This is a genomic window from Micromonospora chokoriensis (assembly GCF_900091505.1).
Taxonomy (GTDB): Bacteria; Actinomycetota; Actinomycetes; order Mycobacteriales; family Micromonosporaceae; genus Micromonospora; species Micromonospora chokoriensis.
Genome location: NZ_LT607409.1, coordinates 5,000,974 through 5,113,638 on the forward strand (window position 1 = coordinate 5,000,974; position 112,665 = coordinate 5,113,638).

The 112,665-nt window shown below is 72.4% G+C and carries 111 protein-coding genes, 5 pseudogenes and 1 riboswitch (2 of these 117 cut by a window edge); of the genes and pseudogenes, 56 read left to right on the plus strand and 60 right to left on the minus strand.

What is annotated here, in order from left to right:
• Positions 1-1,069, minus strand: partial view of an S-(hydroxymethyl)mycothiol dehydrogenase gene (locus GA0070612_RS23220; RefSeq protein ID WP_088989836.1) — the 5' portion only. The gene continues 17 nt to the left of window position 1, outside the view; 1,069 of the gene's 1,086 nt are visible here — the first part of the coding sequence; it begins with the start codon at positions 1,067-1,069; its stop codon lies off the left edge, out of view.
• Between the two features lie 184 nt (positions 1,070-1,253).
• Between GA0070612_RS23220 and GA0070612_RS23225 the strand changes: the two genes are divergently transcribed.
• Positions 1,254-1,676, plus strand: a complete 423-nt coding sequence (locus tag GA0070612_RS23225; RefSeq protein ID WP_088991708.1) for a hypothetical protein — start codon at positions 1,254-1,256, stop codon at positions 1,674-1,676.
• 19 nt (positions 1,677-1,695) lie between these two features.
• Positions 1,696-2,877, plus strand: coding sequence for a low temperature requirement protein A (locus GA0070612_RS23230; protein WP_197699223.1), 1,182 nt, complete (start codon positions 1,696-1,698; stop codon positions 2,875-2,877).
• 12 nt (positions 2,878-2,889) lie between these two features.
• On the opposite strand, the gene GA0070612_RS23235 is transcribed toward GA0070612_RS23230, so the two are convergent.
• From GA0070612_RS23235 to GA0070612_RS23250, 4 genes are read right to left on the minus strand one after another with little or no spacing between them, the layout of a single operon-like run.
• Positions 2,890-3,807, minus strand: coding sequence for an SDR family NAD(P)-dependent oxidoreductase (locus GA0070612_RS23235; protein WP_088989837.1), 918 nt, complete (start codon positions 3,805-3,807; stop codon positions 2,890-2,892).
• A gap of 21 nt (positions 3,808-3,828) precedes the next feature.
• Positions 3,829-5,337, minus strand: a complete 1,509-nt coding sequence (locus tag GA0070612_RS23240) for a flavin-containing monooxygenase (RefSeq protein WP_088989838.1) — start codon at positions 5,335-5,337, stop codon at positions 3,829-3,831.
• Positions 5,338-5,395: 58 nt separating this feature from the next.
• Positions 5,396-5,857: a hypothetical protein gene (locus GA0070612_RS23245; RefSeq protein ID WP_088989839.1), complete on the minus strand. Its 462-nt coding sequence runs from the start codon at positions 5,855-5,857 to the stop codon at positions 5,396-5,398.
• Positions 5,857-6,336 (minus strand): hypothetical protein, encoded by a 480-nt coding sequence (locus tag GA0070612_RS23250; protein ID WP_088989840.1) that lies wholly within the window; start codon positions 6,334-6,336, stop codon positions 5,857-5,859. Before GA0070612_RS23250 ends, GA0070612_RS23245 begins: the two co-directional genes overlap by 1 nt.
• A 44-nt stretch (positions 6,337-6,380) precedes the next feature.
• Here GA0070612_RS23250 and GA0070612_RS23255 point away from each other — a divergent pair, with 44 nt between their 5' ends.
• The 7 genes from GA0070612_RS23255 to GA0070612_RS23285 all read left to right on the plus strand — a co-directional run bounded on the left by GA0070612_RS23255 (position 6,381) and on the right by GA0070612_RS23285 (position 15,587).
• Complete coding sequence (locus tag GA0070612_RS23255) at positions 6,381-7,358, plus strand: helix-turn-helix transcriptional regulator (protein WP_088989841.1); 978 nt, start codon at positions 6,381-6,383, stop codon at positions 7,356-7,358.
• 93 nt (positions 7,359-7,451) lie between these two features.
• Entirely contained in the window at positions 7,452-8,084 is a 633-nt protein-coding gene (locus GA0070612_RS23260) for an ATP-binding cassette domain-containing protein (protein ID WP_157742574.1), read from the plus strand.
• Positions 8,081-9,361 carry an extracellular solute-binding protein gene (locus GA0070612_RS23265; RefSeq protein ID WP_088989843.1) on the plus strand — a complete coding sequence of 427 codons (1,281 nt, stop codon included), beginning with the start codon at positions 8,081-8,083 and terminating at the stop codon, positions 9,359-9,361. The genes GA0070612_RS23260 and GA0070612_RS23265 overlap by 4 nt, the downstream gene beginning before the upstream one ends.
• Positions 9,358-11,124 (plus strand): ABC transporter permease, encoded by a 1,767-nt coding sequence (locus GA0070612_RS23270; protein WP_088989844.1) that lies wholly within the window; start codon positions 9,358-9,360, stop codon positions 11,122-11,124. The genes GA0070612_RS23265 and GA0070612_RS23270 overlap by 4 nt, the downstream gene beginning before the upstream one ends.
• Before the next feature lie 59 nt (positions 11,125-11,183).
• On the plus strand, positions 11,184-13,505 hold the full coding sequence (locus GA0070612_RS23275) for a tetratricopeptide repeat protein (protein WP_088989845.1): 2,322 nt from the start codon (positions 11,184-11,186) through the stop codon (positions 13,503-13,505).
• Between the two features lie 40 nt (positions 13,506-13,545).
• Positions 13,546-14,169, plus strand: coding sequence for an ABC transporter ATP-binding protein (locus GA0070612_RS23280; RefSeq protein ID WP_088989846.1), 624 nt, complete (start codon positions 13,546-13,548; stop codon positions 14,167-14,169).
• The gene (locus tag GA0070612_RS23285) at positions 14,166-15,587 is read left to right on the plus strand and encodes a DUF6297 family protein (RefSeq protein WP_088989847.1); all 1,422 of its coding nucleotides are present in this window, start codon (positions 14,166-14,168) and stop codon (positions 15,585-15,587) included. Before GA0070612_RS23280 ends, GA0070612_RS23285 begins: the two co-directional genes overlap by 4 nt.
• A gap of 56 nt (positions 15,588-15,643) precedes the next feature.
• Here GA0070612_RS23285 and GA0070612_RS23290 read toward each other — a convergent pair whose 3' ends face one another.
• Both GA0070612_RS23290 and GA0070612_RS23295 read right to left on the minus strand, forming a co-directional pair.
• The gene (locus GA0070612_RS23290; RefSeq protein ID WP_088989848.1) at positions 15,644-16,246 is read right to left on the minus strand and encodes an MBL fold metallo-hydrolase; all 603 of its coding nucleotides are present in this window, start codon (positions 16,244-16,246) and stop codon (positions 15,644-15,646) included.
• A 56-nt stretch (positions 16,247-16,302) separates the two neighbouring features.
• Complete coding sequence (locus GA0070612_RS23295; protein WP_088989849.1) at positions 16,303-16,911, minus strand: hypothetical protein; 609 nt, start codon at positions 16,909-16,911, stop codon at positions 16,303-16,305.
• Positions 16,912-17,090: 179 nt separating this feature from the next.
• On the opposite strand from GA0070612_RS23295, the gene GA0070612_RS23300 reads away from it, so the two are divergent.
• The 3 genes from GA0070612_RS23300 (at position 17,091) to GA0070612_RS23310 (ending at position 19,513) form a co-directional block, all read left to right on the plus strand.
• The gene (locus tag GA0070612_RS23300) at positions 17,091-18,188 is read left to right on the plus strand and encodes a DUF5919 domain-containing protein (protein ID WP_088989850.1); all 1,098 of its coding nucleotides are present in this window, start codon (positions 17,091-17,093) and stop codon (positions 18,186-18,188) included.
• Between the two features lie 69 nt (positions 18,189-18,257).
• On the plus strand, positions 18,258-19,145 hold the full coding sequence (locus tag GA0070612_RS23305; RefSeq protein WP_088989851.1) for a pentapeptide repeat-containing protein: 888 nt from the start codon (positions 18,258-18,260) through the stop codon (positions 19,143-19,145).
• A 131-nt stretch (positions 19,146-19,276) separates the two neighbouring features.
• Entirely contained in the window at positions 19,277-19,513 is a 237-nt protein-coding gene (locus tag GA0070612_RS23310) for a preprotein translocase YidC (protein WP_088989852.1), read from the plus strand.
• Between the two features lie 3 nt (positions 19,514-19,516).
• Here GA0070612_RS23310 and rnhA read toward each other — a convergent pair whose 3' ends face one another.
• Positions 19,517-19,990, minus strand: a complete 474-nt coding sequence (gene rnhA / locus GA0070612_RS23315; RefSeq protein ID WP_088989853.1) for a ribonuclease HI — start codon at positions 19,988-19,990, stop codon at positions 19,517-19,519.
• A 97-nt stretch (positions 19,991-20,087) separates the two neighbouring features.
• On the minus strand, positions 20,088-21,323 hold the full coding sequence (locus GA0070612_RS23320; RefSeq protein WP_088991710.1) for a lycopene cyclase family protein: 1,236 nt from the start codon (positions 21,321-21,323) through the stop codon (positions 20,088-20,090).
• A 131-nt stretch (positions 21,324-21,454) separates the two neighbouring features.
• On the opposite strand from GA0070612_RS23320, the gene GA0070612_RS23325 reads away from it, so the two are divergent.
• The 4 genes from GA0070612_RS23325 to GA0070612_RS23340 all read left to right on the plus strand — a co-directional run bounded on the left by GA0070612_RS23325 (position 21,455) and on the right by GA0070612_RS23340 (position 24,940).
• On the plus strand, positions 21,455-22,282 hold the full coding sequence (locus GA0070612_RS23325) for an ArsR/SmtB family transcription factor (protein WP_088989854.1): 828 nt from the start codon (positions 21,455-21,457) through the stop codon (positions 22,280-22,282).
• 278 nt (positions 22,283-22,560) lie between these two features.
• Positions 22,561-23,046 carry a hypothetical protein gene (locus GA0070612_RS23330; protein WP_088989855.1) on the plus strand — a complete coding sequence of 162 codons (486 nt, stop codon included), beginning with the start codon at positions 22,561-22,563 and terminating at the stop codon, positions 23,044-23,046.
• Positions 23,047-23,132: 86 nt separating this feature from the next.
• Positions 23,133-23,744, plus strand: coding sequence for a class F sortase (locus tag GA0070612_RS23335; RefSeq protein ID WP_088989856.1), 612 nt, complete (start codon positions 23,133-23,135; stop codon positions 23,742-23,744).
• Between the two features lie 95 nt (positions 23,745-23,839).
• Positions 23,840-24,940 carry a magnesium and cobalt transport protein CorA gene (locus GA0070612_RS23340; RefSeq protein ID WP_088989857.1) on the plus strand — a complete coding sequence of 367 codons (1,101 nt, stop codon included), beginning with the start codon at positions 23,840-23,842 and terminating at the stop codon, positions 24,938-24,940.
• A gap of 10 nt (positions 24,941-24,950) precedes the next feature.
• On the opposite strand, the gene GA0070612_RS23345 is transcribed toward GA0070612_RS23340, so the two are convergent.
• The gene (locus GA0070612_RS23345; RefSeq protein ID WP_088989858.1) at positions 24,951-25,661 is read right to left on the minus strand and encodes an MBL fold metallo-hydrolase; all 711 of its coding nucleotides are present in this window, start codon (positions 25,659-25,661) and stop codon (positions 24,951-24,953) included.
• A gap of 76 nt (positions 25,662-25,737) precedes the next feature.
• On the opposite strand from GA0070612_RS23345, the gene GA0070612_RS23350 reads away from it, so the two are divergent.
• Positions 25,738-26,151 (plus strand): YchJ family protein, encoded by a 414-nt coding sequence (locus GA0070612_RS23350; RefSeq protein ID WP_088989859.1) that lies wholly within the window; start codon positions 25,738-25,740, stop codon positions 26,149-26,151.
• Here the strand turns inward: GA0070612_RS23350 and GA0070612_RS23355 are convergent.
• Both GA0070612_RS23355 and GA0070612_RS23360 read right to left on the minus strand, forming a co-directional pair.
• Positions 26,127-27,509, minus strand: coding sequence for an MFS transporter (locus tag GA0070612_RS23355; protein WP_088989860.1), 1,383 nt, complete (start codon positions 27,507-27,509; stop codon positions 26,127-26,129). The genes GA0070612_RS23350 and GA0070612_RS23355 overlap by 25 nt on opposite strands.
• 207 nt (positions 27,510-27,716) lie before the next feature.
• Entirely contained in the window at positions 27,717-28,757 is a 1,041-nt protein-coding gene (locus GA0070612_RS23360; RefSeq protein ID WP_088991711.1) for a mechanosensitive ion channel family protein, read from the minus strand.
• A gap of 188 nt (positions 28,758-28,945) precedes the next feature.
• On the opposite strand from GA0070612_RS23360, the gene GA0070612_RS23365 reads away from it, so the two are divergent.
• From GA0070612_RS23365 to GA0070612_RS23380, 4 genes are all read left to right on the plus strand, one after another.
• On the plus strand, positions 28,946-30,076 hold the full coding sequence (locus GA0070612_RS23365) for a peptidoglycan recognition protein family protein (protein WP_088989861.1): 1,131 nt from the start codon (positions 28,946-28,948) through the stop codon (positions 30,074-30,076).
• A 109-nt stretch (positions 30,077-30,185) separates the two neighbouring features.
• Positions 30,186-31,760, plus strand: a complete 1,575-nt coding sequence (locus GA0070612_RS23370; RefSeq protein WP_088989862.1) for an FMN-binding glutamate synthase family protein — start codon at positions 30,186-30,188, stop codon at positions 31,758-31,760.
• Between the two features lie 368 nt (positions 31,761-32,128).
• On the plus strand, positions 32,129-32,656 hold the full coding sequence (locus GA0070612_RS23375) for a GNAT family N-acetyltransferase (RefSeq protein WP_088991712.1): 528 nt from the start codon (positions 32,129-32,131) through the stop codon (positions 32,654-32,656).
• Positions 32,653-33,237 carry a GNAT family N-acetyltransferase gene (locus GA0070612_RS23380; RefSeq protein ID WP_088989863.1) on the plus strand — a complete coding sequence of 195 codons (585 nt, stop codon included), beginning with the start codon at positions 32,653-32,655 and terminating at the stop codon, positions 33,235-33,237. Before GA0070612_RS23375 ends, GA0070612_RS23380 begins: the two co-directional genes overlap by 4 nt.
• Here the strand turns inward: GA0070612_RS23380 and GA0070612_RS23385 are convergent.
• A complete protein-coding gene (locus tag GA0070612_RS23385) occupies positions 33,132-34,106 on the minus strand; it encodes a helix-turn-helix transcriptional regulator (RefSeq protein ID WP_088989864.1) in 975 nt (324 codons plus the stop codon). The two genes, GA0070612_RS23380 and GA0070612_RS23385, sit on opposite strands and share 106 nt — an antisense overlap.
• A gap of 95 nt (positions 34,107-34,201) precedes the next feature.
• On the opposite strand from GA0070612_RS23385, the gene GA0070612_RS23390 reads away from it, so the two are divergent.
• The 5 genes and pseudogenes from GA0070612_RS23390 to GA0070612_RS23400 all read left to right on the plus strand — a co-directional run bounded on the left by GA0070612_RS23390 (position 34,202) and on the right by GA0070612_RS23400 (position 36,123).
• Entirely contained in the window at positions 34,202-34,639 is a 438-nt protein-coding gene (locus GA0070612_RS23390) for a VOC family protein (RefSeq protein WP_088989865.1), read from the plus strand.
• 36 nt (positions 34,640-34,675) lie between these two features.
• A pseudogene (locus GA0070612_RS23395) lies at positions 34,676-35,362 on the plus strand (Y-family DNA polymerase); the annotation flags it as partial.
• Positions 35,343-35,462, plus strand: a pseudogene (locus GA0070612_RS32625) (hypothetical protein); the annotation flags it as partial. The pseudogenes GA0070612_RS23395 and GA0070612_RS32625, both read left to right, overlap by 20 nt.
• Positions 35,463-35,510: 48 nt before the next feature.
• Positions 35,511-35,663 (plus strand): hypothetical protein, encoded by a 153-nt coding sequence (locus tag GA0070612_RS32630; protein ID WP_231924741.1) that lies wholly within the window; start codon positions 35,511-35,513, stop codon positions 35,661-35,663.
• Between the two features lie 124 nt (positions 35,664-35,787).
• On the plus strand, positions 35,788-36,123 hold the full coding sequence (locus GA0070612_RS23400; RefSeq protein ID WP_088989866.1) for a hypothetical protein: 336 nt from the start codon (positions 35,788-35,790) through the stop codon (positions 36,121-36,123).
• 88 nt (positions 36,124-36,211) lie between these two features.
• Here the strand turns inward: GA0070612_RS23400 and GA0070612_RS23405 are convergent, their stop codons facing one another.
• Positions 36,212-36,877 carry a LysM peptidoglycan-binding domain-containing protein gene (locus tag GA0070612_RS23405; RefSeq protein ID WP_088989867.1) on the minus strand — a complete coding sequence of 222 codons (666 nt, stop codon included), beginning with the start codon at positions 36,875-36,877 and terminating at the stop codon, positions 36,212-36,214.
• A riboswitch (cyclic di-AMP (ydaO/yuaA leader) is annotated at positions 36,878-37,050 on the minus strand.
• A gap of 296 nt (positions 37,051-37,346) precedes the next feature.
• Positions 37,347-39,275 carry a molecular chaperone HtpG gene (htpG, locus tag GA0070612_RS23410; protein WP_088989868.1) on the minus strand — a complete coding sequence of 643 codons (1,929 nt, stop codon included), beginning with the start codon at positions 39,273-39,275 and terminating at the stop codon, positions 37,347-37,349.
• A gap of 149 nt (positions 39,276-39,424) precedes the next feature.
• On the opposite strand from htpG, the gene GA0070612_RS23415 reads away from it, so the two are divergent.
• A complete protein-coding gene (locus GA0070612_RS23415) occupies positions 39,425-40,123 on the plus strand; it encodes an SDR family oxidoreductase (protein WP_088989869.1) in 699 nt (232 codons plus the stop codon).
• 64 nt (positions 40,124-40,187) lie between these two features.
• On the opposite strand, the gene GA0070612_RS23420 is transcribed toward GA0070612_RS23415, so the two are convergent.
• Complete coding sequence (locus GA0070612_RS23420) at positions 40,188-41,639, minus strand: M28 family peptidase (RefSeq protein WP_088989870.1); 1,452 nt, start codon at positions 41,637-41,639, stop codon at positions 40,188-40,190.
• Between the two features lie 204 nt (positions 41,640-41,843).
• Between GA0070612_RS23420 and GA0070612_RS23425 the strand changes: the two genes are divergently transcribed.
• Complete coding sequence (locus GA0070612_RS23425; protein ID WP_088989871.1) at positions 41,844-44,633, plus strand: ATP-binding protein; 2,790 nt, start codon at positions 41,844-41,846, stop codon at positions 44,631-44,633.
• 31 nt (positions 44,634-44,664) lie between these two features.
• Here GA0070612_RS23425 and GA0070612_RS23430 read toward each other — a convergent pair whose 3' ends face one another.
• Both GA0070612_RS23430 and GA0070612_RS23435 read right to left on the minus strand, forming a co-directional pair.
• Positions 44,665-45,417, minus strand: a complete 753-nt coding sequence (locus tag GA0070612_RS23430) for a hypothetical protein (RefSeq protein ID WP_088989872.1) — start codon at positions 45,415-45,417, stop codon at positions 44,665-44,667.
• Positions 45,414-45,914 carry a SigE family RNA polymerase sigma factor gene (locus tag GA0070612_RS23435; protein ID WP_088989873.1) on the minus strand — a complete coding sequence of 167 codons (501 nt, stop codon included), beginning with the start codon at positions 45,912-45,914 and terminating at the stop codon, positions 45,414-45,416. Before GA0070612_RS23435 ends, GA0070612_RS23430 begins: the two co-directional genes overlap by 4 nt.
• A 138-nt stretch (positions 45,915-46,052) precedes the next feature.
• Between GA0070612_RS23435 and GA0070612_RS23440 the strand changes: the two genes are divergently transcribed.
• The gene (locus GA0070612_RS23440; protein WP_088989874.1) at positions 46,053-46,889 is read left to right on the plus strand and encodes a DUF3152 domain-containing protein; all 837 of its coding nucleotides are present in this window, start codon (positions 46,053-46,055) and stop codon (positions 46,887-46,889) included.
• Positions 46,890-46,912: 23 nt separating this feature from the next.
• On the opposite strand, the gene GA0070612_RS23445 is transcribed toward GA0070612_RS23440, so the two are convergent.
• The 3 genes and pseudogenes from GA0070612_RS23445 to GA0070612_RS32640 all read right to left on the minus strand — a co-directional run.
• Complete coding sequence (locus GA0070612_RS23445) at positions 46,913-47,539, minus strand: hypothetical protein (RefSeq protein ID WP_157742575.1); 627 nt, start codon at positions 47,537-47,539, stop codon at positions 46,913-46,915.
• A gap of 121 nt (positions 47,540-47,660) precedes the next feature.
• The gene (locus tag GA0070612_RS32635) at positions 47,661-48,353 is read right to left on the minus strand and encodes a S1 family peptidase (protein ID WP_231924692.1); all 693 of its coding nucleotides are present in this window, start codon (positions 48,351-48,353) and stop codon (positions 47,661-47,663) included.
• Positions 48,354-48,419: 66 nt separating this feature from the next.
• Positions 48,420-48,779 (minus strand): annotated as a pseudogene (locus GA0070612_RS32640) (snapalysin family zinc-dependent metalloprotease); the annotation flags it as partial.
• A 308-nt stretch (positions 48,780-49,087) separates the two neighbouring features.
• Between GA0070612_RS32640 and GA0070612_RS23455 the strand changes: the two are divergent.
• Positions 49,088-49,756, plus strand: coding sequence for an AMIN-like domain-containing (lipo)protein (locus GA0070612_RS23455; RefSeq protein ID WP_231924306.1), 669 nt, complete (start codon positions 49,088-49,090; stop codon positions 49,754-49,756).
• A gap of 85 nt (positions 49,757-49,841) precedes the next feature.
• Here the strand turns inward: GA0070612_RS23455 and GA0070612_RS23460 are convergent, their stop codons facing one another.
• On the minus strand, positions 49,842-50,279 hold the full coding sequence (locus GA0070612_RS23460; protein ID WP_088989877.1) for a hypothetical protein: 438 nt from the start codon (positions 50,277-50,279) through the stop codon (positions 49,842-49,844).
• Positions 50,280-50,553: 274 nt separating this feature from the next.
• Here GA0070612_RS23460 and GA0070612_RS23465 point away from each other — a divergent pair, with 274 nt between their 5' ends.
• Positions 50,554-53,682 carry a BTAD domain-containing putative transcriptional regulator gene (locus GA0070612_RS23465; protein ID WP_157742576.1) on the plus strand — a complete coding sequence of 1,043 codons (3,129 nt, stop codon included), beginning with the start codon at positions 50,554-50,556 and terminating at the stop codon, positions 53,680-53,682.
• 71 nt (positions 53,683-53,753) lie between these two features.
• Here the strand turns inward: GA0070612_RS23465 and GA0070612_RS23470 are convergent, their stop codons facing one another.
• Complete coding sequence (locus GA0070612_RS23470; protein WP_088989879.1) at positions 53,754-54,650, minus strand: hypothetical protein; 897 nt, start codon at positions 54,648-54,650, stop codon at positions 53,754-53,756.
• A gap of 190 nt (positions 54,651-54,840) precedes the next feature.
• Here GA0070612_RS23470 and GA0070612_RS23475 point away from each other — a divergent pair, with 190 nt between their 5' ends.
• Positions 54,841-55,341, plus strand: a complete 501-nt coding sequence (locus tag GA0070612_RS23475) for a hypothetical protein (protein ID WP_088989880.1) — start codon at positions 54,841-54,843, stop codon at positions 55,339-55,341.
• Between the two features lie 158 nt (positions 55,342-55,499).
• Here the strand turns inward: GA0070612_RS23475 and GA0070612_RS23480 are convergent, their stop codons facing one another.
• Entirely contained in the window at positions 55,500-55,826 is a 327-nt protein-coding gene (locus GA0070612_RS23480; RefSeq protein WP_231924307.1) for an L-rhamnose mutarotase, read from the minus strand.
• Between the two features lie 166 nt (positions 55,827-55,992).
• Here GA0070612_RS23480 and GA0070612_RS23485 point away from each other — a divergent pair, with 166 nt between their 5' ends.
• The 8 genes from GA0070612_RS23485 to GA0070612_RS23515 all read left to right on the plus strand — a co-directional run bounded on the left by GA0070612_RS23485 (position 55,993) and on the right by GA0070612_RS23515 (position 64,044).
• Positions 55,993-56,673: a response regulator transcription factor gene (locus GA0070612_RS23485; protein WP_088989882.1), complete on the plus strand. Its 681-nt coding sequence runs from the start codon at positions 55,993-55,995 to the stop codon at positions 56,671-56,673.
• 14 nt (positions 56,674-56,687) lie between these two features.
• On the plus strand, positions 56,688-58,070 hold the full coding sequence (locus tag GA0070612_RS23490; protein ID WP_088989883.1) for a sensor histidine kinase: 1,383 nt from the start codon (positions 56,688-56,690) through the stop codon (positions 58,068-58,070).
• The gene (locus GA0070612_RS23495; RefSeq protein WP_167393666.1) at positions 58,067-58,957 is read left to right on the plus strand and encodes a Gmad2 immunoglobulin-like domain-containing protein; all 891 of its coding nucleotides are present in this window, start codon (positions 58,067-58,069) and stop codon (positions 58,955-58,957) included. Before GA0070612_RS23490 ends, GA0070612_RS23495 begins: the two co-directional genes overlap by 4 nt.
• Positions 58,958-59,329: 372 nt before the next feature.
• Positions 59,330-59,512, plus strand: a complete 183-nt coding sequence (locus GA0070612_RS31595; protein WP_157742577.1) for a hypothetical protein — start codon at positions 59,330-59,332, stop codon at positions 59,510-59,512.
• Positions 59,509-60,855 (plus strand): glycosyltransferase, encoded by a 1,347-nt coding sequence (locus GA0070612_RS23500; protein ID WP_088989884.1) that lies wholly within the window; start codon positions 59,509-59,511, stop codon positions 60,853-60,855. Before GA0070612_RS31595 ends, GA0070612_RS23500 begins: the two co-directional genes overlap by 4 nt.
• A 130-nt stretch (positions 60,856-60,985) precedes the next feature.
• On the plus strand, positions 60,986-61,615 hold the full coding sequence (locus GA0070612_RS23505; RefSeq protein WP_145782695.1) for a TetR/AcrR family transcriptional regulator: 630 nt from the start codon (positions 60,986-60,988) through the stop codon (positions 61,613-61,615).
• 34 nt (positions 61,616-61,649) lie between these two features.
• On the plus strand, positions 61,650-63,143 hold the full coding sequence (locus tag GA0070612_RS23510) for an MFS transporter (RefSeq protein WP_088989886.1): 1,494 nt from the start codon (positions 61,650-61,652) through the stop codon (positions 63,141-63,143).
• 109 nt (positions 63,144-63,252) lie between these two features.
• Positions 63,253-64,044, plus strand: a complete 792-nt coding sequence (locus GA0070612_RS23515; protein ID WP_088989887.1) for a maleylpyruvate isomerase family mycothiol-dependent enzyme — start codon at positions 63,253-63,255, stop codon at positions 64,042-64,044.
• Positions 64,045-64,085: 41 nt separating this feature from the next.
• On the opposite strand, the gene GA0070612_RS23520 is transcribed toward GA0070612_RS23515, so the two are convergent.
• From GA0070612_RS23520 to GA0070612_RS23530, 4 genes are all read right to left on the minus strand, one after another.
• Entirely contained in the window at positions 64,086-65,285 is a 1,200-nt protein-coding gene (locus tag GA0070612_RS23520; RefSeq protein ID WP_088989888.1) for an RtcB family protein, read from the minus strand.
• A 114-nt stretch (positions 65,286-65,399) separates the two neighbouring features.
• Positions 65,400-65,522 carry a hypothetical protein gene (locus GA0070612_RS32865; RefSeq protein WP_269458270.1) on the minus strand — a complete coding sequence of 41 codons (123 nt, stop codon included), beginning with the start codon at positions 65,520-65,522 and terminating at the stop codon, positions 65,400-65,402.
• Positions 65,523-65,635: 113 nt separating this feature from the next.
• A complete protein-coding gene (locus GA0070612_RS23525) occupies positions 65,636-66,097 on the minus strand; it encodes a hypothetical protein (protein WP_088989889.1) in 462 nt (153 codons plus the stop codon).
• Between the two features lie 21 nt (positions 66,098-66,118).
• Positions 66,119-67,426 carry an RICIN domain-containing protein gene (locus tag GA0070612_RS23530; RefSeq protein ID WP_231924308.1) on the minus strand — a complete coding sequence of 436 codons (1,308 nt, stop codon included), beginning with the start codon at positions 67,424-67,426 and terminating at the stop codon, positions 66,119-66,121.
• 157 nt (positions 67,427-67,583) lie between these two features.
• On the opposite strand from GA0070612_RS23530, the gene GA0070612_RS23535 reads away from it, so the two are divergent.
• Complete coding sequence (locus GA0070612_RS23535; protein WP_197699224.1) at positions 67,584-68,771, plus strand: spore photoproduct lyase family protein; 1,188 nt, start codon at positions 67,584-67,586, stop codon at positions 68,769-68,771.
• Between the two features lie 46 nt (positions 68,772-68,817).
• Here GA0070612_RS23535 and GA0070612_RS23540 read toward each other — a convergent pair whose 3' ends face one another.
• The 3 genes and pseudogenes from GA0070612_RS23540 to GA0070612_RS23550 form a co-directional block, all read right to left on the minus strand.
• Positions 68,818-70,290, minus strand: a complete 1,473-nt coding sequence (locus GA0070612_RS23540) for an arabinofuranosidase catalytic domain-containing protein (protein ID WP_197699225.1) — start codon at positions 70,288-70,290, stop codon at positions 68,818-68,820.
• A gap of 269 nt (positions 70,291-70,559) precedes the next feature.
• Positions 70,560-70,954: pseudogene (locus GA0070612_RS23545) on the minus strand (mycothiol transferase).
• Between the two features lie 40 nt (positions 70,955-70,994).
• Complete coding sequence (locus GA0070612_RS23550; RefSeq protein WP_231924309.1) at positions 70,995-71,834, minus strand: M15 family metallopeptidase; 840 nt, start codon at positions 71,832-71,834, stop codon at positions 70,995-70,997.
• 327 nt (positions 71,835-72,161) lie between these two features.
• Here GA0070612_RS23550 and GA0070612_RS23555 point away from each other — a divergent pair, with 327 nt between their 5' ends.
• Positions 72,162-73,199 (plus strand): LacI family DNA-binding transcriptional regulator, encoded by a 1,038-nt coding sequence (locus GA0070612_RS23555; RefSeq protein ID WP_088989890.1) that lies wholly within the window; start codon positions 72,162-72,164, stop codon positions 73,197-73,199.
• A 131-nt stretch (positions 73,200-73,330) separates the two neighbouring features.
• Here the strand turns inward: GA0070612_RS23555 and GA0070612_RS23560 are convergent.
• The 3 genes and pseudogenes from GA0070612_RS23560 to GA0070612_RS23570 all read right to left on the minus strand — a co-directional run.
• Positions 73,331-73,752: pseudogene (locus GA0070612_RS23560) on the minus strand (peptidylprolyl isomerase); the annotation flags it as partial.
• Positions 73,751-74,959, minus strand: coding sequence for a D-alanyl-D-alanine carboxypeptidase family protein (locus tag GA0070612_RS23565; protein WP_088989891.1), 1,209 nt, complete (start codon positions 74,957-74,959; stop codon positions 73,751-73,753). The gene GA0070612_RS23565 and the pseudogene GA0070612_RS23560, both read right to left, overlap by 2 nt.
• Before the next feature lie 10 nt (positions 74,960-74,969).
• Positions 74,970-75,725 (minus strand): MerR family transcriptional regulator, encoded by a 756-nt coding sequence (locus tag GA0070612_RS23570; RefSeq protein WP_088989892.1) that lies wholly within the window; start codon positions 75,723-75,725, stop codon positions 74,970-74,972.
• Positions 75,726-75,891: 166 nt separating this feature from the next.
• Between GA0070612_RS23570 and GA0070612_RS23575 the strand changes: the two genes are divergently transcribed.
• A complete protein-coding gene (locus GA0070612_RS23575) occupies positions 75,892-78,186 on the plus strand; it encodes an ATP-binding cassette domain-containing protein (RefSeq protein ID WP_088989893.1) in 2,295 nt (764 codons plus the stop codon).
• Positions 78,187-78,429: 243 nt separating this feature from the next.
• On the opposite strand, the gene GA0070612_RS23580 is transcribed toward GA0070612_RS23575, so the two are convergent.
• From GA0070612_RS23580 to GA0070612_RS23600, 5 genes are all read right to left on the minus strand, one after another.
• A complete protein-coding gene (locus tag GA0070612_RS23580) occupies positions 78,430-78,849 on the minus strand; it encodes a protein-tyrosine phosphatase family protein (protein ID WP_088989894.1) in 420 nt (139 codons plus the stop codon).
• A 614-nt stretch (positions 78,850-79,463) separates the two neighbouring features.
• Positions 79,464-80,024, minus strand: a complete 561-nt coding sequence (locus tag GA0070612_RS23585) for a hypothetical protein (protein WP_088989895.1) — start codon at positions 80,022-80,024, stop codon at positions 79,464-79,466.
• 849 nt (positions 80,025-80,873) lie between these two features.
• Positions 80,874-81,518, minus strand: a complete 645-nt coding sequence (locus GA0070612_RS23590; RefSeq protein WP_088989896.1) for a response regulator transcription factor — start codon at positions 81,516-81,518, stop codon at positions 80,874-80,876.
• Positions 81,509-82,666, minus strand: coding sequence for a sensor histidine kinase (locus GA0070612_RS23595; protein WP_231924310.1), 1,158 nt, complete (start codon positions 82,664-82,666; stop codon positions 81,509-81,511). The genes GA0070612_RS23590 and GA0070612_RS23595 overlap by 10 nt, the downstream gene beginning before the upstream one ends.
• Before the next feature lie 92 nt (positions 82,667-82,758).
• Complete coding sequence (locus GA0070612_RS23600; protein ID WP_088989898.1) at positions 82,759-83,541, minus strand: DedA family protein; 783 nt, start codon at positions 83,539-83,541, stop codon at positions 82,759-82,761.
• Between GA0070612_RS23600 and GA0070612_RS23605 the strand changes: the two genes are divergently transcribed.
• The gene (locus tag GA0070612_RS23605) at positions 83,540-84,340 is read left to right on the plus strand and encodes a carbon-nitrogen hydrolase family protein (RefSeq protein WP_197699226.1); all 801 of its coding nucleotides are present in this window, start codon (positions 83,540-83,542) and stop codon (positions 84,338-84,340) included. The two genes, GA0070612_RS23600 and GA0070612_RS23605, sit on opposite strands and share 2 nt — an antisense overlap.
• Positions 84,341-84,344: 4 nt before the next feature.
• Here GA0070612_RS23605 and GA0070612_RS23610 read toward each other — a convergent pair whose 3' ends face one another.
• Positions 84,345-84,740 carry a VOC family protein gene (locus GA0070612_RS23610; protein ID WP_088989899.1) on the minus strand — a complete coding sequence of 132 codons (396 nt, stop codon included), beginning with the start codon at positions 84,738-84,740 and terminating at the stop codon, positions 84,345-84,347.
• Positions 84,741-84,751: 11 nt separating this feature from the next.
• Positions 84,752-85,480, minus strand: a complete 729-nt coding sequence (locus tag GA0070612_RS23615; RefSeq protein ID WP_088989900.1) for an arsenate reductase/protein-tyrosine-phosphatase family protein — start codon at positions 85,478-85,480, stop codon at positions 84,752-84,754.
• A 113-nt stretch (positions 85,481-85,593) separates the two neighbouring features.
• On the opposite strand from GA0070612_RS23615, the gene GA0070612_RS23620 reads away from it, so the two are divergent.
• Positions 85,594-86,100 (plus strand): DinB family protein, encoded by a 507-nt coding sequence (locus GA0070612_RS23620; protein WP_088989901.1) that lies wholly within the window; start codon positions 85,594-85,596, stop codon positions 86,098-86,100.
• Between the two features lie 10 nt (positions 86,101-86,110).
• On the opposite strand, the gene GA0070612_RS23625 is transcribed toward GA0070612_RS23620, so the two are convergent.
• The 7 genes from GA0070612_RS23625 to GA0070612_RS23655 all read right to left on the minus strand — a co-directional run bounded on the left by GA0070612_RS23625 (position 86,111) and on the right by GA0070612_RS23655 (position 91,932).
• Positions 86,111-86,986 (minus strand): alpha/beta fold hydrolase, encoded by an 876-nt coding sequence (locus GA0070612_RS23625; protein WP_231924311.1) that lies wholly within the window; start codon positions 86,984-86,986, stop codon positions 86,111-86,113.
• An 89-nt stretch (positions 86,987-87,075) separates the two neighbouring features.
• Positions 87,076-87,717 (minus strand): histidine phosphatase family protein, encoded by a 642-nt coding sequence (locus GA0070612_RS23630; protein ID WP_088989902.1) that lies wholly within the window; start codon positions 87,715-87,717, stop codon positions 87,076-87,078.
• A gap of 33 nt (positions 87,718-87,750) precedes the next feature.
• On the minus strand, positions 87,751-89,196 hold the full coding sequence (locus GA0070612_RS23635) for a serine/threonine-protein kinase (RefSeq protein ID WP_088989903.1): 1,446 nt from the start codon (positions 89,194-89,196) through the stop codon (positions 87,751-87,753).
• A gap of 97 nt (positions 89,197-89,293) precedes the next feature.
• Positions 89,294-89,497: a hypothetical protein gene (locus GA0070612_RS23640; RefSeq protein ID WP_167393667.1), complete on the minus strand. Its 204-nt coding sequence runs from the start codon at positions 89,495-89,497 to the stop codon at positions 89,294-89,296.
• A 2-nt stretch (positions 89,498-89,499) separates the two neighbouring features.
• The gene (locus GA0070612_RS23645) at positions 89,500-90,564 is read right to left on the minus strand and encodes a LacI family DNA-binding transcriptional regulator (RefSeq protein WP_088991720.1); all 1,065 of its coding nucleotides are present in this window, start codon (positions 90,562-90,564) and stop codon (positions 89,500-89,502) included.
• Between the two features lie 100 nt (positions 90,565-90,664).
• Positions 90,665-91,546, minus strand: coding sequence for a helix-turn-helix domain-containing protein (locus tag GA0070612_RS23650; protein WP_408630579.1), 882 nt, complete (start codon positions 91,544-91,546; stop codon positions 90,665-90,667).
• A gap of 146 nt (positions 91,547-91,692) precedes the next feature.
• Positions 91,693-91,932: a DUF397 domain-containing protein gene (locus tag GA0070612_RS23655; protein ID WP_074309213.1), complete on the minus strand. Its 240-nt coding sequence runs from the start codon at positions 91,930-91,932 to the stop codon at positions 91,693-91,695.
• A 263-nt stretch (positions 91,933-92,195) separates the two neighbouring features.
• On the opposite strand from GA0070612_RS23655, the gene GA0070612_RS23660 reads away from it, so the two are divergent.
• Positions 92,196-92,837 carry a GGDEF domain-containing protein gene (locus tag GA0070612_RS23660; RefSeq protein ID WP_088991721.1) on the plus strand — a complete coding sequence of 214 codons (642 nt, stop codon included), beginning with the start codon at positions 92,196-92,198 and terminating at the stop codon, positions 92,835-92,837.
• A gap of 4 nt (positions 92,838-92,841) precedes the next feature.
• On the opposite strand, the gene rox is transcribed toward GA0070612_RS23660, so the two are convergent.
• Both rox and GA0070612_RS23670 read right to left on the minus strand, forming a co-directional pair.
• Positions 92,842-94,272, minus strand: a complete 1,431-nt coding sequence (gene rox / locus GA0070612_RS23665) for a rifampin monooxygenase (RefSeq protein WP_088989906.1) — start codon at positions 94,270-94,272, stop codon at positions 92,842-92,844.
• A gap of 161 nt (positions 94,273-94,433) precedes the next feature.
• Positions 94,434-95,441: a phosphotransferase enzyme family protein gene (locus tag GA0070612_RS23670; RefSeq protein ID WP_088989907.1), complete on the minus strand. Its 1,008-nt coding sequence runs from the start codon at positions 95,439-95,441 to the stop codon at positions 94,434-94,436.
• Between the two features lie 120 nt (positions 95,442-95,561).
• Between GA0070612_RS23670 and GA0070612_RS23675 the strand changes: the two genes are divergently transcribed.
• Positions 95,562-96,212, plus strand: a complete 651-nt coding sequence (locus GA0070612_RS23675) for a flavodoxin family protein (protein WP_088989908.1) — start codon at positions 95,562-95,564, stop codon at positions 96,210-96,212.
• Between the two features lie 24 nt (positions 96,213-96,236).
• On the opposite strand, the gene GA0070612_RS23680 is transcribed toward GA0070612_RS23675, so the two are convergent.
• Positions 96,237-96,728, minus strand: a complete 492-nt coding sequence (locus GA0070612_RS23680) for a type II toxin-antitoxin system PemK/MazF family toxin (RefSeq protein ID WP_088989909.1) — start codon at positions 96,726-96,728, stop codon at positions 96,237-96,239.
• Between the two features lie 50 nt (positions 96,729-96,778).
• Here GA0070612_RS23680 and GA0070612_RS23685 point away from each other — a divergent pair, with 50 nt between their 5' ends.
• Positions 96,779-97,294 (plus strand): NUDIX hydrolase, encoded by a 516-nt coding sequence (locus tag GA0070612_RS23685; protein WP_088989910.1) that lies wholly within the window; start codon positions 96,779-96,781, stop codon positions 97,292-97,294.
• A 26-nt stretch (positions 97,295-97,320) separates the two neighbouring features.
• A complete protein-coding gene (locus GA0070612_RS23690; RefSeq protein ID WP_088991722.1) occupies positions 97,321-98,562 on the plus strand; it encodes a hypothetical protein in 1,242 nt (413 codons plus the stop codon).
• Here GA0070612_RS23690 and GA0070612_RS23695 read toward each other — a convergent pair whose 3' ends face one another.
• A complete protein-coding gene (locus GA0070612_RS23695; RefSeq protein WP_088989911.1) occupies positions 98,563-99,327 on the minus strand; it encodes an SDR family NAD(P)-dependent oxidoreductase in 765 nt (254 codons plus the stop codon). It lies immediately after the preceding gene.
• 71 nt (positions 99,328-99,398) lie between these two features.
• Between GA0070612_RS23695 and GA0070612_RS23700 the strand changes: the two genes are divergently transcribed.
• Entirely contained in the window at positions 99,399-100,037 is a 639-nt protein-coding gene (locus tag GA0070612_RS23700; protein ID WP_088989912.1) for a TetR/AcrR family transcriptional regulator, read from the plus strand.
• A gap of 10 nt (positions 100,038-100,047) precedes the next feature.
• On the opposite strand, the gene GA0070612_RS23705 is transcribed toward GA0070612_RS23700, so the two are convergent.
• The 6 genes from GA0070612_RS23705 to GA0070612_RS23730 form a co-directional block, all read right to left on the minus strand.
• A complete protein-coding gene (locus tag GA0070612_RS23705) occupies positions 100,048-101,250 on the minus strand; it encodes an FUSC family protein (RefSeq protein ID WP_231924312.1) in 1,203 nt (400 codons plus the stop codon).
• 176 nt (positions 101,251-101,426) lie between these two features.
• The gene (locus GA0070612_RS23710) at positions 101,427-101,942 is read right to left on the minus strand and encodes a DUF2267 domain-containing protein (protein WP_157742578.1); all 516 of its coding nucleotides are present in this window, start codon (positions 101,940-101,942) and stop codon (positions 101,427-101,429) included.
• A 42-nt stretch (positions 101,943-101,984) separates the two neighbouring features.
• Entirely contained in the window at positions 101,985-102,383 is a 399-nt protein-coding gene (locus tag GA0070612_RS23715) for an NUDIX hydrolase (RefSeq protein ID WP_088989914.1), read from the minus strand.
• A gap of 55 nt (positions 102,384-102,438) precedes the next feature.
• The gene (locus tag GA0070612_RS23720; protein WP_197699227.1) at positions 102,439-103,785 is read right to left on the minus strand and encodes an MGH1-like glycoside hydrolase domain-containing protein; all 1,347 of its coding nucleotides are present in this window, start codon (positions 103,783-103,785) and stop codon (positions 102,439-102,441) included.
• Entirely contained in the window at positions 103,782-104,603 is an 822-nt protein-coding gene (locus tag GA0070612_RS23725; protein ID WP_088989915.1) for a sugar phosphate isomerase/epimerase family protein, read from the minus strand. The genes GA0070612_RS23720 and GA0070612_RS23725 overlap by 4 nt, the downstream gene beginning before the upstream one ends.
• Positions 104,604-105,641, minus strand: a complete 1,038-nt coding sequence (locus tag GA0070612_RS23730) for a zinc-binding dehydrogenase (RefSeq protein ID WP_088989916.1) — start codon at positions 105,639-105,641, stop codon at positions 104,604-104,606.
• Positions 105,642-105,756: 115 nt separating this feature from the next.
• Here GA0070612_RS23730 and GA0070612_RS23735 point away from each other — a divergent pair, with 115 nt between their 5' ends.
• The 4 genes from GA0070612_RS23735 to GA0070612_RS23750 are packed head-to-tail and all read left to right on the plus strand — an operon-like array spanning position 105,757 to position 109,630.
• The gene (locus GA0070612_RS23735; RefSeq protein WP_088989917.1) at positions 105,757-107,151 is read left to right on the plus strand and encodes an ABC transporter substrate-binding protein; all 1,395 of its coding nucleotides are present in this window, start codon (positions 105,757-105,759) and stop codon (positions 107,149-107,151) included.
• Complete coding sequence (locus GA0070612_RS23740; protein WP_088989918.1) at positions 107,148-108,104, plus strand: carbohydrate ABC transporter permease; 957 nt, start codon at positions 107,148-107,150, stop codon at positions 108,102-108,104. The genes GA0070612_RS23735 and GA0070612_RS23740 overlap by 4 nt, the downstream gene beginning before the upstream one ends.
• Positions 108,104-108,970 carry a carbohydrate ABC transporter permease gene (locus GA0070612_RS23745; protein ID WP_088989919.1) on the plus strand — a complete coding sequence of 289 codons (867 nt, stop codon included), beginning with the start codon at positions 108,104-108,106 and terminating at the stop codon, positions 108,968-108,970. Before GA0070612_RS23740 ends, GA0070612_RS23745 begins: the two co-directional genes overlap by 1 nt.
• Before the next feature lie 54 nt (positions 108,971-109,024).
• A complete protein-coding gene (locus tag GA0070612_RS23750; RefSeq protein WP_088989920.1) occupies positions 109,025-109,630 on the plus strand; it encodes a class I SAM-dependent methyltransferase in 606 nt (201 codons plus the stop codon).
• Between the two features lie 5 nt (positions 109,631-109,635).
• On the opposite strand, the gene eccB is transcribed toward GA0070612_RS23750, so the two are convergent.
• Positions 109,636-111,012 carry a type VII secretion protein EccB gene (gene eccB / locus GA0070612_RS23755; RefSeq protein WP_088989921.1) on the minus strand — a complete coding sequence of 459 codons (1,377 nt, stop codon included), beginning with the start codon at positions 111,010-111,012 and terminating at the stop codon, positions 109,636-109,638.
• Positions 111,013-111,142: 130 nt separating this feature from the next.
• Between eccB and GA0070612_RS23760 the strand changes: the two genes are divergently transcribed.
• Positions 111,143-111,862 (plus strand): polyamine aminopropyltransferase, encoded by a 720-nt coding sequence (locus tag GA0070612_RS23760; RefSeq protein ID WP_088989922.1) that lies wholly within the window; start codon positions 111,143-111,145, stop codon positions 111,860-111,862.
• 111 nt (positions 111,863-111,973) lie between these two features.
• Positions 111,974-112,150, plus strand: a complete 177-nt coding sequence (locus GA0070612_RS31950; protein ID WP_167393668.1) for a hypothetical protein — start codon at positions 111,974-111,976, stop codon at positions 112,148-112,150.
• A 4-nt stretch (positions 112,151-112,154) separates the two neighbouring features.
• Here GA0070612_RS31950 and GA0070612_RS23770 read toward each other — a convergent pair whose 3' ends face one another.
• Positions 112,155-112,665, minus strand: the 3' portion of a protein-coding gene (locus tag GA0070612_RS23770; protein WP_088989924.1) for an acyl-CoA dehydrogenase. It continues 1,292 nt past the right edge of the window; only the last 511 of its 1,803 coding nucleotides appear in the window; its start codon lies beyond the right edge, outside the window; it ends in the stop codon at positions 112,155-112,157.

A 112,665-nucleotide genomic window follows, 5' to 3' on the forward strand; every position in this document is an offset into this window, starting at 1 on the left:
AGCGCAGCACGTCGCCGTGGTGCATCCGCTCGAACGCGTTCTCGACCTGGTCGAGCGCGATCTCCTCGGTGACGAACGCGTCGAGGTCGAGCCGGCCCTGCAGATACAGCTCGGTGAGCATGGGGAAGTCCCGGCTGGGCAGACAGTCGCCGTACCAGCTCGACGTGAGGGCGCCGCCGCGTCCGAAGACGTCCAGCAGGGGCAGCTCGACCTGCATCTGCGGGGTCGGCACGCCGACCAGCACCACGGTGCCGGCCAGGTCGCGGGCGTAGAACGCCTGCTTCCAGGTCTCCGGCCGACCCACCGCGTCGATCACCACGTCGGCGCCGAACCCGCCGGTGGCGGCACGGATCGCCTCCACCGGGTCGGTCTCCGAGGCGTTGACCGTGTGCGTGGCTCCGAACCTGCGGGCCCAGTCCAGCTTGCGGCTGTCGGTGTCCACGGCGACGATCGTGGTGGCCCCGGCGAGGAGGGCACCGGCGACAGCGGCGTCTCCGACACCGCCGCAGCCGATCACCGCCACCGAGTCGCCCCGGGTGACGTTGCCGGTGTTCATCGCCGCGCCCAGCCCCGCCATCACCCCGCAGCCGAGCAGACCCACGGCAGCGGGTCGGGCGGCCGGGTCCACCTTGGTGCACTGCCCGGCGTGCACCAGGGTCTTTTCGGCGAACGCGCCGATCCCCAGCGCCGGGGCGAGTTCGGTGCCGTCGGTGAGCGTCATCCGCTGCTTCGCGTTGTGGGTGTTGAAGCAGTACCAGGGGCGGCCCCGGCGACAGGCGCGGCAGTCGCCGCAGACCGCACGCCAGTTGAGGACCACGAAGTCGCCCGGGGCGACGTCGGTGACGCCCTCGCCGACCTGCTCCACGATGCCCGCCGCCTCGTGGCCCAGCAGGAACGGGTAGTCGTCGTTGATGCCGCCCTCGCGGTAGTGCAGGTCGGTGTGGCAGACACCGCAGGACTGGATCCGGACGACGGCCTCACCGGGGCCGGGATCGGGCACCACGATGGTGGTGACCTCGACCGGCGCGCCCTTGCTGCGGGAGATGACTCCCCGGACTTGCTGGCTCACTTCGCCTCCTGCTGGTGGTCTGCGGCAGGGCCGGGGGCCGAGCGGGGCGGGGGTGCCACGGGCTCGGCGCTGGGCCCTCGGCGAACCTACCGCGACCACCACGGCCAGCCCAGCCCGCCCGGCGGTTATCGCGGGCGGTCCGGGGTACGCGGGCCGCATTCGACCACGGCCAACGGGAGTGACCATGAAACTCGCACACCTGCCGCTACGGGTCAGCATCGGTGCGTACTTCCTCAACTCGGGTCTGGGAAAGCGCACCCTGGAGGGCACCGCCGCGGAGGGCTTGCACGGGATGGCGGTGGCCGCCATGCCCCAGCTCGGTCAACTGGAGCCGGCGCGCTTCGCCAAGCTGCTGTCGTACTCGGAGATCGCCCTCGGGGCCGCGCTGGTCGCGCCGTTCGTTCCGGCGCCCCTGGTCGGGCTGGGTCTGACCGCGTTCGGCGCGGGCCTGGTGCAGCTGTACCTGAAGACGCCGGGAATGCGGGAGCCCGGCAGCATCCGCCCGACCCAGCAGGGTGCGGGGTTGGCCAAGGACGTCTGGCTGGTCGGCGCGGGGTTGACCCTGGTGCTGGAGGGGCTGACCCACGGTCGTCGGCGGCGCTCCTGATCCCCCTCGGGGAGCGCAGTTGACCGGCTCCGGCTCGGTGCGGCCGTTCTACCGGCCGATGCGGCCCCATCGCCGCAACGAGCCGCACCGCGCGTCCACGCCGCTGGAACTCTTCTTCGACCTGTGCTTCGTGGTGGCCGTGGCGCAGGCCGCCGGCAACCTGCACCACGACGTCTCCGACGGTCACGTCGGCCACGCGCTGACCAGCTACCTGATGGTCTTCTTCGCCATCTGGTGGTCGTGGATGAACTTCACCTGGTTCGCCTCGGCGTACGACACCGACGACGACGTCTACCGGATCACCACGCTGGTGCAGATCGCCGGAGCGTTGATCATCGCGGCCGGCGTGACCCGGGCGTTCACCGACGGCGATTTCAGCGTCATCACCTACGGGTACGTGGTGGTGCGGCTGGCCGCTGTCGTGCACTGGACCCGAGCCGCCGTCGGCGACCTCGCGCACCGGGCGGCGGCGCGCCGCTACGCGATCGGCGTGACGGTCGTGCAGCTCGGATGGCTGCTGCGTCTGTCGCTGCCCGACGAGTGGGGCCTCGCGTCGTTCGTGCTGCTGGGGCTGGCCGACCTGGCGGTGCCGGCGGTCGCCGAACGCCCCGGCATGACCCCGTGGCACCCGGCGCACATCACCGAACGGTACGGGCTGTTCACCCTGATCGTGCTCGGTGAGGCGGTGGCTGCCGTCTCGTTGGCGATCCAGGACGGACTCAACGCCGGCGAACACGACCTCTGGTCGCTCGCGGCGGCGGGCGCGGTCATCGTGTTCGCGCTCTGGTGGCTCTACTTCGACCGGCCGAACCAGGCGCCGGACCGGATGCCGTACTCCCTCGTCTGGGGCTACGGCCACTACCTGGTGTTCGCGTCGATCGCCGCGATCGGTGCCGGGCTGGGCGCGGCGGTGGACGTCGACCGGGGCCTCGCGCACATCTCCCCGACCGTCGCCGGGTACGCGGTGGGCATCCCCGTCGCGGTCTTCCTGCTCACGATCTGGGTGCTGCACGTCCGCCGGCAGCAGCACGGCGGTGTGGTCGTGGCCTTCCCGGTCGTCGCGCTGCTGGCGTTGCTCGCGCCGCTCGGCCCGACCCCGGTGTATGTCCTCGCGGCCCTGCTGGTCGCCCTGGTGACGGTGACCGTGCTGCTGCGCGGGCGGGACGTCGGGCCCAGCGCGACGGTGGCCGACCCGGCCTAGCGGCGTCGACGGTCACGCCACCTCACGGGCCGGGTCGACAGCGGCGTCGGCGGCGGGGCGTGGCGCGGGCACGCCGGGAGCGGGCGTCGGGGTCGGGCGGACGACGCCCCGGTTCAGGCCGGTGACCAGGAGCCGGTTGTACGAGGCCGGCAGCACCCGGGCCAGCAGGTCGGGCAGCTTCGCCGACCAGCCGATCAGCACCCGGCCCCGACGCCGCTCGACGCCACGCAGGATCACCTCGGCGGCCCGCTCCGGCGCGATGGTGAGCAGCTTCTCGAACTGTGCCCGGCCGGCCGCGTACTCCTCGTGGGAGACGCCGCTGCCGATGCGGGCGTTCTCGGTGATGCGGGTGCGGATCCCGCCCGGGTGCACCGACGTCACCCCGATGCCGTCGTCGACCAGTTCGTGGCGCAGCGCCTCGGTGAGGCCGCGTACGGCGAACTTGCTCGCCGAGTAGGCGGCCTGCCCGGCCGGCGCGATCAGCCCGAACAGGCTGGAGATGTTGACCAGGTGCGCGCCGCGTTCCGCCCGGAGGGTGGGCAGCAGCGCGTGGGTCAGCTGCGCCACGGCCCGGAAGTTGACGTCGATCACCCAGCTGAACTCGTCGAACGTCACCTGGTCGAACCGGCCCCCGAGGCCGACGCCGGCGTTGTTCACCAGCAGGCGTACGCGCGGGTGCCGCCGGCCGATCTCGGCGGCCACCTGGGCGGTGGCCGTCGCGTCGGCGAGATCCACCAGGTACGTGCGCACCCGGCGGTCCGGGTGCGCCGCGCGGATCGCGGTGACGACGGCGTCCAGCCGTTCCGCGTCGCGGTCCAGCAGCACCAGGTCGCTGCCCCGGCGGGCCAGCGCGTGCGCCAACGCGGCACCGATGCCGCTGGCCGCTCCGGTGACCACGGCCGTGGCCCCGGCGAACTCGAACCTCTGCACGGGGTGCTCCTCTCCTGGCGGTCAGCGACGCTCGGACGACACGGGAGGCCGGGTGCCGGTGGGCGCGTCGGTCCCGCCGGCCCGGGAGAACCGCACACCCTCGTCGGTGAGCCTGCCGTGGCGCATCAGCAGCACGTCGCGGGGGTAGTTCTGGTGCAGCCGCCACGGCGCGTTGGAACCCTGTCTGGGTAGCGCGTCGACGGCGCGCAGCACGTAGCCGGAGCGCAGGTCGATCAGCGGCGCCCGCCCGTCGTCGGGTGGCGGGAGCGGCGTGACGACCTGCTGGCCGGTGCGGTCCAGGTGCCGCAGCAGACGGCAGACGTACCCGGCGACCAGGTCGGCCTTGAGTGTCCACGACGCATTGGTGTAGCCGAGGGTCAGCGCGAAGTTCGGCACCCCGGAGAGCATCATGCCCTTGTAGGCGACGGTGCTGGCGAGGTCGACGTCGACACCGTCCACGCGCAGCGTCAGGCCACCGACGGCGAGCAGGTTGAGCCCGGTCGCGGTGACCACGATGTCGGCGGGCAGCACGTCGCCGGAGGTCAGCCGGACACCGTCCGCGGTGAAGGTGTCGACGGTGTCGGTGACCACCGACGCCCGGCCCTGCCGCACGGCGGTGAACAGGTCACCGTCGGGTGCGACGCAGAGCCGTTGGTCCCACGGGTCGTAGCGGGGTGAGAAGTGCCGGTCCACGTCGTACCCGAGCGGGAGCCGACCGGTGGCGGCCCGGCGCAGCCGCCGCCGCACCAGGCCGGGCGCACGCCGGCTGAGCTGGTAGGTGAGTGTGGACAGCAGCACGTTCTTCCAGCGAACCACCCGATACGCGACGCTCGCCGGCAGCCGGCGCCGCAACGCGTCGGCCAGCCGGTCGCGCGAGGACAACGCCATGACGTACGTGGGTGAGCGTTGCAGCATCGTCACGTGCGCGGCCCGCTGCGCCAACGCCGGCACCAGGGTCACCGCGGTGGCGCCGCTGCCGATGACCACCACCCGCTGACCGGTGTGGTCGAGGTCGGCGGGCCAGTGCTGCGGGTGCACCAGCCGCCCGGCGTACGCGTCGACGCCGGGCAGCGGCGGGGTGTAGCCCTCGTCGTAGCGGTAGTAGCCGGTGCAGGCGAACAGGAACGAGCAGGTCAGCACCACGGTCTCGGCGGTGTCGGCCCGCTGCGCGTACACCGTCCAGCGGGCGGTGGCGCTGTGCCACTCGGCGCGTAGCACCCGGTGCCGGAAGCGGATGTGCCGCTGCACGTCGTACTCCCGGGCGGTCTCGCGGATGTACTCCCTGATGGTCGTGCCGTCGGCGATGGCCTTGGGCGCGGTCCAGGGCTTGAACGCGTAGCCGAGGGTGAACATGTCCGAGTCCGAGCGGATGCCCGGGTAGCGGAACAGGTCCCAGGTGCCGCCGACGGCGTCGCGTGCCTCCAGCACCGCGTACGTCCTGCCCGGGCAGTCCCGGGTCAGGTGACAGGCCGCGCCGACGCCGGACAGGCCGGCACCGATGATCAGCACGTCGACGTGGTCGGAGGCCATGACGTCCCTCCATCCGGGCGGTGGACGGACCCTAACACCGCGCCCGGACGGCCGGCACCTACTGGTCGGACGCGCGGGTGAAGATCATGATCCAGTTGGTTTCCCAGGTCTGCTCGCCGTCGACGGAGAACGCCTGCTCCCAGCGGGCCGTGGTCGCGCTGATGTCCGACCAGATGAACCGGCACCGCACCGGCCGTCCCTCGTGCTGGTCGTCGGCGTAGAAGTGGCCGACCCCGTCGACGAAACGGCCCACCATCGGCGGCTGTTCGAGCACCCCGCCGCCGCTGGTCATCCAGTAGATCGACCACTCCTGCCGGGTCGGGTCGAAGATCCGGATCGTCGCGCCGGCGGAGCCCCTGGTCGGGAACGTGATCTCGTCGAAGTGGCCGCCGCCGGCGAAGAAGCCGTGCGCTACCGACACCCCGGGGAACTCCTCCCACTCGTCCGAGCCGACCAGCCGCTCGCGCAGCCGCCGGTTGACGACGTTCCAGGTGCCGGTGAAGAAGTCGAAGTCGCCCATCAGTGGCCCACCGGCCCTTCCGCTCGCGTGTCGCTCAGATAGTCGGTCAGGTCGGGGCTCTCCGGCACCAGCATGTGTCGGACCCAGGCGGCCCGCTCGTGCTCCAGCACCGACAACTCCCACACGCAGCCCATCCCGGGCCGGCGCAGTGGGACGAAGTGTGTCGGGTCGTCGTCGGGGCAGTCCAGGGCCGGGTGTCCGGCCACCGCGACGCGGATCTCCACCGCGTTGTCGAACATCCAGGTGTACGCCAGCAGGTAGGCGCCGGTGTCCGCGCCCCGGTGCAGCACCACCCACCCGGCGGCCGGGGTGCCGTCGTCCACGACGTCGGCCAGCAACGCGGGCAGCAGGTCGTACGCCGCCTTCTCCACCTCCGGCTCGATACGCTGTTCCGGCTGGTCGATGTGGTAACGCTTGAGCTGCCGACCGTCCACCGTGACGAGTCCCGGCGTGCGCAGATCCTTGTTCCGAAAGGCCATGTCGGGACAGTAGGACCACTCTCCTGACAGCTAGTGTCAGTGAAGTGCGGGCCAGTCGACTTCTCTCCGTCCTGATGCTGCTCCAGACACACGGTCGGCTCACCGCCGCGCAGCTCGCCGACCGGTTGGCCGTCTCCACCCGCACCATCTACCGCGACGTGGAGGCGCTGCACGCCGCCGGCATCCCGCTGTACGGAGAGGCCGGGCACGCCGGCGGCTACCAACTGGTCGACGGCTGGCGGACCCGGCTGACCGGGCTGACCGCCGAGGAGGCCGACCGGCTGTTCCTGGCGGGCCTGCCCGGCCCGGCCGACGAGTTGGGCTACGGCGACGTGGTGGCAGCGCTGCAACTCAAGCTGCACGCCGCGCTCCCCGCACCGCTGCGCGACCGGGCCACCCGACTGCAGCAACGCTTCCACCTCGACGCGCCCGGCTGGTACGCCGACGGGGACGCCTCGCCGGAGTTGGCGCGTACGGCCGAGGCGGTCTGGCGGCAGCACCGCGTCGAGGTGCGCTACCGGAGCTGGAACGGTGAGGTGACCCGGGTGCTGGAGCCGTACGGCCTGGTCCTCAAGGGTGGTCGGTGGTATGTGGTGGCCGATCAGCCCGGCCGGGGCGCGCCGGCGACGTACCGGGTCAGCCAGATCCTCGCCCTGACTGCGCTCCCGCAGGAGTTCGACCGGCCCGCCGACTTTGACCTGCCGTCGTGGTGGCGGGCGCACGTGGTGCGGTTCCGCGCCCGGCTGCACCGCGACGAGGCCACCGTACGGCTCTCCCCCGGCGGTCGCGCCCGGCTGCGGGAGATCGCCGGGGATCCCGTGGTGACAGCTGTGGAGGCCGGCGCCGGGCCGCCGGACGCGCACGGCTGGGTGACCGCGGTGCTGCCGATCGAGTCGCTCACCCATGCCCACGGTGAGCTGCTGCGCCTCGGCGCCGACGTCGAGGTGCTGGCCCCGGCGGCGTTGCGCGAACGCCTGGCCGCCACGGCGGCCGGCCTCGCCGCGCTCTACCGCGCCGGCTGAGCGGACCGACACCTCCACATTGGAGGTGCCCGAGGGCATCGATTGTCGGCACGGTGTGCCACCCTGGGTGCGGTCTCCCAGCGGTCACCGGAGGTGAGGGTCACGTTACGGCTACGCGCACTGGTCGCCGTCCCCGGCACCGGGCCGGTGACCCTGGACGTCCCCGCCGGCACGCTCGCCGCCCTGGTCGCCCCACCCCGGTTCGGCACCGCTGTCGCCCGGGTGCTGGTCGGCCTCGCCGCTCCGGTGACCGGTCGCATCCTGGTCGGTGACCGGGACGTCACCGCCCTGCCCCCGCCGCGCCGGCAGATCGGCTACGTGCCGGCCGGCGGCGCGCTCCTGCCCCAGCTGAACGTGCGCCGCAACATCGAGTACGGCCAGCGCAAACGCGAACGGGTGCACGAGGTGGCCGACGACTGGACGACCACTGTCGTCGACCGGCTGGAGTTGGCGCTGTCGCTGACCCTGCTGCCGCACCAGATCTCCGCCGCCCAACGGTTCCGGGTGGCCCTGGCCCGGGCGGCGGCCTGCCTGCCCGAGGTGCTCGTGGTCGACCTGCCGGCGGGTTCGGCCGGCGACAGTCGCCTCGCCGACCTGATGCCCCGGCTCTCCCCACCCGAGGCCCCCGGGGTGGCGGTGCTGGTCTGCACCGCCGACCCGGGCACCCTGGCCGAGATCCCGGTGCGGCACGAGTTGGTCACCGAGCCGAGCGAGGCGACCCGATGAGACCGACCGCCCGGACGAGCCGTCGTGCCCTGCTGCGCGCCGCCGCCGCGGGCGTCGCCGCCGTGGCCGCCGGCTGCTCCGGCGGGACCCGGTCGGTGCAGGTCGCGGTGGTCTGGAGCACCAGCGAGCTGGACCGGTTCCGCCAGGTCGTCGGCGACTACTCCGGCGGTTCGGTGCAGGTGGTCAGCGCCGGCAACGACATCGACGCGTTCCTGCGGGCCCGGCACCTCGCGGGCACCAGCCCGGACGTGGCGATCCTGCCCCGCCCCGGCCTGGTCACCGAGTACGCCCAGCGGGGTTGGCTGAGCCCGGTGCGTCCGTCCAGCGAGTACGCGGTGCCCGACGGGCTGGGTGACCTGCTGACCGCCGACGGCCGGCGCTACGGCGTGTGGGTCAAGGCGGCGCACAAGTCGTTGGTTTGGCACCTGCCGTCGATGCTGCCCGAGCCGCCGACCGACTGGGACGGGCTGGTCGAGCGCACCCGGCGGCTCGGCGCGAACGCCCGGCGTGCCGGTGGCCCGGCGCCGTTGGCCATCGGCGCCGCGGACGGCTGGGTGCTCACCGACTGGTTCGAGAACGTGCTGGCCGACGTGGCACCCGAGAGCTACGACGCTCTCGCCCGTCCGGACGCGGACTGGCAGGGCAGGCCGGTGCGGGACGCCCTGGACCGGCTGGCCGAGCTGTGGAGCGTCGACGGCGCGTTCCTGGGCGGCGGCCGTCGTGCCCTGCTCACCCAGTACGAGGAGTCGGTGATCCAGGTGGTGTACTCCCGGCGTGCGGTGATGCTCTGCGGAGCGGACTTCACCGCCGACGTCGTCGGCCCGTTCCAGCGCGGTCCGGAAGCGCCCACCACGTTCCCGTTCCCGGGCACCCGACCCGAGGGCGGCCCGTTGATCGTCGGCGGGGACGCGGCGGTGGCGTTCGCGGGCTCCCAGGGTGGGGTGGAGCTGGTCCAGTGGCTCACCAGGGCCGATTCGTTCCGGCCCTGGCTGCGCGCCGGTGGCTACCTGTCGCCCAACACCAACGTGCCGATCAGCAGCTACGCCGACGAGGTCGGTCGGAAGCTCGCCCAGGAGATGCAGGCGCCCGGCACGCTGCGCTTCGACCTCTCCGACCAGTTGCCGGGCGCGTTCACCGGCTCGGACGGCGTCGGCATCTGGCGCATCATGCAGGGCTTCTTCGCCGACGTCACCGACGGTGTCGGCGCAGGCGAGGCGATCCGCCGCGCCACCGGTCAGCTCGCCCTGGCGGCCCGCAACGCGGGCGGCGGCCGATGAGCCAGCCACGGGTCCTCGGCGAGCTGGCCGTACTCGACGACGTCGGGCCGCCCCGACGGGGGCGTGCCTATCCGGCGGCGGGTGCGACCTCGGCGCTGTTGCTGCCGGCCGCCGTGCTGCTCGGTGGGCTGGTGCTGTGGCCGGTGCTGCGGACCATGCACGCCAGCGTCACCACCGACGGCCGCTGGGTCGGCGCGGAGCACTTCCGGACGGCGCTCGCCGCCCCGGGCACGGGCGCGGTGGTCGGCCGGACGGTGCTGTGGGCACTGCTGGTGCCGGCGGTGGTGACCGCGCTGGGCTACCTGCTCGCCGCCGCGTCCCGCCGCTCCGAGGAGGGCGGCCTGATCCGGTTGATCCTCCTGGTGCCGGTGGCGTTGCCGCTGGTCGTCACGGGGGTCACCTTCCGGTTGATGTACGACCCCGACCCGAGCCGAGGGTTGGCCACCCTGGTCGCCGCCCGCCTGACCGGCCGCTCGGCCGAGGACGCGCCGCAGTTGCTCGGGCCGGGGCTGGTCACCGTGGCGTTGATGTCGGCGTTCGTCTGGGCCTGGGTGGGCCTGGCCGTGCTGGTGTTCCGATCCGCGCTGGACACGGTGCCGCCGAGCCTCGCCGACGCGGTCCGCGCCTACGGCGGGCGGCGTCGGCACGTCCTGTGGGACGCCCAGTGGCGGCCCCTGCTGCTGCGTACCACGGCTGTGGTCTTCGCGTTGGTGGCGGTCGGCACCAGCCGCACGTTCGACCTGATCCTGGTGATGACCCCCGGCTCGGTCCGGGACGAGGCGTCGGTGCTCGCGCTGCGGATCTGGCAGACCTCGGGGGGCACCACCACCGGCGACGGCGCCGCGCTCGGCGTGGTGTGGCTGGTGGCGGTCGTCGGCGGGATCATGGTGGCCGCGCTCTTCGTCCGACAGGCCTGGCCGCCGCCGCGCGCCGAGGCGGCCCCGCCGCCGGGCCCGGTCGCCCCGCCCCGGCGGGTCATCCGGCTGATCGCGGTCGGCGCGGCGGTGGCGTGGCTGGTGCCGCTCGTGGTGCTGGTCGCCACCTCGGCACACGGCAGGGTGGACGCCGCGGCGCGTGGTTGGTGGTCGACGGCGCCCGACGGCGAGTCCTACCGGAATGTGGTCACCGGCACCGAGTTGTGGCGCACGTTGGGCTTCACGTTGCTCCTGGCCACCGCGGTGACCGCCACGGTGCTGGTGGTCGCGCTGCTGGCCGCGTACCCGCTGGCCTGGTTGACCGGGCCGGCCGCGCAGGCCACCGGGCTGCTGCTGCTGGCCGCCAGCGTCGTGCCGATCCAGGTCATCGCCGGCCCGGTCAACGAGGTGCTCGGCCTGGTGCTGTCCTCCGGCACCTCCCAGGGCCTGGCCCTGGTGCACACCGCGTTGGGTGTGCCGTTTGCCGTGCTGGTGCTGCGCAACGCGTTCGCCGACCTGCCCGTCGAGCAGGTGCGCGACGCCCGACTGGGCGGCCGTCGGTGGTGGCACACCATGCGACGGCTGGCCCGGCACAACCTGTCGGCGGTGGTGGCGGTGTCCGTGCTGGAGTTCGTCCAGGTCTGGAACGACCTGGTGGTGGGTCGGCTGTTCAGCGGGTCGGGGGCGTCGCCGCTCGGGCCGTTCCTGGCCGAGCAGACGCGCAGCTTCGTGAGCAACAGCGGCGCGCTGGCCGCCAGCTCGGTGCTCGCCTCGGTGCTGCCGGTGGTGCTGGTGGTGGTGTCGCGGCGGCACCTGGTCGCCGGGCTCGTCTCCGGGGGTGTGCGCTGACCAGGCCGGGCGGTGGCCGCCGCAGCCCGCGCTGGCCGGCGCTGATCGCGATCGGCGGGGTGGTCAGCGGCGTCCTCGCCAACGTGGTCAGCAACCTCGCCAGCAACCTGCTCTCCGAGTTGGCGGCCAGCGTGCTCGGCCCGACGAGCATCGCGCTCGCCGTCGGCGGCATCGTGGGCTTCGTCGTGTACGAGGTCCGTCGCCGCCGGGCGGAACGGGACGTCGACCCGGAACCGACGGACGTGCTCACCACCCCGGCCGCCGGCGCCCCGAACCTGCCCTACACGGCCGAGTTCACCGGTCGCGGCGAGCACGTCGAGGCGGTCGTCGCGCTGCTCTCCCGGGAACACGCGGTGGCGGTGTTGGGCCGCCGGGCGGTGGGCACCTCGGCGTGCGCCGTCGCGGCCGCGAACCTGTGCCGGGACGACTTCCCGGACGGGCAGTACTACCTCGACCTGCGCCGACACGGCCGACCCCGCTCGGCCCAACAGGTGCTCACCGCGCTGGCCCGGATCTTGGGCACCGCCCCGCCGACCTCCGGCCGACCGGACGCGCTCGTCGCCGCCGCCGACGCGGTGCGCGGCCAGCTCGACGGCCGCCGGATCCTGCTGGTGCTGGACAACGTCGACCGGCCCGACCAGGTCCGGCCCCTCCTGCCGCCCACCGCGCGCACCTGCCGGCTGCTGCTCGCCGGCGGCCCGGCGCTGACGGGGCTCAAGGGCGTGGTCGCACACTGGATCGCCGAGCCGGGCACCTCCGAGGCGGTCGAGTTGTTCGCCACCGCGGGCGGGGCCGCACCCGCCGCCCGGGTCCGCCGTGCCGATCCGCGCACCGACCCGGCGGTACGCGACATCGTCGACCTGTGCGGCCGACAGCCCCGCACCGTCCGCGCGCTCGGTTATCGCACCGCGCAGCACGGCTGGCGACATGCCGACGTGCTGGACGCGCTGCGCCGCGCGGTGCAGACGCCACCACACCAGCGGCTCGCCGTGTCACCGGCCGCGCGTCTGATCACCGAACGGGACACCGCGTACCGGTCGTTGAGCCGCGAGGCGCGACGGTTGTACCGGGTGATGTCACTGATCCCCGCCCCGGTGGACCGGCCCACCATCGCCGCGCTGGCCGGCCGGCACCCCGAGCGGGTGACCGCGCTGCTCGACCAGTTGGCCGCCGGGGCGTTCGTGGTCGGCGCGCCCGGCGACCGGTACGAGATCCGCCCGCTGCTCGCCGACAGCGCCCGTCTGCACCTGCGCGACGCCGATCCGGTCCGGGCCCGGGTCGCCGCGCAGGCCCGGTTGACCCGGCACCTGGCCCGCCGGGCCGAGCGGCACGCCGCCAACCTGGCGGTGCTCGGCGCACCACCGGACCGGGAGTGGTCGCTGCCGCTGGACGACGACCCGTACGGCTGGTTCGACCTGCACCAGGAGTTGCTGCTGGCGGTGGTGCGGGTGCCGTCCGGCGCGGCCGAGACACTGCCCCGACGGGTCCGCCGGTGGTGGTTCCGGCTGGCCGTGGCGCTCTGCGGGTGGCTGGCGTACGCCGAGCGGCTCGACGAGTGGGAGCAGGTCTGCCGCACCGTGCTGGCCACCCCGACCGCCGACGACCGACCGGAGATCGCCGGGTGGGCGCACAACGAACTGGGTGTGCTGCGTCGACGTCGGCACGATCCGCACGGGGCGGCAGCCGCGCTCACCCTCGCGGTGAACGAGCGCGGACGCGGGGGCACCGCCCAGGCCCGGATGAACCTCGGCCTGGCCCTGCTGGATCTGGGGCAGCTGGACGACGCGGTGGAGCACCTGGAGATGTCCCGGAGGCACCGCTCCGGGGCGGACCGGGCCGGGCACGCCCTCACCGACCTGGGTCTCGGCGCGGCGCAGCTCGCCCGGGGTGAGTTGGACAGCGCACACCACCACCTGGTGCGGGCGGCGAACACCTTCCGGTCGGTGGGCGACGCCCGGGGGTACGCGGCGGCGTTGACCAACCTGGTGCTGGTGCACGCGGGTCTCGGCGAACACCTGGACGCCGCGCAGGCGTGGCGGGCGGCGCTGCGCGAGTACGAGTCGGTCAACGACCCGACGAGTCGGGCGACGGCCCTGCTCAACGCCGGGGCGACGCTGCTGACCAGCACGCCGGGGCAGGCGCGGGTGGCGTACGACCTGCTGGCCGAGAGCCGACGGCTGCGCGAGGAGACGCAGCCCACGGCGGGGCTGGCACGCACCCTGCTCTACCTGGGTGACGCCTGCACGGCGCTGGGCGAGCACGCCGACGCGCGGCGGCACTGGGCGGACGCGGCGACGGTCGCCGAGGAGGTCGCCGACGGGCAGGCACTGGCCGCCGCCGACGCCCGGCTGGACAACGACGCCGCGGACCGCGTGACGTAGGTCGCTCGGCTTGGCCGGTGGCGCGCCTCTGGGAGACTCTGTGATCGTGGACGCGCTCGCGGTACGGGGACTCAGTCGCAACTTCGGCAATCTGGTGGTGCTCGACGACGTGAGTTTCACACTCCCGGCGGGTCGGATCGCTGTGGTGCTGGGCCCGAACGGCAGCGGCAAGACCACCCTGCTGCGGTGTGTGGTCGGCGCGGACCGGCCGGACGCGGGCGAGGTGCTGGTGCAGGGCCGGCGGGCCGACGAGACCGACCCGCAGGTGCGGGCGTTGATGGCCGCCGCCCTGGACGACATCGACTTCTTCCCCGACCTGTCCGTGGTCGAGCACCTGGAGTTGGTCGCTTACGCGCACGGTGGGGATGCCGAACCGGTCGAGGAGGTCCTCGCCGAGCTGGGCCTGGAGGCGGCCCGGGACCAGTTGCCGGTGACGCTGTCCAGCGGTCAACGCCGCCGGCTGGCGCTCGCCTCGTGTTTCGTCCGCCCCCGTCGGGTGCTGATCCTGGACGAGCCCGAGCAGCGGCTGGACGTCCGTGGGCGGCAGTGGCTCACCGAGCGTCTGCTCCGCGAACGCGAGGCGGGCACCGCCGTGCTGCTGGCCTCGCACGATCCCGAGCTGATCGACGCGGTGGTCGACGAGCGCATCGAGATCGGCCGGTGACCGCCCCGACGGCCACGATCGCCGGCACGTCGACCGGCGTGCCCAGCGCGCGGCAGCTGCGCACGCGCCTGCGCAAGGCGCGCAGCCGACACCACGACCATTCGCTCAGCGACGTGCTGGGCGACGCGTACGTCATCGTCCTGTTCACGGGCATGTACGGGTGGTTCGCGGTCAGCGCCAGCCGTGACCTGCTGGACTCCCCCACGGTGGGGCAGGCCGAGCCGGGTGTGCGTTGGTGGTTGGCGGTCGCGGCGCTGCTGGCCGGTGCCGGCCTCGCCTGGCGGGGTCTGCGCGCGCTCGGCCCGCTGCTGGTCACCCCGGCGACGCAGAGCTGGGCGACCAGCGCGCCGGTGGACCGGCGGGCGTGGCTGGCGCCGCGCTTCGCCCTCCTGCTGGTGGGCGCGGCGGCCGGCACCGCGACGCTCGGGGCGGCCGTGGCGGCGCTCGGCGGTGTCAGCGACCCGGGTGCCCTGGGCTGGGCGGCGGCGGCCGGCGCGGGGTGGGGCGCGGCAGCGCTGGCGCTCAGCGTCGTCGCCCAGAGCAGCCGGGCCGGTCGACGGTGGCCGATGCTGATCGGCGCGGTCCCGCTGGTCGCGGCCGCCGTGATCACCGGCGCGGTGGTGTTCGTCGGGGGCCTGGGCGACGCGTTGCCCCGACCGGCGGCGACGCCCACCATCGCGCTGTTCGCCGTGGCGGTGCCGTTCGTGGGCGTGGGCACGGTCCTCGCGGTACGCGCGCTGCCCCGCGTCGACCGGGCCACGCTGACCACCGGCGCCCAGTTCGCCAACGCCGCCTCCACGGCCATGATCCTGCTGGACCCGAGTCTCCTCGCCGGGCTGGTGGAGAGCCGGCGGTGGCGTCGGGTCGGCAAGGTCCGCAGCAGCCGGTTCCGGCCCGGTCCGGGCTGGTGGGCGCTGCTCCAGGCCGACGTCCGACGCCTGCGCCGTCACCCGAGCGCGGTGCTGATCTGGGCGGCGCTGATCGGGGTGCAGTATGCTGCCGCGCTCGCCATGCCCGGGTTGGCCGGGGCCGCTCAGGTGGTGTTCGCGTACCTCGCCGTCGACCGGCTGACCGGTGGTCTGCGGTCGATCAGCCGCTCACCCGGGCTGCGTCGGGCGCTCGGGGGCAGCGACAACCTGCTGCGCGGCATCCACGTGGTGGTGCCGGCCGTCGGCGCGGCTCTGTGGTGGTTGCTGACAGTGCCGACCGTCGATCCGGGGCCGGCGTGGCTCGCGCCGACGCTGGCGCTCGGGGTGGTGGCCGCCGCGTTCCGGGCCGGCACCCGCCCACCGATCGACTACGGCGGCGCGACTGTCAACACCCCGTTCGGGATGGTCCCTGTCGACCTGCTGCGCCAGGGCTCACGGGGGCCGGCGCTGCTCGCCGTGCTCGTCCTGGTCCAGCTGTTCCTGGGCTGACCGGCCCGCTCCCTCGACCGGCCGGCCCGCACGGTCGCCGCCACCGGTGTGGTCCCTCAGGCGGTATCGCCGGGTGCGAGGTGGCGGTAGCCGGGGATCGTCTCGCCGAACCAGCCGGCGACGCTGGCCAGGCCACGCTCGTTGAGCTGCGCGTCGTGGATCGGGTGGGCCGCGGCGGCACCGACGGCGGCGGCGAATCGGATCGCCTCGTCGAGGCGCAGCCACGACCCCTGGGCCGGGACGAGCAGTGTGCGGACCGGCTCGTCCGGAACGTGCAACGAGTCACCGGGGTGGTAGAGCCCGTCACCGACCAGGTAGCCCAGGTTGGGGCAGTCCGGCTGCCCCTCGTGGATCGCCGCGTGCCGGCCGCCGTGTGCACTGACCTCGATGCCGGCCGCCGTGAAGCGTTGCCCCGCGCGGACCCGGGTCACCGGCAGCGGCGCGAGGTCGGGCAGTCGGGCACCCTCCGGGGCGTACACGGGGACGCCCAGGCCGGCGAGGCGCAGCACGTCCACGTGGTCGGTGTGCTCGTGGGTGACCAGGACGGCGTCCGCGCCGACCAGGGCACGTGGCTCGCTCCACGTCCCCGGGTCGATCACCAGCACCCCGCCGTCGTGCTCGACCCGGACGCAGGCATGGGTGAACCGCGTGATCCGCATCGGACGACCGTACGCCGTCGGCGCGTGACGCGTGGACCGCCACGGGGGCGGTGCCGTCACAGCGGTTCGACCGCCGCCGTCCGCAGGATGTAGACGAACTGGGCGGCGAACGCGACGAGCGCCGCCACCACCCCGGCCGGGATCGCCAGCACGTGCCCGAGCCCGGCCAGTCCGACCAGCAGGGCGACAGCGAGGCCGAGCAGCACCGCGTTCACGGCACCGACCAGCGCGGCGGTGGTGAGCAGAAACTCCCACCAGCCACGCTTGATGCCGACCAGCTTCCAGGCCGAGCGCATCGTGCCCTCGTCGGTGACCGCGTCGCTGAAGAACTCGTGCTCGCTGGCGAACCGGTGGTGGTAATAGGCGCGGATGCGTTGGATCCGCCGCAGGTCCAACGCGTTCTCGACGGTGGTCTCGACCAGCCGCAGGAAGGTCAGCAACCCGACGACGAGCAGGGTCGGGAGCACCGCGCCGAGGTACGGCCGGAGCAGCGTCTCGTTGGTGGCCACGAAACCGAGCCCGATCAGGGCTGCCGACAGGACGGACAGGAAGATCGTGGCCCGGCCGGTGGCCTCGGCGATCGTGCCGGCGCGGGCGCTCTCCAACGCGTAGTGCTCGGTGGTCAACGCGCTGAGCAACGCCTGCTCACGTTCGCTGTCGTCCACCGCGCCTACCCTCCGTGGTCGCGCCACCCCGTTACCGTCACCCTATGAGGGGTGGAGTCGGTCCGGGCGGCGAAACCGTCGCCCCCGAACGGGACAGCGGCCGGCGAAGCCGGCACGTATCGTCCGCGTTTCGGATCGGTGGGCGGCGGCCGGGACGGCCGATGGCGGAAGGGGGTCGGATGCCGGGGTGGGCTGGTCGAGGTGGCCGGCAGCGGCGCGCCTTCGGCGTCGGTGGGGCGCTGCTCGGGATCGCCGTCGCGATGCTGCTGGGCGCCTGGCGCAGCACCGGGTTCCTCAGCGACCTGCTGCTCAACCTCGGGGCCAGCGTGGTGCTCGCGGCCATCTCGTACGTCATCTTCGACCCGCTGTTCGAGGAGGCCCGCAAGGCCAGGGTGCAGGAGCACCTCAGCTTCGACCAGCAGGCCTTCGTGACGCGGCTGCACCGCTCCGGCCGCCGGGTCCGCATCCTGGACACCTGGACCATCCTGCTGGAGCAACGGCACCGCGAGGAGACCCTGACCGCGATCCGGGCCGCGCTGGCCAACGGCGCGCAGGTGCAGTTGCTCCTGCTCGACCCGGACTGCACCGCCGCCCAGCAGCGCTCCGAGGAGCTGGAGCGGCAGCGGGTGGACGTGCCGCGGCAGATCCGCACCAACCTGCGTCACCTCGCCGCCTTCGCCGACGCCCTCGACAGCCGTCTGCGGCACCGCCTCCAGGTCCGGCTCTACGACGCCTCACCGTCGATCCAGCTCTACCAGTGGGACGGGCGGGCGTTGATCTCGTTCTTCCCGATCGGGAAGTTGTCGTTCAACGTTCCCCAACTGGAAGTCGACATGGACAGCCCGTGGGGCGGGTTCGTGCACGCCCGGTTCGAGGAGCTGTGGGAGCACGACCAGGCCACCCTGGACCTGGAACGGTACTGGTCGGTCACGGTCACCCTGCGCCACGACGACTCGGACGTGGTGGAGGTACGGGTGCCGTACGTGACGGTGGACGGGCAGCACTTCGTCGACTGCCGTGGCTTCCGGGTGACCGGGCCGCTGACCGTGCGAGCCGTGTTGCCGCCCCGCGCACCCGGGGCGGCGCCCGCCGTGTTCGCGCTGGCCGAGCCGGCCGACGGTGACCACACGCCGGCCGAGGTCGTGAAACGCCACTTCGATCAGAAGTACGGCCACGACGACGGCGGCCGGGCTGTCTACCGACTGGTGCCGCCGCCGGGCGCCTCCCGTACCCCGGAACCTCGTTCCGCGGCGGCCGGGGACAACCACGGACGGTGACCCCCGACGGTCCGCTCGGTTCGGTACGCGGAACAATGAAGGCCTCGCCCGCACCAGGAGGACGTCCGCGTGTCACCCAGCCCCGCACCGCCGCCGCAGTCGGCGCAGTTACGCGCGGACTGCGGGCGCTGCTTCGGGCTGTGCTGCGTGGTGCCCGCCTTCGCCGCGTCGGCCGACTTCGCTATCGACAAGCCGGCCGGTCGGCCGTGCCCCCACCTGGGCCCGGACCACAGCTGCGGCATCCACACCGAGCTGCGGCAACGCGGCTTTCCCGGCTGCACGGTGTTCGACTGCTTCGGCGCCGGGCAGCAGGTCGCGCAGGTCACCTTCGGCGGGCGGGACTGGCGGGACGCGCCGGAGACGTTGCCGGCCATGGCGGAGGCGTTCGCCGTGCTGCGCCCCCTGCACGAACTGCTCTGGTATCTCGACGCGGCGGTGGCGCTGCACCCGCCGGCCGACCTGCGCGACGAGCTGGAGCACGCCCGCACCGAGACCGCCGTGCTCACCGCCGGTGACGTGGCGCAGCTACGCGCGGTGGACGTCGCCGCGCAAAGGGCCCGGGTCAACCCTCTGCTGTCGCGGGCCGGCGACGTGGCCCGCTCCCCCGGCGGCGTCGACCACCGGGGCGCGCACCTGCTCGGCGTCGACCTGCGCCGGGTCGACCTGCGCCGGGCCAACCTGCGCGGGGCGCTGCTGATCGGCGCCGACCTGCGCGACGTCGACCTGGGTCTCGCCGACGTCACCGGGGCGGACCTGCGCGGGGCCGACCTGCGCGGGGCGGATCTGCGCCGTGCTCTCTTCCTGCATCAGGCGCAACTGGACGCCGCGCGGGGTGACGCGCGTACCGGCCTGCCGGCGACGCTCACCCGGCCGGCGCACTGGACGGCGCTGCCGCTCACCCCGGTCCGGCAGCCGTCGCGGGCCGGCACTGCCGCCCGGCGCAGCCGACGACGCTGAGAATCCGTCGGCCGCGAACACCCTCGAATCACGCGCCCGACCACCGCCTGACGACGCCCCGCGAGGTTTCGGTCGGGACGACGCCGGGTAGCCAGCGCCGACGCTGACCGGTATCGACGGGGGGGCACGGCGTGGGTTTCCGAAAACGCGACGGTGAGCTGCCGGGCGACCCGCAGCACAGCGAGGACGAGGCCGGCCAAGTGCCGCTGGTGCAGGTCGAGGCGGACACCGAGGTGCCGGCGCCGGCCGACACCGACGTGCGCCCGGACATCGTGACCGAGGACAACAGCTCGGGCATGACCGGTGGCTCGTCCGGCAGCAGCGGCGGCGGGTCCAGCATGCCGGGGCACCCGGACGCGACCCGCTGACGGTCAGCGGCCGGCGAGCGCGGCCCGCGCCTCGGTCATGCCCTTGTTGGCCAGCCCGTCGGCCCGCTCGTTCTCCGGGTGACCGTTGTGCCCCTTCACCCACAGCCAGGTGACCTGGTGCCGCTCGCAGGCCGCCTCCAGCCGCTGCCACAGGTCGGCGTTCTTCACCGGCTGCTTGGCGGCGGTCTTCCAGCCGTTGCGCTTCCAGGACGCCAGCCAACTGGTGATGCCGTTGCGCACGTACGTGCTGTCGGTGTGCAGCTCCACGGTGACCGGCCGGTTCAGGCTCTCCAACGCCTGGATGGCCGCCATCAGCTCCATCCGGTTGTTGGTGGTCGGCGTGGCCTCGCCGCCGCACAGCTCCCGCTCGTGGTCGCCGTAGCGCAGCAGGGCACCCCAACCGCCCGGCCCGGGGTTGCCACTGCACGCCCCGTCGGTCCAGATCTGCACGCCCCTGCCGGCCGCCGCGTCCACCATGCCCGGCAACCTACCGCGCGGTGACGTCGTCCTCGCTGCCCGGGGGCCGGGCGCGCCGCCGCCGTCGGGGCGGATGCGGCGGTGGGCGCGCAGGCCGCTACGGGCTGGGCTCCGCGCCGACCACGGCGGGCGGGACGGCCGGCACGGGTCGGGTGGGTCGCAGCCGGTCGCGGACGCGGTGCGCCGCGTCGCCGGCGGTGGCGGCGATCATCGGGAGCAGCCGGGTGGAGTTCATGATGGCGATCTCCTCGGCCGGGGTGGTCACCCCGTCGAGGAAGCGCAGCACCCGCTCGGCGGGGTTGCGGTCGAAGAGCCGGTCGAAGAAGTCCGGGCCACCGACCCCGCCCCGGTCGAGCGCCCGCAACGCCACCGCGTCCATCCAGCGGTGCCGACGGGGGTACGCCGCCTGAGGCACCGGCGGTCGCCCCGCCGCGAGGGCGCGGGCCACCTGGTCGGCCTGGCGGTACATGGCGGAGAAGGTGAATCCGGTGGAGGGGCGGGTCGCGCCGCCGGCCGTACCGAGTCGGACCACCCGGGGCGACGGGCGGGCCGGAAACGGTGCATCGGTCATCGGAATCACCCCGTTCTCCACCTCGCGTACCCGCAGTCCGGCCGGGTCCAAACCGAGCAGGTCCCGGTAGCCGGCCAGCGCCGCGTCGTACCCGGCGTCGGTGAGCAGGTCGGGTGAGAACTCGGTGTACTCGACCAGGGCGTAACGGTCGCTCACCGGCAGCACGTACCCGAAGGAGACGCCCCGGGGCGGCTGCGGGGTGCGGAAGTCCATCAGCACCGCGCGCGTCGGGTCGAAGACGGGTCGGTCGGCCTTCAACCACCAGCCGCGGAAGTGCTGCAACCAGGTGGTGCGACCGGCGCGCGCCGGTGGGCGGGGGCGCGAGTCGAGCACCCATCCGGCCCGCACTGTGTGCCCGTCGCCGGTGCGGACCCGCACCCGGGTGCCGTCGTCGGTCACGGTGTCGGCGGGCGCGACGATCCGGGTCGCGTCGAGCCGGCGCTCGGCCGCGGCAGCCCGGTCGTAGACCGGGCCGGAGCGGAGCATGGCGTACCGCAGCGGGGTCAGGTCCAGGACGCGGCGTCGCGCCGCGGTGGCCACCTCGACCTGTTGCCAGCTCGCGCTGAGCAGCGGGTCGAGGTCGGTGCCCGGGTGGCCCCAGAACGCCCAGGTGCGGTCCTGACCACGCCGGCGGACCGGGTCGACGACGGCGATGCGCAGGTCGTGGACGCCGTGCCGGTCCAGCGCGGCGAGCAGCAGGGACGCCGCGCCGCCGCCGCCGAGCAGCGCGAGGTCGACGTCCAGCGGCGCGGATTCGGTCACCCGCCCCACGCTGCCACATCGCTGCGCGGCCGGTCACGCCGCTCCGGCCGGAGCGCGGTGCGACACTTGACGAGCAACCTTCTGGTTGCCTATCTTGATGGGCAACCAGACGGTTGCCTGTTGGGGGGTCGGTGGACGAGGCGTTCCGGGCACTGGCCGACCCCAGCCGACGTGAGCTGCTCGACCGACTCAACGCGCGCAACGGCCAGACCCTGCGGGAGCTCTGCGACGGGCTGGCGACGACCCGGCAGGCCGTCAGCAAGCACCTCTCGGTCCTGGAGGCGGCCAACCTCGTCACGAGCGTGCGGCGAGGCCGGCAGAAGGTGCACTACCTCAACGCCGCCCCGATCAACGCCATCGCCGACCGGTGGCTCAGCCGCTACGACAGTGAGCGCGCGTCCGCCCTCGCCGACCTGACCAGCGCATTGGAGCGACAACCCATGGAGAGCCCGACCTTCGCCTACACGACGTACGTCACCACCACCCCACAGCGACTGTGGGCCGCGCTCATCGAACCGGCGTTCACCCGTCGCTACTGGGGTGGGATCGCGCTCGTGTCGGACTGGCAGGTCGGGTCGCCAGTGCTGTGGCAGGACGCGCCCGGCGACGAGCCCCGCGACCTCGGCCAGCGGGTGCTGGCCGCGGAGCCGTACCGCCTGCTCTCCTACAGCTGGCACGGCTTCCAACCCGAGCACGCCGAGCACTTCGGCTGGTCCGCCGAGGAGCTGGCCGCCCGCCTCGGCGAGCGTCGGTCGACAGTGACGTTCGAGATCGAGCCGCACGGCCCGGCGGCCGTCCGGCTGACCGTGATCCACGACGACTTCTCCCCGGACAGCGAGATGCACCGGGCGATCAGCGGCCAACTCGACGGCAGTGGAGGCTGGCCGGAGCTGTTGGCCAGCCTCAAGACGCTCCTCGAAACCGGCGAGCCGATGCCCGAGCCGACGCCGGCGGGCTGACCGGACGCCCAGCCGGCGTATTTCCGTCAATACCTCGCCATCGACCCAGCCGCGACAGCCCGACATCGACCGGAGGACCGGCGCTGCTCGGACCGTCCGGGGCTTTGCGCAGCTCTCCCCGCCTTCGGGTGGACACGTGACGGCAACGAGGAATTCTCATTTTCACCTGATCGTGGGCCCAACCCACCTAGTGTTGGGCACACCGGTGCTAGTCACGGAGTTGGCCACCCGAACGACGTCCCACGCAGTCAGCGGACGAAAAGTGAGGGAAGACGCGTATGAAGGTCTCAACAGCACTCTGCTCGGCGGCGCTCGGCGTGGGCCTCGGCACACTCCTGCTGCCAGGCGCCGCACTGGCCGACACCACCGTGTCACCGGCCACCACCCCGGTCGGAGGGACCGTCGTGCTCACCGCGACGACCTGCAACCCGAAGTCGGGTGACGCCCTGTTCCGGGTCACCGGCCCCAACCGCGACCAGAACGTCAGGTCCACGACGGCCGCCGCCGGCGGCGGGCTGAGCGCCGAACTCTTCACCGCCGGGTTCACCCTGGGCACGTACACGGTGGCCGCGACCTGCGGCGACGGCAGCTCGGCAGGCAGCGCGACGTTCACCGTCACCCCGATCGGCGGCGCGCCCGCCGGCTCCGGCGGCGACAGCCGCGACAACGGCGCCCTGGCCGCCGGAGGCACACTGCTCGGCACCGCCCTGGCCGGCGCGGTGATCCTGATCCGCCGGCGTCGCCCGGTGTCCACTGTCGCCTGACCGGCGGCCGTTCCATCCCTGAGGACGGGTGCCCGCGCCGGCGACACCGGCGCGGGCATCCCGACGATCCCAACGGAGGTGCCCACGTGTGGTGGCGGCGGACCCTGCCGGCGGCGGTCGCCCTGCTCGCCGTGAGTGGGCTGGGGCTGATCACGGTCGGCCTCACCGCCGACCCGGCGACGCCACCACGACCGCCCGCCGACGCGCCACGACGCACCGAGCCGGCACCGGACCTGGTGCCGCTCCCGCGCGCCGCGCCGGTCCTGGTGCAGATCACCGCCATCGGTGTACGCGCGGAGGTCGTCCCCGTCGGCGCCGACGCGGCCGGGGTGCTGCAAGTGCCGCCACTGGACCGGCCCACCCTCGCCGGCTGGTACCGGCACGGGGTGAGCCCCGGCGAGACGGGCAACGCCGTCCTGGTCGGACACGTCGACTCACCGGCCGGCCCGGCGGTCTTCTTCGACCTCGGACGGCTGCGCGCCGGCGAGCAGATCCAGGTCACCCGCGCCGACACGCGGGTCGTCACGTTCACAGTGGACGACGTACGGGCGTACCCCAAGGAGCACTTCCCGACCACGCTCGTCTACGGCCCGGCGGACGCCGCCGCGCTGCGCCTGATCACCTGCGGCGGCCGGTTCGACGCCACGACCGGCAACTACGTCGACAACGTCGTCGTCTTCGCCACCCGCACCTCCTGAGCCACGCCCCGCTGTCGTACGCCGGACCGCGCTCGGCACAATGCGGTGGCACCATCCCTGATCGAGGCGGTGCGCCGGCGACGGGGAGGCACACGGTGGATCAGCGGGCGACACGGGACCGGGCCGGTCGAGGCGTACGCGCCCTGGCCCGTCGACTGCTCGGCCGGGTCGAGAACGACGTCCCGAGCCCTCGCCGCTCCAACCCGGACGCGGTGGTCGACTGTGCCGTCTACGTCAACGGTCGACGCCAGCCCGGCCGACCGCACTACGCCGACGCGTACGCCCGCGCCCAGCACGGCCGTGACTCCTTCGTGTGGTTGGGGTTGCACGACCCGGGTGCGGCAGTCCTCGCCGCGGTCGGCCGCACCTTCGGCCTGGACGAGCTGACCGTCGAACAGGCCCTCGCCGACGGGCACCGACCCACCGTGCAGCGCCACGGACCGGTCACGCTGCTGGTGCTGCGCACCGCCGGGTACGTGGAACACGACGAGCTGACCGACACCTCCGAGGTGATCGACACCGGAGACGTGATGGTGCTGCTCGGGGACCGGTTCGCCATCACCGTGCGGCACGGCGCCGCCGGGGCGCTCCGCAGCGTCCGCGCCGGCATCGAGAGTCGCCCCGCCCTGCTGGCCGCCGGCCCGTGGGCGGTGGCGTACGCGGTCTGCGCGCGGATGGTCGACTCGTACCTGGAGGTGGCCGGGCATGTCGAGCGGGACCTGGAACGGGTCGAGGAGGCGGTGTTCGCCCGCGACCGTACCGCCGACATCCAGCACATCTACCAGCTCAAACGGGAGGTGGTCGAGTTCAAGCGGGCGGTCCTGCCGTTGCAGGCGCCCCTGCGTACGCTGCTCGACCCCGACGGCGCGCCCCGCGCCCTGCACCGCTGGTTCGTCGACGTGGACGGTCGACTGGGCCGAGCGGTGGACCGGGTGGCCGCGTACGACGATCTGCTCACCTCGATCGTGCAGTCACGGCTGGCGCAGCTCGCCGTGGAGCAGAACAACGACATGCGCAAGATCGCGGCGTGGGCGGCCATCGCGGCCACCCAGACCGGTATCGCCGGCATCTACGGCATGAACTTCGACCACATGCCCGAGCTGGCCTGGCGCTACGGGTATGCCGGCGCCCTCGCCCTGATGGCTGCCGCCGCCCTGGCCCTGTACCGCCTGTTCCGCCGCTCCGGCTGGCTGTGAGGCCGCTTGTTCAGCGGTGCGCGGAGAGGAAGGCGCGGATCTTCTCGCGGGGGTTGTCGGTCAACTCCGGGCCGTGGGTGAAGGCGGCGAGGTCGTACTCCAACTCGCCGAACACGTGGGCGGTCTGCTGCGTCATCGTGAAGTTGCTGCACAGCACCTTCGGCGAGTAGCGGACCCCGAGAATGTTGAACAGCGCATCCCCGGTGATCAACAGTCGGGTCGGTTCGTGCAGCAACGACACGTGACCCGGCGAGTGGCCGGGGGTGTGCACCACCCGCAGGCCACCGCCGACGTCGAGCACGTCGCCGTCGGCCAGCGGCTGCGCCACCCGCACCGCCGGAAACCGGCCGCTGTTGAGCCGGGCGAAGAGCCGGCCGCCGGTCACCGTCGGGTCGCTGACCGGCGCGCGGCCCTCCTCGGCGTACGGAACGTCGCCGATGTGCGCCGCCACCGGGGCACCCGTACGCCGCGACATCTCCGCCGCGCCACCGGCGTGGTCGGGGTGTGCGTGGGTCAACACGATCCGGGTGACGTCGGCGGGCACCTTGCCCATCGCCGCCAGCCCGCGCACGATCCGGGCCGGCGCCTTGGCCAGCCCGCAGTCGACGAGCGTGACGCTGCCGTCGCCGTCGACGAACGCGTACGAGTTGACGGCTGAGCGCCCCTGGGTGGGGATGCGCCAGACGTTCGGGGCGAGCGGCACGGCAGGCGATCGACTCATGCCGCGAGTCTAGGGACGGTCGTCAACCGGCCCGGGTCACCGTCGGGCGGTGCGGCCGGTACGGCAGGATGGCGAGGTGGGCAAGGCACGCCGGCGGGCGAACACGACGACGGGACGGGGCTGCCCGTGCGGCTCCGGGCAGGCGTACGCGGACTGCTGCGCACCGGCGCACGGCGGCGACCAGCCGGCAGCGACTGCCGAGGCGTTGATGCGCTCCCGGTTCAGCGCCTTCGCCCTCGGCGACACCGCCTACCTGCTGCGCAGCTGGCACTCCTCGACCCGGCCCACCTCCCTTGCGCTGGACCCGGGGCAGCGGTGGACCCGACTGGAGATCGTCGGCACCGAGCGGGGCGGCCTGCTCGACACCGCCGGCACGGTGACCTTCCACGCGCACTACCGCGACGCCGGGCAGCCCGGCACGTTGACCGAGCACAGCCGGTTCGTGCGCGAGGACGGCCGCTGGGTCTACCTCGACGGTGACCAGCCCTGACCGCTCGTCGAGGCGGCGGCGTCGCGGGACACCGCTCCGGGTCGGCGACCGCGGGCCAGGAGCACCACCGCCAGCACCCCGTACGGCACGGCCGTCACCGCGAACGCCACCGCGTTGCCGGCAAACGTGGCGAGCAGGCCGTAACCGGCGTACGTCACGATGATCAGCACGTCGGTGGCCATCCCCGCCAGTGACGTGACGGTGGCCCGGCTGCCGCCGCTGATCCGGGCCTGGAGCCGCGCGTCGGCCAGCACGGTGGCCAGCTGGGCAGCGCCGAACCCGACAGCGAGCAACGCGAACCCCGCCGGGTGCCGGAGCAGGGCACCCCCGGCCAGCCCGACACCGACCAGACCCAACAGTGCCGCGTAACCCCGACTGCCCCACCGCTCCCCCACCGGGGCGAGCAGTCCGCCGACCGTCACCCCGGCCCAGAGCAGCAGGAGCAGCAACGGCACGGTCTGCGCGCCGACGCCGCTGTCCAGGGCCAGCAGCGGGGTGTACTCGTCCAGGGCGCCCCAGTCCGCGGCGACCACGGCGACCAGCAGCACTGCGGCCCGTACCGGCGGGCGGCTGCGGACCTGCTCCACCCCGGCCCGCAACGTGTCCCACCACCCCAGGTCGGCGGCGGCGTCCGGCCCGGCGGTGTGGTCCGGCCCGGCGGTGTGGTCCGGCCCGGCGGTGTGGTCCGGCCCGGCGGTGTGGTCCGGCCCGGCGGTGTGGTCCGGCCCGGCGGTGTGGTCCGGCCCGGCGGCGTCGTTCGCGACGGGTGCTGGGCGGTGCTCCGGGAATCGGGCGGCGACCGCCGCGGCGAGCAGACAGGCGAGCACGCTGGCGGCGCCCACCACCGGGTAGCCGCCGACGGCGAGCACCGGGCCGGCGAGCACCCCGGAGAGCACCACGCCAAGCACGCCGGCTGTCCGGGAGCGTCCGAGCACCCGGGCGTACCTGTCGACAGCGCCGAGCCGGTCCAGCTCGGTCCAGACCAGCGCCTCCAGCGCGCCGGAGACCAACGCCCCTCCCGCTCCCCAGAGCAGGAACCCGAGCGCGAACGCCGGGTACGACGGCACCAGCACCCAGAGCGCGAACCCGGCGGCGCTCACCAGCGGGGCCAGGCACAACAGCAGTCGGCGGGACACCACGTCGGCCCACGCGCCGGACGGCACCTCGAACAGGATGCCGGCGGCCGACCAGATGACGAAGAGCGACGAGATCTGCCCGACGGACAGCCCGGTGTCGGCGAAGAACACCACGTACAGCGGGTAGAGCAGGACAAGGTCGCTGAGGAACGCGTACCCGTAAAGGGTGGCCGTCAGCCGGCGGACCGCCGGCTCGGGCACGCGCGAGGCGATGTGAATCATGGGGCCTTCCCGTGGGAGTGGAGACGGACACCGGATGTGCGGTGCCCGTGGTGGCCCACGGGATCGGCCTACGCGGCGGGATCAATGTCGCCAGGTCAGCCCGGATGCTAGCCGCGACCCGTCCTGCTCGCCAGCGCTTTCGGTGCGCCGGGCGACGTGCGGCGGGGTGGGATCCCGAAGGATCCCACCCCGCCGGTGACGTGCGTGTCAGCGCCGGTTCGGGTCGACCGGCGGGATAACCGTGGTCGCCTCGCTGTCGTCGCTGGTACGCGGGCCGGGCACCGCGCCACCGGCACTCACCACCTGGGTCGTGTCGGCGTCACCACGACTCACGACCTGGGTCGCGTCCGCGTCGGACGGTCGGGTCACCACCTGGGTGGCCTCCGGATCGGACGGTCGCGTCACCGTCTGCGTGGCCTCCGGATCGGACGGCCGGGTCACCACCTGCGTGGCCTCCGCGTCGGTGTCGACGAAGGACGGCCGCGCCGGCGCGGCGTCCGGCGTGGCGGGGACAGCCGCCGCGCGGGCCAGCTCGGCCTCGGCGTCGCGGCGACCGGCCCGGTAGGCGCGGGCGTGCTCGGCGATCAGCTGCGACTCCTGCTCGGCACGGGTCAGCCACCCCTCCCACCGGCTCTGCATGGGACGGATGAGACCACCGCCGACCCCGACGACAAGGATGCCGCCGATCGTGGCCAGGACGGCGATCAGGACGGGAGTGGTGACCGCGGTGGCGACACCGATCTGGTTCAGCGCGGCGATGACGCCCAGGCCGAGGATGAACACCGAGGCGGTGGTGGCCAGCACCCGGCCGTACGACAGGCCGCCGAGCGCGCCGCTGATGATGTCCTTCACCGCGCTCGCGATGGCGGCGGACACCACGACGATGACGATCGCGACGAAGGCGCGGGGCAGCCACGCGATCACCGCGCCGAGCAGGTCGGAGATCGGGTTGGGACCCCAGATGCCGAAGGCGAGCTGAAGGGTGAACAGCAGCAGGGCGTAGTAGACGAGCTTCGCGACGATGTCGCTGGCGTCGTACCGGGAACGACTCAACGCACGACGGACGCCCCCGCGTTCGACGGCACGGTCGAAGCCCACCCGCTCCAGGACCTTCTCCACGATCTTCAGCGCGGCCTTGGCGATCAGCCAACCCGCCACCAGGATCGCCAGGAAGGCGACGGCCTTGGGCAGGAAGAGCATCACCGAGCGGAGGGCGTCGCCCACCGCGTCGCTGACGTTGTCACTCATCTGGTTCATTCCTCTTCGGGGCAGCTGGGACGGTCGGTCCCGACCTACCCCCACCCACCCGTGCGGAAACACCGGCCTGGTTGGACGGGGTCTAGCGCGCGGACGAGTGTTGGCAATATTCTCCGGAGTGCGTGCGGCCACTGGAGCTACTTTTCATCCCCCCGCCGTCGGCCGCAGGAGGAGATGTCATGCACGTCGACCATTCCGAACTGGATCGCCGGACGCTGCTGCGGGCCGGTCTCGGCGCCGCCACTGTCGCCGTCGTCGGGAGCGAACTCGCCTTCCCCGCCTCGGCGCAGGCCGCCCCCGGCACCGACCTGGATTGGATCATCAGCTGCGACGAGTGGGCCGCTCGCCCGCCGAAGGACCCGTTGTCGGTCAGCGCCATCGCCACCAACAAGATCATCGTGCATCACATGGCGTTCCCGAACGTCACCGACTACTCCCGCGAGCAGGCGGTCAAGCTGGCCCACGACTGCCAGGACCTGCACATGGACGGCAACGGCTGGTCGGACACCGGCCAGCACTTCACGGTGAGCCGGGGCGGCTACGTGCTGGAGGGGCGCCGGGGCAGCCTGGAGCGCCTGGAAGCCGGCGACCGGCAGATGATCTCCGCGCACTGCCCGGGTGAGAACGGCCGGGCCATCGGCATCGAGAACGAGGGCACCTACGTCACCGAGACGCCACCGAAGGCCCTGACGGATTCCCTGGTCAAGCTCTGCGTAGCGATCTGTCGACAGTACGGGCTGCACGCGTACGACATCTTCGGCCACTGGGACTTCCGCACCACCGAGTGCCCGGGCGCCGCCTTCTACCGGCAGTTCCCGGAGCTGCGCCGGCGGGTGCACGCCGCCCTCGGCACCAAGCTGGGCGACGTGCCGGCGCGCCGCTGGCCGGACCTGTGGCGCTTCGTGAACTCCCCCTCGGTCCGGGTCGTCCAGCACCTGCTCGCGCACCGGGGCTACGCGGTGGCGGTCAGCGGCACCTTCGACGCCGCGACCGTGGCGGCGGTGCAGGACTGGCAGGCCCGCAACGGCATCCCGGTGGACGTGGACGCCACCCTCACCCCGCCGACCTGGGAGACGCTGGCACCGGAGCTGGACCAGCACGCCACCGGCGCGCCCGTCACGGCCGTCCAGGAGATACTCGCCACCAAGGGGTACGCGGTCACCGTCACCGGGGCGTACGACCCCGCCACCCGCGCCGCCGTGCAGGACCTGCAGGCGCTGCACGGCCTGCCCCGCAACGGCAAGGTCAGCACGAGCACGTGGTGCACGATCGTCGGCGGGTCGGTCCGCCAGTCGTACCGGCACCGTTGAGCCCGAGGCGGCGGTGCGGGTCCGACCCGCGCCGCCGCCGGCCGATCCACCAGCGCCAACGCGCCGCCGGACGGTTTGAGCCGACGTGCGGGCGGAGAAAGTGCCGGACATGACATGGGCCCGTCGAGCCGTACCCGCTGCTGCCGCCGCCGTCGCGGCCCTCGCCGCGCGGGATCTGATCCAGCGCGACCACGCGTTGCTGCGCAACTTCCCGGTGCTCGGACGCGCCCGCTACCTGTTGGAGGCGATCGGGCCGGAGCTTCGGCAGTACATCGTGGCCGGCAACAACGAGGAGCGGCCGTTCACCCGCGACCAGCGCCGGTGGGTGTACGCCTCGGCGAAGCAGCAGAACAACTACTTCGGGTTCGGCACCGACAACGACATCGAGTACACCCCCGGCTATCCGATCATCAAGCACCGCACGTTCGGCCGGGCCGTTCCGCCGTCCACACCGACCGCTGGGCACGACGTACGGCTGCCGTGCGCGAAGGTGCTCGGCGCCGCCCGGGGTCGGGCCCACGCGTTCCGCCCGGAGTCGGTGGTCAACATCTCCGGGATGAGCTTCGGCTCGCTCTCCGGCAACGCCATCGCCGCGCTGAACAAGGGGGCGGCGCTCGCCGGCTGCTTCCAGAACACCGGCGAGGGCGGCCTGTCGCCGTACCACCGCAACGGCGGTGACCTGGTCTTCCAACTCGGGACGGCGTACTTCGGCTGCCGCGACGAGCAGGGCCGATTCAGTCTCGACCGCCTCAAGGACCTGGTTGCCGGCGCACCGGTGAAGGCCTTGGAGATCAAGCTGAGCCAGGGCGCGAAGCCGAGCCTCGGCGGTCTGCTGCCCGGCGCGAAGGTCTCCGCCGAGATCGCCGCCACCCGCGGTATCCCGGCCGGGCAGGACTGCGTGAGTCCGTCCCGGCACGCCGAGTTCTCCGACTGCGACAGCCTCCTCGACTGGGTCGAACTGTTGGCCGCCGAGACGGGCCTGCCGGTCGGTATCAAGTCGGCGGTCGGCGACCTGGGCTTCTGGCAGGAGTTGGTCACGCTGATGCGGGACACCGGCCGCGGCGTGGACTTCGTGACGATCGACGGCGGCGAGGGCGGCACCGGCGCCGCACCGCTGATCTTCACCGACTCGGTGTCACTCCCGTTCCAGCAGGGCTTCACCCGGGTGTACAAGATTTTCGCCGAACACGACCTGCACGAACAGGTGGTCTTCGTCGGCGGCGGCAAGCTCGGCCTGCCGGACAACGCCATCGTCGCCTTCGCGCTCGGCTGCGACATGGTCAACGTCGGCCGGGAGGCGATGCTCTCCATCGGCTGCATCCAGGCCCAGAAGTGCCACACCGACACCTGCCCCACCGGCGTCGCCACCCAGAACGCGTGGCTCGCCCGGGGCCTGGACCCGTCGCTGAAGTCGGTGCGGGCGGCCAACTACCTGCGAACGCTGCGCCGCGACCTGACCAGGGTCGCCGAGGCCTGCGGCGTCGAACACCCCGGCCTAATCGACACGGATGCCGTGGAGATCCTGGACGGCCGCACCGGCTCCACCCCCCTGCACGAGGTGTACGGCTACCAGCGGCACTGGGGTCTGCCCTCGGCAGCCGACCAGGCGGAGATCGTGCGACTGATGACGCCGGAGGCACCGCAGGGGGGCAGCGCCCCACCCTCGGCCACCGCCGTGGGCTGACGAGACACCCCACCGCGGCAGGCCCGCCCGACCCGGCGTCACACAGGTCCGCCGGCCACGGCACGGCAAGAACGGCGGACAGCTCATCGGGAAGCGGAGGCCCCGGAACCATGGTGGCAACGCTTGATGCCACTGTGGCATCTAGATGCCACAGTGGCATCAAGCGTTCTGGCGACATACCGACAGACCGCCGCCTTTCGCCGATGACCAACGCCGTCGGCGCAGGCATCGGACGCACGGCATTCGGCGAGCGGCAGTCACCGCGCGGTATGCGGCGCGCGCGGCAGCAGGCCGAGAGCACCGCGTCGTCGGCGGTCGAACGCGATAAACGCGTGGAGGCCCGGCCGGTTGAGCCGTATCGTGGCGCGGTGCTGATCAGACGTGAGACACCCGCCGACGTCGACGCCATCCGGGCGGTGCACGCCGCCGCATTCGCCAAGACCGACGGCGACGGCGACCGCGTTCCGGCGGAGGCGACACTGGTCGACGCGCTGCGCGCCGACGAGGGCTGGCTGCCCGCGTACTCCCTGGTGGCTGTGGATTCGGACGGCCAGGTGATGGGTCACGTGGTGGCCACCCGCGGCCTGGTGGGCGGCGAGCCGGTGGCGTTGGGCCTGGGGCCGCTCGGCGTGCTGCCCGACTGGCAGCGACGCGGCGTCGGCAGCGCGTTGATGCACGCGGTGCTCGGCGCGGCCGACGCGCGGGACGAGCCGCTCGTGGTGCTGCTCGGGCATCCCGACTACTACCCGCGCTTCGGATTCGGGCCCGCCGTCGACCTGGGCGTCACTCCGCCACAGCCCTGGGGGCCGCAGTACTTCATGGCCCGTCCGATGGCCGCGTGGCGCGACTCGATCCGGGGTGAGTTCCGGTACGCACGCCCGTTCGACGACCTGTGACCACACCGCGCATCCGCCGACGGCGGGCCGCCGACCTCGACGGATGTGTCGCGGCGCTCGCCGAGGTCCACCGGGTCGACAGGTATCCAGTGAACTGGCCCGCCGAACCGCGCCGCTGGCTGAGTGAGCCGCGCCCGGACCACGCCTGGGTCGCTGTCACCGACGACGCGGCGATCGTCGGGCACGTCGCGGTGCACCGGGTGGTGCCCGGGCCGGCGGGCGCGTCGGTGGCCCGGCCGACGGCCGAGGTGGTACGTCTGTTCGTGGCGCCGAGCGCCCGGGGGTTGGCGCTGGGCGGTGCGCTGCTGGACCGGGTTCGCCGGTGGGCGAGCGCACGTGGGACCGATCTGACGCTCGAGGTGACGTCCGACGGCGCTGCGGCCACCGCCCTCTACGAGCGCACCGGATGGCGGTACGCCGGGACCAGCACCGCTGCGTGGACCGCACCCGACGGCAGCGCGGTGTCGCTGCGTCACTACACGTTGTCCGGTGACGCCGTGCCGGCCATCGCCGCGAGCCGGCGGGCGAGCAGGGCCGCGGCGTCGCGCAACTCCGGAGGCTCCACCACCTCCACCTCGTAACTCAGACGGGCGAGGTGCGCGGCGAGCCAGTCCAGGCGCTCCCCGCCGACGACCAGCACGCACCACCCGTCGCGGTCGTCCTCGACCCGCCCCACCTGGGGCGGCACCACCTCCCGCACCTGGTCGACCGTCGCGCGCACACGTGCCCGGGCGAGGTACCGGTACGACGCCTCGGTCACGGCCCGCTGGACGAAGGCAACCGGGTCCGGGTGCTCGCGCGCCCGGAAACGCCAGGTCGTCGCGAACGCGGCAGCCATCCGGTCCAGGCGGAACGTCCGCCAGTCGTCGCGGTCCACGTCCCAGGCCATCAGGTACCAGCGGCGACCTGTCGTGACCATCCGGACCGGCTCGACCGTCCGCTCGTGCTGCCCACCGTTGCGTGCCTCGTAGGTGAATCGCACCCGCACCGCATCGCGGCAGGCCCGGGCCAGCGTCACCAGCACCTCCGCGTCGATCTCGGCCACCGGACCCATGAGCGTCTCGGTGGAACCGTGCACCGCCCGTACCTCGGCGCGCAACCGTGCCGGCATGACCTGGTCGAGCTTCGTGAGGGCCCGCAGGGCCGCCTCGCCCGCGCCGGCGATCGTGCCGCCCGAGGCGAGGCGCAGCGAGACCGCCGTCGCGATCGCCTCCTCGTCGTCGAGGAGCAACGGTGGCAGGCGGGTGCCCGCACCGAGCTGGTAGCCACCAGCGACCCCCGGCACCGCGTGCACGGGATAGCCGAGCGCACGCAGTCGCTGCACGTCACGGCGCACGCAACGGTCGGTGACGCCGAGCTCGGCGGCGAGGTCCGCAGCCGTCCAGGATGGCCGCCGCTGAAGCAGCGCCAGCAGCCGCAACACCCGCTCGGTCGTCGCCTCGACGGTCACGCGCCGATCGTTACACACAATGCGGAACGGTTCTGTCCGCTATCAACGAGAGGCTGGGCCCATGACCGACCAGGATCACGAGACAGGGAGCTGACATGGCCCGCGACATGCAGATCACCTTCGACTGCGCCGACCCCGCCGCGTTGGCGGCGTTCTGGGCCGAGGCCCTCGGCTACCAGGTGCAGGGCCCGCCCGGGAACTTCGAGTCCTGGGAGCAGGCGCTCGACGCGATGGGGGTGCCGCCGGAGCACCGCAACGACGCGTCGGCGGTGGTCGACCCCGAGGGCTCGCGGCCACGCCTGTTCTTTCAGCGGGTCCCCGAGCCCAAGCAGGTCAAGAATCGCGTACACATCGATGTGCGGGCCGCACCCGGGCTGGAGGGTGACGAGCGGATGGCGGCCCTGGAGAAGGAGGCCGAGCGGCTCGCCGCGTACGGTGCCACCCGGCTCAGTCGCCACGAGCCCGCTCCCCCGCTGGGTGCCGGTCACCTCGTCATGGCCGACCCGGAGGGCAACGAATTCTGCCTCGACTGACGCCACGTCCGCCCAGGTCACTGCCGCGATCACCGGATGCCATGCGAACATGTGTACGTATCGCCCGGTGCCAGCATCCTGCACGCCGACCTGGATGCCTTCTACGCGTCGGTCGAGCGGCGCGACGATCCACGTCTGCGCGGCCGGCCGGTGATCGTCGGCGGGGGCGTGGTCCTCGCGGCCAGCTACGAGGCGAAGGCGCGGGGCGTCCGCAGCGCGATGGGCGGCCAGCAGGCACGCCGGCTGTGTCCGGACGCGATCGTGGTGCCGCCTCGGATGTCGGCGTACACGGCGGCGAGCCGCGCGGTCTTCGAGGTCTTCCGGCAGACCACTCCGCTGGTCGAGGGGATCTCCATCGACGAGGCGTTCCTGGACGTGGGTGGCCTGCGGCGGCTGGTCGGGCCACCGGCCGACATCGCGGCGCGGCTGCGTCGGGAGGTTCGTGAACGGGTCCACCTTCCGATCACCGTGGGTGTGGCCCGCACGAAGTTCCTGGCGAAGGTGGCCAGCGGGGTGGCGAAACCCGACGGCCTGCTGGTGGTCGCACCGGACGCCGAGATGGCGTTCCTGCACCCGCTTCCGGTCGAACGGTTGTGGGGCGTCGGCCCGGTCACCTCCGCGAAGCTGCGGGAGCACCGGATCCGTACCGTCGGCGAGGTGGCCCGGCTCGGTGAGGCCGCGTTGGTGTCGCTGCTCGGGTCCGGTGCCGGCCGGCACCTGCACCCGCTCGCACACCATCGGCAAGGCGACCGCGGACACGACGCCGCTGCTCGCCGCCGCGCGCGCGTTGCTGCGGGCGGCCCAGCCCGAGATCGACGGTCGTGGTGTCACGCTGATCGGTGTGTCGGTGGGCAACCTGGACGACAGTCCGGTGCAGCCGGAGCTGCCGTTCCACAGTGACCCGGGCGCGGAGTTGGACGCCGCTGTCGACGCGGTCCGCGACCGGTTCGGCTCGACGGCGCTCACCCGTGCGGTCCTGCTCGGCCGGGAGCCGGGTGACGAGATGCCGCTGCTGCCGGATTGACCGATCTGCGTGCGGTGTCCACGCGCGGAGTTGCGACCGGAGACACATCACAGCAGGTCGGCGGTTTAGCCGGCGGCCCACGGGTGACCCTTGAGGGGTACAGCCTGACAAGGGGGGACCCACCATGTCCGAGGACACCAGCAACCGAGCGAGCCGCGGCGCCGAGCGCCCGCACGACGTGACCGACCCGCTGCTCTGGCAACTGGCGATCGACGTGTTGAGCGCCCACGAGCCGGACGACGAGGGCCACTGCCGCAATCTCCAGTGCGCCGGGCAGGCCTGGCCCTGCGCTGCCCGTCAGGGCGCCGAGCATTCGCTGCGTCTGTCCCGCGGCGCGTCTGACTCCGTCGAGGGGACCGTCGACGGCGGGACCGATCTGGCACCGACCTCCCGCTGGGGTCGCAATGCCGGCCCGGTGGCGTCTCGTCGAGCGCCGAAGGCATCCGCCTCGGCGGCGTGACTCGAACCCGACCCGCCACTCGGGCTGACCAGCACCGAACACACGAACGCTCGGCCGGTGACCCGGCCGAGCGTTCGTGTGCCGTCGGTCAGAGGCTGAGCTTCTGACCCGGGAAGATCAGACCGGGGTCGGCCCCGATCAGCTTCCGGTTGTGCTCGTACAGCGCCTGCCAGCCGCCGGACACCCGATGGGCGTCGGCGATCTCCGACAGGGTGTCGCCCGGCTTGACCAGGTACGTTTGGCCGCCGGCCGGCGCCGCGGTGCGCTCGTGGTTGCGGGTCGCCGGCTGCTCGCCGCGCGACGGCCGCTCCTGCCGCTCGGTGGGCTTCGCGGTCGACTTGGTCGACTTCGCAGTGGACTTCGTCGACTTCGTGGCGGAGCCGCCCGACGAGCCGCCCTTCTTGCCGCACGTCGGCCAGGCACCGATGCCCTGCCCGTCGAGCACCTTCTCGGCGATGGCGATCTGCTCGCCACGGCTGGCCAGGTCGGCGCGGGCGGCGTACTTCTTGCCGCCGTAACCGGCCCAGGTGCTCTGCGAGAACTGCAGGCCACCGAAGTAGCCGTTGCCGGTATTGATCTTCCAGTTACCGCCGGACTCGCACTTGGCGATCGCGTCCCAGTTGACTCCGGCCTGCGCCGGGGCGGCCGGGCCGAAGAGGGCGACAGCGCCGGTGACCGCGCCGACGGCCAGGGTGCCGACGGCGAGGCGGCGGGTGGTGACCCGTCGATGACGGGGCGTGTGAACAGACGTCATGTGAGCTTCCTCCACGCCGGCGAGGTGAGCTGTCGGGTTCGGGCCGAGGAGCCCGGCCGCACGGTGGCGGCTTCACCCCGAGGTGACATGCACCGAGGAACGTGTGGGTCCCCCGCTCCTGCCCGGGTGACTGGGTTCCGACGGCCGGGGGCAGGATTTGGCGTTGCCGGCCGTGGTGTCCGCAGTGGCGAACCCGACCGACGTTAGGCACGTTCGGTGACGATCGCCCAACCCCTGTGAAGTTCTTCACCGGGCTACGCGGGGCGCCGTCCGCAGCGGTTGCGGCCGGCCGGACACTGTGCAGAGAGCACTGTGGACCGGTTCCGATCAGGCCTCGTGACGAAGCCAGATCACGGCGTGACGCCGAGCGACTCGACGTGTCCGTTGGTGATCGGATGCTCGACGTCGTACGCCGAACCGGCCGGCGGGGCCCCTGGTCGGGTGGCCCGCCAGCCGGAGGGTCGACCGTCTACAGGGTGCGCGCCAGCCGGTCGGCGAGCGTGCGGGTGAAGCGGGCGGGGTCGGTCAGCTCACCGCCCTCGGCGAGCACCGCCAGGCCGTAGAGCAGCTCCGCGGTCTCGGTCAGGGCCGCCTGGTCGCTGCCCTGCTCGTGGGCCTTGCGCAGCCCGGAGACCAGCGGGTGCCCGGGGTTGATCTCCAGGATCCGCTTGGTCGGGGGCACCTCGTGCCCCATGGCCCGGTACATCTTCTCCAGGGTCGGCGTGAGGTCGTGGGCGTCGCCGACGACGCAGGCCGGTGAGGTGGTCAGTCGCGACGACAGCCGGACCTCCCGGACGCTGTCGGTCAACGTGGTGCCGAGCCAGTCGAGCAGACCGGCGAACTCCTGCCGCTGCTGCTCGCGTTCGGCCTCAGCCTGCTGCTTCTCCTCGTCGGTGTCCAGGTCGATCTCGCCCTTGGCGATCGAGCGCAACGTCTTGCCGTCGTACGCGCCGACCCGCTCGACCCACACCTCGTCGACCTGGTCGGTGAGCAGCAGCACCTCGTGACCCTTGGCCCGGAAGGCCTCCAGGTGCGGCGAGTTCTCGATGGCGGCCCGGGACTCACCGGTGGCGTACCAGATGTCGTTCTGGCCGTCCTTCATCCGCGAGACGTAACCGGCCAGGTCGGTGGGCTCGGTCGCGTCGTGGGTGGAGGCCACGGAGAGGATGTCCAGCAGGGTGTCGCGGTTGTCGGTATCGTCGATCAGTCCCTCCTTGACCACCGCGCCGAACTCGGTCCAGAAGGTGCGGTAGCGCTCGGCGTGGTTGGCCTTCAGGTCCTTGACCGTGGCGAGGATCTTCTTGACCAGGCGGCGACGGACGATCTGGATCTGCCGGTCCTGCTGGAGGATCTCCCGGGAGATGTTCAGCGACAGGTCGTGCGCGTCGACCACGCCCTTGACGAAGCGCAGGTACGTCGGGACGAGCGCCTCGCAGTCGTCCATGATGAAGACACGCTTGACGTAGAGCTGGACGCCGCGGCGGCCCTGCGGGGAGAACAGGTCCAGTGGGGCGTGGCTGGGCAGGAAGAGCAGCGCCTCGTACTCGAAGGTGCCCTCGCCCTTCATGTGCACGACTTCGAGCGGGTCGGCCCAGTCGTGGCTGACGTGCTTGTAGAACTCGTTGTACTCGGCGGCATCGACCTCGTCGCGGGGGCGCGCCCAGAGCGCCTTCATCGAGTTGAGGGTCTGCACCTCACTGGTGGGGGCCTCGCCGTCGGCGCCGGGGCGTTCGACGGTCATCCGGATCGGCCAGGCGATGAAGTCGGAGTATCGCTTGACGATGTCGCGGACGGTCCACTCGGCGGTGTAGTCGTGCAGGTTGTCCTCGGTGTCGGCCGGCTTGAGGTGCAGGGTCACCGTGGTGCCCTGCGGGGCCTCGTCCACCGCCTCGATCGAGTAGGTGCCCTCGCCGGTGGACTCCCAGCGGGTGCCGCCGGTCTCGCCGGCCTTGCGGGTGACCAGGGTGACCCGGTCGGCGACCATGAACGCGGCGTAGAAGCCGACGCCGAACTGGCCGATCAGGTCCTGCGAGGCGCGCGCGTCGGCGGATTCCCGCAGTTGGCGCAGCAGCTCGGCGGTGCCCGACTTGGCGATGGTGCCGATCAACTGGACGACCTCGTCGCGGGTCATCCCGATGCCGTTGTCCCGCACGCTGAGAGTGCGGGCGTCCCTGTCGACCTCGAGCGTCACGTGCAGGTCGTCGGTGTCGGCGACGAGGTCCTTGTCGACGAGAGTGGCCAGCCGCAGCTTGTCCAACGCGTCGGAGGCGTTCGAGATGAGCTCCCGCAGGAAGACGTCCTTGTTCGAATAGATCGAGTGGACCACCAACTGGAGGAGCTGACGCGCCTCGGCCTGGAACTCCAACGTTTCGGCCTGGTTGCTCACACCGTCTCCCATCTCGGCTCGTGCGGGGTTTCGCGCAAAGGATACGAGTCGTCACGGGCCGGGGTACCGCCGCGTCCGGGTCGCATTCCCGATTAAGGGGGTCGTCGGTGTGACATGGCTGACTTTGGTTAACAGAAGTCAGGCGGGATAGCGTTACCGCCATGAAGATCTCCGGAAGCACCGCCCTCGTCACCGGCGCCAACCGCGGCCTCGGCCGCCACCTGGCCGCCGAACTCGTCGCCCGCGGCGCCACCGTCTACGCCGGCGCGCGCAACCCGGACACCGTGGACCTCCCCGGCGTGACGCCGGTGCGCCTGGACATCACCGACCCCGCCTCGGTGGCCGCCGCCGCCGAGCGTGCCGGCGACGTGAACCTGCTGATCAACAACGCGGGTATCGACACCCGCACCGACCTCCTCGACGGCGACCTGGACCTCATCCGGCTGGAGCTGGAGACCCACTACCTCGGCACCCTGTCCACGGTCCGGGCGTTCGCGCCGGCCATCGCCGGCAACGGCGGCGGAACGATCCTCAACGTGCTCTCCGTGCTGTCCTGGGTGAACTTCCCGATGCACGCCGCCTACGGCGCCGCGAAGTCCGCCGAGTGGGCGATGACCAACGCGCTGCGCCTCCAGCTCGCCGAGCGCAACATCCGGGTCGCCGGCCTGCACGTCGGCTACCTGGACACCGACATGGCCGCCCACATCACCAGCCCGAAGTCCGACCCGGCGGTGGTCGCCCGGCTCACCGTCGACGGCATCGAGGCCGACGCGTACGAGATCGTCGCCGACGACGTCAGCCGGCGGGTGCAGGCCGGGTTCCCCGGCGGTGTGGCGGCGCTCTACCCCCAGCTCCCCTGACCTGAGGACACGAAGGGCCGCCGCCGGCGAGCACCGGCGGCGGCCCACCCGCACGGGTACGCGGTCAGCTCGCCTGCAACGCCACGTCGTCGAGCACGAAGCTGGTCTGCAACGACGAGTCCTCGGTGCCGGTGAACGTCAGGGTCACCGTCTGACCGGCGAACCCGGCCACGTTGACGCTGCGCTGGGTGTAACCGGTGGCCGCGTTCAGATTCGAGTACGTCGCCAGCGTGGTGGAGCCCAGCTGCACGGTGAGCCGGTCGTACGCCGTGGAAGACGTCGTCTCGGCGGTGTCGATGTGCAGCCAGAACGACAGCGTGTAGCTGGCACAGCTGGCCGGCAGCGTCACCGACTGCGACAGGCTCTCCGTGCTGGTGCCGCCGTTGCCGCCCAACCACGCCTTGTACGACCCGCTCCGGGCCGGCTGGCCGCTGGAACTGGTGATCACGCCGGAGGACGCGGCCCACGGGGTGCTGCCGCTCTCGAAGCCGCCGTTGCCGATCACCTGACCGCCGGTGCAGCTCGGGGTGCCGCCGCTCACGGCGAGCTGCCACACCGCGTACGCGACGCCGTCGGCCGCCCGGTTCAGCACGGTGGCGCTGACGTTGGCGGTGGTGTCGCAGGACCGGTGGTAGCAGGGGTCGTACGCGGCGTTCGCGGTGCCGCCCCACTTGGCCGCCTGGGCGCTGGTCTTGCGGGCGCTGGCGCCGGCGGCGTAGCCGGAGGTGGGGATGCCGGCCTGCTGGAAGTAGTAGTCGTCGGAGCGGCCCTGACCCTCGACGTTCTCCTCGGGTTGCAGACCCAACGAGTCCCAGTACGCCTTCAGCGGCGCCGCCGTGGTCGAGGTGACCCGGTTGATGAAGTAGCCGCCGTTGACCGAGCCGACCATGTCGAAGTTGTAGTAGCCCTTGATGTAGCCGCGCTGCGTGGAGGTGAGCGAGTTGACGTAGAAGCGGGAGCCGTTGAGGCCCTGCTCCTCGTCGGTCCACCAGGCGAATCTGACCTTCTTCGTCATGGTCGGGTTCTGCGCGGCCAGGACCAGCGCGTTCTCCAGCAGGGTCGCCGAGCCGGTGGCGTTGTCGTTGATGCCGGGGCCGGCCGAGACGCCGTCCAGGTGAGCGCCGAACATGACCACCTGGTCGGCCGCGCCACCCCGCCACTCCGCGATGAGGTTGTTGGACGGGTACCGGCAGCTGGAGCAGTACTGCTCGCTGACGGTGTAGCCGGCGGCCTGGAGCCTGCTCTTGACGTAGGCGAGCGAGGCCGTGTATCCGGCCGATCCGGCCCGCCGGTTACCGCCGTTGCTGGTGGCGATGCTGTTGAACTGGGTGAGGTGGGCCTGGACATTGGTGACCGAAATGTCTGGTGCGGCCAGCGCGGCGACGGTGGCGGCGATCGGCCGGGCCATCGTCGTCGCGGTGATGGGCGACGCGACCACCGGCTGTGCGGTCAGCGCCACCGTCGTCCCGGCGAACACGACGAGCGCGACTCCGGCGCTCAGCGTTCTGCCTCTCATGAGGGCTCCTCGGGGGTTGCAGGGATACCCGAGACACTTACAGGTATCGATGCAATGAGCATCGGACGTTCGTCCCGAACCACCGACGGTTCGACGATGGGTACCGGCGTCGGCACAGGTGAGTAGAGGTGCCAGGATGGGTAGGTAACGCCAGCAGGGGTCGTCGGGCCCGGAACGGGGGCTTGCGATGGGGCCGGGTCGAGCGTGACACGACCCAGCATCGACCTGTTCAGCGGCGGTGGCGACACCGGTCGGCTGATGGCCGCACTGGACTGGGCCCGTACGCCGCTCGGCCCGGTCGACGGGTGGCCGCAGAGCCTGCGGGCCGCGGTCCGGCTGGTCCTCTCCTCCCGTTACCCCATGCTGCTGCTCTGGGGCGAGGAGTTCTCCCAGCTCTACAACGACGCGTACGCCACGCTGATCGGCGACAAGCACCCCGCCGCGCTCGGCGACGACGTGCGGGTGACCCTGGCCGAGGGCTGGGACGTGCTCGCCCCGCTGATCCAGCAGGCCATGACGACGGGGGTGGCCAGCTGGGTTCCGGCCCTGCGGCTGCTGCTGGAGCGGGCCGGCTACCGCGAAGAGGCGTACTTCAGCGTCTCGCACGCCCCGGCCCGGGACGACGACGGCCGTACCGTCGGCGTGTTCACCGTGTGCAGCGAGGTCACCGAGCAGGTGGTCGGGGAACGGCGGCTGCGGCTGCTGCGCGACCTGTCCGTCCTCGGCGACGGTCGCACCGTCGACGTGGACGCGACCGGCGCCCGGCTGATCGCGACCATCGGCGGTCACCCGCTGGACGTCCCGTTCGCTGCCGTCTACCTGCGCGACGGCGCGTCCCTGCGGCGGGTCGCCCGCACCGGCGGCGTCCAGGGCGCGCTGCCGGGCACCGTCGACCTGGCCGACGCGGGCCCGATCGCCCACGCCTGGGGGCTGCCGGACGCCGCCGAGGGTCGCCCGGCCCAGGTCTGCGACGTCGCCGACCGGATGGCACTGCCCGCCGGCGCCTGGGACGACCCGGTCCACACCGCGCTGGCGCTGCCACTGCCCTCCGGCGACGAGGACCAACCGCTCGGTGTCCTGCTGGTCGGGGTCAGCCCGAGCCGACGGCTCGACGAGGCGTACCGGTCCTTCCACCAACTCCTGGCGCAACAGGCGTCCCTGGCGTTGCGCAACGCCCAGGAGTACGAGGAGGAGCGGTGCCGGATCGAGGCGCTGGCCGAACTGGACCGGGTGAAGACGGACTTCTTCGCCAACGTCAGCCACGAGTTCCGTACCCCGTTGACGCTCATGCTCGGCCCGCTGACCGACGCCCTCACCGACGCCACCGCTCCCCTGGCGGCCGTGCAACGGGAGCGGGTGGAGACCGCGTGGCGCAACGCCACCCGACTGCTGACGCTCGTCAACAGCCTGCTCACCTTCTCCAGCCTGGAAGCCGGTCGCGCCCGCAGCGATGCCCGGACCGTCGACCTGTCCGCGCTCACCGCGGAGCTCGCCGGCGTGTTCCGGGCCGCCGTCGAACGGGCCGGACTGGCTCTGGAGGTGGCCTGCCCTCCGCTGCCCCGACCGGTCACGATCGACCCCGTCAACTGGGAACGCATCGTCACCAACCTGCTGTCCAACGCTTTGAAGTACACGTTCATCGGCCGGATCCGGGTCACCCTGGACGCCGACGACGAGGAGGTACGCCTCACCGTCGCGGACACCGGCATCGGCATCGGCGAGCAGGACCTGCCGAAACTCTTCGAACGCTTCCACCGGGTGCGGGGTGCCCGCTCACGCAGCCACGAGGGCACCGGCATCGGCCTGGCCCTGGTGAACGAGTTGGCCCGGCTGGAGGGCGGCGAGGTGCGGGTGACCAGCCGGGTGGGTGCCGGCAGCACCTTCACCGTGGTGCTGCCCTGGTCGGCGACCCGCCGTAGCGCGGTGGCCGACCCGCCGGTGCAGCGGCGGGGTGACGCGGCCCGCGCCGCCGTGGATGAGGCGGCCGGCTGGCTCGCCGAGGCGAGCGACAACCCGACCGAACCGGAGCACACCTCCGGGCCGGCCGCGGACGAGCTGGCCGGCGCGCGCATCCTGGTCGCCGACGACAACGCCGACATGCGCGCGTACCTCAGTCGGTTGCTGACCGGGCAGGGCTGGCGGGTGCGGGCCGTCACCGACGGCCGGCAGGCCCTCGACGAGGTCCACCGCGAACGGCCCGACCTGGTCCTCACCGACGTGATGATGCCGGTGCTGGACGGTTTCGACCTGCTGCGCCGGCTCCGCGCGGACCCGGCGACCCGGGCGCTGCCGGTGCTGGTGCTGTCCGCCCGCGCCGGCGGTGCGGCCAGCGTGGAGGGCCTCGGCCTGGGCGCCGACGACTACCTGGTGAAGCCGTTCGCCGCGACCGAACTGATCGCCCGGATCCGGGCTGCGATCCGGCGGGCCCGCGACCGCCACGACCCGGCCGACACGGGGACGGGCGACGCCCCACCGGCACGCACCGGCGCGGTCACGGCGGTCACGGAGCCGACGGCCGAGGACGGGAGGACGGCGGTCGGCGTCGCCACCGGCAGGCCGGACCGCGGCGCGTCCACGCACGATGCCGTGGCCGACCGGGACGGCACCGGCGACGCCCTGGACACCGACTGGACGTACCCCTCCGCGCCCACCTCCGCGGCGCTGATGCGCGGAGATGTCCGACGGACGCTACGCGACCTCGCCGTCGACCCGGACGTGCTGGAGGACCTGCTGCTGGCCGCGTCCGAGGCGGTGAACAACGCCGTCGAGCACGCACAGCGGCCCAGCCGCCCCGAGGTACGGGTACGGGTCCAGGTGAGTGACGGTCTGGTCCGGATCTCGGTGCGGGACTTCGGCACCTGGCGGGACCGCCGACCGGCCATGGACCGGGGCCGCGGCGCGCTGCTGATGAACGCCTACGGCGACGTACGGCTGGTCTCCACCGCGGAGGGGACGACGGTGACGATCGAACGCCGGTTGGACGACCCGGCCTGAGTGGCCGGCCCGGGTTCACCCGCCGTCGGCGTCAGAGCTGACCACCGGCGGCGTCCCGGGCGACGATGCCGTCGAGCCGCTCCCCCGGGCTCAGCAGTGTCGGATCGAACCAGAAGATCACCACCTGCTTGTCGACACTCCACCGGGCCAGGCGGGCATCGACCTGCCGCCCGTCCACGGTGCCGGTGACGCGGTGGGCGGGGCCGACGAAGTAACCGAAGGTGGGCACCGGCGTGGTCGACGAACGCTCGTCATAGCCGATCTGGTGGAATCCGGGGCTGCGGTCGGCCCCCTCCACGTCGTTGACCAGGATGTCCGTGGTCAGCATGCCGTCCGGGAGGCGGCGGCCGGCGGCCAGCCCGATGGTCACCTTCGGTTCGCCGGGCACGGACACCCGAACGACGTAGTACACCCGCTGCTCCGCGCCGTACCGCACCTTGCTGTCGATCACCTGGCCCAGCGGTTTCGGGGACGGCACGTCGCCGGCCGTCGGCGGCGGGGTGGGCTCCAACGACCTCGCCGGCGTCGGCGAGACACCTGCCGGTGACGGGGCGACGACGACCGGCGGGCGACGATCGGCCGTCGGCGTTTCCGACGTTCGATAGTCCACCGCCACCACGACGACGGCCGCCAGCCCGGCCGCGAGTGTCGCCGCCCCGGCTCCGGCAACCCGCCGACGGGTACGCAACCGTCGTCCGTCGCGCATCACGGCGGCCAGGTCGAGGACGGTGTCGGGGCGCTCGGTCGCCCGCATGGCGTCGCGCAGCCGCTCCAGCTCGGTCATCGGCGCGCCTCCTCGTCGGCGTGCCGCGGTGCCGCGGCGCGTAGTTTCTGCAGGGCCCGCGAGCTGGTGCTCTTGACCGTGCCCACGGATACGGCGAGTTCGCGGGCCACCTGCGCCTCCGGTAGGTCGAAGTAGTAGCGCAGCACGACGATGGCCCGCTCCCGAGGGCTGAGCGCACGGAGGATGCCGATCAGCCAGCGCCGGGTGGTGACCTCGTCGGCCACGTCCCCGCGCCGTTGCTCGGGCACGTCGTCGGTCGCGTACTCGCGCATCGGCCGCCGCCACCCGTCCACCAGGTGGTTGACCAGGGTGCGGCGGGCGTACCCGTAGGCGTCGTCGTCGTGGACCCGCGACCAGGACGCGTACGTGCGGGCAAGGGCGGTCTGCGCGGCGTCCTCGGCCAGGTGGTGATCGCCGGTCATCAGGAACGCGGCGTGCACGAGCCGCGCGGACGCCGCCCGCGCGAACTCGACGAACTCCGCGTCGCCCCGCGCCACCGTGAACCTCCCCCGTGCCACACCGCTATGGACGGGTCAGGTCGGCGGAAGGTTGAGCGGTGGGTCACATCAACTTTTCGCCAGGGTCACCCGTCTTCTCCTCCGCGTCGCCGCCGAAGGCTGCGCGAGGGGAGAGACATGTCGACGAAGGTTACCGACCGATGGCGTTCCGCCTCGGCGACGCTGCTACTGGCGGTGGCGCTGCTCACCGGATGCGGACTGCCAGCCGACGGGCGGCCTGCGAACGAGCCCGTCTTCGCCGGGCCGTCGCCCGACGGGCCCCTCGCGCCGGTCGCCACCGGTGGACCGACCGGGGTCGTCGACGTGGTGCCCAGTTCGGTGCCCGTCGTCCCGATCAGCTATCCCGCGTCCGGCGGGAACCGGTGGGTGACGGCGTCCGCCGAGAGCGCGCCGGCGCGGAACGGCCGGGGCACGTTGATGCGGTACCGCGTCGCCGTGGAACGCGACATCCGGGGCCTTCCGGTGGAGGACATCGCCACAGCGGTCACCGACACCCTGAACGACCCACGTGGGTGGACGGCGGGCGGGGCGTGGCGACTGCGCCGGGTGGGTGCGGACGATCCGACCGACTTCACCGTCTACCTGGCCACTCCCGGCACCCGTGACACCCTCTGCCAGGACCAGCCGGACGGCTACACCTCGTGCCGCAACGGTGGTCGGGTGGTGCTCAACGTGGCGCGTTGGGTCAAGGGGGTGCCCGGGTACGGGGCGAGTCTTGCCACCTACCGGGAGTACATGGTCAACCACGAGGTGGGGCACAAACTCGGCTTCGGTCACGAGCGGTGCCCCGGGCGGGGCCGAGGAGCGCCGGTGATGCAGCAGCAGACGCTGGGTCTGCACGGCTGCACCGCGAACGCCTGGCCGTACCCGCAGGGCAAGGTCCGCTACAGCGGGCCGGTCGGGGCGTACGACGACAGGATCCCGCGTCGCGAGGGCGCGTACTCCGCGCACTGATCCTGATCGACCGGGGCGGCGCCTCAGGTGCGGCGGCCACGTTCCTGAGCCAGGCGCTCGTCCAGCCTGCCCAACTCGTAGACGGCGTTGAGGCTGGTCGGCAGGCGGCTGACATTGTCCGGCGCGGGTTCGGGATCAGGAGTGGGAGCGGGGGCCGGCACCGGTGCCGCGGAGGGGCCCGGGGCTCGGCGACGCAGGAACAGCAGGGCCAGCACCACCAGGACGCCCAGAAGGAGCAGGTAGGACACGGGCGGCCACCTGTCGCGGGCGGAGTCGGCCGGCGGCGCGGCGACCGGAGCGGGGGTGTCCACGTCGCGCACGGGCACCTCGGCCTCGCGGCTGCCCGTGCTCCCGCCACCACCGGGACGGGCGGGTGCGACGACGGGTGCCGCCGGAGGTCGGGCACCGGCCGACGACACGACGGACGGGGTGGTGGCGGGTGCCGCGGAGCTGGGCCGGGCGGTGGCGGCTGGTGGGCCGGGTGTTGACGGCGGGGCCGGGGTGACACTCGGCGGGCGGTCGCCCTCCAACAGGTCGTCGACGATCCGGCCGACACCGCCGAGGAGTTCGCCGACCGGACCCGGGGTGGCCGACGGCGACGGTGTGGGCGCGAGGGCGAGGGTCAGCACGAGGGCGACGACGGCAGGCACGACGGCCACCTCCGGTGTGTCGATGTGCCAGGCACCGTACCGCAGTGTGGGATCGGGTGGGTGACCCTGCCACGCCGCAGGCGGGGACGTGGTGCGTCCCCGCCTGCTGCGTCTCCCGTGGTCAGACCGGCAGGCCGCCGACCTGGGTCGAGATCCACGATCGGATCGAGGGCAGGTCGACGTAGATGGACGGGCCGGTGGCGCAGGTGGAGTTGTTGTTGCCGGCCCGGCTGGTCGCGCCGATCAGGTTCCACACCCCGTTGACGCGGCGTACCTGCGGACCGCCGGAGTCGCCGTAGCAGGCGCCGGAGTTGCCGTTGGTATTGTTGGTGCAGATCTCGTACGGGCCGTTGATGCCGGAGCACCGGCTGTCGGCCACGATGGACGTGTCCAGCTCGTTGGCGACCGTCGGGGCGGAGCCGCAGCCCCGGGGTGCGCAGGTCTGTCCCCAACCGATGATCCGGGTGGCCGTGCCGACCGCGCCGGACGTGCTCGGGATCGGGGCCGGGGCGTACGCGACGGAGCTGGCCAGTTGCAGCAGCTTCACGTCGACGCTCGGGTGGTTGACCGCGCGGGTCACCCGCACCACCGTGCCGCCGCTGGTGCGGTTGATGCTGCCCACCCGCACCGAGGACGGCGTCGAGCAGTGCTTGGCGGTGACCGCCCAGTTGCCCTTGATCAGGGTGCCGGTGCAGCCGGAGACGTACACCATGAAGGGGTAGTTCTCCGAGGCCGGGCGGCCGCCGACCACCAGGGGCGCGACGTCGGAGGAGGTGCCGTCCCAGGTGTACGTGGTGCTGGCCGGCGCGGCCAGGCTGCCGGCGAACAGCGAGTTCACCCGGCTCGCCTCGGTCGAGCTGGGGTTCGCGTTACGGCAGGAGACCGGGGCGCTGCTGCCGGACATCAGGTCGGAGCAGAGGCCGGTACGCCGGTCCGGAAGGCCCAGGATGTGACCGAGTTCGTGGGCGGCGATGCGGTTGCGGTCGTAGCCCTGGTTGACGGCTGTGCGTCCCATCCAGATCCGCCCCGCGCCGAGGCCGGTCGGTTGCGCCCGAGGCCAGCCGTCGTCGACGTAGACGGTGATGCTGGCCGGGGTGCCGGCCAGCAGCCGGACGTTGCTGACCCGACTGTTCCAGATCTGCGCGGCCTGGTCGAAGTTGGTGCGGAACTCGCCGGTCCGGCTCGCGTCGTAGTAGACGGTGCGGACGGCGGCGGCCGGCGCGCCGGTGCTGAGCTGCACCCCGGCCGCCGCCAGAGTCGCCGCGAGCACGGCCAGCGCCACGCGTCGCAGTTGTCGTCGGAACATCAGGCACTCCCCTGCGGTCGTCCGGCGACCAACGGCCACCGGTCATTGAGATGTGTCGATGCTAGGCCGTGCGTGGTCGGCGACTGTCATAGCGGAAGCGTCATACCGGCGCGGGCGACGGCTGTTACCCAGCGGTTACCGCGCGGCGAAGCGCCCGTGCCGAGACGGGACGACGGTGGCGACAGAGGGCCACCGGCAGGGTCGCCGCGACGTGGCCCCGACGATCGAACGGAGGGACCACGATGAGGATCACCAGCGCACTGACCGCGGTGGCGGTCGTCCTCGCCGGACTGGTCGCCGGCGTGGGCAGCAGCAGCGCGGCGGGCAGCAGCGCGGCGGGCAGCAGCGCGGCGGGCAGCAGCGCGGCGGGCAGCAGCGCGGCGGGCAGCAGCGCGGCGGGCAGCAGCGCGGCGGGCAGCAGCGCGGCGGGCAGCAGCAGCGCGGCGGCCTACTGCGGAATCACCTGGGGCAGCGCGGAGAGGTCGGCCGGCGCGCTGAGCGACGCCCCGTTGACCGAGGTACGCACCGGCCGGCACGACTGCTACGACCGGGTCGTGTTCGAGTTCGCCGGGCCGGTCGACGGTTACGCCGTCGGTTACGGCGAGACCTGGACCGAGGGCGAGGGGTTGGCGTTGTCGCCGTACACCGCCGGGGGCGCCCTGCTGCGGGTATCGCTGCGGGCACCGGCGTACGACGACGCGCGCCAGGGGACCGTGCCCTACGCGGTCGGTGAGCACATCGCGAACCTGCTGCGCTACCCGACGGTGCGGGACATCGTCTTCGGCGGCAGCTTCGAGGGCTACAGCACCTTCGCGGTGGGCGTTCGGGCGCGGTTGCCGTTCCGCGTGCTCGTGCTCACCGGGCCGGGCACGCACAGCCGGATCGTGCTCGACGTCGCGCACCAGTGGTGACCTGCTGGCGCGGTGACGTTCGCGGGGAGCCGACGTGGTGGCGCTTCCCGCCGGTCCCGCCCGGCGGGAGCGCGGATCCCCGTTGTCACAGGTCGTCGGGCCACCAGTGCGGATCCAGGCTCTTGCCGTGGCCCTGCGGGCAGCGTCCGTAGCCGGTGCTGGACACGTTCCAGTGCCGGCGGCAGTACGGGGCGTCGCACCGACCGCAGAATCCGGCGTCGTCGTAGAAGCCCGCGGAGGTGACGGCGGCGTACCGGTACGGCGTGACGAAGGCGTCGGCGAGCCGTTGCGCCTCTGCCGGGTCCACTGGTCGGCCGAATCCGTTGCCCGCCACGATGCCGGAGAACAGCAGCCACCACTGCTGGTCGTCGTGACGCTCTCGGGCAGCGTGGTAGGCGTCGCGGTGCGCGGCAGACCAGCGCTGCCAGTCCGCCGGTCGGGCACCGGGCGCGACGAGTTCGACGCGTGCCCCCGGTCGCCCACACACCGCGCACAGTGGTTGCGCCACGAAGGCCTGGACCACACCTCATCAGCTCCTCCCTGCGTGGGCGCGGAGAGCCGGCACCGGTCGCCCACGACCCTGTAACACCCTGGCCAGCAGATACTCCGTCACGCGAGCGGCAACACGCCTGCGCGTCCCGGATCGGGTACGCGACCGACAAGGGTCTTGCCTCACCGGAGGCCGCCGGTGAACCTTAATCCACGGACACCGATCTGGCCGTCCGGCTTCGCGCGGCATGACCGGGAGGAATGCGGTGCACCCGTTACGGGCAGGTCGTCAGCGGGGAGTCTGCTGCGTGGTGGCCGCCGCCGGTTACGGCAAGACCACGGCGCTGCGCCGCTGGTTTCCCCTCACCGGTGCCCGCTGGTGCCGAGGGGACGACGGACCCGTACCCCACCTCGTCGCCGACGCCGTCGCGGCCGGCGACCGCGTGGTCGTGGTCGACGACCTGCCGCCGACCTCGGCGGAGCATCTGCACCTCCTGTTGCAGCAGGTCGGGCGGTGGGCGGACGATGTCACAGTCGTCCTCGCCTCGCGGTGGCCGATGCCGGTGCCCGCCGCCCGCCTGCTCGGCAGTGGTCTCTGGACCGAGCTGGGCCCCGCCGACCTGGCGCTCTCCCCGGACGAGGTCGGCGACCTGATCGCCGAGGAGTACGGCCTCTCCACTCCGGATCTCGCCGACCGGGTGTACGCGGCGACCGGCGGCTGGCCGGCGCTCGTCCACCTGTCCGCCGAGACCCTGCGACTGGGCGGAGTCCCGACCGGGCCGCTCGCCCCGGTCCTCAGCGAGCCCGGTGGGCCGATCGCGCGGTACGTCGCCGACGAGGTGCTCGCCGCGCTGCCGGCGGACGCGAGCCGGCTGCTGCGCCAGGTCGGTGCGCTGACGCCGGTGAGTGTGGGCCTGTGTCGCGCCCTCGGACACCGGGGTGCCGCGCGCATCCTCGACGGGCTGCGTCGCACCGGTCTGCTGACCCGGCCGGCCTGGGCGGCGGCCGGTCCGGGTGCACCGACGCCGGAGGAGCACCTCGTGCCGATCGTCGTCGAGACCGCCCGGCACGGGCACCGAGCTCCGACCGCCGACCGGGTCCGCACCACGGCCGTCGCCGCAGCAGCCTGGTACGACGAGCACGGACCGCCGGTCGCCGCCGCCCGCGAGTACCTGCGCGCCGGGGAGCACGCGGCGGGAGCCCGGGTGCTCGACGCGCACGGCGATCGGATGATCGCGGCGGGTCGCTCTGCCACGGTGATCGAGCTGGTCCGGGCGGTGCCGGAACGGCACCGCAGCCGGCGGTTGCGCCTTCTGCTCGGCGACGCGTTGCGCACCCTCGGGGACCTGGGCGCGGCCACCCGCGAGTACGACGTCGTCGCCGAGGAGGCCTGGGACGCCGGCCTGGCCTGGCGGATGGGTCGGATCCACTATCAGCGCGGTGACGCCCGCACGGCCCTGGCGATCCTCGGCCGGCCGCTCGCCCGGCCCGCCCCACCGGCCGATCGGGCGCTACTGCTCGCCTGGACCGCACACGCGCACCTGCTGGCCGGCGACACCGGGACCGCCATCGACGACGCACGGCAGGCGCTCGCTGCCGCGACCAGCGCCGGGCAGGACGACGTCCTGGCCACGGCCCACCTCAGCGTCGCCCTGTGCCTCAGTGTCGTCGGTGACAGCGCGGGCAGCGAGGAGCACTTCGCCCTGGCACTGCCGATCGCGGAACGCACCGGTGACGTCCTGCTGCTCACCCGGATCCACACCAACCGTACGCACCGGTTCCTGCGCACCGGCCGCTTTGCCGAGGCGCTGGCGACGGCCGAGCGATCGGCCCGGTATGCCGCGCTGGCCGGCGCGCCCAGTCTGCGCGCCATCGCCACCAGCAACGAGGCCGAAGCGTTGGCGATGCTCGGCCGCTACGACGAGGCGGTGCAGCGGTACCAGGCGGCGCTGACGTTCTACCAGCAGAAAGGCTCCCGCCGCTTCATCCACGCACTGCTCGGCCTCGGTGAGCTGTACCGCCGGCGGGGCTGGCGCGAGCAGGCGCGCGCCGCCTACGAGGAGACGATCCGGGTCACCGAGGAGACCGGCAACGCGCACGTCCTGGTGGCCGCGCTCGCCGGGCTGGCGCTGGTACGACTCGACGACGATGTGCCGGCGGCGGCGGCGCACGCCGACCGTGCTGCCCGGGGCGTCGCGGACGAGATCGTCGTGCCCGCACTGCTCGCACAGGGCTGGGTGGCGCTGCGGATGGCCGCGCCCGACCGGGCCACCACGTTCGCCGGCGAGGCGGCTCGGATCGCGCGCGCCCAGGGCGACCTGGCCGGGTTGGCCGACGCGCTCGAACTGCGGGCCGCCGCCGAGCAGGACCTCGGGCGCGCCCGTACGGCGCTGCGCGAGGCGTGCGCGATCTGGACTCGGGCCGGTGCGACGGTCGAGGCGGCCAGGCTGCTGGTCGTCCTCGGGCGGTTGCCCGGAGCAGACATCGACGATCGGCTGGCCGGCCTTCTCGCTGCCGAACAGGTCGCTCTCGCCGGCGCCCTGGTGGACCGGACGGCGAGCAGTTCCGACGGCGGGGCGCCCGGCACCGGGCCGATCTATCAGCGGGTGGTGATCCGGGCCCTCGGCCGGTTCGAGGTGCACCTCGACGGCCACCCGGTGCCCGCTTCGCAGTGGCAGTCCCGCAAGGCTCGTGACCTGGTACGAATCCTCGTCGCCCGCCGCGGCCGCCCGGTGCCACGCGGTGAGCTGTGCGAACTGCTCTGGCCGGACGACGACCCGGATCGCACCGGGCACCGGCTGTCGGTCCTGCTCTCGATCGTCCGCGGGGTGTTCGACCCGACGAAGACGTTCGCCCCGGACCACTTCCTCGTCGCCGATCACGCCTGCATCGCGCTCGACGTCAGCCGGTTGCGGGTGGACGTCGAGGAGTTCCTCGCGCACGTCGCGCACGCGCGTCGCCTGGTGGAACGGGGGGCGCCGGCGGAGGGGCGGACGGTGCTGCTGGCCGCCGACCGGCTGTACCGCGCCGACGCGTTCGAGGACGAGCCGTACGCCGACTGGTCCGGCCCGCTGCGCGAGGAGGCGCGGGCGGCGTACCTCGGCCTGCTGCGCATGCTGGCCCAGGTCAGCCGAGCCACGGCGGGCCCGCCGGCTGCGGTGCCGTATCTGTTGCGGCTGCTGGAACGAGATCCGTACGACCAGCCGGCGCACCGGGCGTTGGTGCGCACGCTGTCCGCCGGCGGCCAGCACGGCGAGGCACGCCGGGCCCTCGCCCGGTACCGCGAAGCGATGTTCGCCATCGGAGTGCACCCGCCGGACGAGATCATCCTCGCGCCCGGTCGTCCGGGTCGGCAGCAGCGGCAGGACGTCGATCACCGGGGCTCGCCGGCCGCCGCCAACGGCCGGAGGGATCCGGCCCCCGACCGTCGGCGTTGACGGCGGGGCCGCCGCCAGCGGCGGGAGACCACGCTCCCCGACCGGTTCGCCGGCGCGCGACCGCGGGCCGATCAGTGGAAGACGGCCAGCTCCATGCCGGACACGGTGAGCGAACCCGCGCCGTCCTCGGCAGCACCGACCCGCGCGGCGACCGCTCCCGGTAGCTGGCTCGCCCGGACGGCCTCGGCGCCCGCTCGGCGGAGGGTCGCACTGGGGAGAAGCGCGCTGAGGAAGAAGTGGCCCGCGCCCGTCACGCGGGCGCCGACCCCGTACACGTGGGCGTTCGGGCCGGCGTCGGCGGTGACGACCGTCTTCGGCCACGTGCCGTCGTGCCCGCTGGCGGCCTCGACGCGGACGCCGGGCGGCCCGGTCGGTTGCGTGGGCTCCTTGCAGACGCCGACGGCCGTGAGACTCGCCGGCACGGCGGTGCCGCCGGCGTGCACGCGCACCGTCCGCAGTCCGGAGCCGAAGGCGACCTCGTCGACGTACGTCTGGTCCACCGGTCCGTCGAGGCGGAAGCCGGTGCCGACCAACAGTGTGCCGCTCGGGCAGGTCACCTCCGCCGTCGACGCCGACCCGACGGTGGCCGTCGCCCGCACCGGTGGGCTCGTCGACGAGTCGCACGTGGCGTATGCCACCACCGACCATGCGCTCGCGTGCCCCGTCCGGGCTGTCGCGGTGACGGTCACCGACGTCAGCTCCGCGTCCGGCTCCATCGCGGTCAGCACCACACCGCCGTTTCCGTTCACGATCCGAGCGCCCGCCGCGAAGACCGAGCGGGCCCCCGGACAGGTCGCGGTGGCGACCTTGGTCACGCTGCCGTCGCTGTCGCTGGCCTCCTCGACCCGTACCGGTGCGAGCCCTCCCGCCTGGGCGGGCCGGTCCGGTGCGGCAGCCCCCGCTGTCGTACCCAGCGCGACGGCGACGAGGCCCGCCGCCGTCCGTCGTGCGATGTCCACCGTGCGCATGTCGCTCCCTCGTTCTCGCCGGTCCACTCTGGCCGGGCAGCACCATGCTCCGGGCGAACCTCACGGTGGCGTCATGGTGTGCCCGCGCCGGCTCGCCACCCGGAGCGGATCGTGACGTGGCCCTGAGGCCCCTGCCGAGACTCGATGTCGGACGCCGCGCGATGGCCGCGGCGCGATCGAGGAGGAAGACATGCGGATCAGCAGAACGGCGACCCGACTTCTGGCGGTGCCCCTGGTGGTGTGCGCACTCGGGCTGGTCGGGGCGAGCCCGGCGCAGGCTGCGGTGCAGCGGACCGACCGGTTCTCCATCACCGAGCGGCACTTCGACTTCGGCGACGGCGACCTGGGCAACATTTCCGGGGACCCCAAGGCCGACGGCCGGCTGGAGTGGGATCTCGTCAACGGCACCTGGGAGCCTCGGCTGCTCGGGCGCGTCTACATCAACAACGCGTCCGGCGAGTGCGTCCGGGTCCAGATGGTCGTCACCTACCAGAACGGGGTGGTGGTGACCTACACCGACAACGCGTCGGACTTCTGCGCCCCGAACGGGAAGACCTGGTACCACGAGGTCGACTTCACCCCGGTCAGCTCGGCCTACGTCGCGAACGTCGTCGTCAGGTTGCAGAGCGCACCGGCGGGCGGCTGGTCCTTCACGACCGAGGGAGCGTCGGCGCCGTACTTCACGCCGTAGCTGGCTGCCCTGAACGTATCCAGTCTGCCCCACCCCGCCCCACCTCGTCGATCATGGAGTTGTGGGGGCGACATAGCCCTCAGGAGTGCCCACAACGGGCACCACAACTCCATGATCGACGCAGCGGGGGTGACGGTCGAGGCGCGGGGCGGGCGGGGTCAGGACCGGCCGGGTGCCTCGTCGGTCAGGTGCCAGACCTCGCGCATCGGCGCCCACCAGTCCCCCGAGCCGGGCTCGGCGATCGACTCCTGACACGGGTCGGTCAGCTTCCACCACTCCTGCGTCTGCGGGTCGGCGGCGATGAACCGCAGGTCGGCCTCGTAGTCGTCACCGACGTACTCGTAGTAGCCGAAGAGCAGGTCGCCGTGGAGGAAGATCGTGTAGTTGCGGAAGTTGGCCTCGCGCAGCGTCTGCTCGACGCTCGGCCAGACCTCGGCGTGCAGCCGCAGGTAGGTTTCCCGCTGGTCCGGGCGGAGTCGGATCACGCAGCCATGACGTTGCACGTCGTGCCCTTTCGTGTGAGCTGATCGAGGGGTGCCGAAATCATCTGACCGTAGCGGTTGGACGGTGCTTCGCAGAGGGGCTGCCTGGTCTCTGGGACCAACCGTTTCGGCAGGCTGCGCAGCGTGGCGACGGGTCTACCCTCAGGTGATGGAGGGCCGCGTGCTGGTGGTCGAGGACGACGCCTCCATCCGGGAGGTCACCGTCCTCGGGCTGCGCCGCGCCGGCTTCCGGGTCGAGGGCGCCGTCGACGGACGACACGCCCTGGCGGCCTGGCGGGCCCGTCCCGTCGACCTGATCGTGCTCGACATCATGCTGCCCGTTCTGGACGGCCTGGAGGTCTGCCGGGAGATCCGGCGGACCAGTCAGGTGCCGATCCTCATGCTGACCGCGCGCACCGACACCATCGACGTGGTGGTCGGGTTGGAGTGCGGCGCCGACGACTACCTCCGTAAGCCCTTCGACCTGCCCGAACTGGTGGCCCGGGTCCGGTCGGTGCTACGTCGGGTGAGCGCGCCGGTCCCGTCGACGCTCATCGAGGTCGGCGACCTGGAGATCGACCCCGGTGGCTTCGTGGTCCGCCGGCGCGGCCGGGAGGTGCCGCTGACCACCACCGAGTTCCGCCTGTTGCTGGAGCTGGCCCGTCGACCCGGCCAGGTCTTCACCCGGGATCTGCTGCTGCACCTGGTCTGGAACCACGACTTCCTGGGCGACTCCCGGCTCGTCGACGTGGCAGTGCAACGGCTACGCGCCAAGGTCGAGCAGGACCCGGCCCGGCCACGGCTGATCCAGACCGTGCGCGGCGCCGGCTACAAGTTGTCGACGGGCTGACGGGAGGGACGGCGATGGCCGGACGCGCGGTGCCCCCGGGCCGCCTGCGACGCCGGCTGACCGTCGCGTTCATCCTGGTCGCTGGGGTCTCGGCCGGGCTGCTCGCCGGCGGGACCGGGCTGTTGCTGCGGCAGTCCTGGTGGGACGCGTCGCTGCGGGAGGCCGCCGCCGACGCCCGCTACCAACTCGTCCTGGCCGGGCAGTTCCTCCCCCTGACCGACCAGCGCAGCGCCGACCTGCTCACCAGCTTCGAGGCCAGCGGCCGGCACGTCGTGCTCGTCGACGGCCCGGCCCGCGCCTCGCACCCCGCGTACGCCCCGGAGCTGGGCACCGGGTTGCGGGCCGCGGTCGCGGGCGGGCAGCTCGGCTACCAGCGCTCCGCCCCGGCGGTGCGCCCCCGGCTGCTCGTCGTCGGTGGGCGCATCCCGGGCTCGACCGCCGAGTTGTACGTCCTCACCGTGGAGGACGACGTCGCCACCGACCTGGGTCAACTGCGTACCGCCCTGGTGGCGGGCTGGGTGCTCGTGGTGCTGCTCGCCGCCGGGATCGGTCACACGTTGGCGCGGCGCACGTTGGAGCCGGTGGGCCGGGCCAGCCGGGCGGCCCGAGCGCTCACCGAGGGCCTGCTCGCCACCCGCCTGCCGGTACGCGGGCGCGACGAGTTCAGCGTCTGGGCGGCGACGTTCAACGAGATGGCCGAGGCGCTGGAGTCGAAGATCGGGGCACTGTCGGCCGCGCAGGCCCGCGAGCGGCGGTTCACCGCCGACGTCGCGCACGAGCTGCGTACCCCGGTGACCTCGTTGGTGGCCGCGGCGTCGCTGCTGCGTGAGCACCTCGACCGGTTGCCCGACGACGCCCGGCCAGCCGCGCGGCTGTTGGTCGACGACGTGGTCCGGCTTCGCCGGCTGGTCGAGGACCTGATGGAGATCTCCCGACTGGACGCCGGCCGGGAGCAGCTGGAGGTCGGGCCGGTCGACGTGTCGGCGCTGCTGCACGGGATCGTCGCCGCGCGCGGCTGGTCGGACCGGGTGCTGGTCGGCGGGGAGGCCGGCACACTGCGCACCGACCGGCGTCGGCTGGAACGGGTGCTGGCCAACCTGGTCGCCAACGCCGTCGAGCACGGCGGCGGGGAGATCCGGGCCATCGCCGTCCGGGCGGGCCCGCTGGTCGTCTTCGAGGTCACCGACCAGGGGCCGGGCATCCCGGCGGAGCACCTGTCCCTGGTGTTCGACCGTTTCCACCAGGTCGACAGGTCCCGCTCGGCGCCGGGCAGCGGGCTCGGGTTGGCCATCGCGCGGGAGCACGCCGCGCTGCTCGGTGGGGTGTTGACCGTCCGCAGTGGGCCTGGGTCCGGTGCCTGTTTCCGGCTGGAGCTGCCGGCGGACGGTGCGACGTGAACCGGCGCGGTGTCGCCGGGGCGACGCTCGTCGCCGTACTGCTCGTCGGCGGGTGTGGCAGCCCGCGCTCGGGAGCGCTCGGCCCGGCGCCCACGGCAGCGCCGTCCGGCACCGCCCCGGTGGTCGTCACGCCGTCCGGCGCCTCCGAGCGCCCCGAGCCGATCCCACCGACGGCGACACCGAGGTCGTCCTCGACCAGCCCGTCGTCGCCGACGAGCGGTCCCGCCGGGGGCACCGTGACAGTGGAGTTGTGGTTCGTCCGCGCCGGGCAGCTCGTGCCGACCAGGCGGTCCCGGCCAGCCACCGTGGCCACGTCCCGGCTGGCGCTGACCGAGCTGGCCCGGGGTCCGACACCGGCCGAGGCCGCCGGCGGGCTGCGCACCCTCGTCCCGGCCGACGTCGAGGTCACCCGGATCACCGACGGCACGGCGATCCTGCGCGCCCCGTCCGGTGACAGTGCGACGCGGCGACTCCGCGAGGCCCAGGTGGTGTGGACACTCACCCAGTTCCCCACCGTGCGCCGGGTCCGCCTGAACGGGGCGGCCCCGGTCGAGCGGGCGGACTACGCGGAGCTGCTGCCGCCGATCGTGGTCACCGGGCCGACCGCCGGCGAACGCGTCACCACGCCACTCGTCGTCACCGGGACCGCCGACGTGTTCGAGGCCACGGTGAGCGTCCGGGTGTTGGACTCCGCCGGCCGGGAGGTGGCCACCGGCTTCGGCACGGCCAGCTGCGGCGGCGGCTGTCGGGGCGGCTACCGGGTGCTGGTCGGCTGGCGCACGACCCGGGAGCAGAAGGGCACGATCGAGGTGTACGAGGTGTCCGCGCACGACGGCTCACGGATCAACACGACGAGTGTGCCGGTGCTCCTCGCACCGGGCGGTTGACCGCCCTCACCGAGACGGGTGTTAACCCGATGCGTCATCCGTTTATCGACAACGACGTGCGGTGCTGACGTCTACCCGACAGCACCCGGTCCTCGTGCCCACCGCCTGGGCTGAGCCGACCGCGCCGCGAAACCGCAGGTCACGGCTGCGGGAACGGCTCCGACACGCCGGTAGCGGGTGGGCGCGTCGGGCCGGGTCAGACGGGCGTTCACCCGACGTCCGAGATTGACCGGGACAGTTCTGTTTGCGAACGTGAGCGCGCCGTTGCACACAGTCACATTCGCTGTTCAGCGTCGTGATGGCCGGGCAGTTCCACCGTCGTACCGGTCACCGCGACAGTGTTCGTCATCCCTCACAGAGCGGAGATCCATCATGTCCGGTGGCAGCCTTCCCCGTACCGGTATGGGCGTTGTCACGATCGGCGGCGCGGCCGGTATCGGCAGCTACGCCCTCCCCCTGCCGCTGACCATCGCGATCACCGGGGCGACCGCCGTCGTCGTCGGTTTCCTGATGATCCGGATGACGTTCCGGCGTAAGCAGTCGGTCGGCCAGTGACCGCGAGCGTCACCAGGGGTCGTGTCCTGTTCGCCGCGGCGGTCGTCCTGGCCGCCGCGGCGGCGTGGACCGCCCGTCACGTCCTCGCCGTGATCGGCGCCCTCGACGGAGGCGGCCACCGCTTCACCTTCGCGTACGCCGCCATGTTCCTGCTGCTGATCTGGCAGCTCGGCTCCTCCTACCTGGAGAAGCCGGCCGTGGTCACCGACCGGATGCAGGGGCACCTCGACGCTCTGCACGTGGTGGGCATCGTGCCGGCGTACAACGAGGATCCGGCCGCGCTGCGCGCCTGCCTCGAATCCATGATCTTCCAGACCCGCAGACCGGACACCATCTACGTGGTGGACGACGGGTCGAAGCTGACCGAGGGGTACCAGCCGATCAAGCGGTGGTTCCTCGACGTCGCTCCCGTGCACGGCATCATCGCCGCCTGGCACATCCAGCCCAATGCCGGGAAACGGCACGCCCAGGCCGCCGCCGTGCGGTCGACCCCGGCAGCCGACGTCTACTGGACGGTGGACTCGGACACCATCTCGGACCCGAACGCCCTCCGGGAGTTGTTGAAGCCCTTCGCCGATCCGGCGGTGCAGTCCGTCGCGGGGGTGGTGATGGCAGCGAACGTCCGCAGCAGCTTCCTCACCCGGTTCACCGACCTGTGGCTGGTGACCGGGCAGCTCACCGACAGGTCGTCGCTGTCGGTGTTCGGGTGCGTGTGGGTGAACTCGGGCCCGATCGCCGCCTACCGGGCGGAGGTCGTTCGCGACAACCTCGGGGCGTACCTGACGGAGACGTTCTTCGGCCGGCGGGTGCCCTTCTCCGACGACTCCCTGCTCACCCTCTTCGCGATGGTGCGGGGTCGTACCGTGCAGCAGCCGTCGGCGTTCGCGTTCTCCCTCATGCCGGAGAACGCCGGGCACTTCTGCCGGATGTTCCTCCGCTGGATGCGCGGCAGCTTCATCAGAACCTGGTGGCGGGTCCGGTACCTGTCGTTGCTCTCCATCGCGTGGTGGCTGCACCTGCTGCGCTGGGCGGCGACGGTGGTGGCGACCGTGCTGTTCGTGGCGGTGGCGATCCTGTCGCCGATCATCGACCCCGACCCGCGGGCGATTCCGTGGCTGGTGGCCGTGCCGTTGATCGTCGGGTACGGGCAGGCGCTGCGCTACATGACGGTCCGGCGCTCGGACCAGTCGACGGCCTACCAGTGGGGCACCTGGCTCCTCACGCCGGTCGCGGTGGTGTTCGCCCTGGTCGTGCTCAGGGCGATCCGCTGGTACGGCATCGCCACCTGCTGGCGCACCGGCTGGGGCACCCGCACGAAGGTGGAAGTGGCGCTCAGCTCCTGACCGCTCCACCGGTGCCGGCGAAACGTGGTCGTTTCGCCGGGCCGGTGCGATGCACCTCACGAAAGCCTGCACCTCCGGGCGACCGCGAACTAGTGTCAGTACGACATCGTTTCGCGGGGGGTCTACGGGGATGCTGGGTGGTCAGCAGGTGGGCACGAGCGCCGGGGTACCGGCGGCTCGTGTTCCGCGTTGCACCGACACCGACCTGTTCGCCGTGGTCATCGCCCTGCTGCGCGAGGTCGGCTACGACCGGCTGACGATCGACGCCGTCGCCGCTCGCGCCCACGTCAGCAAGGCCACCATCTACCGCCGCTGGGACGGCAAGGCCGAACTGGTCGTCGCCGCCCTGCGCGACCGGCAGGTAGGTGTGCACAACCCGCCCGACACCGGCTCGCTGCGCGGCGACCTGATCGAGCTGCTGCGGGCCACCGTCGCGATCTGCGCGGCCGACTGCGACCTCATGCAGGCGTTGACCTTCGCCATGCGGACCAACCCCGAGCTGGAACGTCTGGTGCGCCACCAGGTGCTACCGGCCGGGCGGGTGGCCAGCACCGCCATCCTGGTCCGCGCCGCCGCCCGGGGGGAGATCCCGCCGGAGGCCGGCGAACGGGAGTTGTTCCACGATCTGGCGCCCGCGCTCACCATGTCCCGCATCGTCGCGCACGGCCTACCCGCCGACGACGCGTTCCTCACCCAGGTCGTCGACCAGGTGCTGATCCCGGTACTCCGCTACCAGCACGACCGCCCGTCCCAGGCCTGACTCACCGACATCTCGTAACACGGAAGGCTTCACCATGTCCGGAACCACCTCGACCGCCCCCGGCGCGCCCGGCGCCGGGACGTCGACAGGCGCGCCGCACCCGCGGCGCTGGATCGCGTTGGCGGTCATCGCGGTCTCGCAGCTGATGGTCGTCCTGGACGCCACCATCGTGAACATCGCGCTGCCGAAGGCCCAGGCCGACCTGGGCATCAGCGACGCGAACCGGCAGTGGGTCGTCACCGCCTACACGCTGGCGTTCGGCGGTCTGCTGCTGCTCGGCGGCCGGATCGCCGACTACTGGGGGCGCAAGCGCACCTTCCTGGTCGGTATGACCGGTTTCGCGCTCGCCTCTGCGCTGGGCGGCCTCGCCACCACGGGCGGCATGCTCTTCGCGGCCCGCGCACTGCAGGGCGCGTTCGGCGCACTGCTCGCCCCGGCCGCGCTGGCACTGCTCACCGTCCTCTTCACCGAGGCCACCGAGCGGGCCAAGGCCTTCGCGGTGTACGGCGCGATCGCCGGCGGTGGGTCGGCGGTCGGTCTGCTGCTCGGCGGGGTGCTCACCGAGTACGCCGACTGGCGCTGGTGCCTGCTGGTCAACATCCCGGTCGCCGCCATCGCCATCGCCTTCGCGATCCCGCTGGTGCCGGAGAGCCGGGCGCACGGCAACACCCGCTACGACGTACCCGGCGCGATCGTGGTCACCGCCGGCCTGGTCTCCCTGGTCTACGGCTTCACCAAGGCCGCCGAGGACGGCTGGGACGCCACCGCGACGCTCGCCTTCATCGCCGCGGGCGTGGCGCTGCTCGCCGCCTTCGTGGTCATCGAGATGCGCTCCAGCCACCCGCTGCTGCCGCTGCGCATCATCCTGGACCGCAACCGGGGCGGGGCGTTCCTCACCTCGACGCTGATCGGCGCCGGCCTGTTCGGGGCGTTCCTCTTCCTGACCTTCTACTTCCAGGTGGTGCTGCAGTACAAGCCCCTGGAGGCCGGTCTGGCGTCGCTGCCGGTCACCGCCGGTGTGCTGATCGCCGCCGGTGGCGCGAGCCAGCTGATGCCCCGACTGGGTGCCAAGCCCCTGATGGTCGCCGGCTCGGCGCTCGCCGCCGTGGGCATGCTGGTGCTGACCCAGATCGACGTGGACACGTCGTTCCTCACCCACCTGCTGCCCGCCCAGGTCATCCTGGGTCTGGGGCTGGGCTTCACCTTCGTCCCGCTGTCCAGCCTGGCCCTGGTCGGGGTGCCGGAGCACGACGCCGGCGCGGCCAGCGCGACGCTCAACGCCACCCAGCAGATCGGTGGTTCGCTGGGTACCGCGCTGCTGAACACCCTCTACACCAGCGCGGTCGCCACCTACCTCGTCGGTCGGGCACCGAGCCCGGTCAACCAGGTCGAGGCGCTGGTGCAGGGCTACAGCGTGGCGTTCGCCTGGGGCGCGGTGCTGATCGTGCTCGCCGGTCTGGCCACGGTGTTCCTGGTGAAGGTGCGCAAGGAGGACATCCCGACCGGCACCGCTGTGCACATGGGCTGAGCAGACCGACGCGGCCGCCGGCCGGTCCGCCCCGACCTGGGGTCGGACCGGCCGGTGGCCGCTTCCGGTATCGTCCCGACCATCGTCGAACGTCCGTTTGAGGAGATCCATGTCCACCCCAGCCGACCAGGTCATCACCGCTCTGCGCGCGGGCCACGAGGAGCTCGCCGCGCTCGTACGCGACCTCAAGGAAGACGACCTGCTCCGCCCCTCGGGGGCCAGCGAGTGGCAGGTTTCCCAGGTGCTGAGCCACCTGGGCAGCGGCGCCGAGATCAACCTGGCGGCGCTGGACGCCGCCCGCACCGGCGCGCCCGCCCCGGACGGCGACTTCAACCGTGGCGTCTGGGCCCGCTGGGACGCGATGTCCCCGGCCGAGCACGCCGCCGGGTTCCTCGCCGCCAACGAGCGGCTGGTCGAGGCGTACGAGGCGTTGGACGCCCAGACGCGCGCCTCGCTGCGGATCGACCTCGGCTTCCTCCCGGAGCCGGTCGACGTGGCCACCGCGGGCCGTTTCCGGCTCAGCGAGTTCGCGCTGCACCAGTGGGACGCCGAGGTGGCGTTCAACAGGTTCGCCGCGGTGACGCCGGGCGCGGTGGCGCTGCTGCTCGACCAGGTCGGCGGGATGCTCGCCTGGACCAGCCGACCGCAGGAGCTGGCCGGTCGGGAGGCCACACTGCTGCTGCGCCTGCACGCGCCGGAGCGCACGTACGGGCTGCGGCTCGGCGAGACGGTCGAGATCGTCGACGCGCCGGAGCAGCCCGACGGCGAGCTGGTTGCGCCCGCCGAGGCGTGGTTGCGGCTGGCGGTCGGCCGGCTCGGTGCCGCGTACACCCCGGACGGGGTGCGGGTGACCGGCCCGGTGACCCTGGACGACCTGCGCCGGGTCTTCGCCGGTTTCTGAGCGGGTGCCGCGCGGGCCGGTGACCCGGCCCGCGCGACCCCTCAACCCTTCACGCAGACCACCTGCTTGAGGTGGGCGACCACCTCGACCAGGTCCTCCTGCTGAGCCATCACCTCGGTGATGTCCTTGTACGCGCCGGGGATCTCGTCGACCACCCCGGCGTCCTTGCGGCACTCCACCCCGGCGGTCTGCGCGGCCAGGTCGTCGGTGCTGAACGTGCGCTTGGCCTGCGCCCGCGACATCCGCCGCCCGGCCCCGTGCGAGGCCGAGCAGTACGCGTCCGGGTTGCCCCGGCCCCGCACGATGTACGACCCGGTGCCCATCGACCCGGGGATGATGCCCAGGTCACCCCGGCCGGCCCGGATCGCGCCCTTGCGGGTGACCAGCACGTCCACCCCGTCGTAGCTCTCCTCGGAGACGTAGTTGTGGTGGCAGCTGATCGGCTCGTCGTAGGAGACCTGCGGGAAGTGCTCGCGCACCACGCCGCAGAGCAGGGCCAGCATGACGGCCCGGTTGCGCCGCGCGTACTCCTGCGCCCACCACAGGTCCCGCCGGTACGCGTCCATCTCCGGCGTGCCGGCGAGGAACACCGCGAGGTCCCGGTCGGGCAGGTCGGCGTTGTGCGGCAGCCCCCGGGCCACGGCCATGTGCCGCTCGGCCAGTTCCTTGCCGATGTTGCGGGACCCGGAGTGCAGCATCAGCCAGACGCGACCCTCGTCGGCCCCGCCCTGCTCCAGGCAGACCTCGATGAAGTGGTTGCCGCCACCGAGGGTGCCGAGCTGCCGCCGCGCCCGCGTCTCCAGCTGCGCCACCCGCCGGTCCAGGCCGGCGAACCGGCCCCAGAAGTCGTCCCAGCCGGCCTGCTCCAGACCACGGACCCGACGCGTGTCGACCTGGTCCTGCCGCTGGGCGAAGCCGACCGGAATGGTGGCCTCGATCGCCGAGCGCAGCCCGCCGAGGTCGTCCGGGAGGTCGGCGGCGGTCAGCGAGGTGCGTACCGCCGACATCCCGCAGCCGATGTCGACGCCGACGGCGGCCGGCGAGACGGCCTGCCGCATCGCGATGACCGAGCCGACCGTCGCGCCCTTGCCGAAGTGCACGTCGGGCATGACAGCGACACCCTGCACCCAGGGCAGCGCGCCGATGTTGCGCAGCTGCTTGGCGGCCTGCGCCTCGATGGCGTACGGGTCGGTCCAGACCCGGACCGGAGCCCGGGTGCCGGCGAGAGGGGTGAATCCCATCGTGGGTTCCTTCTGTCGAGTGGTGACCGAAAATGGTCAGGCGCGGTGCGTGGATACGAAGAGGCCGCCCGATCCCGGTGGGATGGGCGGCCGGCGGACGCGTCAGCGTCGGCGTCAGTCGCGCCACCCCGGCATGCCCCGCAACGGGCAGTAGGCACGGGTTGTGGCGGTGTCGCAGGCGGGGGTGCCGGCGGGGAGCAGCCGCCGCAGGGCATCGGTGCGGACGCGTCGCGACATGGCGTACTCCCTTCGGGGTCGATCGGTGTGATCGTGCACCGCTGACAGTAGGAGGGCGGCGGCGGGTCCGCAATGGATATCGCCGCCGCCCCGGGTGTGGTCGGTGGGTTGGCTCAGGTGTCGTAGCAACCGTCCCAGGGTGGGTCGAACCCGAGGTCGTCGGGGAGGAACTCGGCGTGGTCCGCGCCGTCGTACTCGTGGGACCAGTCGACCAGCCCGAAGACGTGCCCGTCGACCTCGACCTGGAACAGCCGGATGGCGATGTCGGCGAAGTGCCGGCCGGGCAGCGCGTCCAGCCACTCGTGGAGGCGGGCCTCGGCCCGGTCGATGGAGGCGTCCTCGGTCTCGCTGGTGCCGGCGCACCAGATGTCCGAGTCGGTGTGCGTGCCGTCGGCGTCGAACCGGTGCAGCACCGCGTACCAGCGCTTGTGGCGGTACCAGTCGTCTTCGGCTCCGGCACCGTCCTCGAGGGTGGCGGTGACGGAGCCGAAGAACTGACCTTTGTCGTAGTGGCCGATGGTGCTGGTGCGGTAGTCGGGCTCGTGCGCGATCGGCACCAGGTCGGGAATCGCCATGGCCGCGAGGCTACAGCGGAGTTATGACACGGCCACCAGACGGAACGACTGCGCGGCGGTGCCGTTGCAGGTGTACTGGATGAGCTGGACGCTGTCCGCGGTGGACGCTCCCGGCACGTCCAGGCACTTGCCGCTGCTGCGGTTGACCAGGCGGTAGTAGCCGTTGCCCTCGGCCTCGGCCCGCCACTGCTGGTTGTTGCCGCCGCTGTAGGACCAGAGCTGGATCGGCGCCGAGTCGGCCGTCGACCGGTCGGTCACGTCGAGCACCTGGGCGCTGTTGTTGCGATTGTTGACCCGCAGGAAGCCGCCGCTGGTCGGCACGAACTGGTACTGCTGGGCGGCGCTGCTGTTGCAGGCGTACTGCTGGACGGCGGTGCCGTTCGCGCTGGCGGCGGCCCGGGCGTCCACGCACTTGCCGTTGCCCCGGTTGACGACGGTGTGCCAGGCGGTCGGCGAGATGCCGTCGGACGGCGGGGGCGTCGTCGGGGGCGTGCTGCTGACGCCGGCGAGCCAGTGCAGGCCGTCGATCAGCAGTTGGTTCTGCTGTGGGCTGTCGAAGGTGGACGACAGCCCCGTCTTGGTGCTGTAGTTCATCGCGTTGTGGCCGAAGTTCGCGTACAGCATCTTGTACTGCCGGTTGCTCCACACGAGCGGGTAGTAGCCGCCGTACCAGGACTGGTTGGGGTCGGTGCCGACCGGGAAGCTGGACGGGTCGACCGACGCGAGGATGTCGATGTTGGGGTTCTGCCGCAGGTCGTTGCTCCAGGAGTACCACTCGCTGATTGACGAGGGGAACGTCGCCGGCAGGTTGCGGGTCGCGGCGTGGGTGCGGTTGTCGGCCCGCATCGTGACCCGGGTCGGCCCCCAGGTGTTCGTCTGGAACGAGCCGGTGCCGAGGAAGGTGTTGTAGTACCAGCTCCAGCTCGACGGGTTGGTCGTGAACGCGCTGACGTGGAAGCCCAGCCAGCCCCCGCCGTTCTGCACGTACTGCTGGAACGCGGCCCGCTGTGCGGCGGGCGGCGCGTCGTCCAGGAACATGATGACCTTGTACTGGGCCAGGTTCGCCGTGTTCAGCAGGCCCCAGTTGTTGGTGGCCTCCCAGGAGAAGCCGTGCTGGGCGGCGGCCTGCGGGAACCAGGCCCGGGCGTCCTTGACGAAGTCGATGTGCGCGTCGTCCCAGGTGCCGTTGTAGAAGGCCAGCACCTTGAACGTCGGCGCGGCCTGCGCGTTGCGCGTCGCGCCGACCGCGACGCCGGCGGTCAGCGCGACGACCAGGGCGACGAGCAACGACAGGAGTCGTCTGGTACGGGTGGAGAGGTCTGCGATCACCTGATCGTCCCTTCGGTGGGGACGCGCGCCGCCGCGTCGAGGTACATCTGTTCACATTGTTAACAGATAGACGAAAGGTTATTCCTCCGACCTGAACACGTCAATCACCGATCACCCGAACGGGTGGGATTCCTGCGGCAGCGGGTACCCCGGCCCGGTGACCAGCCCGGACGCCGTCGACGTCAACCAGCCACTCGCCGTGGACGTACCCCCTGCGCCGCACGACGCCAGCGGCGAGCGGGTGCCGACCCGCGACCTGACCGGCCTCGCGCCGCCGGCCAGGCCCGCGCGCCGCTGGACCCCCGGCCGCGTGGTGGCCACCCCCGCCGCGCTGGAACACCCGCACGGGCAACGGATCGCCGAACGGGTGCGGGCCCTGGGCATCGAGGTGGAACACCTGAGATCCAATCGGCTCACCGGGGTACGCGGAGCCACCGACCGGGAGACGTACGCGCGGGCCAAGGCGACCATGGCGATCGTGGTGAGCCCACCCTCGCGGCGCGCGCTGCAACCGATCGCGCCCAGCGCCGACTGGCGGGTCGACCTGGCCGAGGGCTGCCCGGCGCACTGCCAGTACTGCTACCTGGCCGGGTCGCTGTCCGGCCCACCCGTCACCCGGGTGTACGCGGACCTCGACGACATCCTGGCCGGGCTGGCACCGTACGCCGGGCGGGGCACGGTGACCAGCCGCAACGCGCGGCGCGCCGACGAGGGCACCACCTTCGAGGCGTCCTGCTACACCGACCCGCTCGCGTTGGAGCACCTGACCGGCAGTTGGCGGCGGGCGGTGCGGCACTTCGCCGACTGGGACGCGCCGGTGCAACTGCGCTGGACCACCAAGTACGCCGACGTGGACACCTTCGTCGGGCTGCCACACGCCGGCCGCACCCGGGTCCGGTTCAGCGTCAACTGCGCCCCGGTAGGCAATCGGTTCGAGGGCGGCACCGCCCGGGTGCCGGACCGCCTGGCCGCGCTGCGCCGACTCGCGCTCGACGGCTACCCGGTGGGGCTGACCATCGCGCCGATCATCGCGCTACCCGACTGGCGGGAGGCCTACGGCGGGCTGATCGACCAGGTCCGCGCCGCGGTCGACGGGGTGCCGGAGCTGGACCTGACCGCCGAGCTGATCACCCACCGGTTCACCCCCGGCAGCAAGGAGGTGCTGCTCGGGTGGTACCCGCGTACCCGGTTGGAGATGGACGAGGAGGCCCGCAGCCGCAAGCACGGCAGGTTCGGCGCGGTGAAGTACGTCTACCCGCGCGACACGATGGCCGAGCTGCGTGAGTGGTTCACCGCCGAGCTGACCGCCCGGGTTCCCGCCTGCCGGATCCTCTACTGGACCTGAGCCGCCCCCACCTGGAGGGCGGCCCGGCCCGGGTGTCTCCGCGTGGTCAGCTACGGGTGGACCACTGTTGGTTCGGTTGTCCGTTGCAGGACCACAGGATCAGTTTGGTGCCGTTGGCGGTGGCGGCGCCGTTGGCGTCGAGGCAGAGCCCGGACTGGACGCCGGTGATGGTGCCGTTGGCGTTGAGGTTCCACTGTTGGTTGGTGCCGCCGTGGCAGTCCCAGATGATCACCTGGGTGCCGTTGGTGGTGCCTTGGCCATTGGCGTCGAGGCACTTGTTGCCGTACACCTGGATCTGCTTGCCGGCCGTGTGGGTCCAGCGTTGCGCGGTGCTGTTGCTGATGCAGTCCCAGAGTTGGACCTGGGTGCCGTTGGTGGTGGTGCCGTTCGGTACGTCGACGCAGCGCCCGGACTGGGCACCGACGACCTGGACGTTCTGCTGGGGGTTGCCGCCTCCGGCCGGGGCGTACCCGGCGGCGTTGATGTTGGCCTGGACGGCGTTCTCGGTCGCCGCCGACGGGTAGCCGGAGGTCAGGACGCCCTCGAAGAAGGTGCCGCGGCCGGTGATGCTGTTGTCGCCACCGATGCCGAGCAGGATGGCGCCCTCCTTCTTCATCGGGTGGTAGCCGTTGGGGCGTGGCCCGTCGAAGTAGGTGGTGAGGCTGCCCGACTGCGCGTTGCCACCGCGGATGGCCCAGTGGTTCGGCTCGCCCTTGACCATGGCCGTGACAAAGCGGTGGTTGATCGAGGCGATGTTGTTGTAACCCGCGTTCACCCCGGAGAACAGCCCCCACTCCAGGTCAGCCATGATCCACGGGCCGGCCCCCGCACCGTAGCCCCACTGCTTGTTGGCGCCGAAGTAGACGGTTTCCATGATCGCGCGCTCGTCGGCGAGGTTGTTGGTCTGCGCGTTGCCGTAGTCGAAGCAGCACCACTGGTTGTAGTGGGTGCCGTCGACGACCGCGTAGATGCCCTCGGGCTGGTCGCCGGTGGCGACGCCGTTGGTGTTGTTGTTGCGGTAGCCGGTGCCGGGGGCGATGTAGACGCCGTACGCCTTCTGGCCGCCCACGGTGACCGGCGCGGCCTTCGCGTCGGCGAGGTTGTCCCACCCGCCGGGGGCGGGGCCGACGAAGTGACCGGGCGGCGCCTGGGTGAGGCGGTTGTTGCGGCCGGACTGGTCGTAGATGACGGTGATGACGCAGGTGGTGTTGGCGCAGAACGAGTCCTGGGTGGCGGCGTTGGCGTAACCTCCGGCGCTCAGCACGCCGACGTCGCGGGTGGTGCTGTCCGACGATCGTCGGACCTGGTAGAGCGGTCCGTCGTACGCGCCGTACAGCGCCCGGGTGGTGCTGTGCGCGGCCACGCACGGCGTACCACCCGAGGCGTAGATGTCGCACGGGCCGGTGGTGGCGGCGCGGGCCGGTGGCGGGTCGGAGACCACGTAGCCACCGGCGCCGACGGCGACGAGCAACGGGATTCCTGCGGCGGCCAGGAAGCGGCTGAGCCTTCTCTTCTTCACGTTCGTCGAATCCTTTCGAACCGGTGGTGGGCGTGGCGCGTGCCGGCGGCGGCAGTACTGGCCCATCAGAGAGCCGAGCGAGAGGGTCATGTGGCTGCGATGTCCGGGCCAGCCCCGGAGCGAGCACCGTCGATGATCCAGTCGGGTTGGGCGAATCGATTCGACGGCACCCAAAGCGATAGACATCATACGTCTATCGTTACGAATCGAGAAGCATCGCTGTTTAGCGACTTGGTGGATGGTGGCCGGGCTCGGGCCACCACCGCTCACTAGACGCCCACGGCGCCGTCGATGCCCTCCCGGAGGAAGTCCGCGTGGCCGTTGTGCCGGGCGTACTCGTGGATCAGGTGCAGCATCACCAGCCGCAGCGACACGGTCTCGCCGGAGCGGACGTTGCGGCCGGTCACGTCCAGCGACGGTGCGGCGCGCTCCCGTCGATGACCCGTCGGAACCAGGCCCGTTCCACCTCCGCCATGTGCCGCACCAGGGCGAGCAGGGAGAGCGTGGAGGGCGGCATGGACTGCCGGCGCAACTCCTCGTCGGACAGGCCCTCGCACTTGAGAGCCAGCGTCGCGCGGTGGAAGTCGAGGAACGCGCGCAGCGTCTCCCGCTCGTCGCCGGTGACCGGGGGGCCGATTCGTTCGGTGGTCATTGCGACGATCATGCCGGACGCCCCCCGGCAGCGGCGCTGCCCGGGCCAGGCTTCAGCCGACCGACGAGCGGGCCACCGGCGCGGCGAAGAACGTGTCCGGGTACGGCTCGTCGCGCAGGCTGTAGTGCCACCACTCGCGGTCGTAGTTGACGAACCCGGCGTCGGTCATCAGCCGTTGCAACAACCGCCGGTTGTCCCGGGGTGCGCCGCTGATGCGGGCGTCGGCGGTGTGCGCCCGGGAGTCGAAACAGTCGAAGCCCGTACCCATGTCGATGCTGTTGTCGGCGAAACGCTGCCCGCGGGGCGCGGTGCAGGCGACCAGCGGCTGCCCGACCCGGTACGGGGGTTGACTGGCGGGTGGCTCGTCGACGAGGGTCAGGTCCATGGTGCTGCCACGGCTGTGCGCGGTGGGCGCCCCGATGTACCCGTCGGCGAAGAGCCGGTTCTTGGCCACGTCCGGGTAGAACTCGGCCTTGGTCTGCTGTTCGTCGGGGCGCTTCGCCCAGGCCACGAAGTCGTCCACCGCCGGCTGCGGGCGGTAGCAGTCGTACACCTTGAGGCTGTGCCCGCCGGCCAGCGCGGCGTCCTGCACACGCCGCAGCGCCTCCGCGGCCTGCCGGGTGAGCAGGCACAGCGGCTCGCGGTAGCCGGTGATCGGACGGCCGACGAAGTTGTGCGGTGTGGCGTAGCGGATGTCGGCGTGGATGCGCGGGTCGAAGTCGGTCAGCACGACGAAGCCGGGCAGCCGCTCGACGGGGCTCGACGACGGGGTGGGGTGTGCCGGAGGCGGCTGCGACGCGGCCGACGACGCCGGCGCGGGCCGCGGCTCCGGCCGCGAACAGCCGCCGAGCAGCGCGACGACCGCGAGCACGACGGCGACCCGGGTACGCACCAGTCCTGTCTATCAGCCCCGCTCGGGCTGCCGCAGACGGTGACCATGATCCACTCGCGTTCCTGCTCACCGGGGTGTTGAGGACGCTCGGACACCACGACATCAGGCAACCCGAGTCGATCACGGCTCGGACCGGCGTGCACAGCCATCCGCCCGACTGGCTTCCGGAACTTTTCCGCAAGTATGGTCGGGTCCTCAGCCGACCTGGCGTGTCGTGAACCCCTACCGGTGAGGCAAGATGACGCGTGTGGAACGGGTACGCCGTTCCGGGACACACGGCGGACGGCACCTGGTGGTCGTTCCTCCGGCTCGGTGAAGGAGACGCGGGTGGGCGCGGACGACGGACGCAGGGTGACCATCACCGCGATCGCACGGGAGGCCGGGGTCTCGGTGCCGACGGTGTCACGAGTGCTCAACGGTCGCTCCGATGTGGCCCCCGGCACCCGGGAGCGGGTCGAGGAACTGTTGCGGCACCACGGCTACCGGCGTCGCACCAGCCGCAGCGTTCGCCGCGCCGGCCTGGTCGACCTGGTCTTCAACGACCTGGACAGCCCCTGGGCCGTGGAGATCATCCGTGGCGTGGAGGATGTCGGGCACGGCGCGGGCCTCGGCACCGTGGTCTCCGCGATCCACCGGCAGCCCACCGCCGCCCGGCAGTGGCTGCAGAACCTCCGCACCCGGGCCACCGACGGTGTCATCTTCGTGACCTCGCACCTGAGCCCGCCGCTGCACGCGCAGCTACGCCGCCTCAACGTGCCGGTGGTGGTCGTCGACCCGGCCGGTGTTCCGGCGATGGACGTGCCGACCATCGGGGCGACCAACTGGGCCGGTGGGCTCGCCGCCACCGAACACCTGCTCTCCATCGGGCACCGACGCATCGGCTTCGTGGCCGGCCCGACGCACCTGCTGTGCAGCCGTGCGCGACTCGACGGTTACCGGGCCGGGCTGGAGGCCGCCGGGGTTCCGGTGGACGACGCGTTGATCTACCCGGGTGACTTCTACCACGCCTCCGGTTTCTCCGGCGCGACGGCGCTGCTCGACCTGCCCGACCCGCCGACCGCCATCTTCGCCGCCAGCGACCAGATGGCCTTCGGGGTCCACGAGGCCATTCGACGCCGAGGTCTGCGCGTGCCGGACGACGTCAGCGTCGTCGGCTTCGACGACCTGCCGGAGGCCCGCTGGGCGTCACCGCCGCTGACCACTGTGCGCCAGCCGTTGGTCGAGATGGGACGGTTGGCGGCACGGACGGTGCTGCGCCTGTCCCAGGGCGAGGGCATCGACTCGCCACGTGTCGAACTCGCCACCGAACTGGTCGTGCGGGACAGCACCGCCGCCCCGCCGACCGGGTCACCCGACCCGTCGTGACGGCCGGAACCGCGCCGGAGACCGGTCGGAGCGCTTCCGATCCGGTTCCGGTAATTGCGGCCGGCGGATAGCAGTCCGCCGAGCCCGGTGGGCGCGGTGAGCGACGACGGGCCGCCCACCGCGCCGCACGGTCAGTGGTGGTGGTGGGCGCGGGCGGCCTTGCGGATCGTCACCGGCAGCGCGGGCGCACCGTCGACAGGCGCGGGATCCTCGGCGGTCGGAGCCACTCCCCCGGCCGCGATCCGGTCCAGGGTGGCCAGCCCGGCGGCGTCGACCTCGCCGAAGATGGTGTAGTTGGGGCGCAGCGCCGAGTGGCGTACACCAGGAAGAACTGGCTGCCGTTGGTGTCCGGCCCGGCGTTGGCCATCGCGAGGACGCCCCGGGCGTACACCCGGCGTTCCCCGGTCGGGTCGGTGGGCGCCGGCGGCAGGTCGGTGGGCAGCTCGTCGCGGTACCGGTATTCCGGGCCGCCCTCGCCGGTGCCGGACGGGTCGCCGCACTGCAACACGCTCAGCGTCGGGTACGCGGTGAGCCGGTGGCACGACGTGCGGTCAGGGCAGCCGCCGGCGACGCCGCCACAGCAGCCCGCCCATCAACGCCAGCACGCCCGCCCCGCTGACGGCGGTCACCACCCACAGCCATCCCGAGCCGCTGTGTCCCGGCCCGCTGGCCGCCGCCGGCCGGGGCGCACCGGGCGCCGCCAGCGCGGACGGCGCCGCCGACGGCGTAGCGGTCAGCTCACCCGGCTCGACCAGCCGGCCGACCGAGGCGTCCCGGGGCACGGTGAACCCCCAGTCGAGCAGGGCGGCACCCTGCTCCCAGCCACGCTTGGGCGCCGACTCGGCGCCGAGCAGGGTCACCACCAGCCGCCGTCCTCCCCGTTCCGCCGCCCCCACGTAGGTGTGCCGGGCCAGGTCGGTGAAGCCGGTCTTGCCGCCGAGCGCACCCGGGTACCGGTAGATGAGCTGGTTCTCGTTCTGGATGTCGAAACCCTTGGTGCGTTGTGCCGGCTGGGCCGGAATCGACGTCTGCTCGGTCAACGCGTACCGGCGGAAGGTCGGCTCGGCGAAGCAGGCGCGGGCGATCAACGCCAGGTCGTACGCGCTGGTGAACTGGCCCGCCCCGTCCAGCCCGGACGGGGTGACGGCGTGCGTCTGGAGCGCGCCGAGGTGGTGCGCGTGCTCGTTCATGGCGCGTACGCCGGCGGCGCTGTCCGTGCCGCCGCCGAGTCGCGCGAGGGCGTTGGCGGCCTCGTTACCGGAGTTGAGCAGCAATCCGAGCCAGATGGTCTCGATGGTGTACCGGCCCCCCGCGACCAGGCCCACGGCCGAGGATCCGGGTTCGATGTCCATGTCCTCGTCGGTGACGGTGACCGTCTCCTTCGGGTCCAGCCGGGGCAGCATGGTGGCCGCCAGCAGGAGCTTCTGCACGCTGGCGGGTGTGCCGTACTCGTGGGGCCCGCAACCGCCGAGCACCTGGCCGCTGTCCAGGTCGGCGACCAGCCACGACGTGGCGCTGACCCCCGGTGGCGCGGGAGCGCCGGCCGGCACCACCAGGCCGGCGGTGTCCAGCCCGGCGCCGCCGACGACCCGCTGCGCGGGCACGGCGGGCGGGGGCGAGGGCCGGGGTGGACGGGACATCGCGGGCACCGGCACCCGGGGGCACCGCACCGTGGGCGCGGCGGAGGCTCCCGCCGCGGCGACCGGCGCGGGAGCGAGCAGGAGGGCGGACGTCGTGGCCGCCAGCAGCGCAGCTCTCATGTGCCCGACCCTAGTCACGACGATCGCCCCGCGGGATGGGATGCGGGTCAAGCCGAGCGCTCAGGTAGTCGTGCAGCGCGGCGCTGCCGCGCAGCCTGCGCAGGCTGCGGGCGTGCAGCTCCTGCTCACGGCGAGCCAGCTCGGCACGGACCCGCTGCGGGCTGCCGGTGGTCCGCAGTTCACCGAGCACCGCCTCGATGATCGCGAACGGGTACGCGCCCCGGCGGAGCAGCGCGATGACCTGCGCGGCGCGTAGCTCCGTCTCGTCGTACACCCGGTAGTTGGTGCCCGGGGCGCGTCCCGGCCGCAGCAGCCCGCGGTCCTCCCACAGGCGCAGCTGCGAGGTCCGGACCCCGACCACCGCGGCGACCTCGCCGATGCGGGCGTCGCGGCGCGGCGCGGGCCGGGCGTGCGACGAGCTGGCCAGCACGGTCTCGAAAGCGCCGAGCACCCGGCGGATCTCCGCGCGTTCCCGGTCCAGCTCGGCATGCCCACCGTCGAGCGCCGCCAGGGCCGCCGGCACGTCACCCGAGTGCACCGCCGCCATGATCTCCCGGGTACGGATCCAGCCGTGCCCCTCGGCCAGTCGACGCGCCACCGTGAGCGCCCGCGCGTGCGCGGTCGTGAAGATCCGGTATCCACTGGCGGTGCGGCCGACGGGCGGCAACACCCCCTGCTCGACGTAGTTGCGCACCTGCTGCACCGAGATCCCGACGGTGGCGGCGAGGTCGACGGCGCGCAGCCGTTCGATCGGTCCGGAGGTCACGCCGGCAACCGTACCGGTTACCACGTGATTTGAGACTTTCCGGAGCAGTTCGCTGCCACCAGCTCGACGGTCTCGGCAAAAGTCTCTACATGGGGATGAATGAGACAATGGAACCCGTCAGCACCGGCGGGGCAGAGGTCCCGCCACGAATCCGTGAAGGGTCCGCATGTCGCAGCCAGCATGGTCCGCCGCCGACAGCCACGACATGATCGAGGTACGCGGAGCGCGGGAGAACAACCTCGCCAGCGTCTCGGTCGACATCCCCAAGCGCCGGTTGACGGTCTTCACCGGCGTCTCCGGCTCCGGCAAGTCGTCGCTGGTCTTCGGCACCATCGCCGCCGAGTCCCAGCGCATGATCAACGAGACCTACAGTGCGTTCCTCCAGTCGTTCATGCCGAACCTCAACCGGCCGGACGTCGACTCGCTGCGCAACCTCAGCGCGGCCATCGTCGTCGACCAGGAACGGATGGGCGTCAACTCCCGCTCCACCGTCGGCACCGCCACCGACGCGTACGCGATGCTGCGGATCCTGTTCAGCCGGCTCGGTCAACCGTCGGTAGGCGGCGCCGGGGCGTTCAGCTTCAACCTGCCCGAGGGCATGTGCCTCACCTGTGAAGGGCTCGGCCGGGTCTCCGACCTCGACGTCAACGAACTGGTCGACGTCGAGCGCTCCCTCAACGACGGCGCGATCACCGCGCCCAACTTCGCCGTCGGCTCCTGGTACTGGCAGACCATCGTCGGCTCCGGCCTGTTCGACCCCGACGCCAAACTCCAGGACTTCACCCCGCAGCAGTGGGAGGACTTCCTCCACAAGCCGGCCACGAAGATCAAGGTGGGCAGCAACACCTGGACGTACGAGGGTCTGTCGGTCAAGGTCAAGCGGCTCCTCCTGACCAAGGACCGCGAATCGATGCAACCGCACATCCGCGCCTTCGTCGACCGGGCGGTCACCTTCACCACCTGCGGCGACTGCGGCGGCACCCGACTCAACGCGGCGGCCCTGTCGTCGCGCGTCGCCGGGCGGACCATCGCCGAGTGCTCGGCCATGCAGATCAGCGACCTGGCCGCGTTCGTCCGGGGCGTCGACGACCCGGGAGCGGCGCCGCTCGTCGCCAACCTCCGCGACCTGTTGGAGTCCCTGGTCGAGATCGGGCTGGGCTACCTCAGCCTGGACCGCGAATCGGCGACCCTCTCCGGCGGCGAGGCGCAACGGGTGAAGATGGTCCGGCACCTCGGCTCCAGCCTCTCCGACGTCACGTACGTCTTCGACGAGCCCACCGTCGGCCTGCACCCGCACGACATCGCCCGCATGAACGACCTGCTGCTGCGGTTGCGCGACAAGGGCAACACGGTGCTGGTGGTCGAGCACAAACCGGAGACCATCGCCATCGCCGACCACGTGGTCGACCTCGGCCCGGGGGCCGGCAGCGACGGCGGTCGGATCTGCTTCACCGGCGACGTCGCCGCGCTACGCCGCTCCGACACCCTGACCGGCCGGCACCTGGACCACCGGGTCACGCTGCGCGCCGACGTACGCCGACCCACCGGGCACCTTCCCATCCGTCAGGCCGACCTGCACAACCTGCGCGACGTGGACGTGGACATCCCGCTCGGCGTGCTCACCGTGGTCACCGGCGTGGCCGGCTCCGGCAAGAGCTCGCTCATCCACGGTTCGCTGCGCGGCCGTCAGGGCGTCGTGATCGTGGACCAGTCCCCGATCCGCGGCTCCCGGCGCAGCAACCCGGCCACCTACAGCGGTCTGCTCGACCCGATCCGCACCGCGTTCGCCAAGGCCAACGGGGTCAAGGCCGCCCTGTTCAGCGCCAACTCCGAGGGCGCCTGCCCGGCCTGCAAGGGGATCGGGCTGATCTACACGGACCTGGCGATGATGGCCGGCGTGGCGAGCGTCTGCGAACGGTGCGAGGGCCGACGCTTCACCGACGAGGTGCTCACGTACACGCTGCGCGGCAGGAACATCAGCGAGGTGCTGGCCATGTCGGTCACCGAGGCGCACGCGTTCTTCCCGGGTGGGCCGGCGCACCTCATCCTCGGCCGGCTGGTCGACGTCGGGCTGGGCTACCTCAGCCTCGGTCAGCCGTTGACCACCCTGTCCGGCGGGGAGCGCCAACGACTCAAGCTCGCCATCCACCTGGCCGAGAAGACCACCACGTACGTCCTGGACGAACCCACCACCGGCCTGCACCTGGCCGACGTGGACCAGTTGCTGGCCCTGCTCGACCGCATGGTCGACGCCGGCAACACGGTGATCGTCATCGAGCACCACCAGGCCGTGATGGCACACGCGGACTGGATCGTCGACCTCGGCCCGGGCGCCGGACACGACGGCGGCCGGATCGTCTTCACCGGCACACCCGCCGACCTCGTCGCCCACGGCGACACCCTCACGGCCACCCACCTCCGCGAGTACGTCACCGAGCCCGCAGCGGTCGACAGGGGGTGACGCCTGCGGGGTCAGGGCTTTCCGGGCTGTGCGTCCCAGCCGACCAAGGCGTGCGCGCGGCCGGTCGGGGCACGGCCCGGTCAAGGGCACGGCGGGTGCGCGGCCCGGTCAAGGGCACGGCGGGTCGAGGGTGCGGCCCGGTCGAGGGCACGGCGGGTGCGCGGCCCGGTCGGGGGGCGCGGCGGGTGAACGGCCCGGCCAGGGCGTGCGCGCGGACCGGTCGACGCGTGTGGAGGTTGCGGCTCAGACGACGCGGCGTAGCCAGCGCCGCTGCCAGGGCGTCTCCACCGCCTTCGGGTGGTAGCCCGCCCGAACCCACGGCACCGCCCGCTCGACCGGCAGACCGTCGAGGATCGCCAACGCGGCCAGGGCCGTTCCGGTGCGGCCCACCCCACCCCGGCAGGCCACCTCGACGCGTTCGCCGTCGTGCGCCCGCCGCAGTGCCTCGCGCAGGGCATCGAGGGCGTCGGCACGATCCAGCGGAATCCAGAAATCGGGCCACCGGATCCGCCGATGCGGCCAGGCCGGCACCGGACCAGGCGCCAACAGCACGGCGAAGTCGGCAGGCGAGCTCTCCGCGGCGACACGGCGTCCGCGTACCGCAACCCCACTGGGGAGTACGAGTACGCCCGGCTGCTCCGACCACGACTGCGCGTCTGTCATCCCGACATTGTGCCGCCGCCCTCTGCGTACAGACAGCGCCGCCCCCGGCCGTGTGGGCCGGGGGCGGCGCTGGTGTCGGTGTGCAGGTCGCCTCTCGGCGAGTGGCACGACGCGGCTCCAGCCGAACGGTATTCCGCGAGGGCAATATAGGTGAGGCCCGGGGACACTGAGTCACACCGACACCCTCCACAACCAGCCCGACCCCGACCTTGTTCCCGGCGTCCCGCTACCCGCTTCCCGCGCACACCTTCCAGGCCGCGCTACCTCACACCATCCCGAAGCGCGCTGCCACACCCCCGCATCACGAGATCTTGGACAGTTTCCGTTCTCGCGTAACGGAAACTGTCCAAGATCTCGGTACAGAGGTGCCGTCACCCACGTTCGCGTGGCAGGGTGCCGGTGCCGGTGCCGGTGGCGAGGCGGGGCCGGGGCGGTGCCGGTGGCGGTGCCGGTGGCGAGGCGGGGCCGGGGCGGTGCCGGTGGCGGGGCCGGTGGCGAGGCGGGGCCGGGGCCGGGGCGGGTGGCGTGGTGGTGGGTGGCGTGGTGGTGGATATGCCGCTGGCCGGCACCCCGGGTGTGGGTGCCGGCCAGCGGTCGGATGGTTTCGGTGGGGGTCAGCTGTTCCAGTACTGGCCGACCAGGTCGGTGGCCTGCTGCTCCCACTGCGCGTACGCGTCCGGGTAAGCCGACACCTGCACGGTCTGCGCGGCCTCGGTCAGCGGCATGTCCTGCCACCCGTCGACCTGCTTCAGACCCTTCAGGAACGCCGTCGTCGAGTAGGCCGGGTCGGTGATCTGCTCCGGCGTACCCCAACCACTGGACGGGCGCTGCTGGAACAGGCCCAACGAGTCGTGGTCGTTGGCGTCGCCGAGGTGGCCCAGGTTCTCCAACTTCGACTCCTGCAGACTCGTCGCGATCGAGATCACCGCGGCCCGCTCCGGCAGACCGGCCTTCTTCGTCGCGGCGATGATCGCCTTCACGTTCGCAGTCTGCTCACCGTCCAGGGAGACGCGCGACTGCTCGCCCTGCGGCTTCGACACACCCGCCTGCACGGCAACAGCGGTGGGCTTGGCGTCCACGGGGTTAGCGTGGGCGGCGATCGGACCGGCGAACACACCACCGGCGAACGCCAGACCCGCAACGGACAGCACACTCTTACGCATGATCGTGTTCATGAGGGAAGCTCCTTCGGGGGTAAAGACACCCGCCCAAGGGGACACGGGTGAGAGCACCTCGTCCGGCGCTGCAACAAAAGCCTTGAAGGGGGGATCATCGGCAGCCGACCAGCAGTGGGCTCGCGGCGCCGGGTCCCTGTGAAACGACCCGGGGGGTCGGGATCATTCCGGGGTCGGCCCATCCGCCGGTGAAACGGGGTGCCGGTCGGGCCGGGGTCCAGATGTAACCACCCGGGGGCCGGGGTCATTCCCGGGGTCGGCCCATCCGCCGGTGAAACGGGGCGCCGGTCGGGCCGGGGTCCAGGTGTAACCACCCGGGGGCCGGGGGTCATTCCCGGGGGCGGACCATCGCGCCGACAGGCCGCGGTCCTGCGATCGTCAGGGTGTGTAACGACCCCGACCCGGCCAGCATTCCGGCCGACACGTGCCCCCGACCACACGCCGATACCACCCACGCCGGACAACACACACGGCCCCACCTGACCCGAGGCACCAAACCACCCCGACCGGCAGGCAGAACACTCCGACTCACGCATGATCCACACGACTTCACCGAAGTCGGGGTATCCGCGAGGGATTGATACCGCGACTTCACCGAAACCGAGTCGATCAAGGCGCGTTGGTGGGCCGATGCCGACAAACCGGACCCCGGAACGCCAGGATCGCCAGGACCGACAGGACCGACCAGCGGCACCGTCAGGACAGGGCACCACGCGAGGCCCGGACCTCACAACCGCGCGTGATCCACTCGAATTTGTGGAAACCGCGGCATCCGAGACGGTCTGACACCCCGACTTCACCGAAACGGAGTCGATCATGCCCCCGGCGGCGGGGTTCGCGGCGAATGCGTCAGTTGCCCAGGTAGCGCAGGACGGCGAGGATCCGCCGGCTGTACCCGGTCGTGTGGGCGAGGTCGAGCTTGTCGAAGATGGCGTTGACGTGCTTCTCCACAGCACTCTGCGACACGTGCAGCCGCTGGGCGACGGCGAGGTTCGTGTGGCCCTGGGCCATCTCGTGCAGTACGTCCCGTTCGCGCGGTGTCAGCCGACCGAGCGGGTCGGGCCGCTCCGAGCCGGCCACCACCTGCCGGACCACCTCGGGGTCGAGGGCGGTGCCTCCGGCGGCGACCCGGTCGAGTGCGTCCAGGAAGTCGTCCACCTGGGCGACCCGGTCCTTGAGCAGGTAGCCGACCCCCTCCGGGCGGTCCGCGAGCAGCCGGCCGGCGTACCGCCGTTCCACGTACTGCGAGAGCACCAGGACACCGGTGTCGGGCCACCGCCGACGGATCTCCAACGCCGCCCGCAGGCCGTCATCGGTGTGGGTGGGCGGCATCCGGACATCGGTGACGACCACGTCGGGCCGGGTTCGTCCGACCGTCTCGACGAGTTCGTCGGCGGTCCCGACCCCCGCGAGCACCTCGTGGTCCTCCTCGGCGAGGAGTCGCGTCAGGCCTTCCCGGAGCAGCGTCGAGTCTTCGGCGAGGACTAGCCGCACGGCAACTCCGCCAGCAGTGTGGTCGGACCGCCGGCGGGGCTGGTCACCCGCAGCCGACCGTCCAGCGCGGTGACCCGGCGCGCCAGCCCGGACAGCCCGCGCCCTGTTGGTTCCGCCCCGCCGACGCCGTCGTCGTGCACGCGCATCCGGATCCACCCGTCCTGTGCCTCGAAGTCGACAGTGACCAGGGTAGCGGCGGCGTGTTTCGCGGCGTTCGTGAGCGCCTCGCAGGCCACGAAGTAGAGCACCGTCTCGATCTGCCGCCCGGGGCGGGCCGGCAGTTCGTAGCGGATCCGTACCGGCACTTCCGATCCGCGAGCCGCGATGGCGAGGACCTCGCCCAGATCATTGCTGTCCAATGCCGACGGGTAGACCCGCCACGCCACCTCACGCAACTCCTCGACGGCCCGCTGTACGTCCTCGTGTGCCTGCACGATCAGCGCGTGCGTGCGGTCGACGTCGCGGGCACGGCGGGCCCGGCCGAGCAGCATGCCGAGGGCGATCAGCCGTTGCTGTAGGCCGTCGTGCAGGTCGCGTTCGATGCGCTGCCGTTCGGCGTCGACGGCGGCGATGACCCCGGCCCGACTGGCGGTCAACTCCTGGACCCGTCGCGTCAGCTCCGCCCGGGTGCCCGGGCTGAGCAGTCGTCGCGCCAGCCGGACGTCGAGCGCCGCGATACTGGCGAAGGCCTGAACGTTGAGCAGGAGCAGGACCACACCGACGCCGACCTGGGCCAGTGCGTCGGGGAGGGTCAACTCGCCGCGCACCGCCGCGCGCAGCACGATCCAGGCCAGCACCACGCCGACACCCAGCACGGCGTACGCCAGCACGCCGAGCGTTCCGGTCAGCAGCCGGGCGGCCAGGTAGCCGATCTGCCGTCGGGTCGCCACCCCGTCTGTCGTGGGCAACTCCCCGGCGGCGAGCAGCCCGCCGAGGCGGCGACGTTCCATGTGCACCAGTCGCCCCGCGTACCTCTTGGTCAGGGCGACGACCCGACGGCGGGCCGCCGGCCTGATCGCGACCAGGCCGAACGCGGCGGCCGCGACGGCGAGGAAGGCGAACCCGGCACCGGCCGTCGCGACGCCGGCGGCGACGCCGATCGGAGGCCGGAGGACGCCCCACCACCTGCCGGTTGGCCGCTCCCCCACCACTTCGTCCGCCTTTCACACCGAGCCCTGACGCACCAGTCGACGGGTGCCACGTGCGGTGACGCAGCGCAGCGGAATTCAGAGAGGGGTGACTAGTGGTCGCCCGAGCCCCACGACCCGCTGCGGTAGAGCGTTCCGCGACCGGCCGGGTCGGGCACACCGTTCGGCGCGTTCGGCTCGGGTTCGGTCGGTTCGGGGTTACGCACGGCGCGGCGGGCGCGCCGCACTCGGGACCCGACGAACCAGGCGGCCGCCGCCACACAGACGACGATCACCACCTTCTGGAGCATGCCGGCGTAGCCCTCGACGAGGTGCCAGTTGTCGCCGAGCAGGTAGCCGGCGAGGACGAATGTGGTGTTCCAGATCAGGCTGCCCAGCGTGGTGTAGATCAGGAACGTGCTGACCGGCATCCGCTCCACCCCGGCCGGAATGGAGATCAGGCTCCGGAAGATCGGGATCATCCGGCCGAAGAAGACGGCCTTCACGCCGTGCCGGAGGAACCACGCCTCGGTCCGGTCCACGTCGCTGAGCTTCACCAGGGGAAGCCGGGACACGATGGCGCGCATCCGGTCGCGCCCCAACGACGCGCCGATCAGGTAGAGCGCGAGCGCACCCACCACCGAGCCCAGCGTGGTCCAGAAAATCGCACCGACCAGACTCATCCGTCCCTGCGCGGCGACGAACCCGGCCAACGGCAGAATCACCTCACTGGGGATCGGCGGGAAGAGGTTCTCCAGCGCCACCGCCAGGCCGGCACCGGGGCCGCCGAGCCGTTCCACCAGGTCAGTGACGTAACCGACGATCCCGCCCTGCGGCGGTTCCGCTGCGGCGGTGGGGGTTCCGGTGGCGAGCAGGGCGTGGGACGTTCGAATCATGCCCCCACGGTACGAAGCGATCCTGAGAGTCGACCATGAGGCCGACCACCCGACCGCCCGGGTCGACCACACCGGCAAGGGTGTGGAAAACCGCACCCCGCTGCGGCTCGCGGTGGCGCAGCCGGCGTGCGTACCCCTGGATGTCGCGGAGAACGCGCTGGCGCACGCCGCCGCGGTCCGCGCGGCGCGCGCCCGGGTGGTGGTCTTTCCGGAGCTGTCGCTGACGGGGTACGAGGTGGACGCGCCGGTCGTGTCGGTCGACGACCCGCGGTTGACGCCGTTGGTCGAGGCGTGCGCCGAGACGGGCGCGTTGGCGCTGGCCGGTGCGCCGGTCGCGGGCGACCACATCGCGACGTTGGCGGTGACCGGGGGCGGTGCGACGGTGGCGTACCGGAAGATGTGGTTGGGCGGCGCGGAGTCCCGCCGCTTTCAACCGGGTGACGTGCCGGCGGTGCTCGATGTGGACGGTTGGCGGGTCGGGCTGGCGATCTGCAGGGACACCGGGGTCGCCGCGCACGCGGCGCGGACCGCCGCGCTCGGGATCGACGTGTACGCGGCGGGTGTGCTGGAGTCGGCCGAGGATTGGGCGGTGATCGACGAGCGGGCCGCCCGGCTCACGGCCGCGCACCGGGTCTGGGTGGCGGTGGCGAGCTTCGCCGGGTCGACGGGTGGCGGCTACACCGAGGCGGCGGGGCGGTCGGGGGTCTGGACACCGCAGGGCGAGGCGTACGCCCGCGCGGGCGCCGAGCCGGACGAGGTGATCAGCGTGCTGGTGACGCCAGGTATCGACGGCGTTTGAATGATTAGGCGCGGACGGGCTCGAACAGCTCAACAGGGTTGCCCGCCGGGTCGTCCATGACGATCTGCCTGCCGCCGGGGCCGCTGACGACGTCGCTGCGGAACACGACACCGACTGCTCGGAGCCGGGCCACCTCGGTGTCGATGTCGGCGACGATCAGATGGATGCGGTTCCAGCCACCGGGGTGCGGACGGCGCCCGTCGGGCATGGCGCGGCCGGCGGAGCTGTCCGGGCCGGACAGCAGCAGCCGCAGGTTGCCGCGCCTCACGTCGGCGAAAGCGGGCAGGAACGTGGTGATCGGAGTGAACCCGAGGTGGGTGGTGTAGAAGTCGAGCGCGGCGGCAACGTCGTCGACGAGGTAACGCACGCTGACGGTGCCGTCATCGGCAGGGCTGGTCATGATGCCTTCTCCTAGCGGTGAGCGAGTGTGTGCAGCAGGAAAACGATGCGCTGGGCGAGTGCGTCGGCGACGTGGTCGAACGCGGACGGGTCGCCCGGATCGGCGGCGGGATCCGCGGTGCTCCAGTGCACCGGTCGCGGATGGCCCGGGAACTCGGGGCAGACTTCCTTGACCCGGTCACAGAGAGTGATCACGAGGTCGAATCGCTGACCACTGAACTCGCCGAGGTGTTTGGGCCGGGCCGTCGTCAGATCGATCCCACGTGCCGCCATGACGCTGACCGCCTGCGGATGAATGGGCTTCGGTGTGCTCCCGCCGCTGAACGCCTCCACAGTCCCGCCGGTGCTGTTCCGCAGCAGCGCTTCGGCCATCTGCGACCGCGAGCTGTTGGCCGTGCACAGGAACAACACCCGCCCGGCTGCCGGGGCGGCAGGCGCGGGTCCGGTGAGTCGCAACCCGGGGTGCAGGGCGTCACCCACACCGGACAGCAGGTCACCGCAACGGGCAAGGTCGAGCGAGTAGTAGGTGTCACGGCCGTCGGCGCTGCTGCGCCGCGCGGTCACCAGCTCGGCCTTGCGCAGCTTGCCCAGGTGGTAGGAGACGAGATTCTGTGGCTGGCCGAGCAATGCGGTCAACTCGCGCACCGCGAGGTCGCCGCCGGCCAGCTCACCGAGCAGCCGCCACCGCACCGGGTGCCCGGCGGCGGTCACGAACCTGGGCGGCGTCATGGTGCCTGGCATCTCTGAAACCACACCCGGAGATTACATCAAACTGGTTTGATGTAATAGCGAGTTGTCGGGCTGCTGAGCGGTCGGTGTTTGCACCCCGCCCACGATCTTGGAATGCTTCGCGGATGACTACCTTCCCGGGGACCTTCGCCGACGACGTCATCGACCAGTCGGCGAAGACGCAGGTCGAGGCGTTCATCGACGAGCACCGCAGGGCGCTCAACGGCTACCTGGACGGGCTGACCGAGGAGCAGGCACGCCGATCGTTGGTGCCGTCCCGGACCACGCTGTTGGGTCTGCTGAAGCACGCCGCCTTCGTGGAGAAGGTCTGGTTCGACGAGGCCGTCACCCGCCGCACTCGCGCCGAGATCGGCATACCCGCGACGCCGGACGAGTCGTTCGTCCTCGACGACGACGACACGATCGCCGCCGTTCAGCAGGCCCACCGCGAGGCCTGCGAGGCGTCCCGTCGGGCGACGTCGTCGCTCGGCCTGGACGACGTGCTGCCCGGCAACCGGCGCGGTCCGCTGCCGCTGCGGTGGGTCTACCTGCACGTGCTGCGTGAGCTTGCCCAGCACTGCGGGCACGCCGAGATCCTGCGGGAGCAGATCCTGAGCGAGCAGCGCGGGTGACCCGGCCCGGTCAGCCGGCGTCCAGCACCTCCCGCAGCCGGGCCGCGAACTCCTCGGGCTTGCCCGCGTAGCCGAACTCGCCGCCGAGGAAGCCGCCGTGGTGACTGGGGAACACCACGGCCTGCTGACCGAGCAGGGCCGCCAGGCCGTGGGCCGTCCGCGCGGTGTACGTCCCCGCCGACTCCTCCCCCACGGCGACGACGATCCGGGTCGGCGCCGCGGCGAGCAGGCCCGCGTCCGGCCGGTAGTCGCTGATCGCCCACGAGTTCTTCGACAGCAACGGGTCGTCGCGGGAGCCGTCGTCGTCGGTCGACAGGCCGAACATCGCCGGGTCGGGCGTGGGCTGGGCGAAGTAGGCGTCGGTGAACTCGCCCTGCCACGAGGTCATCGCGATGAACGCGGCCATCCCGGCGCCGGAGCCCTTCGCCTGGTACGCGTCGTAGAACCCGGCCCGGGCGCGTTCGGCGGCGTCGGCGTCGGGGAGCACGGCGTTGATCGGCGGTTCGTGCGCCACCAACGTCACGACGTCTCCGGGGTACGCGGCGACGAGTTCGAGCGCCGTCACCGCGCCGCCGCTGCTGGCGAACAGATCGACCGGGCCGGCACCGAGCGCCTCGACCAGCAGGTGCAGGTCGGCGGCCTGCTGCTGCGGCGTGTGGTCGATCCGGCCGTCCGTGCGGACGCTACGGCCGAGCCCACGGGGGTCGTAGGTGACGACGGTACGGTCGCCGAAGTGCGGCGCGAGCGCGGTGAAGCCCTCCGCCGCCATCGGCTGGCCGATCATCAGCAGCACGGGGCGTCCCCCGGCCGGGGGCAGTGGGCCCCGGACGTCGTAGACCAGGTCGACGCCGGGTGCGGCGAGGGTGTGCGTCTGCATCGTCGTCATCCGGTGAGACTACGACCGGCGGGGGCAGGTGAACGGCCACGCCGTGCCGGCGACGCCGATCGGATGGCCGTCGGCCGTCGACGAACGGGTCACGCCCGGGCCCACCCGCCGGAGTCGGCGAAACGACGGAGCGTCCAGCGGGCCGGCGGCCAACCTCCCGGGTCGTGGTCGGTCGTCCACTCGGTGATCGAGGCCGGGGGCACGTCCAGGTCGAAGGCCCGGAAGACCGGCTGCGCGGCGAGCGCGTGGAACGCGCCCTCGACGGTCTCGCTGTGACCGACCAGGATCACCGTGGAACCCCGGTGCCGGTGGGCGATCTCCATGATCGCTCGGCTGACGCGGACCACCAGTTCGGCCCAGCTCTCGTTGCCCTCCTCGAACGGCCGGAACACACCCCCGCCGGCCACCGCGTGTTCGGTACGGAAGCGGGCGGTCGGAAGGCCGTCGGCGTACGGGGGTGTGTGCCAGGTGCACAGGCCACAGTCGGCCACGGGCCGGACGCCGAACGCGGTGGCGATCGGCTGCGCTGTCTCGACAGCCCTCCGCAGCACGGACGAGTAGACCGCCACGGGTCGGTCGGCGGCGACCTCGCCGGTGAGCCGCTTGGCGAGATCGTTCGCCTGCTCGTGACCGAGGGCGGTGAGGCCCCGGCATCCACGTGGTCCGCCCACGATTCCCTCGAGCTGGTGGAGCGACTCGCCGTGTCGCACGAAGATCAGACGTGTCCGCATCGGGACATCATGCCAGCGGCATAGACGCAGGTATCAGTCGTCCGTACGGCCGGTGAAGATGCTGCTGGTCCGCGCGAGCAGATTGTCGAGCTGGGCGCCCGTACGCGCCGACAACCGGTCGCGCTCCACCAACTCGGTGATGTGTCGCCGCAGCTCGGCGACACGCTTGGCCCGGTCCCGGGTGTGGCGGTTCAGGTCGGCGAGTTCGTCGCGTAGGTCCTCGGCGGTCTTGCGGTCGACGTCACCACGGGCCAGCGCGCCGGCGAGAACGGCGGCGAACTCGCCGGTCATCTCACGGAGGCTGACCGGCACCTGCTGCCCGGTGGTCGGGGGCGCGGTGCTGGCGGCCGTTGACGGCGAGGGTGGCGGTTTCGGTGTCGGCGACTGCGTCGTGGGTCGGGGCGCCGGGGCGGAGGCGGACGGTGCGCCCGCGACGTCGGCCGGGTCGGGGGCGCCCAGCCGGCCCTGGGTGATCAGGGCACCGAGACCGACGAGCACGGCGAGGCCGGCCGCGACCAGCACGGCGACGGGCCGGCGCGATCGGCTGCGGGTCGGCCCGACGGCGACCGGGGCGGGGCGGGCAGCCGAGCGCTCGATCAGGGTCGGTGGGTGGGCTGTCGGCCGGACGCGCAGCAGCTCGGTGGGCGGCTCGACCGGCTGGCCCGCGCCGAAGCGACGGGCCAGGTGCGCGGCGCTCGGCCGGTCGGCCGGATCGGCGGCCAGGCAGGCGACGGTCAGCTCGGCGACGTCGGCGGGGAGGCCGGGCACCCGTAGCGGCGGCACCGGAGTGCCACGCCGGTGCACCTCCAGGGCGTCCTCCCAGCTCTGCACGGGCAGCGGGGCCTGACCGGTGAGGGTGCGGTAGAGCAGCGCGCCGAGGGCGTACACGTCGCTGGCCGGGTCGGGCGGGCCGGCTCTCAACCGCTCCGGGGCGAAGTAGGCGGGTGTGCCCATCAGCGGTTCGCCGGACTGGCCGTCGAGCCCGCCGAGCGCGGCGATGCCGAAGTCGAGCACCTTGGCCCCGGTGTCGGTGAGCATGACGTTGCCGGGCTTGACGTCGCGGTGCACGACGCCGATGCGGTGCGCAGCGGCCAGCGCGGCGGCGATCTGCCCGGCCACCCGCATCGCCTCCGGCCAGGGCATCGGGCCGTTGCGGAGCCGGTCGGCCAGGTTGTGGCCCTCGACCAGTTCCATCACCAGGTACGGGACCACCGCGCCGCCGGCCAGGGTCGCCTCGGCGTAGTCGTACACCTGGGTGACGTGGGGGTGGGTCAGCCGGGCGGCGGCGCGGGCCTCGCGCTGGATGGTGGCCCGCAGGTGCGGGTCGGTGGCGAACTGCCCGGCGAGGACCTTGATCGCGACCGGTCGGCCGAGCACGTCGTCGTCGGCCCGCCACACCTCGGACATGCCGCCGAGACCGATCCGCTCGTGCAGGACGTAGCGGTCGTGCAGACGGAGAGTGGGCGTGAAAGGCGACATGGCTTCACCATTCTGCCTGGCCAAGCCCTCCTCGACCACCCTCCGTGTCCGAGCCCACACTGTTCGTCCCGTGCGTGCCCGAATGAGTGCGAAGGGGTCAGGAGCAGCGCGGGGCGGCCGGCAGGGGTCGCGGCTGGATGCGGTCGGCGAGCCGACGCAGGGCGACGGCGGCAGCCTGCCGGGTCGGGTCGAGTCGAGCCCGACGGACCGGTTCGACCTGGACCGGGGCGTCCGGCCGGGCCGAGTTGACGTGTCGGTTCATCGCGTCGAGGGCGGTGATGTAGCCGGTGGGAAGTTCCATGGTCAACTCCTCGAGACAGGTCCGGTGGAGTCCCGGACGACGAGTGTGGTGGGCAACAACACGTGACCGTCCGCCGTGTTCGTGGGCGGGTCGAGCAGCAGTTCGGCGGCGATGCGGCCCTTCTCCTCGGCCGGCTGCCGGACGGTGGTGAGGCCGGCTGCGGCGGCCTCGGGAACGTCGTCGAAACCGGTCACCGAGACGGGTGGGCGGTCACCGGCCGGCCGGGCGGCCAGGGCGTCCAGCACACCGAGCGCGAGGACGTCGGAGCCGGCCAGCACGGCGGTCGGGGGGTCGGGTCGGTCGAACAGCCCGAGGACGGCCGCGGCGGCGGCCTTGCGACTGTTGCCCGGAGCGTTGACCAGGGTCAGCTCGGCCCAGTCGACGCCGACCTCGGCGAACGCGTCGGCGAAACCGGTGAGCCGCCCCCGGGTTGTGGGGTGCGGAACCTGCTCCACCCCGGGCACCGTGAGCGGGCCGGCCGGGGCGTCCGGCAGCACCGAGTCGGCGAGCAGCGCCACGCGACGGTGACCGAGGCCCGCCACGTGCGCGGCGGCGCTGTGCGCGGCGGCCCGTTCGTCGATGCCGACGTACCGCTCGTCGGGGCCGGCGTCGTCGCGCGGGGCCGTACTGACGAACGGCAGGCCCCGCGCCCGGATCACGTCCAGCGCCCATTCCTCGTCGGCGACGCAGTAGACACAGAACCCGTCCACTGCGGCGTTCTCGACCGCCCGCCGGGCGTCGGTGACCGCCGTGGGCAGCGGCACCAGCAACATGCTGGTGCTGTGCCGCTCGGCCGCCTCGCCGACGCCGGCGAGGAAGCGGACGGCGAACGGGTCGGTGAAGGCGTAGGACAGCTGCGAGGTGAACAGCACGCCGATCGATCCGACGAAGCCGCGGCGCAGGGAACGCGCGGTCGGGTTGGGACCGGGGTAGCCGAGTTGCCGTGCGGCGTCCAGGATGCGCCCGCGCAGGCTCGCGGAGAGCTGGTCGGGGCGACTGTAGGCGTTGGACACGGTGCTGCGGGAGACGCCGACGGCGTCGGCCACGGCTTGCAGTGTCGGCTTCACCGGCACCCCTCTGGATCGATCCAGTCTGTATCGATCCAGAGGTTAGCCCGACTCGTTGGCGTCGGTCAATACCGTGCGTTCGGAGTGGCCCGCGCCGCGATCAGGCCGGGTAGAGGTCGTCCAACAGACGGCCGAGGATGTCCGGGGTACGCTCCGGCGGCTCGGCCTCGACGCAGAGCCGCTCCATGGCCACCGCGTAGTAGTCCAGGTCGTCACGCTTGTCGAGGTAGAGGGCGCTGGTGAGCTGCTCGATGTAGACGATGTCGGGCAACTCCTGGTCGCCGAAGCGCAGGATGGTGAAGGCGCCCCCGGCGGCGGCGTGGCCGCCGGCGGCGAACGGGATGACCTGGAGCCGGATGTTGGGCGACTTGGTCGCCTCGATGAGTGCGGTGAGCTGCCCGCGCATGACGGCGGGGCCGCCGATCGGGCGGCGCAGGGCCGCCTCGTCCACCACGGCCCAGAGCTGCGGCGCGTTGTCCCGGTGGAGCAGCTGCTGCCGCTGCATGCGCAGGGCGACCCGTCGGTCGATCTCGGCCGGGTCGGCCGCGCCGTGCCCGAGCAGGACGACCGCCCGGGCATAGTCCCCGGTCTGCAACAGGCCGGGCACGAACTGCACCTCGTAGCTCCGGATCAACGCGGCAGCGGCCTCCAGGCCCAGATACGACTGGAACCAGGTCGGCAGCACGTCACCGTAGCGGTGCCACCAGCCGGGGCTGTTGGCGTCCCGGGCGAGTTTCAGCAGCGCCTCGCGCTCGTGCTCCTCGGTGACGCCGTAGAGGGTCAACAGGTCGGAGACGTCGCGCTCCTTGAACCCGACCCGACCCAGCTCCATCCGACTGATCTTCGATTCGGAGGAACGGATCTCCCAGCCGGCACCCTCGCGGGTCACCCCACTGGTCTCCCGAAGCCGCCGTAACTGGGCGCCGAGCAGCATGCGCAGCACGGTCGGCCCGGTTGTCGGGCCACCCTCGGCGGGAACCATCGTCACGTGCGGACCTCCGGACACCGACCCACGCGACCGGGTACCTGGCCCGGCCGACGTGTAAGCATGCCATGGACCGACAGTGAGGTGAACTCCTCCGCGCCGGTGATTCAGTCCCGTCGCCGGGACGACCCCACCCGGGACGGTCAGTTGATCAGATGGTCGAAGTCCCCGTCCCGCGCGCCGAGAACGAAGGCGGCGATCTCGTCCACTGTGTAGATCAGCGCCGGCCCCTCCGGGTGCCGCGAGTTGCGAACCGCGATGCCCGCTCCCCCGGGCAGTTCGGCGAGTTCGACGCAGTTGCCGCTGGGGTTGCTACGGCGGCTCTTCTGCCAGCTCAGTGGGGGCAACTGATGGATCGGTACGCCATTGGGTGGCTGCTGCATGGGGGCGTCTTTCTGCTCACGAGCCCGCCGGTGGCCGTGGGAGGAGCGGTGACGGCGAGGGGGTGCGGTATCGACATCGGACGGTTCTGCACGTGCATCTGCTATTGCATATGCACCGGACGGCGAGCATGATAACGCACATGATCGGTGTGCATCCGTTCACGTTGAGTTACCCCGCAGGGGCAACCAGCAGGTAAAACTGGCTCGACGCGGCACACCGCGTCGACCGAAGGGGTAAGGCGGTCGCGGCGATGGGAGGGTTCGTGCCGGATCCGATGAGTGTCGCCTCCGGCATCTGCGCGGCCGGCGCGCTTCTCTCTTCCTGGCAACTGCGCCGCCGGGCGGTGCGCGCCGAGGCCGAGATCGAGCACCTCCAGGCCGAGCTCGCCGCCGAACGCCACGCCGCCAGCCACGACGCCCTCACCGGGCTGCCCAACCGACGTGCCTTCTACCGCCTGGCTGCCGCCCTGCTCACCGACGCGGCCGGCCAGCCGTTGATCGCCGTGGTGCTCGACCTCGACGACTTCAAGCAGATCAACGACCGGTACGGGCACGCCGCCGGTGACCAGGTGCTGATCAGTGTGGCCGAACGGCTCGCCGGCTTCGCCGGTGACAATCTCGTCGCCCGCCTCGGCGGAGACGAGTTCGCCGGCCTGCTCGCCAGCCCGACCGTCGACCGGCGTTGGATCGAGCACTCCACCCGCCGTCTCGCCGAGACCGTCGCCGCGCCGATCCGACTGAGCGGGTGCAGCGTCCGGGTCACCGCGTCCGTCGGGCTCGCCCCGGTGACCGGCCCGGCCCAGCTCACCGAGGCGCTCAGCCGCGCCGACGCCGCCATGTACCAGGCGAAGAGCCTCGGCGGCGCCCGCTCACCCCGGCAACTCGTCGACAGCACCGAGCGCTGACGGGTCACCCGACGGGCGCACCGAACCACGTGGGCAACGTGCCGAGCAGGTCCGTCTGATCGTCGCCCACCCACGCCACGTGGCCGTCCGGCCGCAGCAGCACGGCGGGCACCTCCAGCTCGTCGCTGACGTCGACGACGTGGTCGACCCGGTCCGCCCACCCGGCGACGGAGAGCCGGCCGGTCTGGTCGAGCAGCAGACCGCGACCACCACGCATCAGCTCGTAGAGGCGACCGTTGTCCTTCAGTCGTACGTCGCGCAGGTGCCGGCCGAGCAGCTCGTGGCCCGTACCGAGGTCGTACCGGACCCCGATCGCGGTGATCTTCTCGATCAGGAACCGGTTGACCTCCTCGAAGTCCAGCAGCTCTGACAACACGTGCCGCACCGCCCGGGGCCCCGGCTCCGGCGACAGCAGCACCATCTGGGCACGGGTGTTGGTCAGCACGTCGGCCGCCACCGGGTGCCGCTCGGCGTGGTAGCTGTCCAACAGCCCTTCCGGAGCCCAGCCGTTCACCGCGGCGGCCAGTTTCCAACCGAGGTTGAACGCGTCCTGGATGCCCAGGTTGAGCCCCTGCCCACCGGTCGGTGGGTGGATGTGCGCGGCGTCGCCGGCCAGGAACACGCGACCGGTCCGGTAGCGCTCGGCCAGCCGGGTGGCGTCGCCGAAGCGGGACAGCCAGCGTGGTGAGTGGACGCCGAAGTCGGTGCCCGCGTACACCCGGAGTTGCTCTTTGAACTCCTCGATGGTCGGCGGGACCGACCGGTCCTCGGCCACCCCCTCGGCGGGGACGAGGACGCGGTACACCCCGTTGCCCAGCGGTCCGAGACCGAAGCGCAGGTGGGTCTTGCGGACCTCGGCCACCACGTCGGCCACCGTCTGCGGCGCCACGCCCACCTCCATCTCGCCGAGCAGCGACTCGACCTCGCTGGGCTCACCGGGGAAGCCGACGCCGAGCAGTTTGCGCACGGTGCTGCGACCGCCGTCGCAGCCGACGAGGTACCGCGAACGCACCCGCGTGCCGTCGGCGAGGTCCACTGCCACCCCGTGCTCGTCCTGGCTGAGGCCGGTCAGTTCGCAGCCCCGCCGGATCTCGACGCCGACCTCGCCGGCGTGCTCGGCCAGCAGCCGGTCGGTGGTGGTCTGCGGAATGCCGAGGACGTACCCGTGCGCGGTGTCCAGTCCGCCCGGCGACGGTTTCGGAATGGCGGCGAAGAAGCCACCCACCGGGTGCTGCTGACCGAGGGCGAGGAACCGCTCCAGCAGACCGCGCTGGTCCATCACCTCGATGCTGCGCGCGTGCAGGCCGAGCGAGCGGACGAACGGGGTCGGCTCGCTGTCCTTCTCCACCACGAGCACCCGCACGTCGTGCAGCCGCAGCTCGGCGGCCAGCATCAGGCCGGTCGGTCCACCGCCGGCAATGATGACATCGATCATGAAATCCCCCGATTTTCCCAGGTTTGAGCTTCGGCAGGAGATTCTGCAGCACACCCCGGGTCTTGCGGCAAGACCCGGGGTGCGATATACGTTAGAGGTGGCAAGGAGTGCGTGACCTCCTTGCCCTTCGTGTTTCCGGCCCCGGACGGACGCGGTCCCCGCTAGCTCCGCCGGTCGAGGTCGCGCAATGCCCCGTCGGCGAGGGTGACCAGGCCGACGTCGGAGACCAGCCCCCGCACGATCCGTGCCGCCCGATCACGGTCGGTCGCCCCGGCGTCCGGGTCCAACGCCTGTCGGGTCCAGTCGGAGAGGTCGTCCAGCGCGCGGACCGCGAGGAACCAGGCGAGACGCGCCCTGTCGATGTCGAACGGACCGTACCCGTCGAGGGTGGCCTCCTGCTGGGAGGCGCCGACCGGGGCAAACGCGAGCACCCCGCCGACGACGAACATCAGGTCACACTCGGGCGGCGCGAGCACCGCGTCGTCCCAGTCGATCAACCAGACCTGCCCGCCCGCGCCGAGTAGCAGGTTTCCCAGGTGCGGGTCACCGTGGCAGACCACGTCCGGGCCGAGGTGGGCCCGCCGGTCGACGGCGAGACGTTCGACGGCCCTGATCAGAGCGTCCACCCGCTCGGCCACCGCGGACCACTCCCGGGCCAGCTCCGCGGCGAGCGGACCGGCCGGGTCGCGCAGCCGCTCGGCCACCGCGCGGGTCGAGGCCACGATCGAGGGGTACGCCGCCCCGCCCGCCGGCAACAGCCGCCGCAACTCCCCGGTCACCGGCACCCCGTGCACGGCCGCCAGCACCTCGCCGTACGCGCGCCAGTGCGCGTCGGTCATCGGGCCGTCGAGGGCCCGCTGGTCGGAGACCCACGGCACCACCGAGAGGCGACACCCGTCGTGGTCGACGGCCAGCCCACCGTCCCCGGTCCGCAGCGGCGCGGCGATCCCCGGCACCCCCTGATCGGCCAGGTACGCCGTGACGACCAGACCGGCGGCCGTGCCCCCACCGCTCAGTTTGACCGCGTACCGCCCACCGTCGAGGGTTCTGGCCAGCCACAGCCGGGCGTGCTGGTCCGCGCCGTGGGTCACCAGCTCCATCGCGGCAATGGTCAGGCCGAAGCCTGCCCGGACCCGCTCGGCCACCCGCCGCGGGACGTCGTCGATCATGCGGTCACCTTGCCACCGGCCGGCAGAGCCGCCCAACGCAATAGTCGTGCGGAGGTGTCCCGGGACGGCGTCCGGGTATGGGGGAACGGCACCCGCACACGACGGCCGAAGGGAATCGACGTGGCGAGCATCCGCGCCCTCGTACTCAACTGCACCCTCAAGCCGTCACCCGCGCCGTCCAGCGCCGAGCAGCTCGGCCGCGAGGTCCTCGCCGAGTTGGCCGCGCAGGGCGTGGAGGGCGAACTGATCCGGGTCGTCGACCACGACGTGCGATTCGGGGTGTCCACCGACGAGGGCGACGGCGACGGTTGGCCGGCGATCCGCGCCAAGCTGCTGGCGGCCCAGGTGCTCGTGATCGCCACTCCGATCTGGCTCGGCCAGCCGTCGAGCGTCTGCAAGATGGTCCTCGAACGGCTCGACGCCGAACTCTCCGAGACCGACGACGAGGGCCGGCTCCTGACCTACGGCAAGGTGGCCGGTGTGGCAGTCGTCGGCAACGAGGACGGCGCGCACCACACGATCGGCCAGGTGCAGCAGGCGCTCAACGAGGTCGGGTTCACCCTCGCGGCCGCCGCCGCCACCTACTGGGTGGGCGAGGCGCTGCACACAGTGGACTACCGCGACGCCGGGCCGAAGCCGGACACCACCGGCCGCACCACGAAGGCCCTGGCGCTCAACAGCGCGCACCTCGCCCGGCTGCTCGCCGAGCAGCCGTACCCGCCGCCGGACGCGCGCAGCGCGGCGGTCGGCCCGAGTCGCGAATCGGCCTGACCGGCCCGCTCGACGGTGATGCGGTCAGCGCCACCCGTAACCGGCGCGTAGGGCCTGCCCGACCCGGTCGAACCGAGGCCGGTCCAGGACGGCGCCCTCGCGGCGGATGCTGTCCTCGCGCATGGTGAGCACCCGGTCCAACCGAACCCAGCTCGGCCGGTTGTCCCGGTCCCACTCGCCCGGCCCGAGCGCGAACCAGTGCCGCTGCCCGTCGCGTTCACTCTGACTGGACAGCATCAGCCCGAACAGCGTCCGGCTGTGCCGCCCGACGACCAGCACCGGCCGGTCCTTGCCCTGCCGGGGGTCGTCCTCGTACGGCACCCACGTCCAGACGATCTCGCCCGGGTCGGCCTGCCCGTCGCGCTCCGGGGCGTAGGTCAGCTCCCGGCGCTGCAACGCGCTCACCTGACGGCGGCGGGCCACCTGGGCGGGGGCGGGCCCGCTGCGTCGGGGCGACGGAATCACCGCGCCCACCCGGGAGATGCGAGCAGCGACATTCCTCAACAGACCAGCCACGGCGGGCAGCCTACCCGCCGCCCGAGCGGCCGGCGAGAGAGACTGGCCCGATGAACGAGGTACCCCTCGACCTGCCGATCCTGGAACGACGCGCGGTGCGGGTGGTGGTCACGGACAGCACCGACCGGGTGTTGCTGTTCCACACCCGCGACCCCGACCATCCCCGGCTGGGCACCTGGTGGGAACTGCCAGGTGGTGGCATGGATCCCGGCGAGACCTATCGCGACACCGCCGTACGGGAGCTGCGCGAGGAGACCGGCATCGTGGTCGCCGCCGGCCAGATCGGTTCGCCGACCTGGCGTCGCCGGGCGACGTTCCTGCACCGCCAGATACGGCACGTGCAGGACGAGGTGGTCGTCGCCGTACGACTGGGGGGCCCCGGCCCCGACGTGGACGAGACACACCGGCTCGACTACGAGCGGGAGGACTACTTCGGGTTCCGCTGGTGGCCGCTGCACGAGGTGGTCGCCAGCACCCAACGGTTCTATCCCGGGCACCTTCCCCGGTTGATCACGTCATTCCTCGCCGGTGAGGAGATCGACGAGCCGTTCGAGCTGTGGTCGTGAGCCGGCCCGGCGGGCAGAGTAAGGGCATGACGACCGACCTGCACGGGCCGCTGTCCGCGTACGCCGCACGGATGCACGCCACGATCGGCGACGGGCACCACGTCGCCTCCCCGCTCGGCGCCTGGCTGCTGCTCGCGGTCTGCGCCGCGACTGCCGCCGACGACGACCCGGCCGCCGAGGACCTGGCCCGCGCCCTGGGCACCGACCTCGCCGGCGCCGCCGAGGCCGCCCGCGCGCTGCTGGACTCGCCGCACCCGCTGGTCAGGTCCGCCACCGCGCTCTGGCAACGGTCGGGGCGCAGCGACGTCGGGGCGGGCGGTTGGCGGGCCGCGCTGCCCCGCAGCACCGAGGTCGGCGTGCTGCCCGACCAGGCCGGCCTGGACGCGTGGGCGCGCGAGCACACCGACGGTCTGATCGAGGCGTTTCCGTTGACGGTCGGCCCGGACGTGGTCTTCGCTCTGGCCAGCGCGCTGGCCACCCGGGTGTCCTGGGCGGCCCCGTTCGACGTCGCCGACGCCCGCGAGCTCGGTGCCGGCAGCGCGTGGGCGGGACAGCTACGGCGGGTGCTGCGCAGCCCGGGCCTCGGCCACCGGTGCGCCATCGTGTCGACCACGCGCGCCGGTGACGTGATCGTGCACGCCGCCCCGGCCCAGACGACCGACGGAGCGGGGCTGGTGGTCCTCTCGGTGGCCGCCGCGGCGCCGGTGCCGCCGGCCGAGGTGCTGGCCGTCGCGTACGACCTCGGTGCCGGCGCGGCCGACGGTGCCCGACCGGCCGGTGCCCGCTCACTGTTCGACCTGCCCCTCGGCGACGCTCCGCTCTGGACGGTGCGCGAGGAGCGGGTGCGGACGCTGGCCCGCGACGGCCGCGAGGAGCGGCACGCGGCGCTGCTCCCCTGCTGGTCGGCCCACAGTGACCACGATCTGGCCGCTCCGACGCTCGGCTTCCCGGCCGCGACCGCGACGGTGGCGAAGGCGCTGGCCACCCCTGTGGAAGGCTTCGAGGCACGGCAGTCGGCGGTGGCCCGCTTCGACAGGTACGGCTTCGAGGCGGCGGCGGTGACCGGCATGTTCGCGCGGGCCAGCCTGCCGCCCGAAGGCGTCGCGCGCACGGCCGAGCTGCGCTTCGGCCACCCGTACGCGGTGGTGGCCGTCGCCACCGACAGCCGGGCCGACGGTGGCACCGGGCCGTGGCACGGGCTGCCGGTCTTCTCCGCCTGGATCACCGAGCCGGACGACCTGTCCAGGGCCGACGCCGCCGAGCGGTGATCAGAAGCGCGGCCCGAGGAACAGGCCGCCGCTCGCGTCGATGACCTGACCGGTGATCCAGCGGGCGGCGTCGGAGGCGAGGAAGGCGACCACCTCGGCGACGTCGTCGGGCGCCCCCAACCGGTTCAGGGCTGTCGTCGCGGCGATGAGGTCGGCGAGGCCCGGCGCGTCGAAGGCCGACCCGTTGGTCGCCGTGCGGGTGGCGCCGGGGGCGACCGCGTTGACGGTGATCCCCCGGACCCCGACCTGGTTGGCCAAGGTCATGCTCATCGTCTCGACCGCGCCCTTCGTCATGGCGAAGGACGTCTGCGTGGCGTTGGCCATCCGGGTCGCCACCGACGAGATGGTGATGATGCGGCCACCGTCGCGCAGCAGTGGCAGCGCCCGCTGGCTGATGAAGTACGGCGCTCGCACGTTCACCGCGAAGAGGTGGTCGAACTGCGCCCGCGTCGTGACGCCGAGCGGGCCGGCCGGCGCGGTGGCCGCGTTGTTGACGAGGATGTCGAGCGGACGCCCGGCCAGGGCGGTCTCCACTGCCGCGAAGAGGGTCTCGACGTCGTCGTCCACGCCCAGCTGGGCGCGCACGGCGAGTGCTGTTCCGCCGGCGCGCTCGATGTCGCCGACCGTCGCCATCGCACCGTCCTCGTCGGTGCCGAAGTGGACGAGGACCATCGCGCCGCTCGCCGCCAGGCGAACCGCGATCGCCTGCCCGATGCCACGCGACGCGCCCGTCACCAGAGCCGTTGTGCCGGTCAGATCGCCCACGTCAACCACCTCACGAATCAGTTAGTCGCTACCAATCTGGTAGCGACTACCACGGAGGTAGTGTCTATCACATGCCCGATCAGCAGTCCACCCTGCGTGCCCACCGCCGCGCCGAGACGCAACGCGCGATCCAGGCGCACGCCGTGCGGCTGTTCACCGAACGCGGGTACGACGCCACCACCGTCAGCGACGTCGCCGAGGCCGCCGGGGTGTCCCCCATGACCGTCTACCGGCACTTCCCCACGAAGGAGGACCTCGTCCTCATCGACCAGCACGGCCGGCTCGTCGCCGACCGGATCGCCGCGTCACCGCCCACCCAGCCCCTGGTCCGCCGCATCGGCGGCGCGCTGATCGAGTCGACCACGACACTGACCGGCGGCCCCGGTGGGAGCGATCTCTCCACGAGCGGGCAGTTCCTGCTCGCCCGACTCCGGCTGATGATCTCGACGCCGGCCCTGCGGGCCAAGCACCTGGACAACACCTACGCGCTCCAGCAGGCCATCGTCGCCGCCCTCGGGGACGACACCACCGATCCCGAGGCCGCGTTCCACGCCCACGCGGCGGCGAGCGCCTGCCTGGCAGCCATGCACACGGCACTCGTGCGGTGGGCCGAGGACAACGGACGAAGCGAGCTGCCCGACCTCATCGCGAAGGCGCTCACCGCCGCCTTCGGCGACCACGCCCTCACGGACCGGCCGGACACGCGCTGAGCCGCCAGCGTCACCCGCCCGGGTGCAGAGAGGCCTCACCGTCCTGTACCGCCTTGCGCACCTCGTCGTTCGCTGACGTCGCGTCGTACCCGATCGCACGGAGGAGGTCGCTGGCAGCGGTACGCAGTTGGGTCACCACCGCGTCGCCGAACTCGTCGACGCCCTGGGCGCGGGCACGGCCCGCCCGGTAGACGGCGTCGCGTACCGCCTGGTGGGTTTTCTCGGTCGGACGGCCGGCGCGATGCTCGCGGCGCAGCAGTTCGACCGCGTCGGCGAGCCGTCCGACGCTGACGGACAGGTCCGGGGGAATCCGCTCGCGGTACTGCAGTGCCATCGCCGATCGGCGGGCGACCCCACGGCTGTGTTCGATGACGCGTTCGACCTGCTGGTTCGCCCGCGCGAACCGCTCCACATCCTGCCGGCGCAACCACCGGGCCGGGGCCAGGCTGACCACCTCCTCGGCGCCGCTGAGCGCCTGGTGCATCCGGTCCAGCGCGGGACCCATGTCGCGAAGGAGATCGAGGGCGCGAATCGCCCGCGGCTGGTCCCCCGTCGTCAGGGCCCCGGACACCTCCCGTAGCTGACCGGCGAGCCGCTGGTAGATCGGCGCCGCGTCCCGGTCGAGGATCCGCATCGGGTTCAACGGCACCAGCAACGCGACCACCACGAGGCCCACCGCGCCGCCGACCATCGCCTCCACGATCCGCGGCCATTCGAGGTCGTTCTGTGCCGGGGCGAGGGTCGCGAGCAGCACCGCCGTACCGCCGGCCTGGCCGACAGCAGCACCGCTGCGCCCGAACAGCACGAGCGTCGCGAGGACGGCAAACGCGACGACGAACCCGGTCTGCCAGAACCCGGTGCCCAGAAGGCTCAACAGGAGGTCGGTGGTGGCGATGCCGAGGCCGACACCGAGCAGCAGTTCGATGGTCCGGTGGGCGCGTTGGCCGAGCGCGGCGACGATCGTGCCCACCGCGGCGGAGGGGGCGAAGATCGGCGCGGGGTTGCCCAACAGGTCGTGCCCGATCGACCAGGCCAGTGCCGCGGCCAGCCCGGCCTGCACCGAGATGACCAGGGCGGCCTCCAACTGGCTCAGCCGCAGTCGGCCCGCCCGGCCACCACGACTGCGGATCCGCTCGGCGGCCCTCTTGACGTGTCGTGCCGCACTGCGCCGGGCGTGACTGATGTCGTTCCGGCGGCGACGGTCAGGGTCCACCGAGCACTCGTATCACGCCGAAGCCCGGTCATTCCGGTCAATTGCGACACCGTAACCCATCCCCGGCGGGTGATCGACTCGGGTTCAAGGAAGGTGGGGTGTTCTGGTCACGACGATGCGGCGGCTTCCAGGAACACGAGTTGATCAGGCCAGGTTCGACTGCACACTGGCGGGCATCAGGTCCTGTATCGCCTGGGCGCCGGCCCGCCGTCGTCGCGCGGCAGTCGCGCCACCATCTCCCGGAACTCCCGTACTGTCATCGTCTCGCGCAGGGTCGCGAAGACGGCCCCGGTTCCGGCCCGGGCGGCGGCCGAATCCACCCCGGCCCGATGTTCCACCCGTCGGAGAAACTCTGCCGGCCCAGCGTCCGTTCGCGGTGGACCCGCATCGCTGCCACCGACGTGCAACCTCACCCCGGTGTCCAATCCGTCCGGGCCGTCGACCCCGGCCCCAGCCAGGGCAGGACCGTCAGCCGTATCCGGAACCGGGCCGTCGATTTCGGCCGGGCCGGTCAGATAACCACCGACGTTGTTCGGAAGGTGGCTGACGAGCTCATCGGGAGCGCCACTGGTCACCCGTTCGGCCATCGTCTGGAGGACAGCGCGGGCGAGCGCGGCGGCCTGCTCGGTGGGCAGGCCGGACCGCCGGGACACCGCGTCGATGAAGTACGGAAAGCCGTCGCCGTCGGTCACGTCCGGGCGGTTACCCCCGGCCGGCGGCGACAAACTGCGCCCTCAGCGCAGCAGGCCCTCGGCCAAGAGGTGGTCGAAGATGATCTGGTCGACCGCCGAGGTGCGGTGCCGGTCGGCGTACCCCAGCCAGGCCATCTCGGCGATCTCGCTGGCCGGCTGCAACTGTCCCCGATATCCGGCCCGATAGCAGGTCATCCGTACGGTGATGCCGGCCGCGTGGCTGTGCGCCTGAGCGGTGAAGGTGCCGATGTGCACTGCACCGCGCACGTCCACGTCGACGCTCAACTCCTCGTGGACCTCCCGACGCAGGGTCTCCAGGTCGGTCTCGCCCGGCTCGCGCTTGCCGCCGGGCAGATACCAGACGTCCTTGCCCTCCGACCGGGTGCTCAGCACCCGCCCGTCCTCGATGAGGATCCAGGCCACCTTGTCGATCTCGCGCACGATGTTCCTTCCGGCCGGCCGGCCGGGCACGCTACCACCCGTAGCCGAAGCGGACTCACTCCCTCAGCAGGTCGAGCACCAGCGCTGCGGTCCAGCTGAACGCCGGTGAGCCGAGTCCGGCACCGGTGTCCGGATGGAAGTACTCGTGGCAGCCGGCACCGGCGACCAGACCGATCATCGAGTGGCGCAGCCCGGCGGCCAGCTCCGGGTGCCCGTGCGTGAGCAGCCCGCGCCGGACCAGCCAACCGGTGTTCAGCCAGCTCGGCCCCCGCCAGTAGCGCAGCGGCTCAAAGTTCGGCGCGGTGCGGTCGTAGGTGGGCAACGGCCGCTCCATGTGCCGGGCCACCCCGAAGCGCGCCGACCGGGCCTCGACCACCAGCGCGTCGACCTGTCGGGCCGGTAGGTCGGGCAGGACCAGTGGGGTCAGCCCGAGCACGGTACGGGCGCCGATCAGCCGGCCGGTACGCAGGTCGCGGGGTTGGAACGTGCCGGTGGTCGGGTCGTGGAGCCGTCGTACCAGAGCGTCGGTGATCCGGGCCGCGCGGCCCCGGTGCGGCCCGGGGTCGTGCCCGACGAGCGCGGCGATCTCGGCGAGCGCGTGCTCGGCGGACCCGAAGGCCGCGTTGAACAGCGGACACTCGACCAGGAACGGATGCTTGTCGGCGAGGTCCCGGTCGGCGTAGCCGTGCTCGCGGTAGGCGGCGACGATCGCCAGGTAGCGCGCGTAGTCGAGGTCCGTGGGGCGGTGCGCGGCGTCGGCGTGCGCGGTGTCGTGCCGGCGGTACGCGCGCATGACCGCCGCCTCGGCCGGCACCGCGGCCATCGGGGCGTCCCAGGCGGGGCTGTTGTCCAACCCGGACTCCCACGGGTGCACGACGCAGACGAGTCCGTCGCCGGCCACGTCCCGCCGGTCGGCCAGGTAGCGCTGCTGGGCGACGAGGGCGGGATAGAGCCGGCGCAGCGCGGCCAGGCCGGCGGGCTCGGGTGCCCGCTGGTACGCCAGCAGCGCGGCGAGCGCGTGCACCGGTGGTTGGACGAGCCCGGACGTGTCGACGGCAGGGGCGCCCGGGGCGTCGGCGCTGCGCCACATCTCCGGGCCCGGGAAGTACGCGCCGACGCGTAGCGTCGGGTTGAACACGATGTGCGGCACCCGTCCGTCGGCCCACTGGGCCCGGAACAGGCTCGTCAACTCCTGCCAGGCCCGTTCGGGGCGGACCTGGGCGAGCCCGATCGCGATGAACGCCGAGTCCCAGCTCCACTGGTGCGGGTAGAGCGTGCGCGACGGCACGGTGTGGTCGTGTTCCCAGTTGGCGTCGAGCGTGGCGACAGCGAGCCGGCGCAGCTCGGCCGGGTCGCTCGCGCGGGTGCGGGCGGCGGGTGTCGCCCCGGCGTCGGCGGTCACGCGGCGGCCCGCCGGGGCAGCGCGTGCCGCAGCACCGTGGCGGCCTCCTGGAGGGCCCGGACCGGGTCGCCGCGCAGCCGGCACTCCAGGGCGAGCCAACCCCGGTAGTCCAACTCCAGCAGGGTCCGTACCAACGCCGGCCAGTCCAGGTGCCCTGCGCCCGGCTGGTGGCGGTTGGAGTCGCTGACCTGTACGTGCCCGAGGTAGGGCGCGGCGGCGCGCAGGGCCCGGTGCACGTCGTCCTCCTCGATGTTCATGTGGAACGTGTCGGCGACCACCCGGACCGAGGGCAGGGCGAGTGCGGCGCACAGCGCCACCGCCTCGTCGAGACGGTTGACCATGTGGTCCTCGTACCGGTTGAGGGGTTCCAGGAAGAGGGTGACGCCCTCGGTCCGGGCGTGCTCGCCCAGCTCGCCGAGGGCGTCGAGGAGGACCTGCCGGTCGTCGGCCGGCGGGCGGGGTGGCTCGAACGGCGGCAGCCGCCGGGAGAACATCCCCCAGGACGCTGGTGTCATCACTCCGACGCCGCCCAGCTCGGCGATCACCGAGAGTTGCGAGCGCAGGTTGCGGACGGCGTCGGCGGACCGGTCAGTGTCGAAGTCGCCGATGAAGTGGTCCATCTCGACGCAGACGGTGGGCATCACCACCCCGGCGGCGCGGGCCTGACGCAGTTCCGGCAACCGGCGGGCGAACGCGAGGTCGCCGCGTCCGCGTAGTTCGATGCCCTGGTAGCCGAGGGCGGTCGCGAGGGCGTACTTCTGGATCAGGTCGGTGCCCGGTAGGAGTTGTTCCTGGCAGGCCAGCGCGATGGTGGTCATCTAGAACCTCAGCACCACTTGGAGGACGTCACCGGCGCCGCGGTCGAGCAGCGCGAGGGCGTCGGCGACGGCGCTGGCGTCGACGATGTGGCTGACCAGCGGCAACGGGTCGACGCTGCGGTCGGCCACCAGGTCCATGAAGGTCTGCGCGACCCGGTCGCCGGTCCACCGCCCGGCCATGCCCGGCGCGGGGGTGGGCCCGGAGACCTGGGCGGCCACCAACTGGATGCGGTTGTGGTGGAACTCCTCGCCGAGGCCGAGCGCGTCGGCCTGGCCCTGGTAGAAACCGGCGGCGACGACCCGACCGGCGTGTGCGGTGGATCGGATCGCCTCGTGCAGCGCCGGGTACGCGCCGGACAACTCCAGGCACACGTCCGCACCCCGGCCGTCGGTGGCCCGGCGCAGCGCGGCGGCGGCGGAATCGGCGCGTGCGTCGACAGTGGATGCGGCACCGTATCGGACGGCGTGGTCCAGCCGGGCGGGCACCGGGTCGACGGCCACCACCCGGGCACCGGAGAGCACCGCGAGTCGGGTGGCGAGCAGGCCGATGACGCCCTGCCCGAAGACACCCACCCAGTCGCCGAGGTGCAGGTCACCGGCGAGCACGGCGGTCAGGGCGATGGCGCCGGGTCGGGCGAAGACCGCGGCGAGCGGGTCCAGCCCGGCGGGGAGCGGACGGACCGCCTCGGCGGCGAGCACCGCCTCGGCCCGGTGCCCCCAGATGCCCCAGACCAGTTGCCCCGGGTGCCGGTCGGTGACCTCCGGCGCTACCTCGACGATCTCGCCGACCTCCTCATAGCCGAAGCCGATCAGCGGGTAGGGCACCGGTGTCTGTCGGGGGACGAACATCCGGGCGGCGTCGTCCCAGTCCTTGCTGAGGCGGGGATTGCTGCCCCGGTAGAGGGTCAGCTCGGTGCCGGCGGAGATGCCCGAGTAGCAGGTGCGGACGCGAACCTGGCCGGGGCCGAGCGGATCCGGGGGGCAGGGCTCGAGGCTGATCCGTCGAGGCCCGGCGAGAGAGACAACCCAGTTGACCATGAGTCACATCCCGGTAGCACTGGGCTCCAGGATAGCAAAAAATCGCCATATGTCTTGTCATTGATCAATCGAAGGCGTTGAATCCGTCATGTACCCTTCGAGAGGAGTGCCACCGATGTCAGCACCTCCGAGGCGGATACTCGCCACCACTCTGATCCTGGCACTGACCACGTCCACCCTGCTGGCCTGCGGCGACGACACGTCGGACAGCAACAGCAAGAAGATCACCGTCTGGAGCCTGGAGGACGTCGCCGACCGGGTGACCGCCACCAAGGCGATCATCGCGGACTTCACCGCGAAGACCGGGATCCAGGTCGACCTGGTGACCGTCAACGAGGACCAGTTCCCCTCCCTGATCGCCGCCAACGCCGCCGCCGGCGACCTGCCCGACGTGGTCGGCTCGGTCTCGCTGGCCGGCGTCCGCACGCTCGCCGGCAACGAGCTGCTGCACACCTCGGCGAACGCCGACGTCGTCGACGCGCTGGGCCGGCAGACGTTCTCGCCCCGGGCACTGGAGCTCACCTCGGACGACGGCAAGCAGCTCTCCGTGCCCAGCGACGGGTGGGGACAGCTGCTCGTCTACCGCAAGGACCTGTTCGCCGCCGCCAACCTGCCCGCCCCCGACACGTACGAGCGGATCGCCACCGCCGCGGCGAAGCTGAACACCGGCGGAGTCGCCGGCATCACCGCCGCCACCTCGGCGAGCGACGTCTTCACCCAACAGACCTTCGAGCACCTGGCACTGGCCAACGGTTGCCAGCTCACCGACGACTCCGGCGCCGTCACCCTCGACTCCCCGCAGTGCGTCGAGGCGTTCCGCTTCTACGGCGACCTGATCCGCACCAGCTCCGTCAAGGGCGCGCAGGACGTGGACACCACCCGGGCCACCTACTTCGCCGGCAAGGCGGCCATGGTGATCTGGTCGCCGTTCATCCTCGACGAGCTGGCCGGGCTGCGCAACGACGCCAAGCCGACCTGCCCACAGTGCCAGGCCGACCCGGGTTTCCTCGCGCAGAACAGCGGGTTCGTCACCGCGATCAAGGGCCCGAACGGCACCGAGCCGGCCCAGTACGGAGAGATCAGCTCCTGGGCGGTGCTGGACGGCGCGGTGACCGACCCGGCGACGTCCTTCGTGGAGTTCATGCTCGGCGACGGCTACCCGCGCTGGTTCGGCATGTCCCCCGAGGGCCGCTTCCCGGTCCGCAAGGGCACCCCGGCCGAGCCGGAGGCGTTCCTGACCGCCTGGAATGCCAGCCAGGCCGGAGTGGACGCGAAGAAGCCCCTCGCCGACGTGTACGGCGACGAGGTGTTGGCCACGCTGCGCCGCAGCCCGGACACCTTCGGCCGGTGGGGGCTGAGCCAGGGGCAGGGCAAGCTGGTCGGCGCCATGCTCGGGGAGTTGCCGGTGCCCAAGGTGCTGGGCGACCTCGTCTCCGGCAAGTCCGACGCGGCGGCCGCCGCCAACCGCGCCAAGAAGGACGTGGACGCGATCAAGGCCGGCGTCAATTGACCACGACCGCGCCCGGCCCCGGCCGCTCCCCCACCCGGGAGCGGCCGGGGCGGGCCCGCCGCCGACCGATGACCCTGCGCCGCCGCGAGTCCCGTGCCGGGCTCGGGCTGGTCGCACCGACAGTGCTCGTCACGATCGCCGTGATCGGCATCCCGATCGTCTGGACGGTGGTGCTCGCCTTCCAGCGGGTCCGGCTCGCCACGCTGCGCAAGACCGGCCTGTTCGGCGAGTTCACCATGGACAACATCGACCGGGTGCTGCACACCCCCGGGTTCGCCGACACACTCTGGACCACAGTGGTCTACAGCATCGGCGGCACCGTCGGGTCGATACTGCTCGGTCTGGTCGCCGCGCTGGTGGTCCGTCGACCGTTCCGGGGCCGCACCCTGGTCCGGGCGTCCATGCTGCTGCCGTACGTGGCGCCGGTGGTCGCGGTGACCTTCGTCTGGCAGGTGATGCTCGACCCGCAGCTCGGCATCGTCAACGCCTGGGGTCAGCGGCTGCTCGGCTGGGACGCTCCGGTGCCGTTCCTGTCCCAGGAGTCGACGGCACTGACCACGGTGATCGTGTTCGAGGCGTGGCGGTACTTCCCGTTCGCCTTCCTGTTCCTGCTGGCCCGGCTCCAGGCGGTGCCCGGTGAGTTGGAGGAGGCCGCCCGCGTCGACGGGGCCACCCCCACCCAACGGTTCCGGCACATCCTGCTGCCCCAACTGCTGCCGGTGATCGCCCTGCTCGGCGTGCTGCGCTTCATCATGACGTTCAACAAGTTCGACGACGTCTACCTGCTCACCGGCGGCGCGGCGGGCACCGAGGTGGTCAGCGTGCGGGTGTACGAGTTCCTCACCGCCCGTACCGACATCGGCGCGGCGGCCGCGCAGGCGGTCGTGCTGGCCGTGGTGCTCATCGTGTTCGTGCTGATCTACCTGCGCTTCTTCGGACGGAGGGTGAGCTGATGGACCGGGACGTCATCGAGACGGTGGGCCTGCGCTGGCTGCGCCGCCTGGTGATCGCCGCGTTCCTGGTGGTCACCGTCTTCCCCTTCTACTACATGCTGGTGCTCTCGGTGCGCCCCATCGAGCGTCTGCTGCTCGACCCGGGCGCGCTGGTGGTCGGCTTCGGTGAGCTGACGGTGGCCACGTACGCCGAGGTCCTCAAGGCCACCGAGGACGGCGGCCAGGGTTTCCTGACGTTCATCCGCAACAGTGGGCTGGTCGCCGTCGCCGCGACCGTGCTCACCCTGCTGGTGGCGATCCCCGGCGCGTACGCGGTGGCCCGGCTGCGGTTCTTCGGCCGCCGGCAGGTCGACTTCCTGTTCCTCGCGGTCTACCTGTTCCCGTCGATCGTCATCGCGATCCCCCTGTTCGTGGTCTTCACCCAGGCCGGGCTGCGCGGCTCCCTGTTCGGTCTGGTGCTGGTCTACATCTCGCAGACGTTGCCCGTGTCGGTCTACATGCTGAAGAACTACTTCGAGACGATCCCGGTCAGTCTGGAGGAGTCCGCCGCCATCGACGGGGCCGGTCGGCTGGGCATCATCCGACGGGTCAGCCTGCCCCTCGCCGCACCATCGATCATGGCGGTCGCGCTCTACGACTTCATGATCGCCTGGAACGAGTTTCTCTTCGCCCTGTTGTTCCTGGTCGACAAGCCCGACCGGTGGACGGTGTCGCTGGGGTTGTCCCTACTCGCCGACGGGGTGGAGGTCCCCAAGACCGTGCTGATGGCCGGGTCGGTCGTCCTCACCGTGCCCATCGTGATCCTCTTCTTCGCCAGCGAGCGACTGCTCACCGAGGGTCTGACCAGCGGCGCGGAGAAGGGATGATCGTCTCGCTCGGGTCAGGCGTCGCTCCCCCGCCAGCCCGGTTACGGTGGCCACATGGCCAACCCGACCCGCTGGGCGACCGACACCGGCCCCGAGCACTCACAGTGGTACATCGACCGGTTCCGCAAGCTGGCCGCCGAGGGAGCGGACCTGGCCGGCGAGGCCCGCCTGGTCGACACCCTGGTGGCACCCGGCTCCCGCATCCTCGACGCCGGCAGCGGCACCGGCCGGGTCGGTGCCGCACTGGCGCAGCGCGGGCACACGGTGGTGGGGGTCGACGCCGACCCGGCGCTGGTGGCGGCGGCCCGAGCCGACTATCCGGGCCCGACGTGGCTGGTCGCCGACCTCGCCGAGCTGGATCTGCCCGCGCTGGGTGAGACGGAGCCGTTCGACGCCGCGGTGCTGGCCGGCAACGTCCTCGCCTTCGTCGCCGTCGGCACCGAACCGGAGGTGCTGCGCCGCGTCGCCGCCCACCTGCGACCGGACGGGGTGCTGACGGTCGGCTTCGGCACCGAACGGGGCTACCCGCTCACCGCGTTCGACGCCGACGCGGTGGCCGCCGGGCTGCGCGTGGAGCACCGCTTCGCGACCTGGGACCTGCGCCCGTGGCGCGACGACGCCCCGTTCGCGGTCACCGTCCTGCGCCGCCCGGCCGACTGACGGCCTCAGTCTCCGGCGGCGACGGCGCGGGCGGCGGCCGGGTCCAGGGTCGCGCCGGCGGGCACCAGGCTGACCAGGCCGGCCGGCAACCGCAACGGACGGACGCCGCCGTAGCCGAGCATCGGCAGCACCTCACGGTCGGCCAACACGTACCGCCGGCCCAGGTCGGTGACCACGGAGACCGCACCGCCGGTCGCGCCGGGCGCCGCGGCGGCCTCGACGACCGCGCCGCGGCCCGGCTCGACCAGCACATGGTCGGCCAGCACCGCGCCACCGGCCGGCGCGGTCCGTGGAGAAGCCGCCAGGTCCCGCAGCGGTACGCCCCACCGCACCTCACCCACCCCACCGTCGTCGGCGACGCGGGTACAGAGCGCCCCGTCGCCGCCGGTCGCCAGCCGGGGCGGGGTCGGCGGCGGGGCGTCCTGGCCGGTCGGCGCGAGGTCGGGTGCCGTGGGCAGCGCGGCGAACTGGCCCAGGGTCAGTGGCACCGGCGCGCCCTGCCCGGTGCGGGCCAGCAACAGCCCCGCCTGCAACTCGGTGATGCCGGCGAGACCGGCGTCGAGGGCCACCGCGTACTGCCGGCCGCCGCCGGAGTTGCTCACCAGGTAGACGGTGCCGATGGCGGTGCCCGGCACCCGCGTGGCGGGCCGGCCCAACTCCGGCAGGTCGAGCGGGGCGAGGTCGGTGCCGGCCGGGAGCGAGTTGAGCAGGGCGGGTGCCACCGGCACGGCCTGCGCCCGGGTGGTGGCGAGCGCCGCCAGGACCCTGCTGGCATCGCGGACCAGGTAGCGCCGTTGGTGCCAGACCAGGTGCAGCCCGCCGTCGGGGTGCCGCAGCAGCAGCGCCTCGTCCCCCAGCGGTCGACCGCCGTCGGGTTCGGTGCCGATCAGCAGCGCGGAGCGGGGCGCCTCGCCGGCCGGGACGGTCGAGCAGACCGTCCACGCCGCGGTGGCCAGCCTCCCGGGGGCGGGCAACGAGTCGGGCGCGTCAGCGATGCCCAGCGGCAGACCACGCGGCACGCCGTCGATGGTGCGTCGGGAGACCAGGACGGTCTTCGACCGGTCCGCGCCGACGATGAGCAGCGCAGAGGCGTAGTTGAGCACCGGGTGCAGCTTCTGCTCACGGTAGACGAACCGGGCGCCGGACTCCTTCTCCACGATCACCGCGCCCGGGTCGCGCCAGCCCTTGCCGCCGCCGGCGAACAGGCCGTAGAGCGCGAAACCGCCCAGCAGGATCGCCGCGACCAGGACGCTGGCCAGGCCGGCGCCGGCCAGCCGCCGAAACGGCGACTGCGCGGGGTCGGTCTCCCGCATGACCAGGGCGGCGACCGCCCGTTGGACGCTGAACTGGTAGGAGTGCAGCTGGTCCTGCCGCGACGGCATGAGGTCCCTTCCGGTGGATCGGCCGGGCACAGGATATGCGCTGCGTCGATGTCCTGCGGACCCTGCGTGGCTGCCCGTGGCAGGGCAACCGGTACCATCCATGGACGAATCCGGCGGCGAGAGGGCACCCGTGGGCGCGCGTTTCGAGGAGCTGGCCTGGCGGGAGACTCCGATCGGCGCGATCAGCCTGCGCCGACGCCGGGACCCGGCACTGCAGGTCGACGTGTACGAGGTCAAGCTCGACGACGAATATCTGATGTCCAGCCTCTTCCCGGTCGCGGAGATCGAGCTGGCCCGGTTGGGTCTCGCCGAGGTGGCCGGTGAGTCGGTCGACGTGGTGGTCGGCGGCCTCGGCCTGGGATACACCGCCTGCGCGGCGCTGGGTGACCCCCGGGTGCGTTCGCTGCTGGTGGTCGAGGCGATCGAGGATGTGATCGACTGGCACCGGCGAGGGTTGCTCCCGTTCGCGGCGGGGCTCGCCGAGGACCCGCGGACCCGCTTCGTGCAGGCCGACTTCTTCGCGGCGGTCGCCGGTGACGTCGGCTTCGACGCCGAGGTGCCCGGGCGGCGGTTCGACGCGGTCCTGCTCGACGTCGACCATTCCCCGCGCAACGTCCTGCACCCCAGCCACGCCGCGTTCTACCCGCCGGCCGGTCTGCGCCGCCTGGCCGCCCTGCTGCGCCCGGAGGGGGTCTTCGCGCTCTGGTCGGACGACCCGCCGGACGCCGAGTTCACCGACGCGCTCGGCGAGGTGTTCGCGAGCGCACGGGCACACGTCGTGCCGTTCGCCAACCCGCTGACCGGCGGGGAGTCGGCCAACACCGTCTACGTGGCGCGCACCGGCCCCTGACCTGCGCGGCGGGGCCGGAGCCCGAGCCGATCAATCGGCATGGTGTCGGCCGGACGGGGAACGTTGGGACCGGCCGGCCGCACCAGGCGCGGCCGGTTCCGGGAGGTGGAGATGCGTGCGCTGCTCTGGGTCATCGGCGTTGTCGCCGGTGTGCTGATCCTGCTCGGGTTGATCCTCGAAGCCGTCCGCTGGCTGATCATCATCGGTGTGATCGCGCTGGTGATCGTGATCGTCTGGGGCGTCGTGAAGGGGCGGCAGGCGGTGCAGCACCAGGGCCGACGACGCTGACCGGTCAGAACCAGTCCGGCCGCATGTCGAGCGTGGTGCGGTCCCGGCTGGCCAGCAGGTCGAACTGCGGCCCGGTACGGGGCAGCTCGACCGCGAAGAAGTAGCGGGCGGCCTGTCGCTTGCCGGCGTGGAACGCGTCGCCGGCACTCTCCGGCGGCAGGGCCAGCACCTGCTCCAACCACATCCACGCGATCACCACGTGCCCGACGGCCTCCAGGTAGACGCTGGCGTTGGCCAGCGCGAGCACCGGGTCACCGTCGGCCCACAGCCGGGCGGTGACCGAGGTGACCCGGTCCACCGTCTCGGCCAGCCGGTCGGCCAGATCGGCCGCCTCGCCACCGACCTTGCGGGCGCGCTCGATGGTGTCCTCGACCGTCGTGGTCAACAGGGTGAGACCGGCACCGCCCTGCATGGTCATCTTGCGCCCCAGCAGATCCAGCGCCTGGATGCCGTGTGTGCCCTCGTGGATCGGGTTGAGCCGGTTGTCCCGGTAGTGCTGCTCCACGTCGTGGTCC

Coding starts and splice junctions, on each gene's coding strand:
- GA0070612_RS23475 (WP_088989880.1), top strand. CDS start 54,841: ATGCGGATCAGCAGAACGGCGACCCGACTTCTGGCGGTGCCCCTGGTG.
- GA0070612_RS23510 (WP_088989886.1), top strand. CDS start 61,650: ATGTCCGGAACCACCTCGACCGCCCCCGGCGCGCCCGGCGCCGGGACG.
- GA0070612_RS23430 (WP_088989872.1), bottom strand. CDS start 45,417: ATGACCGAGCTGGAGCGGCTGCGCGACGCCATGCGGGCGACCGAGCGC.
- GA0070612_RS23605 (WP_197699226.1), top strand. CDS start 83,540: ATGCCCCCACGGTACGAAGCGATCCTGAGAGTCGACCATGAGGCCGAC.
- GA0070612_RS23265 (WP_088989843.1), top strand. CDS start 8,081: ATGAGACCGACCGCCCGGACGAGCCGTCGTGCCCTGCTGCGCGCCGCC.
- htpG (WP_088989868.1), bottom strand. CDS start 39,275: ATGGGAGACGGTGTGAGCAACCAGGCCGAAACGTTGGAGTTCCAGGCC.
- GA0070612_RS23400 (WP_088989866.1), top strand. CDS start 35,788: ATGTCCGAGGACACCAGCAACCGAGCGAGCCGCGGCGCCGAGCGCCCG.
- GA0070612_RS23355 (WP_088989860.1), bottom strand. CDS start 27,509: ATGATTCACATCGCCTCGCGCGTGCCCGAGCCGGCGGTCCGCCGGCTG.
- GA0070612_RS23625 (WP_231924311.1), bottom strand. CDS start 86,986: ATGACGACGATGCAGACGCACACCCTCGCCGCACCCGGCGTCGACCTG.
- GA0070612_RS23630 (WP_088989902.1), bottom strand. CDS start 87,717: ATGCGGACACGTCTGATCTTCGTGCGACACGGCGAGTCGCTCCACCAG.
- GA0070612_RS23440 (WP_088989874.1), top strand. CDS start 46,053: ATGTCGACGAAGGTTACCGACCGATGGCGTTCCGCCTCGGCGACGCTG.
- eccB (WP_088989921.1), bottom strand. CDS start 111,012: ATGCCGTCGCGGCAGGACCAGCTGCACTCCTACCAGTTCAGCGTCCAA.
- rnhA (WP_088989853.1), bottom strand. CDS start 19,990: ATGGTGGACGCGGCGGCCGGCAGGGGCGTGCAGATCTGGACCGACGGG.
- GA0070612_RS23415 (WP_088989869.1), top strand. CDS start 39,425: ATGAAGATCTCCGGAAGCACCGCCCTCGTCACCGGCGCCAACCGCGGC.
- GA0070612_RS31595 (WP_157742577.1), top strand. CDS start 59,330: ATGTCCGGTGGCAGCCTTCCCCGTACCGGTATGGGCGTTGTCACGATC.
- GA0070612_RS23585 (WP_088989895.1), bottom strand. CDS start 80,024: ATGAACACGATCATGCGTAAGAGTGTGCTGTCCGTTGCGGGTCTGGCG.
- GA0070612_RS23600 (WP_088989898.1), bottom strand. CDS start 83,541: ATGATTCGAACGTCCCACGCCCTGCTCGCCACCGGAACCCCCACCGCC.
- GA0070612_RS23685 (WP_088989910.1), top strand. CDS start 96,779: ATGAACGAGGTACCCCTCGACCTGCCGATCCTGGAACGACGCGCGGTG.
- GA0070612_RS23345 (WP_088989858.1), bottom strand. CDS start 25,661: ATGAGTCGATCGCCTGCCGTGCCGCTCGCCCCGAACGTCTGGCGCATC.
- GA0070612_RS23245 (WP_088989839.1), bottom strand. CDS start 5,857: ATGGGCGACTTCGACTTCTTCACCGGCACCTGGAACGTCGTCAACCGG.
- GA0070612_RS23730 (WP_088989916.1), bottom strand. CDS start 105,641: ATGGTCAACTGGGTTGTCTCTCTCGCCGGGCCTCGACGGATCAGCCTC.
- GA0070612_RS23750 (WP_088989920.1), top strand. CDS start 109,025: ATGGCCAACCCGACCCGCTGGGCGACCGACACCGGCCCCGAGCACTCA.
- GA0070612_RS23725 (WP_088989915.1), bottom strand. CDS start 104,603: ATGACCACCATCGCGCTGGCCTGCCAGGAACAACTCCTACCGGGCACC.
- GA0070612_RS23615 (WP_088989900.1), bottom strand. CDS start 85,480: ATGCCAGGCACCATGACGCCGCCCAGGTTCGTGACCGCCGCCGGGCAC.
- GA0070612_RS23365 (WP_088989861.1), top strand. CDS start 28,946: ATGCACGTCGACCATTCCGAACTGGATCGCCGGACGCTGCTGCGGGCC.
- GA0070612_RS23390 (WP_088989865.1), top strand. CDS start 34,202: ATGGCCCGCGACATGCAGATCACCTTCGACTGCGCCGACCCCGCCGCG.
- GA0070612_RS23250 (WP_088989840.1), bottom strand. CDS start 6,336: ATGGCCTTTCGGAACAAGGATCTGCGCACGCCGGGACTCGTCACGGTG.
- GA0070612_RS23655 (WP_074309213.1), bottom strand. CDS start 91,932: ATGCAGCAGCCACCCAATGGCGTACCGATCCATCAGTTGCCCCCACTG.
- GA0070612_RS23405 (WP_088989867.1), bottom strand. CDS start 36,877: ATGACGTCTGTTCACACGCCCCGTCATCGACGGGTCACCACCCGCCGC.
- GA0070612_RS23485 (WP_088989882.1), top strand. CDS start 55,993: ATGGAGGGCCGCGTGCTGGTGGTCGAGGACGACGCCTCCATCCGGGAG.
- GA0070612_RS23225 (WP_088991708.1), top strand. CDS start 1,254: ATGAAACTCGCACACCTGCCGCTACGGGTCAGCATCGGTGCGTACTTC.
- GA0070612_RS23610 (WP_088989899.1), bottom strand. CDS start 84,740: ATGACCAGCCCTGCCGATGACGGCACCGTCAGCGTGCGTTACCTCGTC.
- GA0070612_RS23640 (WP_167393667.1), bottom strand. CDS start 89,497: ATGGAACTTCCCACCGGCTACATCACCGCCCTCGACGCGATGAACCGA.
- GA0070612_RS23360 (WP_088991711.1), bottom strand. CDS start 28,757: ATGAGTGACAACGTCAGCGACGCGGTGGGCGACGCCCTCCGCTCGGTG.
- GA0070612_RS23455 (WP_231924306.1), top strand. CDS start 49,088: ATGAGGATCACCAGCGCACTGACCGCGGTGGCGGTCGTCCTCGCCGGA.
- GA0070612_RS23620 (WP_088989901.1), top strand. CDS start 85,594: ATGACTACCTTCCCGGGGACCTTCGCCGACGACGTCATCGACCAGTCG.
- GA0070612_RS23670 (WP_088989907.1), bottom strand. CDS start 95,441: ATGATCGACGACGTCCCGCGGCGGGTGGCCGAGCGGGTCCGGGCAGGC.
- GA0070612_RS23505 (WP_145782695.1), top strand. CDS start 60,986: ATGCTGGGTGGTCAGCAGGTGGGCACGAGCGCCGGGGTACCGGCGGCT.
- GA0070612_RS23520 (WP_088989888.1), bottom strand. CDS start 65,285: ATGGGATTCACCCCTCTCGCCGGCACCCGGGCTCCGGTCCGGGTCTGG.
- GA0070612_RS23565 (WP_088989891.1), bottom strand. CDS start 74,959: ATGAGAGCTGCGCTGCTGGCGGCCACGACGTCCGCCCTCCTGCTCGCT.
- GA0070612_RS23735 (WP_088989917.1), top strand. CDS start 105,757: ATGTCAGCACCTCCGAGGCGGATACTCGCCACCACTCTGATCCTGGCA.
- GA0070612_RS23300 (WP_088989850.1), top strand. CDS start 17,091: ATGCCGGGGTGGGCTGGTCGAGGTGGCCGGCAGCGGCGCGCCTTCGGC.
- GA0070612_RS23745 (WP_088989919.1), top strand. CDS start 108,104: ATGGACCGGGACGTCATCGAGACGGTGGGCCTGCGCTGGCTGCGCCGC.
- GA0070612_RS23580 (WP_088989894.1), bottom strand. CDS start 78,849: ATGACAGACGCGCAGTCGTGGTCGGAGCAGCCGGGCGTACTCGTACTC.
- GA0070612_RS23370 (WP_088989862.1), top strand. CDS start 30,186: ATGACATGGGCCCGTCGAGCCGTACCCGCTGCTGCCGCCGCCGTCGCG.
- GA0070612_RS23420 (WP_088989870.1), bottom strand. CDS start 41,639: ATGAGAGGCAGAACGCTGAGCGCCGGAGTCGCGCTCGTCGTGTTCGCC.
- GA0070612_RS23700 (WP_088989912.1), top strand. CDS start 99,399: ATGCCCGATCAGCAGTCCACCCTGCGTGCCCACCGCCGCGCCGAGACG.
- GA0070612_RS23290 (WP_088989848.1), bottom strand. CDS start 16,246: ATGCGGATCACGCGGTTCACCCATGCCTGCGTCCGGGTCGAGCACGAC.
- GA0070612_RS23490 (WP_088989883.1), top strand. CDS start 56,688: ATGGCCGGACGCGCGGTGCCCCCGGGCCGCCTGCGACGCCGGCTGACC.
- GA0070612_RS23240 (WP_088989838.1), bottom strand. CDS start 5,337: ATGGCCTCCGACCACGTCGACGTGCTGATCATCGGTGCCGGCCTGTCC.
- GA0070612_RS23650 (WP_408630579.1), bottom strand. CDS start 91,546: ATGGTTCCCGCCGAGGGTGGCCCGACAACCGGGCCGACCGTGCTGCGC.
- GA0070612_RS23470 (WP_088989879.1), bottom strand. CDS start 54,650: ATGCGCACGGTGGACATCGCACGACGGACGGCGGCGGGCCTCGTCGCC.
- GA0070612_RS31950 (WP_167393668.1), top strand. CDS start 111,974: ATGCGTGCGCTGCTCTGGGTCATCGGCGTTGTCGCCGGTGTGCTGATC.
- GA0070612_RS23635 (WP_088989903.1), bottom strand. CDS start 89,196: ATGTCGCCTTTCACGCCCACTCTCCGTCTGCACGACCGCTACGTCCTG.
- GA0070612_RS23575 (WP_088989893.1), top strand. CDS start 75,892: ATGTCGCAGCCAGCATGGTCCGCCGCCGACAGCCACGACATGATCGAG.
- rox (WP_088989906.1), bottom strand. CDS start 94,272: ATGATCGATGTCATCATTGCCGGCGGTGGACCGACCGGCCTGATGCTG.
- GA0070612_RS23525 (WP_088989889.1), bottom strand. CDS start 66,097: ATGGCGATTCCCGACCTGGTGCCGATCGCGCACGAGCCCGACTACCGC.
- GA0070612_RS32865 (WP_269458270.1), bottom strand. CDS start 65,522: ATGTCGCGACGCGTCCGCACCGATGCCCTGCGGCGGCTGCTCCCCGCC.
- GA0070612_RS23330 (WP_088989855.1), top strand. CDS start 22,561: ATGAAGGTCTCAACAGCACTCTGCTCGGCGGCGCTCGGCGTGGGCCTC.
- GA0070612_RS23515 (WP_088989887.1), top strand. CDS start 63,253: ATGTCCACCCCAGCCGACCAGGTCATCACCGCTCTGCGCGCGGGCCAC.
- GA0070612_RS23270 (WP_088989844.1), top strand. CDS start 9,358: ATGAGCCAGCCACGGGTCCTCGGCGAGCTGGCCGTACTCGACGACGTC.
- GA0070612_RS23690 (WP_088991722.1), top strand. CDS start 97,321: ATGACGACCGACCTGCACGGGCCGCTGTCCGCGTACGCCGCACGGATG.